Annotated in this window: 100 protein-coding genes and 1 pseudogene (2 of these 101 running past the window's edge); 54 read left to right on the forward strand and 47 right to left on the reverse strand. The window is 61.5% G+C overall.

The window, feature by feature from the left end; all coding sequences use genetic code 11:
* The 3 genes from alr to dadA all read right to left on the reverse strand — a co-directional run.
* Positions 1–593 carry the 5' portion of an alanine racemase gene (alr, locus tag AB5I78_RS28490; RefSeq protein ID WP_369301878.1) on the reverse strand. Its footprint begins 481 nt before the window's first position, so 593 of the gene's 1,074 nt are visible here — the first part of the coding sequence; its start codon is at positions 591–593; its stop codon lies beyond the left edge, outside the window.
* An 80-nt stretch (positions 594–673) separates the two neighbouring features.
* On the reverse strand, positions 674–1,027 hold the full coding sequence (locus AB5I78_RS28495) for a RidA family protein (protein WP_262207204.1): 354 nt from the start codon (positions 1,025–1,027) through the stop codon (positions 674–676).
* Positions 999–2,300, reverse strand: coding sequence for a D-amino acid dehydrogenase (gene dadA / locus AB5I78_RS28500; protein ID WP_145158114.1), 1,302 nt, complete (start codon positions 2,298–2,300; stop codon positions 999–1,001). The genes AB5I78_RS28495 and dadA overlap by 29 nt, the downstream gene beginning before the upstream one ends.
* 156 nt (positions 2,301–2,456) lie before the next feature.
* Between dadA and AB5I78_RS28505 the strand changes: the two genes are divergently transcribed.
* On the forward strand, positions 2,457–2,945 hold the full coding sequence (locus tag AB5I78_RS28505; RefSeq protein ID WP_003176896.1) for an Lrp/AsnC ligand binding domain-containing protein: 489 nt from the start codon (positions 2,457–2,459) through the stop codon (positions 2,943–2,945).
* Between the two features lie 142 nt (positions 2,946–3,087).
* On the opposite strand, the gene AB5I78_RS28510 is transcribed toward AB5I78_RS28505, so the two are convergent.
* Positions 3,088–3,441, reverse strand: a complete 354-nt coding sequence (locus AB5I78_RS28510) for a YkgJ family cysteine cluster protein (protein ID WP_016975913.1) — start codon at positions 3,439–3,441, stop codon at positions 3,088–3,090.
* A 115-nt stretch (positions 3,442–3,556) separates the two neighbouring features.
* Between AB5I78_RS28510 and AB5I78_RS28515 the strand changes: the two genes are divergently transcribed.
* Positions 3,557–4,849, forward strand: a complete 1,293-nt coding sequence (locus tag AB5I78_RS28515; RefSeq protein WP_369301877.1) for an NAD(P)/FAD-dependent oxidoreductase — start codon at positions 3,557–3,559, stop codon at positions 4,847–4,849.
* On the opposite strand, the gene AB5I78_RS28520 is transcribed toward AB5I78_RS28515, so the two are convergent.
* Positions 4,850–5,074: a DUF1127 domain-containing protein gene (locus tag AB5I78_RS28520; RefSeq protein WP_145158120.1), complete on the reverse strand. Its 225-nt coding sequence runs from the start codon at positions 5,072–5,074 to the stop codon at positions 4,850–4,852.
* A gap of 165 nt (positions 5,075–5,239) precedes the next feature.
* On the opposite strand from AB5I78_RS28520, the gene AB5I78_RS28525 reads away from it, so the two are divergent.
* Together AB5I78_RS28525 and AB5I78_RS28530 are read left to right on the forward strand one after the other, a co-directional pair.
* A complete protein-coding gene (locus AB5I78_RS28525) occupies positions 5,240–6,664 on the forward strand; it encodes a PLP-dependent aminotransferase family protein (protein WP_369301876.1) in 1,425 nt (474 codons plus the stop codon).
* Positions 6,665–6,726: 62 nt separating this feature from the next.
* Positions 6,727–8,295 carry a phospholipase D family protein gene (locus tag AB5I78_RS28530; protein ID WP_369301875.1) on the forward strand — a complete coding sequence of 523 codons (1,569 nt, stop codon included), beginning with the start codon at positions 6,727–6,729 and terminating at the stop codon, positions 8,293–8,295.
* A 124-nt stretch (positions 8,296–8,419) separates the two neighbouring features.
* On the opposite strand, the gene AB5I78_RS28535 is transcribed toward AB5I78_RS28530, so the two are convergent.
* Together AB5I78_RS28535 and AB5I78_RS28540 are read right to left on the reverse strand one after the other, a co-directional pair.
* The gene (locus AB5I78_RS28535) at positions 8,420–9,562 is read right to left on the reverse strand and encodes an MFS transporter (protein ID WP_145158129.1); all 1,143 of its coding nucleotides are present in this window, start codon (positions 9,560–9,562) and stop codon (positions 8,420–8,422) included.
* 187 nt (positions 9,563–9,749) lie between these two features.
* Positions 9,750–11,243, reverse strand: a complete 1,494-nt coding sequence (locus AB5I78_RS28540) for an aldehyde dehydrogenase (RefSeq protein ID WP_145158132.1) — start codon at positions 11,241–11,243, stop codon at positions 9,750–9,752.
* A 230-nt stretch (positions 11,244–11,473) separates the two neighbouring features.
* Here AB5I78_RS28540 and AB5I78_RS28545 point away from each other — a divergent pair, with 230 nt between their 5' ends.
* Positions 11,474–11,836: a cupin domain-containing protein gene (locus tag AB5I78_RS28545; RefSeq protein WP_145158135.1), complete on the forward strand. Its 363-nt coding sequence runs from the start codon at positions 11,474–11,476 to the stop codon at positions 11,834–11,836.
* A gap of 71 nt (positions 11,837–11,907) precedes the next feature.
* Here the strand turns inward: AB5I78_RS28545 and rpmG are convergent, their stop codons facing one another.
* Both rpmG and rpmB read right to left on the reverse strand, forming a co-directional pair.
* Positions 11,908–12,063: a 50S ribosomal protein L33 gene (gene rpmG / locus AB5I78_RS28550; protein ID WP_003176906.1), complete on the reverse strand. Its 156-nt coding sequence runs from the start codon at positions 12,061–12,063 to the stop codon at positions 11,908–11,910.
* A gap of 11 nt (positions 12,064–12,074) precedes the next feature.
* A complete protein-coding gene (gene rpmB / locus AB5I78_RS28555; RefSeq protein ID WP_003176907.1) occupies positions 12,075–12,308 on the reverse strand; it encodes a 50S ribosomal protein L28 in 234 nt (77 codons plus the stop codon).
* A gap of 458 nt (positions 12,309–12,766) precedes the next feature.
* On the opposite strand from rpmB, the gene AB5I78_RS28560 reads away from it, so the two are divergent.
* Positions 12,767–14,359, forward strand: coding sequence for an ABC transporter substrate-binding protein (locus tag AB5I78_RS28560; RefSeq protein WP_369301874.1), 1,593 nt, complete (start codon positions 12,767–12,769; stop codon positions 14,357–14,359).
* 27 nt (positions 14,360–14,386) lie between these two features.
* Here the strand turns inward: AB5I78_RS28560 and radC are convergent, their stop codons facing one another.
* Positions 14,387–15,061 carry a DNA repair protein RadC gene (radC, locus tag AB5I78_RS28565; protein WP_119737230.1) on the reverse strand — a complete coding sequence of 225 codons (675 nt, stop codon included), beginning with the start codon at positions 15,059–15,061 and terminating at the stop codon, positions 14,387–14,389.
* A 143-nt stretch (positions 15,062–15,204) separates the two neighbouring features.
* On the opposite strand from radC, the gene coaBC reads away from it, so the two are divergent.
* The 4 genes and pseudogenes from coaBC (at position 15,205) to argB (ending at position 19,461) form a co-directional block, all read left to right on the forward strand.
* Positions 15,205–16,413, forward strand: a complete 1,209-nt coding sequence (gene coaBC, locus AB5I78_RS28570; protein WP_145158141.1) for a bifunctional phosphopantothenoylcysteine decarboxylase/phosphopantothenate--cysteine ligase CoaBC — start codon at positions 15,205–15,207, stop codon at positions 16,411–16,413.
* Positions 16,414–16,418: 5 nt separating this feature from the next.
* A complete protein-coding gene (dut, locus tag AB5I78_RS28575) occupies positions 16,419–16,874 on the forward strand; it encodes a dUTP diphosphatase (protein WP_106575855.1) in 456 nt (151 codons plus the stop codon).
* Positions 16,875–17,114: 240 nt separating this feature from the next.
* Positions 17,115–18,536, forward strand: a pseudogene (locus AB5I78_RS28580) (phosphomannomutase/phosphoglucomutase); the annotation flags it as partial.
* Between the two features lie 19 nt (positions 18,537–18,555).
* Complete coding sequence (argB, locus tag AB5I78_RS28585; protein ID WP_017735763.1) at positions 18,556–19,461, forward strand: acetylglutamate kinase; 906 nt, start codon at positions 18,556–18,558, stop codon at positions 19,459–19,461.
* Between the two features lie 186 nt (positions 19,462–19,647).
* On the opposite strand, the gene pyrE is transcribed toward argB, so the two are convergent.
* Positions 19,648–20,292, reverse strand: a complete 645-nt coding sequence (pyrE, locus tag AB5I78_RS28590; RefSeq protein WP_063033848.1) for an orotate phosphoribosyltransferase — start codon at positions 20,290–20,292, stop codon at positions 19,648–19,650.
* 82 nt (positions 20,293–20,374) lie between these two features.
* Here pyrE and AB5I78_RS28595 point away from each other — a divergent pair, with 82 nt between their 5' ends.
* Positions 20,375–21,154, forward strand: a complete 780-nt coding sequence (locus AB5I78_RS28595) for an exodeoxyribonuclease III (protein WP_003195493.1) — start codon at positions 20,375–20,377, stop codon at positions 21,152–21,154.
* Between the two features lie 58 nt (positions 21,155–21,212).
* Here the strand turns inward: AB5I78_RS28595 and AB5I78_RS28600 are convergent, their stop codons facing one another.
* Together AB5I78_RS28600 and rph are read right to left on the reverse strand one after the other, a co-directional pair.
* Positions 21,213–21,581, reverse strand: coding sequence for a DUF4870 domain-containing protein (locus AB5I78_RS28600; protein ID WP_145158149.1), 369 nt, complete (start codon positions 21,579–21,581; stop codon positions 21,213–21,215).
* 22 nt (positions 21,582–21,603) lie between these two features.
* Complete coding sequence (rph, locus tag AB5I78_RS28605) at positions 21,604–22,326, reverse strand: ribonuclease PH (protein ID WP_106575860.1); 723 nt, start codon at positions 22,324–22,326, stop codon at positions 21,604–21,606.
* 217 nt (positions 22,327–22,543) lie between these two features.
* Between rph and AB5I78_RS28610 the strand changes: the two genes are divergently transcribed.
* From AB5I78_RS28610 to AB5I78_RS28640, 7 genes are all read left to right on the forward strand, one after another.
* Positions 22,544–23,407 (forward strand): YicC/YloC family endoribonuclease, encoded by an 864-nt coding sequence (locus AB5I78_RS28610; protein WP_242199573.1) that lies wholly within the window; start codon positions 22,544–22,546, stop codon positions 23,405–23,407.
* 10 nt (positions 23,408–23,417) lie between these two features.
* Positions 23,418–24,038, forward strand: a complete 621-nt coding sequence (gene gmk, locus AB5I78_RS28615) for a guanylate kinase (protein WP_106575862.1) — start codon at positions 23,418–23,420, stop codon at positions 24,036–24,038.
* A gap of 166 nt (positions 24,039–24,204) precedes the next feature.
* Positions 24,205–24,468 carry a DNA-directed RNA polymerase subunit omega gene (rpoZ, locus tag AB5I78_RS28620; RefSeq protein ID WP_003176920.1) on the forward strand — a complete coding sequence of 88 codons (264 nt, stop codon included), beginning with the start codon at positions 24,205–24,207 and terminating at the stop codon, positions 24,466–24,468.
* Positions 24,469–24,528: 60 nt separating this feature from the next.
* Positions 24,529–26,634 carry a bifunctional GTP diphosphokinase/guanosine-3',5'-bis pyrophosphate 3'-pyrophosphohydrolase gene (spoT, locus tag AB5I78_RS28625; RefSeq protein ID WP_058415723.1) on the forward strand — a complete coding sequence of 702 codons (2,106 nt, stop codon included), beginning with the start codon at positions 24,529–24,531 and terminating at the stop codon, positions 26,632–26,634.
* A gap of 24 nt (positions 26,635–26,658) precedes the next feature.
* Positions 26,659–27,039 (forward strand): RidA family protein, encoded by a 381-nt coding sequence (locus tag AB5I78_RS28630; protein WP_003176922.1) that lies wholly within the window; start codon positions 26,659–26,661, stop codon positions 27,037–27,039.
* Positions 27,040–27,095: 56 nt separating this feature from the next.
* On the forward strand, positions 27,096–27,839 hold the full coding sequence (locus tag AB5I78_RS28635; RefSeq protein WP_145158154.1) for a hypothetical protein: 744 nt from the start codon (positions 27,096–27,098) through the stop codon (positions 27,837–27,839).
* A 77-nt stretch (positions 27,840–27,916) separates the two neighbouring features.
* The gene (locus AB5I78_RS28640) at positions 27,917–28,654 is read left to right on the forward strand and encodes a hypothetical protein (protein WP_369301873.1); all 738 of its coding nucleotides are present in this window, start codon (positions 27,917–27,919) and stop codon (positions 28,652–28,654) included.
* 33 nt (positions 28,655–28,687) lie between these two features.
* Here the strand turns inward: AB5I78_RS28640 and AB5I78_RS28645 are convergent, their stop codons facing one another.
* Positions 28,688–29,545, reverse strand: coding sequence for an SDR family oxidoreductase (locus tag AB5I78_RS28645; RefSeq protein WP_242199568.1), 858 nt, complete (start codon positions 29,543–29,545; stop codon positions 28,688–28,690).
* Positions 29,546–29,734: 189 nt separating this feature from the next.
* Here AB5I78_RS28645 and exbB point away from each other — a divergent pair, with 189 nt between their 5' ends.
* The 6 genes from exbB (at position 29,735) to AB5I78_RS28675 (ending at position 36,622) form a co-directional block, all read left to right on the forward strand.
* A complete protein-coding gene (gene exbB / locus AB5I78_RS28650; RefSeq protein WP_119737214.1) occupies positions 29,735–30,715 on the forward strand; it encodes a tonB-system energizer ExbB in 981 nt (326 codons plus the stop codon).
* A gap of 6 nt (positions 30,716–30,721) precedes the next feature.
* On the forward strand, positions 30,722–31,147 hold the full coding sequence (exbD, locus tag AB5I78_RS28655; RefSeq protein WP_003195519.1) for a TonB system transport protein ExbD: 426 nt from the start codon (positions 30,722–30,724) through the stop codon (positions 31,145–31,147).
* Positions 31,144–31,893, forward strand: a complete 750-nt coding sequence (locus AB5I78_RS28660) for an energy transducer TonB (RefSeq protein WP_369301872.1) — start codon at positions 31,144–31,146, stop codon at positions 31,891–31,893. Before exbD ends, AB5I78_RS28660 begins: the two co-directional genes overlap by 4 nt.
* Positions 31,894–32,139: 246 nt before the next feature.
* Positions 32,140–33,060, forward strand: a complete 921-nt coding sequence (locus AB5I78_RS28665) for a hydrogen peroxide-inducible genes activator (protein WP_015886540.1) — start codon at positions 32,140–32,142, stop codon at positions 33,058–33,060.
* Positions 33,061–33,068: 8 nt separating this feature from the next.
* A complete protein-coding gene (recG, locus tag AB5I78_RS28670) occupies positions 33,069–35,144 on the forward strand; it encodes an ATP-dependent DNA helicase RecG (RefSeq protein WP_119737210.1) in 2,076 nt (691 codons plus the stop codon).
* Between the two features lie 77 nt (positions 35,145–35,221).
* A complete protein-coding gene (locus AB5I78_RS28675; RefSeq protein ID WP_369301871.1) occupies positions 35,222–36,622 on the forward strand; it encodes an aminoacyl-tRNA deacylase and HDOD domain-containing protein in 1,401 nt (466 codons plus the stop codon).
* A 131-nt stretch (positions 36,623–36,753) separates the two neighbouring features.
* Here AB5I78_RS28675 and AB5I78_RS28680 read toward each other — a convergent pair whose 3' ends face one another.
* The 13 genes from AB5I78_RS28680 to tagH form a co-directional block, all read right to left on the reverse strand.
* The gene (locus tag AB5I78_RS28680) at positions 36,754–37,128 is read right to left on the reverse strand and encodes a helicase (protein ID WP_369301870.1); all 375 of its coding nucleotides are present in this window, start codon (positions 37,126–37,128) and stop codon (positions 36,754–36,756) included.
* A gap of 124 nt (positions 37,129–37,252) precedes the next feature.
* Positions 37,253–38,176 (reverse strand): type VI secretion system-associated lipoprotein TagQ, encoded by a 924-nt coding sequence (gene tagQ / locus AB5I78_RS28685; RefSeq protein WP_106575871.1) that lies wholly within the window; start codon positions 38,174–38,176, stop codon positions 37,253–37,255.
* Between the two features lie 84 nt (positions 38,177–38,260).
* Positions 38,261–39,973, reverse strand: a complete 1,713-nt coding sequence (locus AB5I78_RS28690; protein ID WP_242199564.1) for an SUMF1/EgtB/PvdO family nonheme iron enzyme — start codon at positions 39,971–39,973, stop codon at positions 38,261–38,263.
* Positions 39,966–41,150: an ABC transporter permease gene (locus AB5I78_RS28695; RefSeq protein WP_369301869.1), complete on the reverse strand. Its 1,185-nt coding sequence runs from the start codon at positions 41,148–41,150 to the stop codon at positions 39,966–39,968. Before AB5I78_RS28695 ends, AB5I78_RS28690 begins: the two co-directional genes overlap by 8 nt.
* Positions 41,150–41,854, reverse strand: coding sequence for an ABC transporter ATP-binding protein (locus AB5I78_RS28700; protein WP_242199859.1), 705 nt, complete (start codon positions 41,852–41,854; stop codon positions 41,150–41,152). Before AB5I78_RS28700 ends, AB5I78_RS28695 begins: the two co-directional genes overlap by 1 nt.
* Positions 41,854–44,841: a serine/threonine-protein kinase gene (locus AB5I78_RS28705; protein ID WP_369301868.1), complete on the reverse strand. Its 2,988-nt coding sequence runs from the start codon at positions 44,839–44,841 to the stop codon at positions 41,854–41,856. Before AB5I78_RS28705 ends, AB5I78_RS28700 begins: the two co-directional genes overlap by 1 nt.
* The gene (locus AB5I78_RS28710; RefSeq protein ID WP_369301867.1) at positions 44,838–45,557 is read right to left on the reverse strand and encodes a PP2C family serine/threonine-protein phosphatase; all 720 of its coding nucleotides are present in this window, start codon (positions 45,555–45,557) and stop codon (positions 44,838–44,840) included. Before AB5I78_RS28710 ends, AB5I78_RS28705 begins: the two co-directional genes overlap by 4 nt.
* Positions 45,558–46,211, reverse strand: a complete 654-nt coding sequence (tagF, locus tag AB5I78_RS28715; RefSeq protein WP_242199561.1) for a type VI secretion system-associated protein TagF — start codon at positions 46,209–46,211, stop codon at positions 45,558–45,560.
* On the reverse strand, positions 46,208–49,708 hold the full coding sequence (tssM, locus tag AB5I78_RS28720) for a type VI secretion system membrane subunit TssM (protein ID WP_369301866.1): 3,501 nt from the start codon (positions 49,706–49,708) through the stop codon (positions 46,208–46,210). The genes tagF and tssM overlap by 4 nt, the downstream gene beginning before the upstream one ends.
* A complete protein-coding gene (locus AB5I78_RS28725; protein ID WP_369301865.1) occupies positions 49,705–50,994 on the reverse strand; it encodes a DotU family type VI secretion system protein in 1,290 nt (429 codons plus the stop codon). The genes tssM and AB5I78_RS28725 overlap by 4 nt, the downstream gene beginning before the upstream one ends.
* Positions 50,995–51,000: 6 nt before the next feature.
* Entirely contained in the window at positions 51,001–52,335 is a 1,335-nt protein-coding gene (tssK, locus tag AB5I78_RS28730; RefSeq protein WP_369301864.1) for a type VI secretion system baseplate subunit TssK, read from the reverse strand.
* A gap of 18 nt (positions 52,336–52,353) precedes the next feature.
* Positions 52,354–52,863: a type VI secretion system lipoprotein TssJ gene (gene tssJ, locus AB5I78_RS28735; protein ID WP_145158191.1), complete on the reverse strand. Its 510-nt coding sequence runs from the start codon at positions 52,861–52,863 to the stop codon at positions 52,354–52,356.
* A gap of 56 nt (positions 52,864–52,919) precedes the next feature.
* Positions 52,920–54,257 carry a type VI secretion system-associated FHA domain protein TagH gene (tagH, locus tag AB5I78_RS28740; RefSeq protein WP_369301863.1) on the reverse strand — a complete coding sequence of 446 codons (1,338 nt, stop codon included), beginning with the start codon at positions 54,255–54,257 and terminating at the stop codon, positions 52,920–52,922.
* 404 nt (positions 54,258–54,661) lie between these two features.
* Here tagH and tssA point away from each other — a divergent pair, with 404 nt between their 5' ends.
* The 14 genes from tssA (at position 54,662) to AB5I78_RS28810 (ending at position 77,217) form a co-directional block, all read left to right on the forward strand.
* Positions 54,662–55,681 carry a type VI secretion system protein TssA gene (gene tssA / locus AB5I78_RS28745; protein WP_262207249.1) on the forward strand — a complete coding sequence of 340 codons (1,020 nt, stop codon included), beginning with the start codon at positions 54,662–54,664 and terminating at the stop codon, positions 55,679–55,681.
* Positions 55,682–55,735: 54 nt separating this feature from the next.
* Complete coding sequence (tssB, locus tag AB5I78_RS28750; RefSeq protein ID WP_017135823.1) at positions 55,736–56,242, forward strand: type VI secretion system contractile sheath small subunit; 507 nt, start codon at positions 55,736–55,738, stop codon at positions 56,240–56,242.
* Between the two features lie 2 nt (positions 56,243–56,244).
* Positions 56,245–57,741 carry a type VI secretion system contractile sheath large subunit gene (gene tssC, locus AB5I78_RS28755; protein WP_119737190.1) on the forward strand — a complete coding sequence of 499 codons (1,497 nt, stop codon included), beginning with the start codon at positions 56,245–56,247 and terminating at the stop codon, positions 57,739–57,741.
* A gap of 171 nt (positions 57,742–57,912) precedes the next feature.
* On the forward strand, positions 57,913–58,401 hold the full coding sequence (locus AB5I78_RS28760; RefSeq protein ID WP_005792512.1) for a type VI secretion system tube protein Hcp: 489 nt from the start codon (positions 57,913–57,915) through the stop codon (positions 58,399–58,401).
* 93 nt (positions 58,402–58,494) lie between these two features.
* The gene (tssE, locus tag AB5I78_RS28765) at positions 58,495–59,010 is read left to right on the forward strand and encodes a type VI secretion system baseplate subunit TssE (RefSeq protein WP_242199548.1); all 516 of its coding nucleotides are present in this window, start codon (positions 58,495–58,497) and stop codon (positions 59,008–59,010) included.
* A complete protein-coding gene (gene tssF, locus AB5I78_RS28770; RefSeq protein ID WP_369301862.1) occupies positions 59,007–60,866 on the forward strand; it encodes a type VI secretion system baseplate subunit TssF in 1,860 nt (619 codons plus the stop codon). The genes tssE and tssF overlap by 4 nt, the downstream gene beginning before the upstream one ends.
* Positions 60,830–61,873 (forward strand): type VI secretion system baseplate subunit TssG, encoded by a 1,044-nt coding sequence (tssG, locus tag AB5I78_RS28775; protein ID WP_369301861.1) that lies wholly within the window; start codon positions 60,830–60,832, stop codon positions 61,871–61,873. Before tssF ends, tssG begins: the two co-directional genes overlap by 37 nt.
* Positions 61,866–64,529: a type VI secretion system ATPase TssH gene (tssH, locus tag AB5I78_RS28780; RefSeq protein WP_369301860.1), complete on the forward strand. Its 2,664-nt coding sequence runs from the start codon at positions 61,866–61,868 to the stop codon at positions 64,527–64,529. Before tssG ends, tssH begins: the two co-directional genes overlap by 8 nt.
* A gap of 96 nt (positions 64,530–64,625) precedes the next feature.
* Positions 64,626–66,566 carry a type VI secretion system Vgr family protein gene (locus tag AB5I78_RS28785; protein ID WP_369301859.1) on the forward strand — a complete coding sequence of 647 codons (1,941 nt, stop codon included), beginning with the start codon at positions 64,626–64,628 and terminating at the stop codon, positions 66,564–66,566.
* A gap of 15 nt (positions 66,567–66,581) precedes the next feature.
* Positions 66,582–67,016 (forward strand): DcrB-related protein, encoded by a 435-nt coding sequence (locus AB5I78_RS28790; protein ID WP_145158212.1) that lies wholly within the window; start codon positions 66,582–66,584, stop codon positions 67,014–67,016.
* 12 nt (positions 67,017–67,028) lie between these two features.
* Entirely contained in the window at positions 67,029–71,426 is a 4,398-nt protein-coding gene (locus AB5I78_RS28795; protein ID WP_369301858.1) for an RHS repeat-associated core domain-containing protein, read from the forward strand.
* Positions 71,427–71,433: 7 nt separating this feature from the next.
* On the forward strand, positions 71,434–72,444 hold the full coding sequence (locus AB5I78_RS28800) for a hypothetical protein (RefSeq protein ID WP_242201976.1): 1,011 nt from the start codon (positions 71,434–71,436) through the stop codon (positions 72,442–72,444).
* Between the two features lie 5 nt (positions 72,445–72,449).
* Positions 72,450–76,850 (forward strand): RHS repeat-associated core domain-containing protein, encoded by a 4,401-nt coding sequence (locus tag AB5I78_RS28805; protein ID WP_370004315.1) that lies wholly within the window; start codon positions 72,450–72,452, stop codon positions 76,848–76,850.
* A 10-nt stretch (positions 76,851–76,860) separates the two neighbouring features.
* The gene (locus AB5I78_RS28810; protein ID WP_369302827.1) at positions 76,861–77,217 is read left to right on the forward strand and encodes a hypothetical protein; all 357 of its coding nucleotides are present in this window, start codon (positions 76,861–76,863) and stop codon (positions 77,215–77,217) included.
* An 82-nt stretch (positions 77,218–77,299) separates the two neighbouring features.
* Here the strand turns inward: AB5I78_RS28810 and AB5I78_RS28815 are convergent, their stop codons facing one another.
* From AB5I78_RS28815 to AB5I78_RS28825, 3 genes are all read right to left on the reverse strand, one after another.
* Entirely contained in the window at positions 77,300–77,575 is a 276-nt protein-coding gene (locus AB5I78_RS28815) for an HU family DNA-binding protein (protein ID WP_003213368.1), read from the reverse strand.
* A gap of 191 nt (positions 77,576–77,766) precedes the next feature.
* Complete coding sequence (locus tag AB5I78_RS28820) at positions 77,767–78,915, reverse strand: NAD(P)/FAD-dependent oxidoreductase (protein WP_369302826.1); 1,149 nt, start codon at positions 78,913–78,915, stop codon at positions 77,767–77,769.
* A gap of 36 nt (positions 78,916–78,951) precedes the next feature.
* Positions 78,952–79,119, reverse strand: a complete 168-nt coding sequence (locus AB5I78_RS28825; protein WP_003213373.1) for a rubredoxin — start codon at positions 79,117–79,119, stop codon at positions 78,952–78,954.
* A 195-nt stretch (positions 79,120–79,314) separates the two neighbouring features.
* On the opposite strand from AB5I78_RS28825, the gene AB5I78_RS28830 reads away from it, so the two are divergent.
* Positions 79,315–79,878: a chorismate lyase gene (locus AB5I78_RS28830; protein WP_242201184.1), complete on the forward strand. Its 564-nt coding sequence runs from the start codon at positions 79,315–79,317 to the stop codon at positions 79,876–79,878.
* Positions 79,878–80,768 (forward strand): 4-hydroxybenzoate octaprenyltransferase, encoded by an 891-nt coding sequence (ubiA, locus tag AB5I78_RS28835; RefSeq protein WP_262206772.1) that lies wholly within the window; start codon positions 79,878–79,880, stop codon positions 80,766–80,768. Before AB5I78_RS28830 ends, ubiA begins: the two co-directional genes overlap by 1 nt.
* 216 nt (positions 80,769–80,984) lie before the next feature.
* Here the strand turns inward: ubiA and AB5I78_RS28840 are convergent, their stop codons facing one another.
* The gene (locus AB5I78_RS28840) at positions 80,985–81,365 is read right to left on the reverse strand and encodes a hypothetical protein (protein WP_262206773.1); all 381 of its coding nucleotides are present in this window, start codon (positions 81,363–81,365) and stop codon (positions 80,985–80,987) included.
* 153 nt (positions 81,366–81,518) lie between these two features.
* Between AB5I78_RS28840 and phoB the strand changes: the two genes are divergently transcribed.
* The 3 genes from phoB (at position 81,519) to AB5I78_RS28855 (ending at position 85,177) form a co-directional block, all read left to right on the forward strand.
* On the forward strand, positions 81,519–82,208 hold the full coding sequence (gene phoB, locus AB5I78_RS28845; RefSeq protein ID WP_003195617.1) for a phosphate regulon transcriptional regulator PhoB: 690 nt from the start codon (positions 81,519–81,521) through the stop codon (positions 82,206–82,208).
* Between the two features lie 82 nt (positions 82,209–82,290).
* Entirely contained in the window at positions 82,291–83,577 is a 1,287-nt protein-coding gene (gene phoR, locus AB5I78_RS28850; RefSeq protein WP_256676331.1) for a phosphate regulon sensor histidine kinase PhoR, read from the forward strand.
* A 259-nt stretch (positions 83,578–83,836) separates the two neighbouring features.
* Entirely contained in the window at positions 83,837–85,177 is a 1,341-nt protein-coding gene (locus AB5I78_RS28855; protein ID WP_010207573.1) for a hemolysin family protein, read from the forward strand.
* Positions 85,178–85,222: 45 nt separating this feature from the next.
* On the opposite strand, the gene AB5I78_RS28860 is transcribed toward AB5I78_RS28855, so the two are convergent.
* The 9 genes from AB5I78_RS28860 to AB5I78_RS28900 all read right to left on the reverse strand — a co-directional run bounded on the left by AB5I78_RS28860 (position 85,223) and on the right by AB5I78_RS28900 (position 95,733).
* A complete protein-coding gene (locus tag AB5I78_RS28860) occupies positions 85,223–85,522 on the reverse strand; it encodes a helix-turn-helix domain-containing protein (RefSeq protein WP_242201190.1) in 300 nt (99 codons plus the stop codon).
* A gap of 4 nt (positions 85,523–85,526) precedes the next feature.
* Positions 85,527–85,850, reverse strand: a complete 324-nt coding sequence (locus tag AB5I78_RS28865) for a type II toxin-antitoxin system RelE/ParE family toxin (protein WP_369302825.1) — start codon at positions 85,848–85,850, stop codon at positions 85,527–85,529.
* 187 nt (positions 85,851–86,037) lie between these two features.
* Positions 86,038–86,934, reverse strand: a complete 897-nt coding sequence (locus AB5I78_RS28870; RefSeq protein WP_369302824.1) for a response regulator — start codon at positions 86,932–86,934, stop codon at positions 86,038–86,040.
* A gap of 168 nt (positions 86,935–87,102) precedes the next feature.
* Positions 87,103–87,864 carry a phosphate signaling complex protein PhoU gene (gene phoU / locus AB5I78_RS28875; protein WP_053258703.1) on the reverse strand — a complete coding sequence of 254 codons (762 nt, stop codon included), beginning with the start codon at positions 87,862–87,864 and terminating at the stop codon, positions 87,103–87,105.
* 111 nt (positions 87,865–87,975) lie between these two features.
* Complete coding sequence (gene pstB / locus AB5I78_RS28880; protein WP_056860879.1) at positions 87,976–88,809, reverse strand: phosphate ABC transporter ATP-binding protein PstB; 834 nt, start codon at positions 88,807–88,809, stop codon at positions 87,976–87,978.
* A 178-nt stretch (positions 88,810–88,987) separates the two neighbouring features.
* Positions 88,988–90,658, reverse strand: a complete 1,671-nt coding sequence (pstA, locus tag AB5I78_RS28885; protein WP_369302823.1) for a phosphate ABC transporter permease PstA — start codon at positions 90,656–90,658, stop codon at positions 88,988–88,990.
* Positions 90,659–90,673: 15 nt separating this feature from the next.
* Complete coding sequence (locus AB5I78_RS28890) at positions 90,674–92,707, reverse strand: ABC transporter permease subunit (protein ID WP_369302829.1); 2,034 nt, start codon at positions 92,705–92,707, stop codon at positions 90,674–90,676.
* A 486-nt stretch (positions 92,708–93,193) separates the two neighbouring features.
* On the reverse strand, positions 93,194–94,180 hold the full coding sequence (locus tag AB5I78_RS28895) for a phosphate ABC transporter substrate-binding protein PstS (RefSeq protein ID WP_106575903.1): 987 nt from the start codon (positions 94,178–94,180) through the stop codon (positions 93,194–93,196).
* A gap of 263 nt (positions 94,181–94,443) precedes the next feature.
* The gene (locus tag AB5I78_RS28900; protein WP_145158243.1) at positions 94,444–95,733 is read right to left on the reverse strand and encodes an MFS transporter; all 1,290 of its coding nucleotides are present in this window, start codon (positions 95,731–95,733) and stop codon (positions 94,444–94,446) included.
* 454 nt (positions 95,734–96,187) lie between these two features.
* Between AB5I78_RS28900 and AB5I78_RS28905 the strand changes: the two genes are divergently transcribed.
* Together AB5I78_RS28905 and AB5I78_RS28910 are read left to right on the forward strand one after the other, a co-directional pair.
* A complete protein-coding gene (locus tag AB5I78_RS28905) occupies positions 96,188–96,592 on the forward strand; it encodes an acyl-CoA thioesterase (RefSeq protein WP_003176975.1) in 405 nt (134 codons plus the stop codon).
* Between the two features lie 57 nt (positions 96,593–96,649).
* A complete protein-coding gene (locus AB5I78_RS28910) occupies positions 96,650–97,549 on the forward strand; it encodes a D-hexose-6-phosphate mutarotase (RefSeq protein ID WP_369302822.1) in 900 nt (299 codons plus the stop codon).
* A gap of 117 nt (positions 97,550–97,666) precedes the next feature.
* Here AB5I78_RS28910 and AB5I78_RS28915 read toward each other — a convergent pair whose 3' ends face one another.
* The 5 genes from AB5I78_RS28915 to AB5I78_RS28935 all read right to left on the reverse strand — a co-directional run bounded on the left by AB5I78_RS28915 (position 97,667) and on the right by AB5I78_RS28935 (position 101,492).
* The gene (locus AB5I78_RS28915; RefSeq protein ID WP_106575906.1) at positions 97,667–98,203 is read right to left on the reverse strand and encodes a DUF3299 domain-containing protein; all 537 of its coding nucleotides are present in this window, start codon (positions 98,201–98,203) and stop codon (positions 97,667–97,669) included.
* A gap of 77 nt (positions 98,204–98,280) precedes the next feature.
* Complete coding sequence (locus tag AB5I78_RS28920) at positions 98,281–98,526, reverse strand: GlsB/YeaQ/YmgE family stress response membrane protein (RefSeq protein WP_010168336.1); 246 nt, start codon at positions 98,524–98,526, stop codon at positions 98,281–98,283.
* Positions 98,527–98,632: 106 nt separating this feature from the next.
* The gene (locus AB5I78_RS28925) at positions 98,633–99,718 is read right to left on the reverse strand and encodes a 5-(carboxyamino)imidazole ribonucleotide synthase (protein WP_369302821.1); all 1,086 of its coding nucleotides are present in this window, start codon (positions 99,716–99,718) and stop codon (positions 98,633–98,635) included.
* A 12-nt stretch (positions 99,719–99,730) separates the two neighbouring features.
* Positions 99,731–100,222, reverse strand: a complete 492-nt coding sequence (purE, locus tag AB5I78_RS28930) for a 5-(carboxyamino)imidazole ribonucleotide mutase (protein WP_003195648.1) — start codon at positions 100,220–100,222, stop codon at positions 99,731–99,733.
* Between the two features lie 346 nt (positions 100,223–100,568).
* On the reverse strand, positions 100,569–101,492 hold the full coding sequence (locus AB5I78_RS28935; RefSeq protein WP_106575908.1) for a LysR substrate-binding domain-containing protein: 924 nt from the start codon (positions 101,490–101,492) through the stop codon (positions 100,569–100,571).
* Positions 101,493–101,674: 182 nt separating this feature from the next.
* On the opposite strand from AB5I78_RS28935, the gene aspA reads away from it, so the two are divergent.
* Positions 101,675–103,099: an aspartate ammonia-lyase gene (aspA, locus tag AB5I78_RS28940; RefSeq protein WP_025854459.1), complete on the forward strand. Its 1,425-nt coding sequence runs from the start codon at positions 101,675–101,677 to the stop codon at positions 103,097–103,099.
* A gap of 31 nt (positions 103,100–103,130) precedes the next feature.
* On the opposite strand, the gene AB5I78_RS28945 is transcribed toward aspA, so the two are convergent.
* Complete coding sequence (locus tag AB5I78_RS28945) at positions 103,131–103,298, reverse strand: hypothetical protein (protein WP_170036668.1); 168 nt, start codon at positions 103,296–103,298, stop codon at positions 103,131–103,133.
* Positions 103,299–103,492: 194 nt separating this feature from the next.
* Between AB5I78_RS28945 and AB5I78_RS28950 the strand changes: the two genes are divergently transcribed.
* From AB5I78_RS28950 to AB5I78_RS28985, 8 genes are all read left to right on the forward strand, one after another.
* Complete coding sequence (locus tag AB5I78_RS28950; protein WP_145158252.1) at positions 103,493–104,944, forward strand: sodium:alanine symporter family protein; 1,452 nt, start codon at positions 103,493–103,495, stop codon at positions 104,942–104,944.
* An 86-nt stretch (positions 104,945–105,030) separates the two neighbouring features.
* Positions 105,031–106,008 (forward strand): asparaginase, encoded by a 978-nt coding sequence (locus AB5I78_RS28955; RefSeq protein WP_242201203.1) that lies wholly within the window; start codon positions 105,031–105,033, stop codon positions 106,006–106,008.
* A 50-nt stretch (positions 106,009–106,058) separates the two neighbouring features.
* Entirely contained in the window at positions 106,059–107,051 is a 993-nt protein-coding gene (locus AB5I78_RS28960; protein ID WP_369302820.1) for an AraC family transcriptional regulator, read from the forward strand.
* Between the two features lie 132 nt (positions 107,052–107,183).
* Positions 107,184–108,218 (forward strand): histone deacetylase family protein, encoded by a 1,035-nt coding sequence (locus AB5I78_RS28965; RefSeq protein ID WP_369302819.1) that lies wholly within the window; start codon positions 107,184–107,186, stop codon positions 108,216–108,218.
* Entirely contained in the window at positions 108,215–109,306 is a 1,092-nt protein-coding gene (locus AB5I78_RS28970; RefSeq protein WP_119741130.1) for a polyamine ABC transporter substrate-binding protein, read from the forward strand. Before AB5I78_RS28965 ends, AB5I78_RS28970 begins: the two co-directional genes overlap by 4 nt.
* A gap of 295 nt (positions 109,307–109,601) precedes the next feature.
* Positions 109,602–109,943, forward strand: coding sequence for a hypothetical protein (locus AB5I78_RS28975; protein WP_370004320.1), 342 nt, complete (start codon positions 109,602–109,604; stop codon positions 109,941–109,943).
* A complete protein-coding gene (locus tag AB5I78_RS28980) occupies positions 109,913–110,395 on the forward strand; it encodes a hypothetical protein (RefSeq protein ID WP_370004321.1) in 483 nt (160 codons plus the stop codon). The genes AB5I78_RS28975 and AB5I78_RS28980 overlap by 31 nt, the downstream gene beginning before the upstream one ends.
* A gap of 8 nt (positions 110,396–110,403) precedes the next feature.
* Entirely contained in the window at positions 110,404–114,192 is a 3,789-nt protein-coding gene (locus tag AB5I78_RS28985; protein WP_370004322.1) for a dermonecrotic toxin domain-containing protein, read from the forward strand.
* On the opposite strand, the gene AB5I78_RS28990 is transcribed toward AB5I78_RS28985, so the two are convergent.
* Positions 114,148–115,343 carry the 3' portion of a PLP-dependent aminotransferase family protein gene (locus AB5I78_RS28990; RefSeq protein WP_369302817.1) on the reverse strand. It continues 397 nt past the right edge of the window, so only the last 1,196 of its 1,593 coding nucleotides appear in the window; the start codon falls outside the window, past its right edge — the gene reads right to left on this strand; it ends in the stop codon at positions 114,148–114,150. The two genes, AB5I78_RS28985 and AB5I78_RS28990, sit on opposite strands and share 45 nt — an antisense overlap.

Here is a 115,343-nt window from a genome sequence, read left to right on the forward strand (position 1 = left end):
CCCATCACGGAAGGCGAGTTGCGCAGGCTCACCTCGGCCGACAAGCCTTGGCGCGCCGCTTCAAACACCGCCACTTGTTCATTGCTGCGTACACAATCGAGCTCGTCGGCACGGGCGAAGTGGCTCATCAATACGATTTTCGCCACTTTACCGCTGGCCAGCAGACGCTGATAAGCCTCGTGGTAATCCTTGGGATGCAGGCCGACACGATGCATGCCCGAATCCAACTTGAGCCAGATGGTCAGCGGCTTGCTCAACCGGGCCTGCTCAATGGCTTCCAACTGCCACAGCGAATGCACCACGCACCAGAAATCATGCTCGATGATCAGCGGCAGCTCGTCGGCTTCGAAGAACCCTTCCAGCAACAGCACCGGCGCGCGAATCCCCGCGGCACGCAGCTCCAGCGCTTCCTCGATGCACGCCACGGCAAACCCGTCGGCTTCGGCTTCCAGCGACTGGGCCACGCGCACGGCGCCGTGGCCATAGGCATCGGCCTTGACCACGGCGAGGGCCTTGGCCCCCGTGACTTCACGGGCCAGTTGGTAATTGTGGCGCAGGGCTTGGAGGTCGATCAGGGCACGGGCAGGACGCATGGCGGCAGGCTTCTAGGCGGCAGAGTGAAGAAAAAACCGGCACCGACAGACAGCGCCGGCACCGGGAGAGGGATCGTTGGTTAAGGCAGCGCGGCCACGACAGACAGCTCTACCAGGATTTCCGGTTCGCACAGCTTGGCTTCAACCGTGGCACGGGCCGGGGCAACGCCTTTAGGCAGCCACTTGTCCCACACCGCGTTCATGCCGGCGAAATCGGCGTCGATGTCTTTCAAGTAGATCGTCACCGACAGCAGCTTGGATTTGTCGGTGCCGGCCAAGTCCAGCAAACGCTCGATATTGGTCAGGGTTTCACGGGTCTGCTGTTCAATCCCGGCACTCATGTCATCGCCGACTTGCCCTGCCAGATACACGGTACCGCTGTGAACAACGATCTGGCTCATGCGCTCATTGGTGAGCTGGCGCTGGATTGACATGTTTTGCGGACTCCTGGTGGTTGCCGTAACGGGAAATATCGAGGCCTTCGGCGCTGATCTGCGGAGTTTTCTTCGCCATCAGGTCGGCCAGCAAACGACCAGAGCCACAGGCCATGGTCCAGCCAAGTGTGCCGTGCCCGGTATTGAGGAACAGGTTCTTGAAAGGCGTGGCACCGACAATCGGCGTGCCGTCGGGTGTCGTCGGGCGCAGGCCGGTCCAGAATGTGGCTTCGGTCAAATCGCCGCCCTGAGGATAAAGGTCGTTGACGATCATCTCCAGGGTTTCACGCCGGCGCGGGTTCAGCGACAGGTCAAAACCGGCGATTTCAGCCATGCCGCCAACGCGGATGCGGTTGTCGAAACGGGTGATCGCGACCTTGTAGGTCTCGTCCAGAATGGTCGAGGTCGGTGCCATCGCCGGGTTGGTGATCGGCACGGTCAGCGAGTAACCCTTGAGCGGGTACACTGGCGCCTTGATCCCCAGCGGCTTGAGCAGTTTCGGCGAGTAGCTGCCGAGGGCCAGTACATAACGGTCTGCGGTTTCCAGCTTGCCGTCGATCCACACGCCATTGATGCGGTCGCCTGCGCAGTCGAGGCGCTGGATGTCCTGCTCGAAGCGGAACTCAACGCCCAGCTGCTTGCACATGTCGACCAGACGCGTGGTGAACATCTGGCAGTCGCCCGTCTGGTCGTTCGGCAGGCGCAGGGCGCCAGCAAGAATATCCGTGACGCTGGCCAGGGCCGGCTCAACGCGGGCGATACCGGCGCGGTCGAGCAGCTCGAACGGTACGCCAGATTCTTTCAGCACGGCGATGTCTTTGGCCGCGCCGTCCAGCTGGGCTTGGGTGCGGAACAATTGCGTTGTACCGAGGCTGCGACCCTCGTAGGCAATGCCGGTTTCGGCACGCAGTTCATCGAGGCAGTCGCGACTGTACTCGGACAGGCGGACCATGCGCTCCTTGTTCACTGCGTAGCGACTTTGGGTGCAGTTGCGCAGCATCTGCGCCATCCACAGGTATTGGTCGATATCGGCGGTGGCCTTGATCGCCAGCGGCGCATGGCGCTGCAACAGCCACTTGATCGCCTTGAGCGGCACGCCCGGGGCGGCCCAGGGCGAGGCGTAACCAGGCGACACCTGGCCGGCGTTGGCGAAACTGGTTTCCATGGCAGCGGCTGGCTGACGGTCGACCACGACGACTTCAAAGCCGGCCCGCGCCAAATAGTACGCACTGGTCACACCAATGACGCCGCTACCCAAGACCAGAACGCGCATTTTTATATCCTCATCGCGGGCCTGGCCGCTGACGTGTGTTATTGGAGCAATGATGAGCGCAGTATAAAAAGCAATTGCCAGTGCATTTCACTATATAAATGCCTATATTTGGCGACAATTCTCGGCAAAAACCCTTTTCACAGAGGCGTATCCCCTATGCGTACCAACACCCAGACCAAGCGGGAGCTGGACAAGATCGACCGCAATATCCTGCGCATCCTGCAAACCGACGGGCGCATTTCATTCACGGAGCTGGGGGAAAAAGTCGGGCTGTCGACCACGCCGTGCACCGAGCGCGTACGCCGCCTGGAACGCGAAGGGATCATCATGGGCTACAACGCGCGGCTCAATCCGCAGCATTTGAAGGGCAGTTTGCTGGTATTTGTCGAGATCAGCCTCGATTATAAGTCCGGCGACACCTTTGAAGAATTCCGCCGCGCCGTGCTCAAACTGCCCCATGTGCTGGAGTGCCATTTGGTGTCGGGTGACTTCGACTACCTGGTGAAAGCGCGCATTTCCGAGATGGCCTCGTACCGCAAATTGCTCGGCGACATCTTGCTCAAGTTGCCCCATGTGCGCGAATCAAAGAGCTATATCGTGATGGAAGAGGTCAAGGAGAGCTTGAACCTGCCGATTCCGGACTGACCGACACGATACGGTCAATGTGGGAGCTGGCTTGTGTGGGAGCGGGCTTGCTCGCGAAAGCGGAGGTCAGTCACCAGACTCATCGACTGATTCACCGCCTTCGCGAGCAAGCCCGCTCCCACATTTTGACCGCGTATAGTCGCTAGACCAGCACCTGCCGGGTGCTGGCCATGTACTCATGGATCTGCTTCTCAACCCGCGGATGAATCAGCTCCACCGGCCGCCGCCCGTTGGGGCACGGCAAGGTCTTGGTGGTGCCAAACAACCGGCAGATCAGCGGGCGTTCGTCGTACACCGTGCAGCCGTTGGGCCCAAGGTGCACGCAGTTCAGCTCGTCCATGGCTGCGTCCTGCTCGGCTGCGGTCTTGCGTGGCAGGCGCGACATTTCCTCGGGCGAGGTGGTCACCGGCCCACAGCAATCGTGGCAACCCGGAACACACTCGAACGAAGGAATCTGCCTACGCAGCGCGCTGATTTTCTGACTGTTGCAACTCATCGGAACACATACCGGACGGCGAATAGGCGTGGATTCTGACGCAAAACGCCCTGCGCAGACAGCTTCGTCCGACCGCTGTATCCTGCGTCAAATTTTCCAAACAGGGATGCTCCCCATGACCGCCAGCGCCCGGCACACCGCTTCCTACTACGCCGCCAGCAGCGTCCCACAACCCGATTACCCGGCGTTGACGGGCGAAGTCAGCGCCGATGTGTGCGTGATTGGCGGCGGTTACTCCGGGCTCAACACCGCCCTGGAACTGGCCGAGCGCGGTTACAGCGTGGTGCTGCTGGAGGCGCGCAAGATAGGCTGGGGCGCCAGTGGTCGTAACGGCGGCCAGCTGATTCGCGGCGTCGGCCATGGCCTGGACCAGTTTGCCAACGTGATCGGCACCGACGGCGTGCGCCAGATGAAGCTGATGGGCCTGGAAGCCGTGGAGATCGTGCGCGAGCGCGTCGAGCGCTATCAAATCCCCTGCGACCTGACCTGGGGTTACTGCGACCTGGCGAACAAACCTCAGCACCTGCACGACCTGGCCGAAGATGCCGAAGAACTGCGCAGCCTCGGCTATCGCCATGAAGTGCGCCTGCTGCAAGCCAACCAGATGAGCAGCGTGATTGGTTCCGACCGCTACGTGGGCGGCATGATCGACATGGGCTCCGGCCATTTGCACCCGCTGAATCTGGCCCTCGGCGAAGCCGCCGCCGCGCAGAAGCTGGGCGTGAAGCTGTTCGAGCAGTCCGAAGTAACACGCATCGACTATGGCCCTGAAGTCAACGTGCACACCGCCCTTGGCAATGTGCGCGCCAAGACCCTGGTGCTGGCGTGCAACGCCTACCTCAATGGCCTCAACCCACACCTGAGCGGCAAAGTGCTGCCCGCCGGCAGCTACATCATCGCCACCGAGCCGTTGAGCGAAGCCCAGGCCGCCCACCTGCTGCCGCAGAACATGGCCGTGTGTGATCAACGGGTGACGGTGGATTACTTCCGGTTGTCCGCCGACCGCCGCCTGTTGTTCGGCGGTGCCTGTCACTATTCCGGACGGGATCCACAGGACATCGGTGCCTACATGCGCCCAAAAATGCTCAAGGTGTTCCCACAACTGGCCGACGTGAAGATCGACTACCAGTGGGGCGGCATGATCGGTATCGGCGCCAACCGCTTGCCACAGATTGGCCGGCTGGCCGATCAACCCAATGTGTATTACGCCCAGGCCTACGCCGGCCACGGCCTCAATGCCACGCACCTGGCCGGCAAGCTGCTGGCCGAAGCCATCAGCGGCCAGCAGCAGGGCCGTTTCGATTTGTTCGCCCAAGTGCCGCACATCACCTTCCCCGGCGGTAAACATTTGCGTTCGCCGCTGCTGGCATTGGGAATGCTCTGGCACCGGTTCAAAGAGCTGGTCTGATCAATCGCGCCAGAACGGTTTCAGGCCTTCCTCGCGCGCTTGCTCGACGCTCAGCCCGACGTCGCGCAGTTGTTCGCGGGTCAAATGCAGCAAAGCCTTGCGCGTGTGACAGCGATGCCAGAACAAACGCCAGCGGCTGATATCCCGCGGCGCCGTCGCGCGCTCTTGCCCTGCCTGCAATTCCTGACTGTGTAACATCAGACGCACATCGCTTATGCCGCTCATTTTGCTGCCCCTCATTTGCTTGTTGCCATGAGTGACTAGCGTGAGCGCAACGGCAAAACCATGACAGATTCAACGCATCTTTATTAAATCCATACAGATACTGCCCATGATCGCCTGAATCCTGTATTTTCCGCCTATCTGTACTGGTCCTCGGGAGCGACCGCCATGACCCTTTACGTCAACCTCGCCGAATTGCTCGGCACGCGCATCGAACAGGGCTTCTATCGTCCCGGCGATCGCTTGCCGTCTGTGCGCGCGTTGAGCGTTGAACATGGGGTTAGCCTGAGCACCGTGCAACAGGCCTATCGCTTGCTGGAAGACAACGGCCTGGCGATGCCAAAGCCCAAATCCGGCTACTTTGTGCCGGTTGGGCGCGAGCTGCCGGCGCTGCCCGAAGTAGGCCGCCCGGCCCAGCGGCCGGTGGAAATTTCGCAATGGGACCAAGTGCTGGAACTGATTCGCGCGGTGCCGCGCAAAGACGTCATACAGATGGGCCGTGGCATGCCGGATGTATTGTCACCGACCATGAAACCCCTGCTGCGCAGCCTTGCACGGGTGAGTCGCCGCCAGGATCTGCCGGGGCTGTATTACGACAACATCCTCGGCTGTATGGAGTTGCGCGAACAAATTGCACGCCTGTCATTGGATTCCGGTTGCCAGCTGACGGCCGAAGACATCGTGATCACCACCGGTTGCCATGAGGCGCTGTCCGCCAGCATTCACGCGATCTGTGAACGGGGCGATATCGTCGCGGTGGACTCGCCAAGCTTTCACGGCGCCATGCAGACCCTTAAGGGCCTGGGCATGAAAGCCCTGGAAATCCCCACGGACCCGATCACCGGCATCAGCCTTGAAGCGCTGGAGCTGGCGCTGGAACAGTGGCCGATCAAGGTCATTCAGCTGACGCCCAACTGCAACAACCCGTTGGGCTACATCATGCCGGAGGCACGCAAACGTGCGTTGCTGACCCTGGCCCAGCGCTTTGACGTGGCGATCATTGAAGACGATGTGTATGGCGAATTGGCCTACAGCTACCCTCGCCCGCGCACGATCAAATCCTTCGATGAAGACGGCCGCGTGCTGCTGTGCAGCTCGTTCTCGAAAACCCTGGCGCCCGGTTTACGCATTGGCTGGGTAGCGCCCGGGCGCTACCTGGAGCGGGTGCTGCACATGAAATACATCAGCACCGGTTCCACCGCGACCCAACCACAAATCGCCATTGCCGAATTCTTGAAAAATGGCCATTTCGAACCGCATTTACGGCGGATGCGCACTCAATACCAGCGCAATCGCGACCTGATGCTCGACTGGGTCAGCCGCTACTTCCCGGCCGGCACACGCGCCAGCCGGCCTCAAGGCAGCTTCATGCTGTGGGTGGAGCTGCCGGAAGGCTTCGACACGCTCAAGCTCAACCGCGTGTTGGTCGAACAAGGCGTACAGGTGGCGGTAGGCAGTATCTTTTCCGCCTCCGGCAAATACCGCAACTGCCTGCGCATGAACTACGCTGCCAAGCCGACGCCGCAAATTGAAGAAGCAGTACGCAAAGTCGGCGCCGCCGCGATCAAGATGCTCGCCGAGACGCCAGACTGACCTTTCGCCGCAATTAGCCGTCATATGCCCACAATCGCCCTGACCTGGAAGCAGCGCCCTTGATGATCCAACGGCTTTTACCGTTTTTCCTGCTGGGCGCTCTGGCGCTGGGCGGCTGCGCAACAGTCGACACGCCGCGCATCCCCAGCGACGCCCTGCCCGCCGCGCAATCCTCATTCGGCCGGTCGATCCAGGCGCAGGCGGCGCCGCATCAAGGCCGCTCAGGTTTTCGTTTGCTGCCCAACAGCAGCGAAGCCTTCATGGCCCGCGCCGAACTGATCCGCAACGCCCAGAGCAGCCTCGACCTGCAGTACTACATCGTCCACGACGGCATCAGCACGCGCATGCTTGTGGACGAACTGCTCAAGGCGGCCGACCGCGGCGTGCGCGTGCGCATCCTGCTGGATGACACCACCAGCGACGGTCTCGACCAGGTCATCGCTACCCTCGCCGCCCACCCGCAGATCGAAATTCGCCTGTTCAACCCGCTGCACCTGGGCCGCAGCACCGGCGTCACGCGGGCCATGGGGCGCCTGTTCAACCTGTCGCTGCAACATCGGCGCATGCACAACAAGTTGTGGCTGGCGGACAACAGCGTCGCCATCGTCGGCGGCCGCAACCTGGGCGACGAGTATTTCGACGCCGAGCCCAACTTGAATTTCACCGATATCGACATGCTCAGCGTGGGCCCGGTGGCCGAGCAACTCGGGCACAGCTTCGATCAGTACTGGAACAGCGCACTGAGCAAACCGATTGATGACTTCGTCTCCAATAGCCCCTCCAAACGTGACCTGGCCGCCGCCCGTGTGCGCCTTCAAGATTCGCTCGCCGAGTCCCGCCAGCAGAACCATGCGCTGTACAACCGCTTGCGCACCTACCAGACCCAACCACGCATGGACATCTGGCGGCGCGAGTTGATCTGGGCCTGGAACCAGGCGCTGTGGGACGCGCCGAGCAAGGTGCTGGCCAAGGCCGACCCGGACCCACAGTTGCTGCTGACCACCCAACTGGCGCCGGAGCTTGAAGGCGTCAACCATGAGCTGATCATGATTTCGGCGTATTTCGTCCCCGGCCAGCCTGGGCTCGTGTACCTGACCGGCCGAGCCGACGCAGGGGTGTCGGTGAGCTTGCTGACCAACTCGCTCGAAGCCACCGACGTACCGGCGGTACATGGCGGCTATGCGCCGTACCGCAAGGCACTGCTGGAGCACGGCGTAAAACTCTACGAGCTGCGCCGCCAACCCGGCGACCCCAGTGCAGGCAGCGGCCCGCATCTGTTTCGCCGGGGCTCGCTGCACGGCTCGGACTCCAGTCTGCACAGCAAGGCGATGATCTTTGATCGGGAAAAGTCGTTTATCGGCTCGTTCAATTTTGACCCGCGCTCAGTGCTGTGGAACACCGAAGTCGGCGTGCTGGTGGACAGCCCCGAGCTGGCCGAACACGTGCGCAACCTGGCGCTGCAAGGTATGGCGCCGGCGCTGAGCTACCAGGCGAAATTGCAGGATGGCCAAGTGGTATGGGTCACTGAGGATAACGGCCAACTGCACACGCTGACCGATGAACCCGGCAATTGGTGGCGCCGGTTTAATGCCTGGTTTGCCACTTCAGTCGGTCTGGAGCGGATGCTGTAGGAACAATGAAGATCCAGTGTGGGAGCGGGCTTGCTCGCGAATGCGGTGGATCAGTCAATATTGCCGTTAACTGACACACCGTATTCGCGAGCAAGCCCGCTCCCACATTCGATCCCGTTTCAAATCAGGCGGGCTGTGCGACGCCAAATGCCCCCTGGCGCAACAGCAGCACCACCAGCCCCAACGCGCCGGCGGCCATCAGCAACGGCAACGCATGCCCGCTGATCCACTGGCTACCCGCACCGGCCACCAACGGCCCTATCAAGCAACCGATGCCCCACAACTGCGCCACGTGAGCATTCGCGCGCACCAGCGCATCGTCGCGGTAACGCTCGCCGATCAGGATCAGCGACAAGGTGAACAACCCACCGGCACTGGCGCCGAAGATCACCCACACCGGCCAGATCAGCGGGGTGTGCATCAGCAGCGGAATCGCCAGGCTTGAGATCAGCAACAGCACCGCACAGCTCAAGAACAGCGTGCGACGCGGCAGGTAGTCAGCCAATGCGCCGATGGGCAATTGCAACAGCGCATCGCCCACCACCACCGTGCTGACCATGGCCAAGGCGACCTCGGCCGTGAAACCCTGTTGCAGGCAATACACCGGCAGCAGCGTCAGAATCATCGCTTCGAACGCCGCGAATAAAGCCACCGCCCAGGCAATCGCCGGCAGGCTCAGGCAAAAACGCCATAAGTCGCCAAAGGTGACACTGAAGGATTCAGCCGTCGGCGCGCCGGAGCGCCCCAGCAACAGCAATGGCGCGACCATCAGCAGGCCTACGCCCACCCAGAAGCCGTAATCATGGTCGGTGCCGATCAGACCCAGCAGCAGCGGCCCCGACAGCTGGCTCAAGGCATAACTGCAGCCATACAGCGCCACCAGGCGGCCACGCCATTGCTCCACCACTAATTGGTTGATCCAGCTTTCACCGAGGATAAACACGATGGTCAGGATCACCCCGATCATCAGCCGCAGCACCAGCCAGACCGGATAGCTGGGCAGGATTGCCAGCAGGCCGATGGACACTGCACCGGCCCACAGGCACAGGCGCATCAGGTTGGCGGTGCCCAGCCATGAGGCCATGCGGCTGGAGACCTTCGCACCCAGCAATACGCCGAAGGCCGGCATGGCCGCCATCACCCCAATGGCGAAACTGCCGTAGCCCCAGCCTTCAAGGCGCAGGGACACCAGCGGCATGCTGACACCGAGGGCCAGGCCGACGCTCAGTACCGAGGCCAGGACGGCGAAATAAGTCGCCCAACGCATGTCCACGCTCCTGTGGATAATTTTCAGGGTTTCAAACGAACTGTAGGAGCGAGCCTAGGTGGGAGCCGGGCTTGCCCGCGATGCAAGCACCTTGGTGTGTCAGTCACACCTCGGTGATGCTATCGCAGGCAAGCCAGCTCCCACAAAAGCCAGCTCCCACATTTGGCCTGCGGTGTTTCCTACAGGGTTACAGCTTGATCCAGGTCGCCTTCAGTTCGGTGTACTTGTCGAACGCGTGCAGCGACTTGTCGCGACCATTACCGGACTGCTTGAAGCCACCAAACGGCGCGGTCATGTCGCCGCCATCGTACTGGTTGACCCACACGCTACCGGCGCGCAAGGCCTTGGCCGTCAGGTGCGCCTTGGAGATATCCGCCGTCCACACCGCTGCGGCCAGGCCGTACTGGGTGTCGTTGGCGATGGCGATGGCTTCTTCGGCGCTGTCGAAGGTGATCACCGACAGAACCGGGCCAAAGATTTCTTCCTGGGCAATCTTCATGGCGTTGGTCACGCCGTCGAAAATCGTTGGCTCAACGTAAGTGCCACCGGTTTCTTCCAGGGTGCGCTTGCCGCCCGCAACCAGCTTGGCGCCGTCGGCGTGGCCAGCTTCGATGTACGACAGCACGGTGTTCATCTGCTGGGTGTCCACCAGCGCACCGACGTTGGTTGCCGGGTCCAGCGGGTTGCCTGGCTTCCAGCCCTTGAGGGCCTCGATCACCAGCGGCAGGAATTTATCCTTGATGGAGCGCTCCACCAGCAGACGCGAACCGGCGGTGCAGACTTCGCCCTGGTTGAAGGCGATGGCGCCAGCGGCGGATTCGGCCGCCGCTTGCAGGTCCGGAGCATCGGCGAACACGATGTTCGGGCTCTTGCCGCCCGCTTCCAGCCACACGCGCTTCATGTTGGACTCGCCGGAACGAATCAACAGCTGCTTGGCGATTTTGGTGGAGCCGGTGAACACCAGGGTGTCGACGTCCATGTGCAGCGCCAGCGCGTTGCCAACCGTGTGGCCGTAGCCCGGCAGCACGTTGAACACGCCTTTTGGAATGCCGGCTTCAACGGCCAGGGCCGCGATGCGGATGGCGGTCAGCGGGGATTTTTCGGACGGTTTGAGGATTACCGAGTTACCGGTGGACAGCGCCGGGCCGAGTTTCCAGCAGGCCATCATCAGAGGGAAGTTCCACGGTACGATCGCGCCGACAACGCCGACCGGCTCGCGGGTCACCAGACCCAATTGATCGTGCGGAGTGGCGGCGACTTCGTCGTAGATCTTGTCGATGGCCTCGCCGCTCCAGCTCAGCGCGTTGGCTGCGCCAGGCACGTCAATGCCCAGGGAGTCGCTGATCGGCTTGCCCATGTCCAGGGTTTCGAGCAGGGCCAGCTCTTCGGCATTGGCCTTGAGCAGCGCGGCGAAACGGATCATGACGGACTTGCGCTTGGCCGGTGCCAGACGTGACCAGACGCCGGAATTGAAGGTGGCGCGGGCATTTTCTACAGCGCGCTGGGCGTCGGCGGCGTCGCAGCTGGCGACGGTTGCCAGCAGGCGGCCATCGACCGGGCTGATGCATTCGAACGTGTCACCGGAAACAGCGGCGGTGTATTCGCCATTGATGTAGGCGCGGCCTTCGATCTTCAGATCCTTGGCGCGTTGTTCCCAGTCGGCACGGGTCAGGGTGGTCATGCGAGTGTCCTCCTCTTATTGAATACAAGGGCCAGGTGATGTCCCCCGGCAGCCTCAAAGAATTCTTGCCCGGCCAGCCTGCTGTTCGGCTCAAGGCAGCTGCCACCCTAAACCAGCGGCTGGGGGTGTTTCAATATATTTGACACAACGCCGGTAAACGCCCTTGCGATGTTCATTTTAATAAACATAGACTTTGGACTCTCCAACCGCAGGCCAGACGGGACACGCACATGAGCATCCAGGACATCGTCGACTTCAGCCAAGCCAATACCGCCCCCGAACGCTACCGGCCTGCTGCCGAAAAAGTCCTCAAGGGCGATCCCGAGCAAACCCTCTACAACCACTACAACAGCCCGTGCGGCCAGATGAGCGCCGGGGTCTGGGAAGGTGAAGTCGGGCAATGGAAGGTCAACTACAGCGAGCATGAGTACTGCGAAATCGTGCAGGGCGTTTCGGTGCTGCGCGATGCCGATGGTAACGCCAAGACCTTGCGTGCTGGCGACCGCTTCGTGATCCCCGCGGGTTTCAGCGGCACCTGGGAAGTGCTGGAACCGTGCCGCAAGATCTACGTGGTGTTCGAACAGAAAGCCTGATCAGCAAATCACAGGCAAAAAAAAGCCCGACTCGTGAGAGACGGGCTTTTTTTCACAAGGAAGAAAATCAATTACTTGATTTTGCCTTCTTTGTAGATCACGTGCTTGCGAACGCGCGGGTCGAACATTTTCTTTTCGAGCTTGTCCGGGGTAGTACGCTTGTTCTTGTCGGTAGTGTAGAAGTGACCAGTACCGGCGCTAGAGATCATTCGAATCAATTCACGCATGATAAAGCTCCTTAGATCTTGCCAGCGGCGCGGATTTCGGCCAGCACGACAGTGATGCCGCGCTTGTCGATGATACGCATGCCTTTGGCAGATACACGCAGGCGAACAAAACGTTTCTCTTCTTCAACCCAGAAGCGGTGATGCTGCAGGTTCGGCAGGAAACGACGACGGGTTTTGTTATTTGCGTGGGAAATGTTATTCCCAGTCACCGGACCCTTACCGGTAACTTGACAGACTCTCGACATGCCTCAGCCCTCTAAAACCACATGCCCAACCCGGCATGGGTTGGCCGCTTAATCTCTCAGTCATTTGGCGCCAGGCGCCGCGTTTCTTTAAGGGTCTTACCGGCTACACCTACAGTGAAGGAACCGGGCCCCTAGAAAAGAGCGCTGCTTTATACCAGAAAGACCAAGGTGCAACAACAGCCCGTGTGTTTTTACCGGCGTAAATCTTGGCGACAGACGCCTGAACCGTTGCCAGGAGTGGCCGCTGTCACAGCCGACCGCTCGTCGCACAGAATGATTTACAGCGCCCGCACGCACGATGAAGTGCGCGGCGAAACGCGCTGAGGCGCCATCAAAACAGCATTTGCGCCAAAAGCACAGGCAAAAATGGACTGGTCATTTATCAATCAGACCACTACGGTAGGCTTTTTCCAGACTGCACTCGCAGATGGGCCTTCGATCTGCAAAGGAAACCGAACATGCGCCTCGCTGCCCTACCGCTATTGCTAGCCCCTCTATTTATTACGCCGACGGCCCTGGCTGCTACCAGTTTGAGCGTGTGTACCGAAGCCAGCCCTGAAGGGTTTGATGTGGTGCAATACAACTCGCTGACCACTACCAATGCCTCGGCCGACGTCCTGATGAACCGCCTGGTGGACTACGACGCCGCCAGCGGCAAGCTGGTGCCGAGCCTCGCGGACAGTTGGGACGTTTCGCCAGATGGCCTGACGTACACCTTCAAGCTGCACCCGGATGTGAAATTCCACCGCACCGAATACTTCACTCCAAGCCGCACTCTCACCGCCGAAGATGTGCGCTTCAGTTTCGAACGCATGCTCGATCCGGCCAACCCGTGGCACAAGATCGCCCAAAGCGGTTTCCCGCATGCCCAGTCGCTACAGTTGCCGACGCTGGTCAAGAAGATCGACGCCCTCGACCCGCTGACCGTGCGCTTCACGCTCGATCACGCCGACTCGACCTTCCTCGCCGCGCTGAGCATGGGTTTTGCCTCGATCTACCCGGCCGAATACGCCGACAAGCTGCTCAAGGCCGGCACCCCGGAGAAACTCAATAGCCAACCGATCGGCACCGGCCCGTTTGTTTTCGTACGGTTCCAGAAAGATGCCGTGGTTCGCTACAAAGCCAACCCGGACTATTTCGCCGGCAAACCGGCTGTGGATAACTTGCTGTTCGCCATTACCCCGGACGCCAACGTGCGCCTGCAGAAATTGCATCGCGACGAATGCCAGATCGCCCTCTCGCCCAAGCCGCTGGATGTAGGCGAGGCCGAAAAAGACCCGGCATTGAAGGTGGAGAAAACCGCCGCCTTCATGACTGCATTCGTGGCCATCAACAGCCAGCATCCGCCGCTGGACAAGCCGGAAGTGCGCCAGGCAATCAACCTGGCTTTTGACAAGAACAGCTACCTCAAGGCTGTGTTTGAAGGCACCGCCGAGGCGGCCAATGGTATTTACCCACCCAATACCTGGAGCTATGCCAAAGACCTGCCGGGTTATCCACAGGACATTGCCAAGGCCAAGACGCTGCTCGACCGCGCGGGGCTCAAAGGCGGTTTCAAGACCACCATTTGGACACGCCCAACCGGCAGCTTGCTGAACCCCAACCCTAACCTGGGCGCACAACTGTTGCAGGCAGACCTGGCCAAGATCGGCATCCAGGCAGAGATCCGTGTGATCGAATGGGGCGAACTGATTCGCCGCGCCAAGGCCGGTGAACATGACCTGCTGTTCATGGGCTGGGCCGGCGATAACGGCGACCCGGATAACTTCCTGACCCCGCAGTTCTCTTGCGCGGCGGTGAAATCCGGCACCAACTTCGCCCGCTACTGCGACCCCGCGCTGGACAAACTGATCAGCGCCGGCAAGACCACCAGCGAGCAAGGCGTGCGCACCAAGCTGTATCAACAGGCCCAGGCGCAGATCCAGCAGCAGGCGTTGTGGCTGCCGCTGGCGCATCCGACCGCGTTTGCCCTGACACGCAAGAATGTCGAGGGCTATCAGGTGAGCCCGTTCGGGCGCCAGGACTTCTCGAAAGTCAGCGTCGAGCCCTGATGACCTGCCCCGCCCTTGTGGGCGGGGCTACATCCACCCGTATTCCGCCATCGACAATGGATCACCATCGCCGACGATGATGTGATCCAGCACCCGCACATCCACCACCTCCAACGCCTTTTGCAGCAACTTGGTCAATTTTCGATCAGCCGCACTCGGCTCGACACTCCCCGAAGGATGGTTGTGACACAGAATCAATGCTGCCGCGTTGTACGCCAACGCACGCTTGACCACTTGCCGCGGGTAAACAATGGCAGTGTCGATGGTGCCCTGGGACAGCGCCTCAAAGCCAAGAACGCGGTGCTTTGAGTCGAGAAACAGGCAACCGAAGATCTCGTGGGGCTCATGGCGCAGCAGCGCCTTGAGGTAATCACGCACGGCCAGCGGGCTTTCCAGCACCGAGTCCGCCCGCAGGCGCTCGGCCATGTGCCGCCGGGACATCTCCAGCACAGCCTGCAATTGGGCAAACTTTGCCGGCCCTAACCCCAAATGCTGGCTGAACAGCGTCTGGTTGGCCTCCAGCAGCGGGCGAAGGCCACCAAATTGTGCCAATAAATGCCGCGCCAGGTCGACCGCGCTTCTGCCCGACACCCCGGTGCGCAGGAAGATCGCCAGCAGTTCGGCGTCCGACAACGTTGCCGCGCCCCATTCCAAAAGCTTCTCCCGCGGACGTTCCGCCACAGGCCAATCGCGAATACTCATCCCACCTCCGTGTGCATGTGCGCCGCTGTTGCCCGGCGGACGCTGTGTTATCTTAAGCCCTCTTTTTTGCGTGCGATTTCTCCTGGGGAGGGGTCATCGCAGGCGTCACTGAACTGGCATCACTGAACTGGAAAGGCAAACCAATGCAGCGTCTGTATCGGAAACGCATCGTTCTCGGCGTCGGCGGCGGCATTGCCGCCTACAAGAGCGCAGAGCTGGTTCGCAGGCTTCTGGACCAGGGCGCCGAAGTGCGCGTAGTCATGACCCGCGGCGGCAGCGAGTTCATCACCCCGCTGACCATGCAAGCCCTGTCCGGCCACCCGGTTCATCTGGACCTGCTGGACCCGGCGGCCGAAGCCGCGATGGGCCATATCGAGCTGGCCAAATGGGCCGATCTGGTACTGATCGCCCCGGCCACCGCCGACTTGATCGCCCGCCTGGCCCAAGGCATCGCCGATGACCTGCTGACCACCTTGGTGCTGGCCACCGACGCCACCGTCGCCATCGCCCCGGCCATGAACCAGGCCATGTGGCGCGACCCGGCGACCCAAGCCAACACCCAGCTTCTGCAAAGCCGAGGCCTCAAAGTGTTCGGTCCGGCGTCCGGCAGCCAGGCCTGCGGCGACGTCGGCATGGGCCGCATGCTCGAAGCCAACGACCTGGCGCTGTGCGCCGCCGAGTGTTTCCAGCACCTGGCCCTCACCGGCAAACACGTGCTGATCACCGCCGGCCCGACTCAGGAAAACATCGACCCGGTGCGCTACATCACCAACCATAGCTCAGGAAAAATGGGCTTTGCCTTGGCCGAAGCGGCGGTTGAGGCAGGCGCACGTGTCACCTTGATCACCGGCCCGGTGCACTTGCCGACGCCTGATCGGGTCACGCGAATCGACGTAGTCAGCGCCCGGGACATGCTGGCGGCCTGCGAGGCAGCCATTCCCTGCGACCTGTTTATCGCCTCGGCGGCGGTTGCAGACTACCGCCCGGAAGTCGTAGCCCCGCAAAAGCTTAAGAAAGACCCTACAAGCGGCGACGGCCTGCTCCTGCAAATGGTGCGCAACCCCGACATTCTGGCAACCATCGCCACGCGTGCGGACCGCCCTTTCAGCGTCGGCTTTGCCGCCGAAACCGAGCACCTGCTGGACTACGCGGCACGCAAATTGAAAGACAAAAACCTCGACCTGATCGTTGCCAATGATGTCGCCAACCCGAGCATCGGCTTCAACAGCGAGGAAAATGCCATCAGCGTGATCGACCGCGAGTTGCACGCCACCGTTTTCGCCCAGACCAGCAAAGGCAAGATTGCCCGCCAACTGATCTCATTTATCGCCCAACGGCTGAACCAGGTTTAATTGACATGCACGCTTTGCAAGCCAAGATTCTCGACCCACGCATCGGCAACGAATTCCCATTGCCGGCCTACGCCACCCCAGGCTCCGCCGGGTTGGACCTGCGCGCCATGCTCAAGCAAGACACTGTTCTTGAACCCGGCCAGACCCTCCTGATCCCTACCGGCCTGTCGATTTACGTTGGCGACCCCGGCCTGGCGGCATTGATCCTGCCGCGCTCCGGCCTGGGCCACAAACACGGCATCGTGCTGGGCAACCTGGTCGGCCTGATCGACTCCGACTACCAGGGCGAGTTGATGGTGTCGTGCTGGAACCGCGGCCAGACCGCCTTCAACATTGCTGTTGGCGAGCGTATCGCGCAACTGGTGCTGGTGCCGGTGGTGCAGGCGCACTTCGAACTGGTTCAGGAGTTCGATGAGACTCAACGCGGCGCAGGCGGTTTTGGGCATTCCGGCAGCCACTGACTAAGCTGAATCAGGCCGGACGCTTTTGTCCGGCCCGATGCCACCGCAAGGCTTTTCAGGACGAAGAATGCGCGGAATTAATCAGCGAGATTTCATCATTGAAATCAACACATTACGCAACCATAAGCACGGAGTGCCAGCTCCGATGGCACTTTTGCACCACGAACTCTCTGCCGAAAACGCCGTCATACCCTTCAGTTTGAGCCTGCCGGTCAGCCACTTTAAGGCCAGCTTTGCCCCCTTCAGATGGAGTTTCCCCCCGCGATGAGTACCGCAGCCCGAGTAGCCCCGACATTTCCCGACAGCATCTTTCGCGCCTATGACATTCGTGGCGTCGTGCCCAAGACCCTGACCGCCGAAACCGCCTATTGGATCGGCCGTGCCATCGGCTCCCAAAGCCTGGCCCAGGGCGAACCCAATGTATCGGTAGGCCGCGATGGCCGCTTGTCCGGCCCGGAGCTGGTGGAGCAACTGATCCAGGGCCTGGCCGACAGCGGCTGCCACGTCAGCGATGTGGGCCTGGTGCCGACTCCTGCGCTGTACTACGCAGCCAACGTACTGGCTGGCAAGTCCGGCGTTATGCTCACCGGCAGCCATAATCCGTCGGACTACAACGGTTTCAAGATCGTCATCGCCGGCGACACCCTCGCCAACGAACAGATTCAAGCGCTGCACGAGCGCTTGAAGACCAACGATCTGACCACCGGCACCGGCAGCATCACCAAAGTCGATATTCTTCAACGCTACTCTGACCAGATCACGGGCGACGTCAAACTCGCCCGCCGCCTGAAAGTGGTGGTGGACTGCGGCAACGGCGCGGCCGGCGTGATTGCCCCGCAACTGCTCGAAGCCCTGAACTGCGAAGTGATTCCGTTGTTCTGCGACGTTGACGGCAACTTCCCTAACCACCACCCGGACCCGGGCAAGCCTGAAAACCTGGTGGACCTGATCGCCAAGGTCAAGGAAACCGGCGCCGACGTGGGCCTGGCCTTCGACGGTGACGGCGACCGTGTCGGCGTGGTGACCAACACCGGCGAGAACGTGTTCGCCGACCGCCTGCTGATGCTGTTTGCCCGTGATGTGGTGGCCCGTAACCCCAACGCCGAAATCATCTTCGACGTGAAGTGCACCCGCCGCCTCACCCCACTGATCAAGGAATACGGCGGTCGCCCACTAATGTGGAAGACCGGCCACTCGTTGATCAAAAAGAAAATGAAGGAAACCGGCGCGCTGTTGGCCGGCGAAATGAGCGGCCACGTGTTCTTCAAAGAGCGCTGGTTCGGGTTCGACGACGGCATTTACAGCGCCGCCCGTCTGCTGGAGATCCTCAGCAAGGAAAAATCCACGGCGCAGGAGCTGTTTCAGACCTTCCCGAATGATATTTCTACGCCAGAGATCAATATCCATGTGACCGAGGAGAGCAAATTCAGCATCATTGACGCACTGCACGATGCGCAATGGGGTGAAGGCGCCAACCTGACCACCATTGATGGTGTGCGAGTCGATTACGCCAAAGGCTGGGGCCTGGTTCGCGCGTCCAACACCACACCGGTGCTGGTCCTGCGTTTCGAGGCGGATACCGAGGCTGAGTTGCAGCGCATCAAGGACGTGTTCCACGCCCAGTTGAAACGTGTTGCCCCTGATCTCCAATTACCGTTCTGATTTTTTACCGGAGCCCTGAATGACCCTCGAACGCGAAGCCGCTGCCAATACTGCCAAGGTCCTGTCCGAAGCGTTGCCTTACATTCGACGCTACGTCGGCAAGACGCTGGTGATCAAGTACGGCGGCAATGCCATGGAAAGTGAAGAGCTGAAAACCGGCTTTGCCCGCGACATCGTGTTGATGAAAGCTGTCGGGATCAACCCGGTGGTGGTGCACGGTGGCGGCCCGCAAATCGGCGACCTGCTCAAGCGCTTGTCGATCGAGAGTCACTTCATTGATGGCATGCGCGTCACTGACGCACAGACCATGGATGTGGTGGAGATGGTCCTCGGTGGCCAGGTCAACAAAGACATCGTCAACCTGATCAACCGTCATGGCGGCAGCGCCATTGGCCTGACCGGCAAGGACGCGGAGCTGATCCGCGCGAAAAAACTGACCGTTACCCGTCAGACACCGGAGATGACCCAGCCGGAAATCATCGACATCGGCCAGGTAGGTGAAGTGATCGGCATCAACACCGACCTGCTGAACCTGCTGGTCAAAGGCGACTTCATCCCGGTGATCGCGCCAATCGGCGTGGGCGCCAACGGTGAGTCGTACAACATCAACGCCGACCTGGTAGCCGGCAAAGTGGCCGAAGCGCTGAAGGCTGAGAAGCTGATGCTGCTGACCAACATTGCCGGCCTGATGGACAAGGAAGGCAAGGTGCTGACGGGCTTGACCACCCAGCAGGTGGACGAGTTGATCGCCGACGGCACCATCTACGGCGGCATGCTGCCGAAGATCCGTTGCGCACTGGAAGCCGTGCAAGGCGGCGTCGGCAGCTCGCTGATCCTGGATGGCCGCGTGCCAAATGCAATCCTGCTGGAAATTTTCACCGATACCGGTGTGGGCACGCTGATCAGTAATCGCAAGCGTCCTTAAGCACTAGAAACAAAAAGGCCCCGCTCAATCGAATTGAGCGGGGCCTTTTTGTTTGCAGGATTTGAAAACACTGCAGATCAAAATGTGGGAGGGGGCTTGCCCCCGATAGCAGTGGATCAGTGCTGAATCAATCAACTGATACACCGCTATCGGGAGCAAGCTCCCTCTCACACAGAGAAATCAGTGTCAGACACCAAATTGCTCGCGATAAGCCTTAACGGCCGGCAAATGCTGCTTGAGCTGCGGATCGTCTTCCAGGAACTGCAACACCTGGTTCAGCGACACAATACTCACCACCGGAATGCCGAAATCACGTTCCACTTCCTGAATGGCCGACAACTCACCGTTGCCGCGCTCCTGACGGTTCAGCGCGATCAGCACGCCGGCGGCCTTGGCGCCATCTTGGGACGCGATGATCTGCATCACTTCACGGATGGCGGTACCGGCGGTGATCACGTCGTCGATGATCAGCACGTCGCCCTTGAGCGGAGCCCCAACCAGGCTACCGCCTTCGCCATGTGCTTTGGCCTCTTTGCGGTTGAAGCACCACGGCAGATCCAGCCCGTGATGTTCAGCCAACGCCACGGCAGTCGCGGCTGCCAGCGGGATGCCCTTGTAGGCTGGGCCAAACAAAACGTCGAAGGAAATGCCGCTTTCAACGATGGCTGCCGCGTAGAAACGACCCAGCTGAGCCAGGGCCGAACCCGAGTTGAACAAGCCTGCATTGAAGAAGTACGGGCTGGTGCGCCCGGACTTCAAAGTGAACTCACCGAAGCGCAAAACGCCGCGATCGATGGCAAAACGAATGAAATCGCGTTGATACGCCTGCATGAAAAAAGCCTCAGATACCACGGATTTAGCTAATTAGGTAGACGGCGTGTATCATACACGCACGCGATTTTTGGGGCCATTTATGCGGATCATCAGTGTGAACGTCAATGGTATTCAGGCTGCAGTCGAGCGTGGTTTGCTCAGTTGGCTGCAAGCACAGAATGCCGACGTCATCTGCCTGCAGGACACCCGCGCCTCCGCCTTTGAACTGGACGACCCAGCCTTCCAACTGGATGGCTACTTCCTTTATGCCTGCGATGCCGAAGTGCCCACCCAAGGTGGCGTGGCTTTGTACTCGCGGTTGCAACCCAAGGCGGTCATCAGCGGCCTCGGCTTCGAGACAGCCGACCGCTACGGGCGCTACCTGCAAGCCGATTTCGACAAGGTCAGCATCGCGACCTTGCTGCTCCCTTCGGGGCAGAACGGCGATGAAGACTTGAACCAGAAGTTCAAGCTAATGGACGATTTCGCCCGTTATCTGGATAAACAGCGACGCAAACGTCGCGAGTACATTTACTGTGGCTCGCTGTACGTGGCGCAACAGAAGCTGGATATCAAGAACTGGCGCGACAGCCAGCAATCCCCGGGCTTCCTGGCGCCGGAACGTGCCTGGATGGACGAGATTGTCGGCAACATGGGCTATGTTGATGCCCTGCGCGAAGTCAGCCGCGAAGGCGACCAGTACAGCTGGTGGCCGGATAACGAACAGGCCGAGATGCTTAATCTGGGCTGGCGTTTCGACTACCAGCTGCTGACCCCGGGGCTTCGCCGCTTTGTTCGCAGCGCACGCCTGCCGCGTCAGCCACGCTTCTCGCAGCACGCGCCGCTGATCGTGGACTACGACTGGACATTGACCATCTAAGGTCTTTTTCCAGGCACAAAAAAACCGACATCGCTGTCGGTTTTTTTGTGGGCGCTCACTATTTGACCAATCGCCAGGTAAAGGGATAGCGATAGGCAATCCCCTTGCTGGCTTTGATTGCGCCGATGATCGTCAGCACCACCGTGGCGATCGCCAGGGCAGTCATCAGGAAAAAACCAATCACCGCAAAGGCCAGCACGATGCAAACCAGCCAGGCAATGGCCACGGTGATCTGGAAGTTCAAGGCCTCCTTGCCCTGATCATCAATGAACGGGTCCACTTCCTTCTTCATCTGCCACAGGATCAGCGGCCCGACGACACTGCCGAAGGGAAACACAAACCCCAGGAACGCCGCGAGGTGACACAACATCGCGCCCTGACGCACTTCGTAAGGAGGCGTGGGCACAGGCAGTTGGTGGTCACTCATGGCGTTGCTCCTTGCGGCCATTTCAGTCAGCCAGTGCGGCGTTCTGCAGTTCGAAGATTTCGGTCATGCCTTTCTGGGCCAGGGCCAGCATGGCGTTCAGGTCGGCCGGCTGGAATGGCGCACCTTCGGCGGTGCCCTGCACTTCGATGAAACCACCGCTGCTGGTCATTACCACGTTCAGGTCAGTCTCGGCAGCCGAGTCTTCCAGGTAGTCCAGATCCAGCACCGGCTCGCCCTGGTACATGCCCACCGATACGGCAGCGATCATCTGCTTGAGCGGGTCGCCGGCTTTCAGGCCGCCACGCTTCTTGATCACTTTCAGCGCATCAACCAAGGCCACCATGGCGCCGGTGATGGAGGCAGTGCGGGTGCCGCCGTCAGCCTGGATCACGTCGCAATCGACGTACAGGGTCACGTCGCCCAGCTTGGACATGTCCAGGGCTGCGCGCAGCGAACGGCCGATCAGGCGCTGGATTTCCAGGGTGCGGCCGCCTTGCTTGCCACGGCTGGCTTCACGCTGGTTACGCTCGCCGGTGGCGCGCGGCAGCATGCCGTACTCGGCGGTCAACCAACCCTGACCCTGGCCCTTGAGGAAGCGCGGCACGCCGTTTTCGACGCTGACGGTGCAGATCACCTTGGTATCGCCAAACTCGACCAGTACAGATCCCTCGGCGTGTTTGGTGTAGTTGCGGGTGATGCGGATCGAGCGGAGCTGATCGGCAGCGCGACCACTTGGACGTTTCATAGGGGATACCTGTACGGAGGACGAAAAACTGCCGAGCATTATAGAGCCGCCAGCCGATTCGGGGCACTTCTAAAAAATTCGGTTACGAATGGCGGGCCTGGCGCCCATTGTTTGGGCGCGTTCGCCTCACTGCGCTACAATCCTGCGCCTTCGCAGCCTGTCGGCTTCAATTTACCCATCAGCCCGTATTTGCGGGACTGCATCGCGAGGTACCTCCATGGTGCACAGCATGACCGCCTTCGCCCGCGTCGAAAAAGCCGGCGCCCAAGGCACCCTGAGCTGGGAACTGCGCTCGGTCAACAGCCGTTACCTGGAGCCGCACCTGCGTCTGCCGGAATCCTTCCGCGACCTCGAAGGCGCCGTGCGTGAAGCGCTGCGCCAGGGCATTTCCCGCGGCAAGCTGGAATGCACCCTGCGTTTTACCGAAGAAACCACCGGCAAGCCGCTGCAGATCGACCGCGACCGCGCCGCGCAACTGGTCGCCGCGGCTGAAACCATTGCCGGCCTGATCAAGCAACCCGCCGCGCTGAACCCGTTGGAAGTGCTGGCCTGGCCCGGCGTACTGGTGGCCGACGCCACCGACCCGCAGGCCCTCAATGCCGAAGCCCTCGCCCTGTTCAACCAGGGTTTGCAGGAGCTCAAGGCTGGCCGCGAGCGTGAGGGCGCCGAACTGGCGCGCCTGATCAGCGAGCGCCTGAGCGCGATCGAGGAAGACGTGGTCACCCTGCGCGAGTTGGTGCCACAGATGCTCGCCACCCAGCGCCAGAAGGTTCTGGACCGTTTCACTGACATGAAGGCCGACCTCGACCCGACGCGCCTGGAGCAGGAAATGGTGCTGCTGGCGCAGAAAAGTGACGTGGCCGAAGAGCTCGACCGCCTGAGCACCCACATCCTCGAAGTGCGCCGCGTGCTCAAGTCTGCCGGCGCCGCTGGTCGGCGCCTGGACTTCCTGATGCAGGAACTCAACCGCGAAGCCAATACACTGGGCTCCAAAGCGTTTGATCCGCGCAGCACACAAGCTGCGGTCAACCTCAAAGTGTTGATCGAGCAGATGCGCGAACAAGTACAGAATATTGAGTAAGGCAACTTCCATGACCCACAGCACCGGCACCCTTTACATCATTTCCGCCCCTTCGGGCGCGGGCAAGAGCAGCCTGGTCAAGGCTTTGACCGACGCTGACGAGCAGATCCGCATCTCGGTCTCGCACACCACCCGCGCCATGCGCCCGGGCGAAGTGAACGGCGTGCACTACCACTTCGTCGAGCGCACCGAGTTCGTCAAGATGATCGAACACGGCGACTTCCTGGAGCGTGCCGAAGTGTTCGGCAACCTCTACGGCACCTCGCAAAGCCACCTGCAGCAGACTCTGGACGAAGGCCACGACCTGATCCTGGAAATCGACTGGCAGGGTGCCGAGCAAGTGCGCCAACTGATGCCGAAGGCGCGTTCGATCTTTATCCTGCCGCCGTCGCTGGAAGCCTTGCACCAGCGCCTGACCAACCGTGGCCAGGACAGTGACGAGATCATCGAAGGCCGCATGCGTGAAGCCGTCAGCGAAATGAGCCACTACGTCGACTACGACTACCTGATCATCAATGACGATTTCGCCAGCGCGCTGGACGATTTGAAGGCGATTTTCCGCGCCAATCAGCTCCAGCAAAAACGCCAACAGCAGCGTTTCGGCAAATTACTCGCCGAACTGCTTGGCTGATTGGCCCTTCCCAAAACCGCTGCAAGGGCTTTACATTGGCACTTGTAGCCGTTTTGCGAGGCCGCGGGAAAATCAGCGCTTCCCTAAACGCTGGTGATTTTTTAAACTGTTCAGTCCGCTCGCCCAGCCGGGCAGCGCGCATCTTGCATTCGCTCCGAGGAATACCATGGCCCGCGTAACCGTTGAAGACTGCCTAGAACACGTGGATAACCGCTTTGAGCTGGTCATGCTCTCTACCAAGCGTGCCCGTCAACTGGCCACTGGCGGCAAAGAGCCCCTGGTCCAGTGGGAAAACGACAAGCCTACCGTTGTAGCCCTGCGTGAAATCGCTGAAGGCCTGATGAGCTACGAGTTCATCGCCAACGCTGAAATCGTTGAAGACGAACCGCTGTTTGCGGCGTTCGAGGACGAGTCCAACGAGGCCGTCTAAGCCTATGCCTGGTCGACGTAGCACGGCGCGGGGTCACAGCCAACGGCAGGAGTTAACACTTTGCCGAGCATAGACGCCCTCGCCGATCGCTTATCGACCTACCTCGGCCCAGACCAGGTCAACCTGGTCCGCCGAGCGTATTTCTACGCCGAACAAGCCCACGACGGCCAACGCCGCCGCAGTGGTGAGGCGTATGTCACGCATCCTCTTGCCGTGGCCAATATTCTTGCCGACATGCACATGGACCATCAGAGCTTGATGGCTGCGATGCTGCATGACGTGATCGAAGACACCGGCATCGCCAAGGAAGCGCTCAGTGCGCAATTTGGCGAAACCGTGGCCGAACTGGTCGATGGGGTCAGCAAACTGACCCAGATGAACTTCGAAACCAAGGCCGAAGCCCAGGCGGAAAACTTCCAGAAGATGGCCATGGCCATGGCCCGAGACATTCGGGTCATCCTGGTGAAGCTGGCCGACCGGCTGCACAACATGCGCACGCTGGAAGTGCTGTCCGGCGAAAAGCGCCGGCGCATCGCCAAGGAAACCCTGGAAATCTATGCGCCCATCGCCAACCGGCTGGGCATGCATGCCATCCGCATCGAATTCGAAGATCTCGGCTTCAAGGCCATGCACCCGATGCGTTCTGCGCGCATCTATCAGGCGGTCAAGCGCGCCCGGGGCAACCGCAAGGAAATCGTCAACAAGATCGAAGAGTCGCTGAGCCATTGCCTGGCGATCGACGAGATTGAAGGCGAAGTCAGCGGCCGGCAGAAACACATCTACGGCATCTACAAAAAAATGCGCGGCAAGCGTCGGGCCTTCAACGAGATCATGGACGTGTACGCGTTCCGGATCATCGTCGACAAGGTCGACACCTGCTACCGCGTGCTGGGCGCTGTACATAATTTGTACAAACCCCTGCCAGGCCGCTTCAAGGATTACATCGCCATTCCCAAGGCCAACGGCTATCAGTCGCTGCATACCACGCTGTTCGGTATGCACGGGGTGCCGATCGAGATCCAGATCCGTACGCGGGAAATGGAAGAGATGGCCAACAACGGCATCGCCGCGCATTGGCTGTACAAGTCCAGCGGCGACGAACAGCCAAAAGGCACGCATGCCCGCGCCCGCCAGTGGGTCAAGGGCGTGCTGGAAATGCAGCAACGCGCCGGCAACTCCCTGGAATTTATCGAAAGCGTGAAGATCGACCTGTTCCCGGACGAGGTCTACGTGTTCACGCCCAAAGGCCGGATCATGGAGCTGCCCAAAGGCTCCACGGCGGTCGACTTTGCCTACGCGGTACACACCGACGTGGGCAACAGCTGCATTGCCTGCCGGATCAACCGTCGTCTCGCGCCGCTGTCCGAGCCGCTGCAAAGCGGCTCCACGGTCGAGATCGTCAGCGCACCCGGCGCGCGCCCGAACCCGGCCTGGCTCAACTTCGTGGTCACCGGTAAAGCGCGCACACACATTCGCCACGCGCTCAAATTGCAACGCCGCTCCGAGTCCATCAGCCTCGGCGAACGCCTGCTGAACAAGGTGCTCAATGGTTTCGACAGCGCCCTGGAGAAGATCCCGACCGAGCGCGTGCAAGCGATGCTCCACGAGTATCGCCAGGAAACCATCGAAGACCTGCTGGAAGACATCGGCCTGGGCAACCGCATGGCGTATGTGGTCGCCCGGCGCCTGCTCGGCGAAGGCGAACAGCTGCCAAGCCCCGAAGGCCCGCTGGCGATTCGCGGCACGGAAGGCCTGGTGCTCAGCTACGCCAAGTGCTGCACGCCGATCCCGGGCGACCCGATTGTCGGCCACTTGTCGGCTGGTAAAGGCATGGTCGTGCACCTGGACAACTGCCGCAATATCACTGAAATCCGCCACAACCCCGAGAAATGCATCCAGCTCTCGTGGGCCAAGGACGTCACCGGCGAATTCAACGTCGAGCTGCGCGTTGAGCTGGAGCATCAGCGCGGCTTGATCGCCCTGCTGGCCAGCAGCGTCAACGCGGCCGACGGCAATATCGAGAAAATCAGCATGGATGAGCGCGATGGCCGCATCAGCGTGGTCCAGCTGGTGGTCAGCGTGCACGACCGCGTGCACCTGGCCCGCGTGATCAAGAAACTGCGCGCCCTGACCGGGGTGATTCGCATCACCCGCATGCGCGCATAGCCGATCTCTTACAAGGAGTCACTCATGACCAAGACTGTTATCACCAGCGACAAAGCCCCTGCCGCCATTGGCACCTACTCCCAGGCGATCAAGGCGGGCAACACTGTCTACATGTCCGGCCAGATTCCACTGGACCCAAAGACCATGGAGTTGGTTGAAGGCTTTGAAGCGCAAACCGTCCAGGTCTTCGAAAACCTCAAGTCGGTGGCCGAAGCCGCTGGCGGTTCGTTCAAAGACATCGTCAAGCTGAACATCTTCCTCACTGACTTGAGCCACTTCGCCAAGGTCAACGAGATCATGGGCAAGTACTTCGAACAGCCGTACCCAGCCCGCGCCGCTATCGGCGTTGCCGCCCTGCCAAAGGGCGCACAGGTTGAGATGGACGCGATTCTGGTCATCGAGTAAAACACCCGGCGCAGCCTCCACAGGCTGCGCCGACTTCGTTTCAGAAGGATTTCGTGATGCGCAAAGCGCTTGTAGCCTCTTCGTTGCTCGCCTTGTTGCTCGGCGGCTGCGCCAGCAACCCCGCCGACCTGGATGTGAGCGGCACCTGGATCAACCAGGCCGCCATCAACGCGGCAGCCAAGGGCGGCCCTTTGCGTGAAGCGCTGCAAACCTATGGTCCGAACCTCGAATGGGAGGTCAACACCAAGGCTTCGCAGGCGCGTTACTACAACGGTTTTGAAGTCGCCGAAGGCAAGCTGCTCGGCGAAAAACCCGGCGCCTGGAGCGTCGATTTCTACGGCAGCTCCGCCACCGAACTCAAGCGCAAAGGCAAACAACTGCTGCAAGTGGCCAACGACAATGAGCCTGAGCAGCTGTTCGCCCGTGCCAATGACCCAGCCCCCGAAGGCGCGCCACTGGGCGCCAACTTCGAGCGCGCCCTGTATGCCGCCTATATGGGTGGCGACTGGAAGATCACCGACGGGAACGGCGACGGCGCCACGGTGCAGTTCCAGGCTGACGGCAAAGTCGCCGGTTTGCCCGGTGTCGATCGGTACTCGCTGTGCCTGGCGGGTGACTGCGCCTCAATGAGCGGCGGCTACGACAGTATCTGGCTGCAACTCAACGGCCAGGGCAACCCGTGGATCTTCGCGCGCAAGGGCAAGCAGCTGGAAATCTTCCAGGCCGTGAACACTGCGCAGGCCGATGAAGTGCCTTCGTTTACGCCGGGGCCACGGCAGTGGTTGTTGGAAAAACAGTGATACAGAACAAAGGAGCCTACCGGCTCCTTTTTCTTTAGTCTGCGCCATGGTTTTTTCACCAGCAGACGGGCCACTCCATGCACACGCTACTCCTCATCAGCCTGATCCTGCTGGGCGGCTGCACGCAGATACAGCAGCAAACCGCGGACATCAGCGGGCGATGGATCAACCAGGCCGCCATCGATACCGCCGCCCAGGGGCGGCCGCTGCTTAAAGCCCTGGACGCCAACGGCATGAACCTGGAATGGAACATCGACACCCGTACCGGCAAAGCGCAATTGAGCACTGCGTTCGAGGTGGGTGAAGGCCAGCTGCTGCCGAAAGCGCCTGGCATTTGGTCGGTGGATTACGACGGCCATGGCAGCGACGAATTGCAATTGAACGGCGAGCAACTGGTCCAACAGACCAGCAAGATTCACGTAGGCCAAACGTTTAGCCGCCCCACCCAACCCGCTGCCGCAGGTGCCAAGTGGGGCACCACGTTCAGGCAAGCCCTGAATTCAGCCTACATGGGCGGTCAGTGGAAAATTATTGAAGGCCAAGGCACAGGCGACCTTGTGAGGTTCAGCGCCGATGGCGGCGTGTCCGGCCTGGGCAATAATGACCGCTACGAATTGTGCCTGGGAGGCGATTGCGCCACTCAAGGTGCCGGCAATGACGTCGTCTATCTGGGTAAAGATGCTGTCGGCGAGGACTGGATTTTCGTGCGCTACGGCAAACAGTTGGAAATTCTGCAGGCGATCAACCTTTCCCAGCCAGACGAAATCCCCCAGCTCAGCCCAGGGCCACGCCAATGGCTGCTGGAAAAGCAATAACAAAAAAGGAGCCTCACGGCTCCTTTTTCACATCTAGCACTTACCTTCAAGGATCGCCGCGTACCCTTCGCGATAAGTCGGGTAGGTCGGCACCCAACCCAACGCCTTGGCTCGGGCATTGCTGCATCGCTTGCTGCCGGCGCGGCGCACACTGGCGTCGTCAGCCCATTCGGTCACGCCCAGGTAGTCGCGCAACCAACCCACCACTTCTGCCAAGGGCGCGGGCGCATCGTCAACGCCGATGTAGATGCTATCCAGCGAACCGCCCTGCTCCACATGCCGCAGCAGGAAGGCCAGCAATCCGGCAGCGTCATCCGCGTGAATCCGGTTGCCATATAAAGGTGGATCAACCGCCACGCGATAGCCTTGGCGCACTTGGGTCAGAAGCCATTCACGGCCGGGCCCATAGATACCGGTCAACCGCACAATGCTCGCCGGAATGCCGCTATTGAGCGCCACTTGCTCAGCTTCCAGCATGATCTGGCCGGAATACCCTTTCGCTTGAGTGTCGGACGTTTCGTCGACCCACTCACCCTTCTGCTGGCCGTACACACTGCTGCTCGACACAAACAGCAAATGCTTGGGCTCCTGGCCGTAGTCGTTCAGCCACTCCAACACATGCTGCAACCCTTGCACGTACGCCGCGCGATAGCCGGCCTCATCGTGGTCGGTGGCAGCGGCGCAATACACCAGGTAATCCACTGCGCCGATTGGCCAAGTGTCAGGGCAATCCTTTTTGAACAGGTCACCGGCGATGCCGATGACACCCTCTGGAAGGCGTGAAATATCACGTCGCAGGCCATGAACCTCCCATTCCGAGGCCAGCAATTGGCTAGCCAGCCGACTACCCACATCGCCGCAACCGGCAATCACAACAGAAGGCGCAGACATCACAAAACTCCATTCTTAAAGGCGCAGATTAGCCGCCGAAGATGACCAGCGGCCAGCAAAAGGACAAATTAAGTAACTGTATTACTTTTGTTAACAAGAATTACTTGCAATAATAACCGCCCATTTGTCCTCGACCCATCAGGGTCTGGCAGGACGATCACTCATTTTTTTCTCTCAGGTCCGGCCAGCATGACACGTAATACAAACCCCGCTTCGCCAACCAAGCCTCTCAGCCCATCTCGCGCCTGGCGTGCGATTGCTGCGCTGCTGTTCAGCGTTCTGCTGGCACCGACCGCCGCATTCGCTGACGCGACCGCCCCAGCCACTCCGGCTGCGGCCCAGCAGAATGCAGCCACGCCGCCAGCTCCTGCCGCAGCACCTGTGGCCACCGACCCGGCCCAGGCCGCAGCCCCTGCGCCTGCCGACGACTCCGGTGTTGTACTGGAAGAAGACAACAGCCTGGGCATGGCCCATGACCTGTCCCCGTGGGGCATGTACCAGAACGCTGACGTGGTGGTAAAAGCCGTCATGATCGGCCTGGCCATCGCCTCGATCATTACCTGGACCATCTGGATCGCCAAGGGCTTCGAGCTGCTGGGCGCCAAGCGTCGTCTGCGCACTGAAATCGTCCACCTGAAAAAAGCCACCACCCTCAAGGAAGCCAGCGACACCGCTACCAAGAAGGGCACCCTGGCCAACCTGCTGGTCCACGACGCGCTGGAAGAAATGCGCCTGTCGGTCAACACCCGCGAAAAAGAAGGCATCAAGGAACGCGTCAGCTTCCGCCTCGAGCGCCTGGTGGCGGCCTGCGGTCGTAACATGAGCAGCGGCACCGGCGTGCTCGCCACTATCGGTTCCACCGCACCGTTCGTCGGTCTGTTCGGTACCGTGTGGGGCATCATGAACAGCTTCATCGGCATCGCCAAAACCCAGACCACCAACCTCGCCGTCGTTGCCCCCGGCATCGCCGAAGCCCTGCTGGCAACCGCATTGGGCCTGGTTGCCGCAATTCCTGCGGTGGTGATCTACAACGTCTTCGCCCGTTCGATTGCCGGCTACAAGGCTCAGGTATCGGACGCGTCGGCAGAAGTCCTGCTGCTGGTCAGCCGCGACCTCGATCACGCCCCTACCGAGCGCAGCTCGCAACCGCACATGGTGAAAGTGGGGTAATCGGCCATGGGCCTGCATTTGAATCAAGGCGACGATGAACTCGTCGAGAACCACGAAATCAACGTCACGCCGTTTATTGACGTGATGCTGGTGCTGCTGATCATCTTCATGGTGGCGGCACCGTTGGCCACCGTGGACATCAAGGTCGATCTGCCGGCCTCCAGCGCCAAGCCTGCGCCGCGCCCGGAGAAGCCGATCTTCCTCAGCGTCAAGGCGGACCAACGCCTGTTCCTGGGCGAAGAAGAAGTCAAAGCTGAAACCCTGGGCCCGGTGCTCGACGCCAAGACCCAAGGCAAGAAAGACACGACGATCTTCTTCCAGGCCGACAAGGGCGTGGACTACGGCGACCTGATGAGCGTGATGGATGCCCTGCGGGCAGCCGGCTACCTCAAGGTAGGCCTGGTCGGACTTGAGACGGCAGCCAAGAAATGATCACGACGCGCCACAAACTGACGCGTTATGGCACCAGCCTCGCCGTCGTGCTGGGCGTGCATGCCGTCGCGATCATCATCGCGCTTCAATGGTCCGCGCCGCATCCGGTGACGCTGCCACCGGCCGCCATGGTCATCGACCTGGCGCCGATGCCGGCACCACCGCCTCCCGCGCCGCCAAAGGTGGTCACGCCGCCACAGCCGCCGGCTCCAGTGGAAGAGCTGCCTTTGCCGAAACTGGCCGAGGCGCCCAAGCCAACGATCCAGGTGCCCAAGCCGGTCAAGCCCAAGCCCAAACCCCAGCCGCCCAAGCCTGTGGAGAAAAAGCCCGAGCCGCCCAAGGAGAAGCCTTCCGAAGAGCCGCCGAGCGAAACCCCACCGACCAATGCGCCGGCTGAAAAATCCGCTCAACCCGTGCCCGGCCCGTCGCCAGCCCAGGTAGCAGCAAAAGCGTCCTGGGAAGGCGCCCTGCTGGCGCACTTGCAGAAGTACAAGAAATACCCGCCAGGCGCTCAACAGCGTGGCAAAGAGGGGCTTAACCGCCTGCGCTTCGTGGTCGACGCCGAAGGCAATGTGCTGTCCTACGAGTTGGTGGGCCGCTCCGGCAACGCCGACCTGGACCGCGCGACCCTGGACATGATTCGTCGTGCCCAGCCATTGCCCAAGCCACCGGCCGACATGTTGAAAGGCGGCAGCGTCGAGATCGTCGCGCCGTTTGTTTACAACATCGAGAAGCGTCGCCGCTAAGGATTGCGAGGCGGGCCCATGTGGGAGCGGGCTTGCTCGCGAAAGCGCAGTGTCAGTCGATACATTCGTCACTGACACCGCACATTCGCGAGCCAGTGCGCTCCCACATTTTGCTTGTTGCCGCTAAAAATCCATTTTTCAGTTAAATCCGAGCCACTCCCCGCTCAATCCCCAGCAAAGTTCTGATAACGTGCGTCTATCGATTGCAGCCGGTATGCTTGGCTCGCAACCTCATGGACGCCCGCTATGACTCTTACAGAATTACGCTACATCGTGACCCTCGCCCAAGAGCAGCACTTCGGCCACGCGGCCGAGCGTTGCCATGTCAGCCAGCCGACGCTGTCGGTGGGTGTGAAAAAGCTTGAAGACGAACTCGGTGTGCTGATTTTCGAGCGCAGCAAGAGCGCCGTACGCCTCACGCCAGTGGGCGAAGGCATTGTCGCCCAGGCCCAAAAGGTGCTGGAACAAGCCCAAAGCATTCGCGAGCTGGCCCAGGCCGGCAAGAACCAGCTGACTGCGCCGCTGAAAGTCGGCGCCATCTACACCGTTGGCCCGTACCTGTTCCCGCATTTGATTCCGCAACTGCACCGCGTCGCGCCGCAGATGCCGCTGTATATCGAAGAAAATTTCACCCACGTGCTGCGCGACAAACTGCGCAACGGCGAGCTGGACGCGATCATCATCGCCCTGCCGTTCAACGAAGCGGACGTGTTGACCTTGCCGCTCTACGACGAGCCGTTCTACGTGTTGATGCCGGCCTCCCACCCGTGGACGCAAAAAGACACGATCGACGCCGGCCTGCTCAACGACAAGAGCCTGTTGCTGCTCGGCGAAGGCCACTGCTTCCGCGACCAGGTACTCGAAGCCTGCCCGACTCTGACCAAGGGCAACGACGGCGCCAAGCACACCACTGTGGAATCCAGCTCGCTGGAAACCATCCGCCACATGGTCGCGTCCGGCCTGGGCATTTCGATCTTGCCGCTCTCAGCAGTGGACAGTCATCACTACGCCCCCGGTGTGATCGAAGTGCGCCCACTCACGCCGCCGGTGCCATTCCGCACCGTGGCGATCGCCTGGCGCGCCAGCTTCCCACGCCCGAAAGCCATTGAGATCCTCGCCGACTCGATCCGTCTGTGCTCGGTGGCCAAGCCGCCTGCTGCGAGCTAAGCCAGGGTATGACTGAGCTGTCGCACGTGTCGGTCACCGCACTCAAGGGTGTCGGTGAAGCCATGGCCGAGAAGTTGGCCAAGGTCGGCCTGGAGAACCTCCAGGACGTGCTGTTCCACTTGCCCCTGCGTTATCAGGACCGCACGCGCGTCGTGCCCATCGGCCATCTGCGCCCAGGGCAGGACGCGGTGGTCGAAGGCACCGTCAGTGGCGCGGATGTGGTGATGGGCAAGCGCCGCAGCCTGGTCGTACGCCTGCAGGACGGCACCGGTGGCCTCAGCCTGCGCTTCTACCATTTCAGCAACGCCCAGAAGGAAGGCCTCAAGCGCGGCACCCGCGTGCGTTGCTACGGCGAGGCACGGCCTGGCGCGTCGGGCCTGGAAATTTACCACCCCGAATACCGCGCCATTACCGGCGACGAACCGCCGCCGGTGGATACCACCCTCACGCCGATCTACCCGCTGACCGAAGGCCTGACCCAACAACGCCTGCGCCAACTGTGCATGCAGACCCTGACCATGCTCGGCCCCAAAAGCCTGCCTGACTGGCTGCCGGTGGAACTGGCCCGCGATTACCAACTGGCGCCGCTGGACGATGCCATCCGCTATCTGCACCACCCGCCCGCCGATGCCGATGTCGACGAACTGGCCCTGGGTCATCACTGGGCGCAACATCGCCTGGCCTTTGAAGAGCTGCTGACTCACCAGCTGTCCCAGCAGCGCCTGCGCGAAAGCATGCGCTCCCTGCGCGCGCCAGCAATGCCCAAGGCCACGCGCCTGCCTGCGCAATACCTGGCGAACCTGGGCTTTGCGCCCACCGGGGCCCAGCAACGGGTTGGCAATGAAATCGCCTACGACCTCAGTCAGAAAGAACCGATGCTGCGCCTGATCCAGGGTGACGTGGGCGCTGGCAAAACCGTGGTCGCCGCCCTCGCCGCCTTGCAGGCACTGGAAGCCGGTTACCAAGTGGCGCTGATGGCGCCCACCGAGATTCTCGCCGAACAGCACTTCATCACCTTCAAGCGCTGGCTCGAGCCGCTGGGCCTGGAAGTGGCGTGGCTGGCCGGCAAACTCAAGGGCAAGGTGCGCGCGGCCGCGCTTGAACAGATCGCCAATGGCGCACCGATGGTGGTGGGTACCCATGCGCTGTTCCAGGACGAAGTGAAATTCAAGAACCTCGCGCTGGTGATCATCGACGAACAGCACCGCTTCGGCGTGCAGCAGCGCCTGGCCCTGCGCCAAAAAGGCGTGGGCGGGCGCATGAGTCCGCACCAGTTGATCATGACCGCAACACCGATCCCACGCACCTTGGCCATGAGCGCCTACGCCGACCTCGACACCTCGATCCTCGACGAACTGCCGCCCGGCCGTACCCCGGTCAACACCGTGCTGGTCACCGACACCCGCCGCGTGGAAGTGATCGAGCGTGTGCGCGGTGCCTGCGCCGAAGGCCGTCAGGCGTACTGGGTGTGCACGCTGATCGAAGAGTCCGAGGAGCTGACGTGCCAGGCCGCCGAAACCACCTATGAAGACCTCACCAGTGCCCTGGGCGAACTCAAGGTCGGGCTGATCCACGGCCGCATGAAGCCTGCGGAAAAAGCTGCGGTGATGGCCGAATTCAAAGCGGGCAACCTGCAATTGCTGGTGGCCACCACGGTGATCGAAGTAGGTGTGGACGTGCCCAATGCCAGCTTGATGATCATCGAAAACCCCGAGCGCCTGGGCCTGGCCCAATTGCACCAATTACGCGGCCGCGTCGGCCGGGGCAGCGCTGCCAGCCATTGTGTGCTGCTCTACCATCCACCGTTGTCACAGATCGGTCGTCAGCGCCTGGGCATCATGCGCGAAACCAACGACGGCTTTGTCATCGCCGAAAAAGACCTCGAGCTGCGCGGCCCAGGTGAAATGCTCGGCACCCGCCAGACCGGCCTGCTGCAATTCAAGGTCGCCGACCTGATGCGCGACGCTGACCTGCTACCCGCCGTGCGTGATGCGGCGCAAGCGCTGCTCGAACGCTGGCCGGATCACGTCAGCCCGTTGCTCGATCGCTGGCTACGGCATGGGCAGCAATACGGCCAAGTGTGACGCCTGACTCACTTATCCAACCAACAGTTGTATCAAGCTGGTTATACTTCGGTGACTGTAAGAAATTGGATCAGGCCATGTCAGAAGTAGCCCTCGCCACAGCCCCACTGACCGCCCCGCCGGTCATTCGGGCTCTGCTCGCAAAGCTCGCCATTCCTTATACGGAAGTCGCCGAACAGGCTGGCCTGAATCCCGCGCGAAAGGTCCAGGCGGTCTTGCTGGAAGATGCCGTTGGCGCCCTCATGGTGCTGTTCCCGCAGAGCCAGTTGCTCGACCTCAACCGACTCGCCGAACTCACCGGCCGCCGCCTAACCGCGGTGTCGCCGGATCGCATCGAGCGCATGTTGGCCAAGCATGAGTTGAGCCTGCTGCCAGGCCTGCCGGCCCTGACCAGTTCGCCCTGCCTGTACGAAGGCAGCCTGCTGAGCGAACCGAGCCTGCTGGTGCATTCAGGCGAAGCCGGGCTGTTGCTGGAAATCGCCAGCAGCGACTTCAAGACCATGCTCACCAAAGCCAGCGCCGGGCAGTTCGGCGAGCCGTTGAGTAACATTCGCCCGAACCTCGACCGCCCCAATGATGACCGCGAGGAAATCACTCAGGCGATGCAGGCGTTCACCGCCCGCCGTATCCAGCAACGCCTGGAAGCGACCATCGAGATTCCACCGCTGGCCGATACCGCGCAGAAGATCATCAAGCTGCGCGTCGACCCCAACGCCACCATCGATGACATCACTGGCGTAGTGGAAACCGACCCGGCCCTGGCCGCCCAAGTGGTGAGCTGGGCCGCGTCGCCGTACTACGCCTCGCCAGGCAAAATTCGTTCAGTTGAAGACGCCATCGTGCGCGTGCTGGGCTTTGATCTGGTGATCAACCTGGCGTTGGGCCTGGCCCTGGGTAAAACCTTGAGCCTGCCCAAAGACCACCCGCATCAGTCCACGCCGTACTGGCACCAGTCGATCTACACCGCCGCCGTGATCGAAGGCCTGACCCGCGCCATGCCACGCGCCCAGCGCCCGGAAGCCGGCCTGACCTACCTGGCCGGCCTGCTGCATAACTTCGGTTATCTGCTGCTGGCCCACGTGTTTCCGCCGCACTTCTCGCTGATCTGCCGTCACCTGGAGGTCAACCCGCACCTGTGCCACAGCTATGTCGAGCAACACTTGCTGGGCATCAGCCGCGAGCAGATCGGTGCCTGGCTGATGCGCTACTGGGACATGCCGGACGAACTGTCCACCGCCCTGCGCTTCCAGCACGACCCGACCTACGACGGGCAATATGCCGAATACCCGAACCTGGTGTGCCTGGCGGTGCGCTTGTTGCGCAGCCGTGGCATTGGCTCCGGGCCGGATGAGGCGATTCCGGATGCACTGCTTGAGCGTTTGGGCTTGAGCCGTGACAAGGCTGAGGAAGTGGTCGGCAAAGTACTGGATGCCGAGGTGCTGTTGCGTGAGCTGGCATCGCAGTTCAGCCAGGGTTAACTGCTTCGCCTGAAAAACCGCTATCGCCGGCAAGCCAGCTCCCACATTCGACCGAGTTCCACCTTTGGAATGCAGTCATAGGTGGGAGCTGGCTTGCCGGCGATGAACTCAACTCGGTCGAACTGAAAGACTTACTTATTTTTCTTCGGCTTCAAATACTTGGTCAGCCCCTGGAACCAGATCACCAACGCCGGGTTGCCCTTGATCTGGATCGACTTGTCCTGAATCCCCGTCATGAACGCCAGTTGCTTGTTCTTCGCCTGCATCGTGGCGAAGCCGTAGGCGGCATCTTTGAAGGCGATAGCAAACGCAGGCTGCGGGTGGACCCCTGAGCGGCTGGTGATGCGCTGGTCTTTAACGATGAAGTGACGGGCAACTTTGCCGTCGAGGGTCTGCAACTGGAACGCCAGGTCTTTGTCACCCAGCTGTTGCTGGAAAGCAGGATTGGTGCGGCTGGCTTTGCCCATCATCAGGCCAAGCACCCACAGCAGAAGACGAAATTTCATGCACACGGCCTCGGTATCATTATTAAGTGGCCGAAGCAGTGTAACGATTTGTTGGAGGAACGCCACCGATCTCGCGCTTTAGCGGGAGATCGGCTGGCGTTTAACACTTATAGCAACATGTTACTTAAACGTTAGGGCAAGGCACCGGCGCCCAGTCGGCCAGGTTTGGATCGCGGCAAGTGCCTTCGATCTGCGCTTTACCGGCGCTGGCGACCTGCTTGCTTTCAGCTTGCTTGGTCTGCGCGGTCTGGATGGTTTTTTCGGTGGCGACCGCTTCTTTCGGCACGGTCGGCAGCGCTGCCTTTTTCGCCGGCTTGACGGCTTTTTTGCCTTTGGCCGGCGTCACCACCGGCGTGGTATCAGCGGTGGCCACGGTCACTACGTCGGCACGCTGCACACCCACTTGTTGCAGGTCTTGCTCGTACGCCTGGGTGTAGTTGTTCAGGTCTTCACTGGCTTTGCCGTTGACCGCGACGATCAGGTCATTGGACTCCTTGAGGCCGGAAACGATTTCCGCCAGGCGCTTGCGGCCTTCGGTGTCGTTGACGGTCTTGGCTTTACGATCAGCCACCAGCTTGGTGAATGCGCTCTGGTAGCACTGCTGCGACGCCTTGGCGTATGCGGTGCTGCGGTCGATGTCCGAGGCGCTTTTGTTGACGTCAGCCGCGTAGGACGCAATGCGCTGGTTGTCATCGCTGATCTGCTTCTGACGCTCGGTGTAGTAACCCGCTGCACCACCCGCCAGGGCGCCGCCCGCGGCACCGATGGCAGCGTTACGGCCGCGCTTGTCGGAGTCGCCGGTCAGCGCGCCCAGCAGAGCACCGCCGGCAGCGCCGATGGCCGCACCGGTAACAACCGACTTGGTCATGTCCGAGTCGGTCGCGCGCAGGTGCTGCACTGGCTCGTAGCAGTTCGGGTAGTACTCGACCTTGGTGCTCGACGCGACCTTGGACGCCGGCGACGTGGCGCAGCCAGTCAACACGGTGCTGAAACCAGCCGCGATCAGCAGCAAGTGACGCTTGGAAACCGCCTTACGGGAAAAAAGCATAGGTGTGTTCTCTGTTAAGTTTGACTTGCCCAGCACGGCCCACCGCCGCCTGAGTCCCTTCCAAGCTCGCCATACAACCAGCGATCAAGACCGCTGACCGCTCGCTGCGAGCAATTCCTTCAAAATCGTTGCCGGGTCGGCCCGCTGTTGTTTGCGGTAGTTGCCGACATGGCGAACGAACAGTGTCGCGCGCGTCACCAGGCTCTTGCCGAGCACTGGCTTGCGATCCAACTCTTCCTTGATTCGTTGAAACTGCGCCTGGATCACCGCGTCGGTGTAGCGCGTGCCGGTGGCCAGGTTGTCGATGTAGATCGCCACTGCGCCGTCGAGCGCGCTGCGGCCATTGTCGATGGCCGTGGCAAACAGCTGCGCGCTGGCCGCGTCCTTGTTGTCCAGAGCCTGCTGACGACTCTTCTGCAAGTTCATCAGGCGGATGTTGTAGTTGCTGATGGTCTCGGCCACCAGCGCGGCCGATTGAATCAGGTTGCCCGCCGCCTCTTCGCGTTGCTGGGCGATCAGCGAAACGTTGCGCTTGAGTTCTTCGTTGACCAGGCCCAGTTCAGCTTGCAGCTTGGGATCGACGCTGGCGGCGATGATGCTGTCCAGGCGCTTGGTCGGGTCCTGGGCGTCGTCGATGGCGTCGGTCAGCGAGGCCAGGCGGCCTTCTTTCTGCCACTGCGCGAACAGCTCCTTGTAGCGCGAACGCGGCGCAGACAACGCCCCAATCGCCACGCGAAAACCGGTGGTCTCGTTGCTCTGCTCGGTGCCGTCGGCGGCGAACAGCGGGTATTCGCGGCGCATGCCAGTGAACAGCGTGCCCTCGCCTTCCAGGTAGTTGCCGCCCTTGACCACAAAACCGCCGTAGGTGCCCTGGCGGCGCCCGGCGTGCACCAGTTGAAACGATTCCTGGACCATTTCCGCCGCATTGCCGATCACATCGAACATGCCAATCGGGTTGGGCAATTTGGTGCCGATGGGCATCAGGCGTGCCGCCTGGCCGGTACCACCGGCGACTTGGTTGAACACCGCGTAATCACCCAGCGGCCCGTCGCTTTCACTGCCTTCGACACGGCGCGGAAACAGCCGCCCTTCGAGGTCCTGACGGCTCACAGCCTGGCCACCGCGCGCGGCGAATTCCCATTCCACTTCGGTGGGCAAGCGCACAAAACCGAGGCCACCGTCTTCGGCCGAAGACCCACGACCACTGACCGGCAGCAAGTCGCGGTGGTATTTCATCAACCAGGCGCTGTACACCGCCGAGAAGCGCTCGGCTTCAAAGCGCGAGAGTTTCACCTTGGGCAAGCGTGCAGCCATGCCGGTCGGCGCATCGCAGGCTGGCGCCGGCTCGCCACTGGCGAGCGACTGTGCCTGGGACATCACTTGGGCATACTGACGCGCGGTGACTTCGTACTTGCCGATGAAGTACAGCATCGGCTTGAGCGGAGTTTTGGCGTCGGTCTTCGGCATCAAGGGCGCAATGACTGCGTTCCAGTCCTTGGGCAAATCCTTGAGCGTGAACTGGCCGTTGATAAAGTCGCGCCGGTAGCCGGAGATAAACGACTGCTGATAACCCGCCTCACCCTCGGCAAAGGGGTAACCGAGGCTGATCTCGCGGTCATCCAGGGTGCCCTGGGCCAGCACATAGGCGTAGCGGAACACCATGTTGCCTTCGCACGGCAGCGGCAGGCTCACGTCATCGGGCAACGGTTTGGGGTTGTCGAGTTTGTCACTCGCCTCATCCGCCCACGCCATTGAAGCCAAGCTCAGCGCCATCGCGGCGCCCAGTAACTTATACATCTCTGATTCCTTCAGAAGCCTGGATACGCGCCACTCGCCAACCGCCACAAGCCGCCGCCACGGCGCTGACGCCGAGGACTGCAGCCAGGGCCAGGGCGTAATGAGGCGCCAACAGGTGGCTGGCGTATTCGCCCGGCACCTGCACGAATAATTTGTTCAAACCCGCCTCGGCCAGGCCATACAACCCGGCACTGAGCACGGCGGCAAACCCTGCGCTGTACAGCGCCTGCAGCACCACAAACAACAACAGCCCGGCAGTGGAAAACCCCAGCAGGCGCAGCACCGACAATTCCCGACGCTTGCGCGCCACGGCGGCCAAAACGCCGGCGAAGATCGCCGCAAATGCGCCCGCCAAGGCCAACCCGGCGATGATCCAGAACACGATCGACAGGTTGCGGCTCAACGACTGCACCTGGGCGATGGCGTTCGCCTGGGTCGACACCAACAGGTTCTGCCCGGCGAAAAACACGCGCAACCGCTCCACATCGGCGAGGTTGCGGGCATACAGACGAAACGCCGGATAAACCCGCTGCTCATTCACACCGACCGCGTCACCGTCCCAACTCAACGCCGGCACCGCGCGGCCGTCGCGGTAATCTTCCGCCGCTTCCAGCAGGCGCAAATCGGCAAACAAACCGTCCCGCGCGAACGCTTCCAGCGGCAGTACCGCCAGCACTTGCAACCGTGTGCGCTGGGCTTCGACGCGCCCTGCCACTTGCCGCGCAAAGCTGGTCTCCAGCCAATCGCCAGGCCGCGCCGCGAGTTTTTCTGCAGCGGTGTGGCTCAGCACGATCTGGTCCAGGCCCCGAGGCATCGGCAACCCCACGAGCAGCGGATCACCCGCTACAGTCGGCAGCATTTCCAGGGTCAGCGTGCCCACCTGCGCGGTCGCCGCAATCTGGCGGGTACGCGGCACGGCAAAGGCCACATCGCGACGCTGGGCAAGTTGCTCGATAAACGCTGCGTTGAATCGACCGCCGCCCAACGGAATAATTTCACGGGTTGCGGGGTCGGTCTCCAGGCGTTCGGTCAAACTGCTAACCAGTCCAAATTTCAGGCCGAATAACACCAGCAACGGCGCGATGACGGCTACCAATGCCAGCACCGAACAAGCCGACAGCCAGGCGTCGTTGCGGTAATCCTGCCAGGCCAGGGACGCCACCAGACCGATGCGCATCAGCACGCCTCCCCGAGGGTGGCCGTGACGCCGCCGTCGGTGTCACGGCGGCAACTGATGCGCCGCACCTGCAAACCACTGGCGCGGGCCAGCGGCTCGTCATGGGTGGCGATCACGCAGGCCGCGCGATGTTCGCGGGCCTGGGCCAGCAGCGCCTGCATCACGCGTTCGGCGTTCAGCGGGTCAAGCGACGCCGTCGGCTCATCCGCCAGCACCAGTTGCGGCGCGTGGGCCAGTGCACGGGCGCAGCTCACGCGTTGGCGTTGGCCCACCGACAGCGCAGCCGGTTTCTTGCCCAACTGATCGCTGATCTCCAACTGCTCGGCCAAACGCGCGACGCTGCCGTCGTCCTTGAGCCCCAGCAGTTGCCGGGACAAGGCGATATTGCTGCGCACATCGAGAAAACCCAGCAGGCCGCCGGTTTGCAGCACATAGCCCAAGTGCGTGCTGCGCAGCGCGGCCAACGTCGACTGCTGATCGGCGCGCCACAGAGCGCCGACATCGACCTGATCAAATTCAAACCGGCCAACCTGATCCGGCGCCAACACCAGCGCCAGCACGTCGAGCAAGGTGCTTTTGCCACAGCCGCTCGGCCCGACGATTGCCAACTGCTCACCCGCGCGCAGCGCCAGCGCCGGAATCACCAGGCTGTAGCGCTGGCTGCCAACGCCGCGGCTTTTGTGCACTGCGCTCAAGTTCAGCATCACGGCAGCGTCGACAAGGGCACGCGGTACAACGCATCGCCCGGCTCGGCATCGCCGAAACGGACCCAGTTGGCCACGTCATTGTGAAAGGTTTCGTAGAGGCGGATTTTCGAATCCAGCTCGTCGATAAAGTCTTCCTGCTCGGCCACGCTCAACGACAACCACAAATCCTGGGTCATGTTCAGCGACTTGCTGCGGTACGGCAGGCCTTCCAGGTATTCGCCGAGGATGCCGCCGTCGGCCAGGTTGCCGCCCTTGCGCAGCGCCTGTGGGTCGCGGCTCATGTAGGCCGAGGCACTGGCGATTTCCTGGAAGAAATCCTTGGGCGAGGTCTGGGTCTTGCGCGCCGCATCGACGATCAGTTTCAGCGACTGCTGCAGGTCGTTGAGCTGCAATTTGGTCAGCATCACACACACCTGGAACGCCGGCAGCGCCGGGTTGGTCAGGTCGCGGTCGGCGGTCCAGGCGCTGACCAGTTGCGGCGCCTGGCTCGCGGTTTTGCGGCCGAGGAAATCCATGTGCATGGCGTAGCCGACGGCCGCGGACTTGTCGGCCAAGGTCGGCGCGGCGCTCAGCAGCGGCACCGGTTGCGGCGTATTGCTGCGCACCTGGTGCACGAGGTTGGCGAATACGCTGCCGATCTCATCGACACGCTCACCCAGCTTGCGCACATCACCACTCGGCACCGGCGTGTAGAGGTCGCCGATCTGCGGGTTGGCGTCGGCGGTGAGCACGCGGTACTGGGTTTCGGCACCGGCATGGGTTTTCTTGCCGGCGTCGGTGCGCAGGTGCAGGGCGTAGATCTTGATCTGCTTGCCCAGCGCGGCCTGGCGCACCTCGGCTTCGTTCATCTGGGTGGCGGCAAACGGGTCGTTCTTGCGCAGTGCGCCAGCGTCGGTGACCAGCAGGATGATGCGCCCACCATAGCCGGACCAGTCCATGCCATCCACGGCCTGCATCACCCCGGCAAACGCGTCTTCGTTGAACGAGTGGCTGGACACGGTGGAGGCTTTGACCTGCCGCGCGATGTCGAGAAAGCGCTGCGGGTCGCGGCCCTGATCGAGGCTGATCAGCGTCTTGGCGACGTACTCAAGCCCTGGGGTTTTCTTGATGCTGTTGCGAAAACCCACCAGCCCGAAGCTGACGCTGTCCAGCTCACCGCGCTCGGCGATACGGGTTTGCAGCTCGTGCACCACGTCGCGGACTTGGTCGATGTAAGGCTGCATCGACACGGTGGTGTCGACCACCAGCACCACGGCGGTGCGGAAGGCGTCGGCGCTGGTGTTGATCGCTCGGGCGGCCGGCTTGGCGGCCGCGCTGCTGCCGGGGTCGATAGAGGCCACATTGAGCAACTGCACCGGCTGGCCGTTTTCGTCGAAGCTCTCTTTGGAGTCGAAAATCGGCAGCAGGTAGAACTGGTCCTGCGGCACCGCGCTGGCCGTCGGCTCCAGCGCCAACACCTGCTGATTGTCTTCGCTGTTCTTCTGCGCCTTGGCCAGAACGCCTTTGGCGGCCGCAGGGTCGGCCAACAGTTTTTCCACCTCGCTGGATTGGCGCAGGAACATCACCGGCGCCCGGCCCGAGCGCTCGGTGAATTTGAGCACCAGGCTTTGCTTCCAGTCGCTGACCTGGGCGGCCGGCAACCAGCCGTCGCTGCGCCCATCGGTGGCAGCGCCGACACGCAGCCACGGGCTGCCATCGACGTCTTTGCGCTGGTAAACGTAGAGCACCGAAAACGCCGGCAGCCCCTCGTTGGAAGCACCACCGGCATCGTGGGACAGCTTGGCGCCCGGCTTGCTCAGCACCCGCTGGAACAGGGTCTTCTTGCCCGCCATCAGCAAGGGGCGCTGGCCGCCGTCCGCATCGGCCACAGCCGTTTTTACTTCAGGAAGCGCGGGCGTTTTCGGCACCACCGCAGCGGGCGGCGCCGCTGGCGTATCGCCGCGGCTCAACCACCAGTAGCTCGCGCCACCGATGGCAAGCGCGACAGCTACTGCGACTGCAGCCAAGGCCAGCACCGGCCCACGGCGCTGCTCGGACACGTTGCTGTGTTGGGTCGGCGTCACCACCGGTTGGCGCACCGGCTGCGGCTGGGGTTTGTCGGTCGGAATGTCGATAGACACCGGCGTCATCCCGGCCAGGTCGAAGCTCAGCGGAATCGGCAACGGCCGCACCAGCGTGGCTTCCGGCGAGTCGGCCGGCAGTTGGTCCAGCGCGCGCAGCAACGCCGCCGCGTCCGGGAAACGCTCCGCCGGGTCCTTGGCCAACAGCTTGCGCAACACCTCCTGATAACGGCCGTGGTGCACCGGCAATTCCGGCAGCGGTTCGGTCAGGTGCGCCAGCGCCGTGGACAGGGCATCGGTGCCGCTGTAAGGCAACTCGCCGACGAGGATTTCATAGAGCACCACGCCGAGTGCGTAGAGGTCAGCGCGGCCATCAATCTCCTGGCCCCGCGCCTGCTCCGGGCTCATGTAGCTCGGCGTGCCCACGGCAAACCCGGCTTGAGTGAACTGGGTACGGTCATCCAGAGACTTGGCGATGCCGAAGTCCGACAGCACGGCGGTGCCGTCAGCGCGGAACAGAATGTTCGCCGGCTTGACGTCACGGTGCACCAGGCCCTGAGCATGCGCATAGCCCAGCGCCGAGGCGATCTGGCGGATCAACGTCACGCCCTGCTCCGGTGTCAGGCCGGCGGCAATGCGCTCTTTGAGCGTGCCGTTGGGCAGGTACTCCATGGCCATGTAATACAGCTCACCGACGTTGCCGATGTCATGGATGGTCACCGTGTGCGGGTGCGACAGGCGCGCCAGGGTCTTGCCCTCGCGCAGGAAACGCTCGCAAAAACTTGGGTCCGCCGCCAGCGCCGCCGCCATCACTTTCAACGCCACCTTGCGCTCCAGCGAACGCTGGGTCGCCAGGTACACGCTGGCCATGGCGCCTTCGCCGATCTCGCCTTCGATGTCATAACCCGGAATCACGATGTTCATGACGAAACCTTCACGACAATGGCGGTGATGTTGTCCGGCGCGCCCCGGTTGAGGCCCAGGTGCACCAGGCTGCGCACGATTTCATCCGGCGCGTCATGGCCCAGCACTTCGCGGATTTCATGATCCTCGACGGTCTTGTTCAGGCCGTCGCTGCACAGCAGGTAGCTGTCACCGGGCGCAATCAGCAGGTCGACCACCGCCACCTCCAACTGCGCCTCCACGCCGATCGCGCGGGTGACGATATTGGCGCGAGGGTGCACACGGGCATCGGCTTCGCTGAGCAAGCCGCTGTCTTGCAGGTCCTGCACGTAGCTGTGGTCGCGGGAAATGCCTTCCAACACGCCCTCGCGCAAGCGGTACAGGCGGCTGTCGCCGGCCCACAAACACACGCCGCGCAAGCCGCGTGCGGCCAGGACCACCACGGTGCTGCCCATCATGGTCACGCCACGGTTGGCGGTTTCTTCGCGCACGGTTGCGTTGATGCGGATCAGGTCATTGCGCAGGGCCGCCGAATATTCGTCGAGGGAACGCCCCACCGGCACAGCACGCAGGCTATCGACGATCAGGCTGCTGACGTAGTCGCCCGCCGCGTGCCCGCCCATGCCGTCGGCCACCACCCACAGACGGTTTTCCGGCAAGTCCAGGCAGGCGTCTTCATTGACCTGGCGGACCATGCCCACATGGCTTTTGCTCGCGGATTTGAACGTCGCCCCCATCTACACCACACCTTCTTGTCCGAGCAAAAACTGCGCAAAATCGCCGGCGGCAGGCAAACCCTGACACCGCAATAAACCTGGGGAAATTACCTGCGAACCCCGCCCCCACCACAGGCTCGCGCCCTCGCAGGCCTGTTCGGCGAGCGCGATCATGCGGCTGTGGGGCACGGTGGCGGCAACGCGTTGCAGGCCGGCAAAGCGGCTGTCCACCGCGCGTTGCTCACTGGCCGGGATGCCGAGTTTGTCGATGCCATCGTTGAAGCCTTCAAAGGTCGCGCCGGCATCCAGTGTGCTGAGCAGCAGCTCTTCGGCCTGCTCAAACCAGGTGTCCGGCCCGCCCACCAGGGATGCGGGGTTGGTGTCGTGATCGAGCAACGCCACCACCGCCAACGGAAAATACCGGCCGACCCGGTCAATGCTCGGCATGACCACCCCCGCCGCCGCGTCCGGCCCGCACACACCCGGCGCCAGCACAAAGCGCCACAACGGGCTGACCAGGTACACATTGAGCCAGTCGCCGCCCAGGCTGTTCTGGCTGGCCAGCAGACCTGCCGCCAGCCAGCTGTCCCACGGGCCGATAAAACTCTGGGGCAAGGCGCGGCTGACAAAGTCACCGCGGCTGGCCAACTTGCCGTAGAAACCCAGCGTCGTCATAACCGCTCCGGCAGGCTGAAGCCACTGAGTACGCGGCTCTTGAACGGGTTGAAGGCGCTGTTGGCGCGCAGCTCGTAGGCGATGCTCGCCCCGTCCACCCTTAGGCGCAGGTTGAAACGGTCCGGCGAGTTGCCGGCGGTGAGGTCCGACTGTTCCAGCAAGCGGAACCAGGCCCACGGGCCGTCCAGGGTCACGCCCGAACGACCGCTGGCCGATGGCGGCATGATCGAAATACGCACCACGCCGATGCTGCCGGGGTTCGGCCATTGCATGGCGACCGGGCGGCTTGGGCCGTGGTCGTAGCTCAATTGCTGGCCATCCAGATCAAGCAGGAACTGGGTGATGGTCGGGTCCATCGACACCGGTTTAAGTTCGAAACGCACAATGGGCTGCGTACCACCGGCGCGGAAAAACGCATCACGAATCGCCGCTGCACGCTGGAACGTCTGCAACACGCCTGGCGCAATCCCGAGCTTTTGCGCGGCGCCTGGCTGCCAGCGCCAGGTCTGCGCGGAGGTGTCCACGTAAGGCTGCAGGTACTTGCGGAAATAGTTGTCCATCACCCCGCCCACGCCGAAGAACTGGCCGAAGTCATCCAGCGTGGCGTCGCGGGCGCTGCCCGGCGACATCGGATAACGCCCGGCCAGCGACTGGCGGTACACGTTGACCACTTCGCTGACCCACGCCGCGTTCAGTTGGTTACGCACGCCGCCCATCATGCTGTTGGTAGTGGAGTTGACCACCGACTTGACCATGCCCTGTACCAGCGGCGGCTGGCGTTCGGCATTCAGGCTGACCCGCGTGGCCGCAGCCGCCGCCTGGTTCTTGGCCTCACCAAGCAAGGCGTCGCCACTGGCGCCGACCATGGCACTGACCTGCACGTACAGCGCGTTCATGTCTGCCAGCAGGCCGTCGATGGCGGCAGGTTCGCCTTCATTCTTGCTGACGATGCTGTTGAGCTCGGCAAAGTGCGCGGTCACCGGATCGTCTGCCGTTTGCGGCGCGTTGGCGGTCGGTTGTTCCTGACCGAGCAGGCTGCCGAGGCGCTCTTTGAGTTTGTCGACGCCGCCTTCCACCGGCACGCCCTTGGCCGCCAATTGGCGCTCTTCGGCTTGCAGGTCGGTTTCCTTGGACACGGCCACCAGCAGTTTTTTCAGTGGCGAGGTCGGGCCGGAAATCACCCGCAGTACATCGGCCGCCTGGGCCACGCTGGTGATCGGCACGAAGTCGACGTCGGCGAGCAAGGCGTCCCATTGGCGCTGGTAGTCCTGGAAGTACAAGCGACGCACGTCGGCAGCGAGGCTGACCACGTTCTGCTGGTCGGCCTGTTCACGGCCCAGCACCCATTGCTCTTCGGCGAGGGTGCCGGTCTGGTTCAGGCTGCTTAGCAAGAACGCCTGGCGATACCCCTTGGCGGTGAAGAACCCACTCAGCGGCTCACCCAGCGGCTTGCCGCTTTTGCGGCTGAACACCAGCGCAGCATCGCGGCCTGCGGCTTCGTTGATGCGAAAGTCCGGGATGCCGTCGGGCAGCTTCTGGCGCTTGACCCGGTCATAGACGCGCTGGGCCACCGGCAGTTGTTGCAGTTGGCGCCGCAGGTCGTCAATCAGCCGTGGGTCCAGGCGCGCGTTTGGCGGGTGGCGTTCGAACAACGCCTGCAAGTGCTCGGTCAGCGCCTGACGCTGATCGGCCGGCAGGTCGCGCGGCAGGTTGCGGTCCCAATCGAGAGCGATCCAGGCCTTGATGAAGTCCGGGTCGTAATGCTCGGCATCGGCGAGCATCAGGTAGGCCTTGAGGCCTTCGTACAGGAAATCGGAATTGCCGCCACCGTGCAGTTGCTCTTCGATGCGCGTCACCAGGCGAGGCGCAAACACGGCGATCAACAGCTTGCGGTAGACGCTGGCAGATTCGGCTTCGAGCATGTCGCCCTGGTACAGGCCCAGCCCTTCGGACCAGCTTGGCGAATCACCCGCGAGGCTCTTCACCGCATTGAGCAACGGCAGCACGGCGAGCACTTCGCGCTGCGCCGGGCTGAGGTTCTGTACAGCCTGGCCCAACGGCGCGACCTTCTGATCCACCTGGGCGATATACGCCTGGTTGGCGCGATAACTCACCCACCACAAACCACTGACCACCACCACCAAGGCGACGGTGGCTGCCAGCACGCCGCGTGCGATCCACTTGCGTCGACGCTCGACTTTGGGGTTCACACCCACCAGGCCGCGCTCGGCGAAGGCCACAGCGGTGAAGAGTTTTTCGATGAAGTAGCTGCGCCCGGTGCCGCTCTGGCGCGCCAGGTGCTGGCGGTCCAGGTTCATGCTTTGCGCCATGGCGCCGATCAGGCGATCAATCGGGCTGCCTTCCTGGGTACCGCTGGTGAAGTACACGCCGCGCAGCAGCACGCGCTCTTCAAAGGCATTGGGTTTGAACACGCCTTCGAGGAAGCTTTGCAGGCAATCCTTCAAAGCGCCGAACTGCTGCGGGAAGCCGTAGATCAGATCGCGCCGGGCCGGGTCGCGCTCCTGTTGCAGGCGCTCCACCAACCGTTCGTTGAGGCGTTGCTCAAGGCCGGCGAACTCGCTTTGCAGCGTCGCCAACGGGCTGTCGCTGTGCTTGCCGTCATCGAGCGCAAAGGTCATGCCCCACACCTGGGCGCGCTCTTCCTTGCTCAGGTTGTCGAAGAACTCCATGAAGCCCGGCACCAGGTCGAGCTTGGTCAGCATCAGGTAAATCGGGAAACGCACGCCCAACTGGGTGTACAGCTCCTGGATACGCAAGCGAATCGCCGCCGCATGGGCAGCCCGTTCGGCGTCCGTGCCAAGCAACAGATCCGAGAGGCTGATGGCGATAAACGCGCCATCAATCGGGCGGCGCGAGCGCTGCTTTTTCAGCAGGTCGAGAAAGCCCAGCCACGCCGCCTTATCCACCGTCGAGTTGCTGTCCTGGGTGGTGTAGCGGCCCGCGGTGTCGAGCAAAACGGCTTGGTCGGTAAACCACCAATCGCAGTTGCGCGTGCCACCGACGCCCCGCACCGCACCCGCGCCCAATTGCGCAGCCAGTGGAAAATGCAGGCCGGAATTGACCAGCGCGGTGGTCTTGCCCGACCCCGGCGGGCCGATGATCACGTACCACGGCAGCTCGTAAAGGTTGCGGCGTTCATCACCACCGAGCTTGGCCTTTTTCAGCAGCGCCAGGGCCTCGTCCATGCGCTGGCGCAGGGTGCTGAGTTCTTCGGCGGTGGCGACACTGTTGGGGTCGACCGGGGTTTCCGCGGCCAGGCTGCGCATCACTTCGGCGGCCTGGCGGCGGGCCTGGATAATGCGGAACACGCGATACGCGATCCACACCGCAAACACCAGAATGATCAGCGCCCAGCGCCGCCCTTCTGGCACCAGCACATCGAGCAGCGGCCCCACAAACCAGATGATCAGGCTCAGGGCGATCAGGCCCAGCACGGGAATCACCCAGCGAATCATGAAACTGAAAAACGCCTTCACTCGACGCCCTCCGCCAATACGGTGATTTCAACCCGACGATTGCGGGCACGGCCTTCTGCGGTGGCGTTGGTGGCCACAGGCTCGGTGTCACTTCTGCCTTCGGCGCTGAAGCGATCCGCCTGGCCGGTCTTGGCGGCCAGGATCTCCAGCACCGACTTGGCGCGGGCTTCGGACAGCGCCCAGTTGGACGGGAAGCGCAGCGTGGCAATCGGGCGGTTATCGCTGTGCCCGGTGACGCGCACCTGGCCCTTGACCTTGCGGATGGCGTCGGCGATACGCAGCATCAGCGGCTGGTAGTCATCGACGATGCTGGAGCTGGCCGAGGCGAACAGCTCATCGCCCCGGATCGTCACCACGGAGCGGTCGACCTTGTCTTCCACCGCCACGCGGCCTGCCTTGATGTCTTCCACCAGGAAACCGGCCAAGCGCGGCCGCTCGATGACTTTGGGCTGCGCCACCGGACGGTCGATGGCCTGCACCGGGATCTCGCCCAGGGCATGAATGTTCTTGAACACCGGCTCGGCATCCGACGCCAGTTTCATGCGCAAGCCGAACAGCAAGGCCAGCAGCAGCGCCAGGCCGATGGCCACGGCGATCCACGGCGGCATGAATTGCGCCAGGCGATCACGCGCCACGGTCACGCCGCGCCAGTGCGGCGACAGCTCGCGCTCGTGCTCGCCACGCGCAGTGCGAATGGCGGCGGCGGTGCGTTCACGCAAGGCTTCAAGCTGGCTGCGACCGTCGTTCATCACGCGGTAACGGCCCTCGAAACCCAGGCACATGCACAGGTACAACAGCTCCAGCAGGTACAGGCGCTCGCGCGGGCTTTGCAGGCAGTGGTCGAGCAACTGAAAGACTTTTTCACCGCCCCAGGCTTCGTTGTGCACCGTGATCAGCAGGCTCTGCTTGCCCCAGTCGCTGGTGCTGCCCCACGGCGTACTGAGCACCGCTTCATCGAGTGCGGTGCACAGCGCGTAACGCGCCAGCAGCACTTCATTGCGCGCCACGCCAGCGGCTTCGGCGCGCTCTTCGAACTGGCGCAGGTAACCCAGCAACTGCGCACGCAGGCTGGCCGGTGCCGGGTGCGCGATGGTGTTGCGCAGCCGCGTCAACAGCGCCAACAGTGGGCCGGCGGCGCTTTCCAGCGGGTTGAGGCCCTGGCTTTTGCCGGTCAGGATCGGCGCGGCCGGCACCGACAGCGGCGCCGGCTCTGCACGCGCAGGTTCCGGCGCACGGCCACCCGGGCGCGGCATGAACTGGGTGCGGTCATCATCATTGGGATGCATCGCGGATTATCCTCGGATCGCCCAGAAGGCCAGGTTCAAACCCGGGAATTGCCCGGCGATGTGGAAGGCAAAGCCGCCGGAGTTATTCAGTTGTTGCCAGTACTCGCTGCCGCGGTCCAGCTCGTAATAGGTGCTGCCTGCGTGGTACGGAATCTGGCGTGGCGCCACCGGCAGCGGCAGCAGGCCGATGCCCGGCAGTTGCAGGTTGACCATGTCGCGGATGTGCTCCACCGAGCCGACTTTGCTCTGCTGGCCGAAACGCGCGCGCAGGGTTTCGCCGGGCACATCGGCGCGCACCACCAGGATGAAACTGGCGCTGTCGAGCAGGGTTTTGTCGGCGAGCATGGCCACGTGAATGCCGTAGGCTTTTTCCACAATCGGGATCGGTGTGGCTTTGCTGTCGATCAGCATCGACAGCGCCTCACGCAACGCTGCCATCACCGGGGTGAAGCTCAGCGACAGGTCATCGTGCTGGTATTGCGGGTATTCCTGGGGGCGACGGCCTGACGTCGAAAAGGTGGAAAACTCGCCGGCCAGGCTCACCAGTTCACTGAAAAAACGCTCCGGGTGCAGCGGGCTCAACTGGCTGAAATGCTGGAGCAGCGGCTGCGCGCGGTTGACCAGTTGCAGCAGCATGAAGTCGGCAATCTCCGACGCGCCCCCGGCGCCCGAGGCGACCACGCGGCCGGCCAGGGCTTCGCCGCGCTGGTGCAGCAGGCCCAGCAACTCGCTGCGAAACGCCGTCAGCGGTTTGCTGGCGGCCACGTCCAGTACCGGCGGGATGTAGGTGTCATCCAGCACCAGCGCGCGGTCGGCGCGTTTTTCCTTGATGCGCACCAGGCCGATGGCGGCGTAGTCGCTGATGCCATCCTGCGCAGTCAGCAGGCGCAACGCACGCGAGCCCACGGCCACGGGCGCGCGGTTTTCGAACGGGGCGTTGTCATCACGCACTTCACGCACCTGGCTGACGTAACGCGCGGCGCCGAGGTCTTCGCCGTCATCGACGGTGTCACGTGCGCCAGCACGCTTGAGCGGCAGGGCCAGGTACACCAGGCCATCGCGCAGGTTGTCGTCGATATTCAGCGGGCTCGGCGCCAGGTCATCCTGGGGAATATTGAACGGCGTGCCATCCGGCAACAGGCCACGGGCCGACACAATCGCCAGCTTGCCCTGGGCCAGCAGGCCCTGGTCGATGAGCAATTCGGAAAACCCCCATGCACCGGCGGACAACGGGCGGCTGCGGGCGTCAATCAGGTTTTCCAGGTAACGGTCATGCTGCTGGAAGTGCTGCGTTCCGATGAACATGCCTTCCGACCAGACCACGCGATTGTTCCAGGACATGGGAGCTCCGTTTGCTTCTTATTGGGCAGGGCTGGATGGGGGAACCGCGACGTCGGCGCGTACGGCGCGCACATCGAGGCTGATCTGGTATTCGGTGTATTGGCGTGCCGGGACAGTGAGCACCGTGCGCCATTGCGCGCGGTCCAGCTCGCGATAGCCCACCAGCAGGCCGATCTGGCGCGTGGACGGGTCAAGGTTGCGCTGGATACTCAGTTGCTGGCCGGGTTGCACCATCACTTCGTCCTGGTCCAGCAGATCGAGGCCGAGCGTGGATTGCGCGCGATCAGCCAGCGCGAAGTAATCGGAGCGGCTGAAGGTGGCGGCGTTTTTCAGTTCGAAGATGCGTACGCGAACCGGAGCGGCCTGGCCGTTGGCGCCGGGGTTGAGCCCGGCAATGGCGTGAAAATGCAGTTCGATGGCGGCGGTGTCCGCTTCGGCTTCAGTGGCCGCCTCGGGCTTGGCGGCATCCTTGGCACACGCCGTCAGCAGCAGCGCCGTGGCGACTGCGAGTAAAAACCTGGGAATCATCCTGCGTCCTCAATGACGTACTTAGCTATCCGTTTTATCCATTACTGCGTTGCGGTTTAGCGACGCTGTCGTGCGCTGTGTTCTTCGTAGGCTCGGCTGAATTCGCGACCGAACAGGTCCTGGAAATCTTCCTGGGCTTCGCGCGAGATATTGCTGTAAAGCTCGGTGAACTGCTGCCAGTACTGGGCCTGGCGCGAGCCGTTGAAAATGCTCGACAGCCCGCCGGGCTTGCCCATGCGCTCTTCCAGTTGCGCCGGCTCAAAGCGCGCGAGCAAGTGCTTGATGGCCGCTTCTACACCGGCCATTACCGCCAGTTGATGGGCGCGCAGGTCGTCGAAACTGTCGCGCACGGCGATGTCCGGCGCCATAAACGCTTGGTTTCCATGACGCAGCAGCAGCAGTAAGGCTTCATCGGCATTGGGCGCAAACTTCAACGGATTGTTTTCGGCGGGCCGGATCATCGTCTGCTGCATGCGGAACTCGCCCTTGAGGCTGGCGCGGGCGCGCAATACGTCGATCAGACCTTCGACCATCAACCGGTAGCTGCGGCCGATGCTCTCCATCTGCGCGCAGGCATCGGCCTTGTCCAGGCGCAACTGGTCGAGGCCGGCGCCGCGCAGGAAGGCTTGCAAAAGGTCGGGCTGTTGGCTGTCAGCCGCGGGGAGCACGGGCTCGACCACGGGCGGCGACTGCATGACTGGCGGCGCGGGAGGCGGTGCAACGGGCGTCGGGCTACTGGCCACGGGCGCGGGTGTGTCGCCAAACACGTCCCAGTCTTCGGGAATCACCGAGCCTGACGGCGCCGGCTTCTCCACCACTGGCATGGCAACGGGGGTCGGCGGGCGAAAGTCGTGTTGCTCGGACGGCACATGGTCCGCCACGGTCGGTGGTGGTACGGCGGTCGGGGTGAGGAAATCGAACAGGTCCGGTAGCGTGTCCATCGACGAGGCGCCATGAAACTGCGGCGCGATCACCGGCGTCGGCGCGGGCGCGTTCACCACCGCGCCCATCAACGCCTCGAAGCTGTTCGGCGAATCGCCGGCAAACGGCTGGCTATCGATGGCTTGCATGTTGAAGTCGATACGCGCCTGAATTTCGTAGTCGCCGATCCGGATCAATTCACCGTCTTGCAACGGTTCGCTGTTCCCTCGGCGCATACGAATACCGGCGTTAACCAATTCAACGCCATTGGTGCTGTTATCGGTTAAATAGTAACGGCCATCTTTGTATTGAATAACGCAGTGTTGCGAGGAGACAAGGCGCTCTGGATCTGGCAATACCCAGTCATTATCAGAACTGCGGCCAATAGCCATCACGCCCTGATTCATGGACTTTTCAGGGCATTGCCCAGGGGTGATCTTGTGATAACTAGTGATAGTCAAGCACAGCGACATCTTGCCTCCTTGCTGATACATCGCGCGCGGTCTATCCAAGGGTCTACCTGAAGGAACCAGGCTTCCCGAGAGATACCGCCAGTCGCGTTAACGACCGTAAAAATAGGCTTTTACCAGCATGATCGGTGATCTTAACTGGCTTCTATGACAAAAATCCTGTCCTGGTGCGCCGTTCGACCCGCCAGTCGCGCAGGGTGTTAAGCACCGCACATCTGTCACAGAGGGCGAATAGCTTACCTTGACAAGGCGTAACTACTACACCAAAAATGCACAACTTCTTGAACATCAGTGATGGCACGGTAGTGGCACTCTGGCTATATGACCAAGAAAACATGCAAAGTTCATCGCGCAACTAATGCATGCATTGCCCGGCATCTAACGGGCTGATAGGGAGATCGAATCAAGTGGATGTGCCGTTGCTGCTCGCCGCCGTTTCCGCGACTTCGCCCTGTGGCGAAGACATGGAATATGACGCGCAATTTCTCCAACTGGAGCGTGACGCCAAGGGCCAACCCGAGCGCAGCATGGGCGACGCTATCCTGCCGGCTGAGCCACCGGAATGGCGCAGCATCCAGCAGCAAAGCCTCGACTTGTTGCAGCGCAGCAAAGACCTGCGCATCACCCATTTTCTGTTGCAAAGCTCCCTCGCCCTTCAGGGTGTGGCCGGGCTGGCCGAAGTCCTCACGCTGATCAACGCGCTGCTGCGCGAGTACTGGGCTGACCTGCACCCGCGCCTGGATGCCGACGACGATAATGACCCCACCGTACGCATCAATGCCTTATCTGGCCTGACCAGCGACGCGACCATTCGTCTGCTGCGTGAAAGTATCCTCACGCGCTCGCGCACGTTCGGGCCGGTGAGCCTGCGTGCTGCGCTGAACGCCAGCGGCTTGATGAGTTTCCCCGACGAACAGCTCGGTGCCCAGCAACTCAACGCCGCATTTCTGGACAGCGATCCCGAACAATTGCAAGCCACGCGCGATGCCTTGAGCGCCGCGCGCGCCGCCTGCGAAGCCATCGAACAACAGGTCAGCGACCAGGTCGGTTCGGCCCAGGGCGTGGACCTCAGCCTGTTGAAGCAACCGCTCAAGCAGGCGCTGCAAGTCCTCAACCAATTTGTACCGAACAGCGATACCAGCAGCGAACCCGAGGCCGTCAGTGACGACAATGCCCCCTCGGTCGATTTCGCCGCTGCCCCCGCCGCACCGCGCCCCACTGGCGACATCGCCAGCCGCGATGACGTGCTGCGCAGCCTCGACAAGATCCTTGCGTACTACACCCGTCACGAGCCTTCGAGCCCGCTGCCGGTGCTGTTGAACCGGGCGAAGAATCTGGTGCACGCCGACTTCGCGGCCATCGTGCGCAATCTGATTCCCGACGGCATGTCCCAATTTGAAAACCTGCGCGGCCCGGACGGCGAGTAAGCCGCCCGGCTGTGCAGTAACAACACCGTCGCTCAAGCGACCAGGAGCAGCAACGTGGCGAAGCAAAGTTCTCAGAAATTCATCGCGCGCAACCGTGCGCCTCGAGTGCAGATCGAGTACGACGTCGAACTTTACGGCGCCGAGAAAAAGGTCCAGCTGCCCTTCGTGATGGGTGTGATGGCCGACCTCGCCGGCAAGCCTGCCGAACCGCTCGCACCCGTGGCCGACCGCAAGTTCCTTGAAGTGGACGTCGACAACTTCGACTCGCGCCTCAAGGCCATGCAGCCACGCGTAGCGTTCCATGTACCGAACGAGCTGACCGGCGAAGGCAACCTGAGCCTGGACATCACGTTCGAAAGCATGGACGACTTCAGCCCGGCCGCCGTGGCCCGCAAGGTCGATTCGCTCAAGCAACTGCTCGAAGCCCGCACCCAGCTGGCCAACCTGCTGACCTACATGGACGGCAAGACTGGCGCTGAAGAAATCATCATGAAGGCGATCAAGGACCCGGCATTGCTTCAGGCACTTGCCAGCGCGCCTAAGCCTGCAGGGGACCAGTAATCATGACCGACAACACCGCCCGCGAAGGCTCCCAGATCCTGGGTGCCACCGAAGAAGCCAGCGAGTTCGCCAACCTGCTGCTGCAAGAATTCAAACCCAAGACCGAGCGTGCCCGCGAAGCTGTGGAAACCGCCGTGCGCACCCTGGCCGAACAGGCTTTGGCACAGACGGACCTGGTGTCCAATGACGCGATCAAGTCGATTGAATCGATCATCGCCGCCATCGACGCCAAGCTCACCGCCCAGGTCAACCAGATCATCCATCACCCGGATTTCCAGCAGCTGGAAAGCGCCTGGCGTGGCCTGCACTACCTGGTCAACAACACCGAGAGCGACGAGCAACTGAAGATTCGCGTGCTCAACATCTCCAAGCCGGACCTGCACAAGACCCTGAAGAAATTCAAGGGCACCGCGTGGGACCAGAGCCCGATCTTCAAGAAGATGTACGAAGAAGAATACGGCCAGTTCGGCGGCGAACCTTACGGCTGCCTGGTCGGCGACTACTACTTCGACCAGTCGCCACCCGACGTGGAACTGCTGGGCGAGCTGTCGAAAGTCTGCGCCGCCATGCACTCCCCGTTCATCGCTGCGGCCTCGCCGACCGTGATGGGCATGGGCTCGTGGCAGGAACTTTCGAACCCGCGCGACCTGACCAAAATCTTCACCACGCCGGAATACGCCGGCTGGCGCTCGCTGCGTGAATCGGAAGACTCACGCTACATCGGCCTGACCATGCCGCGCTTCCTGGCGCGCCTGCCGTATGGCGCCAAGACCGATCCGGTGGAAGCCTTCGCGTTCGAAGAAAACACCGACGGCGCCGACAGCTCCAAGTACACCTGGGCCAACGCCGCCTACGCGATGGCGGTGAACATCAACCGTTCGTTCAAGCACTACGGCTGGTGCTCGCGCATCCGTGGCGTGGAATCCGGCGGTGAGGTGGAAAACCTGCCGGCCCACACGTTCCCGACCGATGACGGTGGCGTGGACATGAAATGCCCAACCGAAATCGCCATCAGCGACCGCCGTGAAGCGGAACTGGCGAAGAACGGTTTCATGCCGCTGCTGCACAAGAAAAACACCGACTTTGCCGCCTTCATCGGTGCCCAGTCGTTGCAGAAACCGGCCGAATACGACGACCCGGACGCCACCGCCAACGCCAACCTGGCCGCGCGCCTGCCGTACCTGTTCGCCACCTGCCGTTTCGCGCACTACTTGAAGTGCATCGTGCGCGACAAGATCGGTTCCTTCAAAGAGAAGGACGAGATGCAGCGCTGGTTGCAGGACTGGATCCTCAACTACGTCGACGGCGACCCGGCGCACTCCACCGAAACCACCAAGGCCCAGCACCCGTTGGCTGCCGCCGAAGTGATCGTGGAAGACGTCGAAGGCAACCCGGGTTACTACAACTCCAAGTTCTACCTGCGCCCGCACTATCAGCTCGAAGGGCTGACCGTGTCGTTGCGCCTGGTATCGAAGTTGCCTTCGGCGAAAAGCGCCTAACCCACGGATGAGCTGGCTCTTCTGTGGGAGGGGGCTTGCCCCCGATAGCATCACTGGGGTGTGACTGACACACCGAGGTGCCTGCATCGGGGGCAAGCCCCCTCCCACACAAAGGCACTGCCCATTTGGAGTTACTCAAATTCAGTGGCAAGAGCCACACAGGGAGAAAACATGGCTGTTGATATTTTCATCAAGATCGGCGACATCAAGGGCGAGTCCATGGACAAGGCCCACAAGGACGAAATCGACGTGCTGAACTGGAGCTGGGGCATGGCCCAGTCCGGCAACATGCACGTTGGCGGTGGCGGCGGTGCGGGCAAGGTGAATATCCAGGACCTGTCGCTGACCAAGTACGTCGACAAGGCATCGCCAAACCTGATGATGCACTGCGCCAGCGGCAAGCACATCGACAAGGTCAAGCTGACCGTGCGCAAGGCCGGTGGCGAAAGCCAGGTCGAGTACATGGTGATCAACCTGGAAGAAGTGCTGGTCACGTCCCTGAGCACCGGCGGCTCGGGCACCGATGATCGCCTGACCGAAAACGTCACCCTGAACTTCGCCCAAGTGATGGTCGACTACCAGCCGCAGAAAGCCGACGGCACCAAAGACGGTGGCGCGATCAAGTTTGGCTGGAACATCCGCTCCAACACCAAGCGCTGATAAACCCGGTGGCCGTGGCTCGCCGCCACGGCCCCAGGCATCGGCCCCTCGCAGAAACCGTCCCTCTCACAACCCGTCCGTGGAGCTGCTTTGGTGGTAACTGAAATCGCTTCCCGCGACCGTCTGCAACCGTCCCTGCTGGACCGGTTGACCGACGACGACCCAACCAATCCCAAGGAAAGCGCCGACAAACGCGTGCTGTCCCTGACCCAATTGAAAGCCTCGGTGCTGCGCGATCTGGCGTGGCTGCTCAACACCACGTCGTTGCTGGATGCCGATGCCACGCTGCACACCCCGGCCGGTACGTCGGTGGTCAATTACGGCCTGCCGGCACTGGCGGGCAACAGCGTGTCCAGCGTGGACATCAAGGCACTGGAAGCGCTGATCTACCAGGCCATCGCCACCTTTGAGCCGCGTATTCTGCGCCACACGTTGCGCGTCAAAGCCCGCATCGGCCACGGCGAGATGAACCACAACGCGCTGAGCTTCGAGATTGAAGGCGACCTGTGGGCGCAGCCGGTGCCATTGCGCCTGCTGCTGCAAACCGACCTCGACCTGGAATCCGGCCATGTGCGCGTGGTGAATGCCGACCAGCGGAGGCGCCCATGAACCCGCGCCTGCTGGAGCTGTACAACCAGGAACTGCACCACGTGCGCGAAAGCGCCGCCGAGTTCGCCAAGGAATACCCGAAGATCGCCAGTCGGCTGACCCTGTCCGGTATGGACTGCGCCGACCCGTACGTCGAACGCCTGCTCGAAGGTTTTGCCTACCTCACCGCCCGCGTGCAGCTCAAGCTCGACGCCGAGTACCCGACGTTCACCCACAACCTGCTGGAAATCGCCTACCCGCACTACTTGGCGCCGACGCCGTCGATGACCGTGGTGCAATTGCAGACCGACCCGGATGAAGGCTCGCTGGCCAGCGGTTTCCCGCTGCCGCGCGACACCGTGTTGCGCGCAGCACTGGGCCGCGAAACCCAGACCTGCTGCGAGTACCGCACCGCGCACCCGGTGACGCTGTGGCCGTTGCAGGTCAGCGGCGCCGAGTACTTCGGCAACCCCGCCGCCGTGCTCGGCCGCCTGGCCGCCAGCGAGCCGAAGGCCAAAGCCGGTTTGCGCCTGACCCTGCGCACCGGCGCCGAATTGCCGTTCAACAGCCTCGACCTCGACAGCCTGCCGCTGTACCTCAGCGGCGCCGATGAGCAGCCGTTTCGCCTCTACGAACAACTGCTGGGCAACGCCTGCGCGGTGTTTGCGCGCAAACCCGGCGGTGATTGGGTCGAACGCCTGCCGCAGGACGCGTTGCGTTCGCGCGGCTTTGACGACGCCGACGCGGCCATGCCGGTGGTGGCCCGCGCATTCCAGGGCTATCGGCTGTTGCAGGAATACTTCGCCCTGCCCCACCGCTTCCTGTTCGTCGAATTCGCCGAGCTGAGCCGCGCGGTCAAACGCTGCGACGGCCAGGAGCTGGAACTGATCGTGCTGTTCGACCGCCACGAGCCGAGCCTGGAAGGCAGTGTTGGCGCGGCGCAGTTCATGCCGTTCTGCACGCCGGCGATCAACCTGTTCCCCAAACGCGTGGACCGTATTCATTTGTCTGACCGCGTCAACGAACACCACGTGATTGCCGACCGCACGCGGCCAATGGATTTCGAGGTTCACTCGCTGAGCGGCATCACCGGCCACGGCACCGGGCCGGAGCAGCCGTTCCTGCCGTTCTACGCGGTGCGCGACCCGTCACGCTATGGTCGCGATCAGGCTTACTACACGCTGCGCCGCGAGCCGCGCGTGTTGTCCAGCGACCAGCGCCGCAACGGCCCGCGCTCTACCTACGTGGGCAGCGAAACCTTTGTCAGCCTGGTCGACAGCCAACAAGCGCCCTACCGCCACGACCTGCGCCAACTCGGCGTGACCGCGCTGTGCACTAACCGCGATCTGCCGTTGTTCATGAGCGTGGGCAACGGCAAGACCGACTTCACCTTGGCCGACAGCGCGCCCGTGTTGTCGGTGCGCTGCGTCGCGGGCCCGAGCCGCCCACGCGCCAGCCACGCGCATGACGCCAAGGCCTGGCGCCTGATCAGCCAGTTGTCGCTCAATTACCTGTCGCTGAGCGAACAGGGCCAGGGCGCCGGCGCCTTGCGTGAACTGCTGCGCCTGTATGGCGACAGCAACGACGCGGCGCTGCAATTGCAGATCGAAGGCCTGCGCGAAGTCAGCAGCAAAGCCGTGACCCGGCGCCTGCCGATGCCTGGCCCGATTGTGTTTGGCCGCGGGTTGGAAATTACCCTGGAGTTCGATGAAAACGCGTTTCGCGGTACCGGCGTGTTTCTGCTCGGTGCGGTGCTGGAGCGCTTCCTGGCACGCTACGTGTCGATCAACAGTTTTACCGAGACGGTGATCCGTACCACCGAACGCGGCGAGATCATGCGATGGAAAGCCAAGCCCGGGCGGCGTCCGACCCTGTGAACACACTGGATGCGATGCATCAGGAGCCCTGGGAATACGATTTCTTCCAGGCGCTGCGGCGTATCGAGTGCGAATCGCCGCAGCTGCCGCGCCTGGGCCATTCCCTGCGCCTGGCGGATGACCCGTTGCGCCTTGGGCAGCAGGCCGATTGCACCTTCGCCCCGGCCACTTTGGCCTCGGTCGATCCCGGTGGCGACGGCAAACCGGCGCGGCTGGAGCAGTTCTTCTTCGGCCTCGGCGGCCCCAACGGCCCCTTGCCGCTGCACATCACCGAGTACGTGCGCGAGCGCCAGCGCAACAACGCCGACAGCACCAGCAAACAGTTTTTGGATGTGTTCCACCATCGGCTGCTCAGCTTGTTTTACCGGGCCTGGGCCGAGGCGCGGCCAACGGTCAGCCACGACCGCCCGGATGACGATTACTGGTCCGCACGCCTCGCTGCGCTGAGCGGCCGGGGCATGCCAAGCCTGCTCAATCAGGGGCTGATTCCTGACACCGCGAAGCTGCATTACAGCGGCCACCTGTCAGCGCAAACCCGCTACCCGGATGGCCTGAAGGCGATTCTGAGCGAATATTTCGGCCTGCCGGTGGAGATCGAAGAATACGTCGGCCAATGGCTGGAATTGCCCGAGCGCAGCCGCGTGAGTGTCAGCGCCAACCAACTGGGCGTGGACTTCTGCCTGGGCAGCCATGTGTGGGACCGCCAGCATAAATTCCGCATCCGCCTCGGCCCGCTCACGCTGGATGACTACATGGGCATGCTGCCCGGCAGCCAGCCGTTCAATGAGCTGGTGGCGTGGGTGGCCGAGTACCTGGGCCATGAACTGGACTGGGACCTGAACCTGGTTTTGCAACAACCCGAAGTACCGGCGCTGCAGCTCAATGGCCAGTTCCGCCTGGGCTTCAACACCTGGCTCGGCCAACCCGAGCATGACGCCAACGACCTAATCCTGGCTCGGCATTACGCCGACCACGCCACCACCTCAAGGAATCCAGAGCATGGGTGAAATCAGTCGCGCCGCACTGTTCGGCAAACTCAACAGCGTGGCCTACAAGGCCATCGAAGCCGCCACTGTGTTCTGCAAACTGCGGGGCAACCCGTACGTGGAACTGGCCCACTGGTTTCACCAGTTGCTGCAACTGCAGGACTCGGACCTGCACCGCATCATTCGTCAGTTCAACGTGGAGCCGGCGCGCCTGGCCCGTGACCTGACTGAAGCACTGGACCGCCTGCCACGGGGCTCGACGTCGATCACCGACCTGTCGTCCCATGTGGAAGAAGCCGTGGAACGCGGCTGGGTCTATGGCAGCCTGATGTTCGGCGAAAGCCAGGTGCGCACCGGTTACCTGGTGCTCGGCATTCTCAAGACCCCGAGCCTGCGCCACGCGCTGCTGGGTTTGTCTTCCGAGTTCGACAAAATAAAAGCTGAAGCACTGAGCGAACGCTTCGACGAATACGTCGGCGACTCGCCCGAAAATGCGTTGAGTGCCAGCGACGGTTTCAACGCCGGCGCTGTACCCGGCGAAGCCAGCGGCGCCATGGCACCGAGCGCGATGGGCAAGCAGGAAGCCCTCAAGCGTTTTACCGTGGACCTGACCGAACAGGCGCGCAGCGGCAAGCTCGACCCTATCGTCGGGCGCGATGAAGAGATCCGCCAACTGGTGGATATCCTCATGCGGCGGCGCCAGAACAACCCGATCCTCACTGGCGAAGCCGGTGTGGGCAAGACTGCCGTGGTTGAAGGTTTTGCCTTGCGCATCGTCGCCGGTGACGTGCCGCCCGCGCTCAAAGACGTGGAGCTGCGCAGCCTCGACGTGGGCCTGCTGCAAGCCGGCGCCAGCATGAAAGGCGAGTTCGAACAGCGCCTGCGCCAGGTCATCGAAGACGTCCAGGCCTCACCCAAGCCGATCATCCTGTTCATCGACGAAGCCCACACCTTGGTCGGTGCCGGTGGCGCCGCCGGGACCGGTGACGCCGCCAACTTGCTCAAGCCAGCCCTCGCCCGTGGCACCTTGCGTACCGTGGCCGCCACGACCTGGGCCGAGTACAAAAAACACATCGAAAAAGACCCGGCCCTGACTCGCCGTTTCCAAGTGGTGCAAGTGGCTGAGCCGTCGGAAGACAAGGCGCTGCTGATGATGCGCGGCGTGGCCTCGACCATGGAGAAACACCACCAGGTGCAGATCCTCGACGAAGCCCTGGAAGCTTCGGTGAAGCTGTCGCACCGCTACATTCCGGCGCGCCAGTTGCCGGATAAATCCGTGAGCTTGCTGGACACCGCCTGCGCCCGCGTCGCCATCAGCCTGCACGCCGTGCCGGCCGAAGTCGACGACAGCCGCCGTCGCATCGAAGCGCTGGAAACCGAGCTGCAAATCATCGCCCGCGAGCATGCCATCGGCATCGCCATCGGCGCACGCCAGAGCAACAGCGAAGCCTTGCTGAGTGCCGAACGTGAACGCCTGGCAACCCTGGAAAACCGCTGGGCCGAAGAGAAAACCCTGGTCGATGAGCTGCTCGCTACCCGTGCAACCCTGCGCGAGAAAGCCGGTGTTGTGGACAGCGGCAACGATGAGTTGCGCGCACAGCTTGTGGACCTGCAACAACGCCTCACCGCCCTGCAAGGCGAAACCCCGCTGATCCTGCCGACCGTGGATTACCAGGCCGTGGCCTCGGTGGTCGCCGACTGGACCGGCATCCCGGTGGGCCGCATGGCGCGCAACGAACTGGAGACGGTGCTCAACCTCGACCAGCACTTGAAAAAACGCATCATCGGCCAGGACCACGCCCTGCAGATGATCGCCAAGCGGATCCAGACGTCCCGCGCCGGCCTCGACAACCCGAGCAAGCCGATTGGCGTGTTCATGCTCGCCGGCACCTCGGGTGTGGGCAAGACCGAAACCGCGCTGGCGCTGGCTGAAGCCATGTACGGCGGCGAGCAGAACGTCATCACCATCAACATGAGCGAGTTCCAGGAAGCCCACACCGTGTCGACGCTCAAGGGCGCGCCACCGGGCTATATCGGCTACGGCGAAGGCGGTGTGCTGACCGAAGCGGTACGGCGCAAACCCTACAGCGTGGTGCTGCTGGACGAGGTGGAAAAAGCCCACCCGGACGTGCACGAGATCTTCTTCCAGGTGTTCGACAAGGGCGTGATGGAGGACGGCGAAGGCCGGATGATCGACTTCAAGAACACCCTGATTCTGCTGACGACCAACGCCGGCACCGAGTTGATTTCTCAGGTGTGCAAAGACCCGGCGAATGTTCCCGAGCCGGAAGAAATCGCCAAGGCGTTGCGCCAACCATTGCTGGAAATTTTCCCGCCGGCACTGCTCGGCCGGTTGGTGACGATTCCTTACTACCCGCTGAGCGACGAGATGCTCAAGGCGATCACCCGCCTGCAACTGGGCCGCATCAAAAAACGTGTGGAGACGACGCACAAAGTCGCCTTCGACTACGACGACGCGGTGGTCGATTTGATCGTCTCGCGCTGCACCGAAACCGAAAGCGGCGGGCGCATGATCGACACCATCCTGACCAACAGCCTGCTGCCGGACATGAGCCGTGAATTCCTCACGCGCATGCTCGAAGGCAAAGCGCTGGCGGGTGTGCGTATCAGCACCCGGGATAATGAATTGCACTACGACTTCAGCGACGCCGATTGATCTGACGAGATGCAGTCCAAATGTGGGAGGGGGCAAGTCCCCCTCCCACATTTAGAGCTGGTTTCTTCAGTTACTAGGCAATTTACGGGTTAACCGATGCTATTCAACCAAGCCTCACGCCTGGCCAAAGTCACCAGCCCTCTGGGGCCGGATGTGCTGCTGCTCAATGAAATGGGCGGCGGCGAAGAGCTGGGCAGGCTGTTCAACTATGAGCTGCAACTGACCTCGCTGGACGCCAACATCGACCTCAACCAGTTGCTGGGCAAGCCGATGAGCGTGGGCCTGCAACTGGCAGACGGTGGCGAGCGGCACTTCCACGGCATCGTCGCGCGGTGCAGCCAGAACATCGACCAAGGCCAGTTCGCCAGTTATCAGGTGACGCTGCGCCCGTGGTTCTGGCTGCTCAGCCGCACTTCGGACTGCCGGATTTTCCAGAACCTGAGCATCCCGCAGATCATCAAGCAGGTGTTTCGTGACCTGGGTTTTTCCGACTTCGAAGACGCCCTGAGCCGGCCGTACCGCGAGTGGGAGTACTGCGTGCAGTACCGCGAGACCAGCTTCGATTTCGTCAGCCGCTTGATGGAACAGGAAGGCATCTACTACTTCTTCCGCCATGAACCGGACCGCCATGTGCTGGTGCTGGCCGACGCCTATGGCGCCCACACCACGGTGCCGGGCTACGCGTCGATTCCGTATTACCCCAAGGACGAGCAGCAGCGCGAACGCGACCACATGCACAACTGGCACCTGGCGCACGAAGTGCAACCGGGCTCGCTGGAGCTCAATGACTACGACTTCCAGCGCCCCAGCGCCAGCATCGACGTACGCTCGGCGATGCCACGCCCGCACACCGCCGGCGACTATCCGCTGTACGACTACCCCGGCACCTATGTGCAAAGCGAAGACGGCGAGCACTATGCGCGCACTCGCATCGAAGCCCTGCAAACCTTGCATGAGCAGATCGAGTTCAGCGGCAATGCGCGTGGCCTCGGCTCGGGCCACTTGTTCAGCCTCACCGGCTTCAGCCGCCAGGACCAGAACCGCGAATACCTGATCGTTGGCTGTCGCTATTACATCGTCCAGGAAAGCCTGGAAAGCGGTGGCGGCTCGGGTTCGGCACAGTTCGAAAGCAGCCTCACGTGCATCGACGCCCAGCAAAGCTTCCGCCCACTGGCGAACACCCACAGGCCCATCGTCAAAGGCCCGCAGACCGCCTTGGTGGTCGGCCCCAAAGGCGAGGAAATCTGGACCGACCAATACGGCCGCGTGAAGGTGCACTTCTACTGGGACCGCCACGACCAATCCAACGAGAACAGCTCGTGCTGGATTCGCGTGTCGCAATCCTGGGCCGGGAAAAACTGGGGCTCGATGCAGATCCCGCGCATCGGCCAGGAAGTGATTGTGAGCTTCCTGGAAGGTGACCCGGACCGGCCGATCATTACCGGCCGGGTGTACAACGCCGAGCAAACGGTGCCTTACGACCTGCCGGAAAACGCCACCCAGAGCGGCATGAAAAGCCGTTCGAGCAAGGGCGGCACGCCGGCGAACTTCAATGAAATCCGCATGGAGGACAAGAAGGGGTTGGAGCAGTTGTACATCCATGCCGAGCGCAATCAGGACATCGTGGTGGAGGTGGATGAAAGCCACTCGGTGGGGCATGACCGCAATAAGAGCATTGGGCATAACGAGATGGTGACGATTGGGAATAACCGTGTGCGCATCGTCAAGCACGAAGACATCCTTTCGGTGGGCCTGAGAAAGACCGACAGCATCAGCCAGAGCTACGTGATTGAAGTGGGCGAAAACCTGCGCCTGGTCTGCGGCAAAAGCATCCTGGAGTTGAACGCCAGCGGGCAGATCAACCTGAGCGGCGTCAATATCAGCTTCCACGCCAGCGGCGATGCCGAATTCAATACCGGCGGCGTGCTGCACCTGAACAACGGCGGCGGCCCCGGCGCGACGCCCGATGGCCAGGGCATGAAAGCCAGCATCGACGCCAATATCAACGCCGCATTCCCCGCGCCTAAAAGCTCCTGACGAGACCTGTTTGCCATGACGTACCGAATCAACGAATTCCAGTTCCAACTGCCGGCCGCCGAGCTTCAGGACGCGTCGATCAATATCCTCAAGTTCCCTGAACTGGGCACGTCATTGATCATCAGCCGCAGCTTTCTCACCGAAGGCGAGACCCTGCACAGCAACTTCGATGACCAGCTCAAGCGCCTGGAAAAACAGGTGCAGGACTTGCGCTGCCAACCGAGCGTGACCGTGCGTTTGGGCGCCGCCCAAGAGGTGGAAGGCATTGAACTGCGCAGCCAGTTCAACAAGGGCAATGACAAGGTGTTCCAGTACCAGCTGGCGCTGGTGCTGCCGGGTACGCGCAAGATGCTCGCCTTGAGTTATGTGAAGGCGGAGAAGCTTGGGGATGCCGAGGCGGCGCATTGGGCATTGATAAAAAATTCGCTGTCGTTCGACGCTGTTTCTTGATGAGCAACCTGCATGTCTGACGCGTTATGGGCGGCCCGAATGGGCGATGCGCTGTCCCACACTTCGATGATGGCGGACATCCTTGGCGGTGTGCTGGAAGTGGCGGCCAATATCGCGATCACTGCCGTGGCAACGGCTGCCGTGGTTGCGGCCACCGGTATCACCGTGGCCACCGGCGGCCTCGGCTGCTTCCTGCTGGGTGCGGTGGTGGGCACGATTGTCGGCCTGGCCATGAGCAAGAGTGGCGCGGACAAAGGGCTGACCAAGATATGCGACGCCTTTAGCAACGCGCTGTTTCCACCCACGGTGCAGGCGAATATTCTCACCGGTTCCACCAATACGCTGACCAACAACATTCCCGCCGCCCGCGCGGCTGGGGCGATCAGCTCCCATGTCACACCGGCCGGCACCGAGCTGGAAGAAGCCAAGCCCGAGCCGGAAGCCAGTTACCTGGATATGGCCGCGGGGTTCTTCTCGCAGATGTGGCGCCCTACCGTTGCCACACCTGCGCCGGGTGCCGTGCCCAAGCCGCTGGACCTGGTCGTGTGCATGAAGCACCCACCGATGCCGCCGCAGTTTCTGGCCGAGGGTTCGGAAAAGGTCACGATCAACGGTCAACCCGCCGTGCGCAGTGGTGATCGCAGCACCTGCGATGCGACGGTGGTGTCGTCGGGGCTGATTTCCTCCAACGTGACCATTGGTGGCGGTTCGGTGGTGGTGCGTGAAATTCGCAGCGGCAAGACGCCAGGCGTCGGGCTGGCGGTCACGGCACTGTTGATGCTCAAGGGTGGCAAGGGCAAGTTCTTCAGCAAGTTACCGTGCATGTTGGTCAGCGGCGCGACGTCGATGGCCATCAGCAGCGCGATGGGCGCTGCGGCCAACGCCGCGATGGGCTCGTCGAACCCGGTGCATGCTGCGACGGGCGCAAAGGTACTGGGCGGTGTCGACGACCTGGATTTTGTGCTGCCGGGTATCCTCCCGATTGACTGGCAGCGCTTCTACAACAGCCGCGATGAACGCCAGGGCAGCCTGTTTGGCGTCGGCTGGAGCGTGGCCTACGAAGTGTGCGTCGACATCCAGCCGCATCCCGAGGGCGGCGAAACGCTGGTCTACACCGATGAACAGGGCCGGCCCATCGACATGGGTTCGATTCCGTTGGGCGGCGCAGTATTCAGTGCCGGTGAAGGTCTTGCGGTACGGCGACACCTGAATGGGCAGTTGCTGATCGAAAGTGACGACGGCGTGTACCGCTTGTTCGAGCCGACACCGGCAAACCCGTCGCGACTGCGCCTGAGCCAGTTGGGTGACCGTAACGACAACCGCATTTACCTCGACTATGACGACGCCGGGCGCCTGGTGCGTCTGCGCGATACGTTCGATCTGGTGCAGGTTGAGCTGATCCGTGATCAGGGCCATGTGACCCACATCGAACGCCTCTATCCGGATCAACATCGTGAATTGCTGGTCAGTTATAGCTATGACGCCCAGGGCAATCTGGCACAGGTGCGCGACGCAACCGGCCAGGTGCAGCGACGCTTCGCCTACGATGCCGGGCGGCGCATGGTTGAGCATCAATTGCCCACCGGGTTGCGCTGTTTCTATGAGTGGGCACTGGTTGAAGGCCTGGAATGGCGCGTGGTTAGGCATTGGACCGATGAGGGCGACGCTTACCAGTTCGACTATGACCTGCAGGCCGGTCTTACGCGCATCACCGACGGCCTGCAGCGTGTGAGTACGCGGTACTGGAACACTCAGCACCAGATCATTCAGTACAGCGACAACCTCGGCCAGACTTGGCTGTTTGAGTGGAATGACGAACGTCAGTTGCTCAGCGCTACCGACCCACAGGCCGGGCGTTATGCCTACAACTACGACGAGAGCGGCAACCTGATCGGCGAAACCGACCCGCTGGGCCGCAGTGATTCGACCTTGTGGCTGGAACATTGGGCATTGCCGCTGGTGGAAACCGACGCCGCCGACAACAGTTGGCAGTATCGATACGACCCACGCGGTAACTGCATCGCCGAGACCGATCCGCTGGGCTATATCACCCGTTACCGCTATGACGCGCACGGCCAGCCAGTGGAAATCATCGATGCCACTGGCAAAAGCAAACAACTGCGCTGGAACCCGTTTGGGCAGTTGGTCGAGCATATCGACTGCTCGGGCTACCCGACGCGTTTCAGCTACGACGACCGTGGCTATTTGCAGGTCATCACTGATGCCTTGGGTGAACGCACGCAGTTCAGCTACGACGCCCAGGGCCGTTTGCTCAGCAGCCAATTACCGGATGGGCGCACCGAGCAGTATCAGCGCGACGCCAGCGGGCAGTTGGTGGGCTACACCGATCCCGCCGGGCACACCACGCTCTATCAACACAACCGGCGAGGCCAGGTACGCCAGCGCACCGATGCCCATGGGCGGCAGGTGCAATTTGGGTATGACAGCTATGGGCGTCTGCAAGCGCTGGTCAACGAGAACGGTGAAAGCTATCGGTTTGCATGGGACGCCGGGGATCGGCTGACCGAGCAGTGCAACCTTGATGGCAGCACTAAACGATTTACCTATGACGCCCTCAATAACGTAACGCGCGTCGAGGCCACTTCCGCGCCAGGAAGCGACCACACGCCCATCGAAGCACCGATTATTCAAGATTTGGAGCGAGATGCGATTGGCCGACTGACGGCCCGCATCACACCTGATGGACAGTACCGATTCCGCTACAGCCCGCTGCACCAATTGATTGAAGCTGTCGTCATTGATAATGACGGTAACGAGCAGCGCCTAGGCTTTACATATGACGCGCTGGGTTATCTCGTTGAAGAGCAAAGCTACGCGGGCCATTTGAAACATCATTACGACGAACTCGGTAACCTTATCCAGACACAGCTGCCTGATGGACGCTGGATCAACCGAATGTATTACGGCAGTGGTCACCTGCATCAGATAAACATAGACGGGCATGTGATTAGCGACTTCGAGCGCGACCGCCTGCATCGAGAAGTGATGCGCACACAAGGCGATATCAGTACGCGCAGCGAATATGACCGTAGCGGCCGCTTGCGTATGCGCCAACGTCGGCATGCCAGTCGACCGTCGCTGATACCGACCAACGATAAAGTCTATTTTGAATTTGATGCCAGTGATCTCCTGGTAGCGCGCCTCGAACAACTTCCCAATGGTGAGCAACGCCAACTGCTGCATTACGACGCGACAGGTCGAATCATCGCCAGCCAAAGTAGCCGCCCAACGCAGAATGAGACCTTGCGCTTCGACGCGGCAGCCAACCTCCTTGACGGTACATCCGATGTATCTGGGCGGGTGGTAAACAACCAGTTAATGGTGTTTCAGGATAAACGTTATCGCTACGACGGCTTTGGCCGAGTGATTGAAAAACGCAGCAATCAGTATGGCTTGCAGTCCTTCAGTTACGACTCCGATCATCGTTTGATTGAAGTCCGAACCCGCAAGGCCTGCGGCGAAAGCGTGGTCAGAATGCGCTATGACGCTCTGGGCCGACGAGTTGAGAAAACCGAACATGACAGTCAAGGTCATCTCATTGGTCGCACGCGCTTCGACTGGGATGGTCTGCAGTTACTGCAAGAGCATAAAAATAATCAGACCAGCCTGTATATTTACAACGGCAATGGTCATGAACCGTTGGCCAGGATCGACGGTGTTAACGAAACTCAACGAGTTCGTTACTACCATAACGATCCCAATGGATTGCCCCAGGCCTTGACGGAAAGTGACGGGCACCCGCTGTGGCGTGCTGACTATCAAATATGGGGCAATACCATCGACGAGCCTCGTGAACCGTACTTCATTGAGGAACAAAACCTGCGCTTCCAGGGACAGTATCTGGACCGGGAAATAGGGTTGCACTACAACACGTTCCGCTTTTATGACCCTGATGTGGGACGTTTTACAACTCCCGACCCAATAGGCTTGACAGGCAGCCTGAACTTTTACCGCTATTCGCCAAACCCATTCACTTGGATCGACCCGCTAGGCCTAAAAGAAAACGAAATTATTCGGTATATGGGCAAAAGCGAGACCGTTTCCTCCAAAGCGGCCAACGGCGGGAAAGGAGGCTTGGTTCCGAATATCAGAGGAGAGAAAGCGGTCTGGGTCAACCATGACAGCAATCCTGGGTTCAACCCAGGCAAGGAAGAGTATCGCGTGGTAGCGACCGTCAATAACGAAGGGGTGAGCATGCTCAACGACCATAAGGATATTTCTACCGTTGACTATAAAGAGACGGGCCTCAAAGATGGCGTACTCTCCAAGACCAATGAGCCCAAGGCAAAAGGTGTAGGTTTTCGGATACTCGACAAATTCAACAAAACCATCACCTCTTTTCGCGTCGAGAAAAAAGGGGCGAACGGAAAGTGGAAGACTTGCGGATAACGACAAAATGGATATCTTCAATCTCATTTCATACAAGCTTGAAAGTTTCCTGAATATCCGCCCAGTTCCTCAGGCACTGGGCGTTATTTTTTATCAGGAAGACGAACCCTTATTACTCTCCGCTGCCGCCAAGAAAAGCAATGGGACAACGCTTTATGTGAGCCGTTGGCACGATCTTTTTTCCGCGAGCGCTTTTGAAAAAGCCATGTTGAAACAGGGATTTACGGAGGCAGATTGCTATGCCCTTCTACTCGTCCTGTCTCGTTTTGGTCATTTGTTGGACATCGACAATCGTCAACGCACTAATAAAGACTATTTTATTTTCTTCTATCTGATCCAGCTGATCAGTCTAAAAAATAGCCCTATCGATGAGGACGCGGCGTTCAGGAACCACATGCTCACGTTCCTGCTTTTCGAATTGAGCATTGATGACGAGGTGTATCGCAGGTTCAGTATCAAGGATAACCAGCTGCTGATGGTGACCGAGGCTTTTGGATCTATAGCACTGCTGGACCTGATTAACGTGGTATACAAGACGATTAAAGCAGACACCAGAAAAGAACACGCACTGCTGAGCACTTTGAAAGCGTTCCAGACAAACATCGTTAAACTTTTGGTTACGCCGGACAATAAAAATTATCGCTTAAATTTTAATGATCGTTACAGCGAACTCATGTATCCCGACGTGTTCCTGTATGCCTACACCCACCACAGGCAGCAGGCTTTTGAAGCCTTGGTCGATACCGTCAACCCACTGCAATCAACCGAAAACCTTTTCGTTTCTAGTATTATTTTGATGAATTATGCTTTTTATATCCTGCGAACCCACCCACGAGAGATTCTGAAGCTAAAAAAATTCGTCGATGATGATGCGCTATTCGGCAAACTGCTAGAAGCCGTGATCAAGCGTCGAATGGCCGTTACTAAAGTGCAATTTGAAAAGATTCCAATAGGCCACGATCTGTCACTGATAAACGATAAGCAAACCTCTTTCTACAATATTTTGTACAGTCTTTAGCCTATATGCCTGACGCGTTATGGGCAGCCCGGATGGGCGATGCGCTCTCCCACACCTCGATGATGGCGGACATCCTCGGCGGTGTGCTGGAAGTGGCGGCCAATATCGCGATCACTGCCGTGGCAACGGCTGCCGTGGTTGCGGCCACCGGTATCACCGTGGCCACCGGCGGCCTCGGCTGCTTCCTGCTGGGTGCGGTGGTGGGCACGATTGTCGGCCTGGCCATGAGCAAGAGTGGCGCGGACAAAGGGCTGACCAAGATATGCGACGCCTTTAGCAACGCGCTGTTTCCACCCACGGTGCAGGCGAATATTCTCACCGGTTCCACCAATACGCTGACCAACAACATTCCCGCCGCCCGCGCGGCTGGGGCGATCAGCTCCCATGTCACACCGGCCGGCACCGAGCTGGAAGAAGCCAAGCCCGAGCCGGAAGCCAGTTACCTGGATATGGCCGCGGGGTTCTTCTCGCAGATGTGGCGCCCTACCGTTGCCACACCTGCGCCGGGTGCCGTGCCCAAGCCGCTGGACCTGGTCGTGTGCATGAAGCACCCACCGATGCCGCCGCAGTTTCTGGCCGAGGGTTCGGAAAAGGTCACGATCAACGGTCAACCCGCCGTGCGCAGTGGTGATCGCAGCACCTGCGATGCGACGGTGGTGTCGTCGGGGCTGATTTCCTCCAACGTGACCATTGGTGGCGGTTCGGTGGTGGTGCGTGAAATTCGCAGCGGCAAGACGCCAGGCGTCGGGCTGGCGGTCACGGCACTGTTGATGCTCAAGGGTGGCAAGGGCAAGTTCTTCAGCAAGTTACCGTGCATGTTGGTCAGCGGCGCGACGTCGATGGCCATCAGCAGCGCGATGGGCGCTGCGGCCAACGCCGCGATGGGCTCGTCGAACCCGGTGCATGCTGCGACGGGCGCAAAGGTACTGGGCGGTGTCGACGACCTGGATTTTGTGCTGCCGGGTATCCTCCCGATTGACTGGCAGCGCTTCTACAACAGCCGCGATGAACGCCAGGGCAGCCTGTTTGGCGTCGGCTGGAGCGTGGCCTACGAAGTGTGCGTCGACATCCAGCCGCATCCCGAGGGCGGCGAAACGCTGGTCTACACCGATGAACAGGGCCGGCCCATCGACATGGGTTCGATTCCGTTGGGCGGCGCAGTATTCAGTGCCGGTGAAGGTCTTGCGGTACGGCGACACCTGAATGGGCAGTTGCTGATCGAAAGTGACGACGGCGTGTACCGCTTGTTCGAGCCGACACCGGCAAACCCGTCGCGACTGCGCCTGAGCCAGTTGGGTGACCGTAACGACAACCGCATTTACCTCGACTATGACGACGCCGGGCGCCTGGTGCGTCTGCGCGATACGTTCGATCTGGTGCAGGTTGAGCTGATCCGTGATCAGGGCCATGTGACCCACATCGAACGCCTCTATCCGGATCAACATCGTGAATTGCTGGTCAGTTATAGCTATGACGCCCAGGGCAATCTGGCACAGGTGCGCGACGCAACCGGCCAGGTGCAGCGACGCTTCGCCTACGATGCCGGGCGGCGCATGGTTGAGCATCAATTGCCCACCGGGTTGCGCTGTTTCTATGAGTGGGCACTGGTTGAAGGCCTGGAATGGCGCGTGGTCCGGCACTGGACCGATGAGGGCGACGCCTACCAGTTCGACTACGACTTGCAGGCGGGCCTGACCCGCATCACCGACGGTTTGCAACGCGTCAGCACTCGGCACTGGAACACTCAGTATCAGATCATTCAATACAGCGACAAACTCGGCCAGACCTGGCTGTTCGAATGGAACGACGAACGCCAGTTACTCAGCGCCACCGACCCGCAAGGCGGCCGCTATGAGTACAGCTACGATGAGAGCGGCAACCTGATCGGCGAAACCGACCCGCTCGGGCGCAGCGACACCACCTTATGGCTGGAGCACTGGGCGTTACCGCTGGTGGAGACCGACGCCGCCGACAACAGTTGGCAGTATCGCTATGACCCGCGCGGCAACTGCATCGCCGAGACCGATCCGCTGGGTTACATCACCCGCTATCGTTATGACGCCCACGGCCAGGTCGTGGAAATCATCGACGCCACCGGCAAAAGCAAACAACTGCGCTGGAACCCGTTCGGGCAACTGGTCGAGCATATTGATTGCTCGGGCTACCCAACGCGCTTCAGCTACGACGAGCGCGGTTATTTGCAGCTCATCACCGATGCCCTCGGTGAGCGTACCCAATTCAGCTACGACGCCCAGGGCCGATTGCTCAGCAGCCAACTGCCGGACGGCCGCACCGAACATTTCCAGCGCGATGCCAGCGGGCAGTTGGTGGGCTATACAGATCCCGCCGGGCACACCACGCTCTATCAACACAACCGGCGAGGCCAGGTACGCCAGCGCACCGACGCCCATGGTCGCCAGGTGCAGTTCGGCTACGACAGCTACGGGCGTCTGCAAGCGTTGGTCAATGAAAACGGTGAAAGCTATCGGTTTGCGTGGGATGCCGGCGATCGGCTGGCGGAACAGCAAGACCTCGACGGCAGCGCCAAGCGCTACGACTACGACCGGCTGGACAACATCACAGCGGTGACTGCCGTTCCAGCGCCTTATGGCAATGGCTTGGCGGTGGTCCCCGAAACGCCGCCAGCGCCCATCGTTCATCGGCTGGAGCGTGATGCGGTCGGCCGACTGGTCGCCAAGACCACCGACGATGGCCGCACTGAGTACAGCTACGATGCGGTGGATCAGCTCACGGCGGTCACCTTCACTGATCTGCAAGGCAATGCCCAGGCGTTGGGTTTCGCCTACGACGCTGTCGGCCAGTTGCTTGCCGAACAAAGTGCCGGCGGCAAGCTGCAACATCACTACGACGAACTCGGCAACCTGATCCAGACCCAACTGCCGGACGGGCGCTGGCTCAATCGCCTGTACTACGGCAGCGGCCACCTGCACCAGATCAACCTCGACGGCCAGGTCATCAGCGACTTCGAACGCGACCGCCTGCACCGCGAAGTGCTGCGCACCCAAGGCCAGCTCAGCACCCGCAGCGAATACGACCGCAGCGGCCGCCTGCGCTCACGCCAACGCCGCCTTAACAGCCAGCCATCGCTGATGCCTGCGGCGACGCAAAAGCAGTTCGAATACGACCCCGCCGACAACCTGATCGGCAAACTCGACCAGCAACCCGCGGCACAACACCGTCAACTGCTGCACTACGACGCCACCGGCCGCATCATCGCCAGCCAAGACAACCTGCACGGCCAGCGCGAAACCTTCGCCTACGATGCCGCCGCCAACCTGCTCGACGGCCCGCAGACGGGCGCCGGGTTGGTGGTGCATAACAAACTGCTGACGTATCAGGACAAGCGTTATCGCTACGATGCGTTTGGACGGATGATCGAGAAGCGCAGCGCCAAGCGTGGCGTGCAGCGGTTTGTGTATGACGCCGAAAGCCGGTTGGTTGAAGTGCGTAATGAAAGCGGTAGCGTGGTCAGGATGGCGTATGACCCGCTGGGGCGGCGGGTTGAAAAAACCGAGCATGGCAGCGATGGGTATCCGTTGGGGGAAACCCGGTTCATGTGGGATGGGCTGCGGTTGTTGCAGGAGCACAAGCACAGTCAAACCAGTCTTTATGTGTATGAAGACGACGGCGGCTATCAACCGTTGGCCCGCGTCGACGGTGACGGCCCACTGCAGAAAATTCGTTACTACCACAACGACCTGAACGGGTTGCCGGAGCAACTGACTGAAGCTGACGGACACAGCGTCTGGCAAGCGACTTATCGGGTGTGGGGCAACACGCTGGAAGAGGTGCGCGAGCCTTATTACATCGAGGAGCAAAATCTACGGTTTCAGGGGCAGTATCTGGACCGGGAGACGGGGCTCCATTTCAATACGTTCAGGTTTTATGATCCGGATGTGGGGCGGTTTACGACGCCGGATCCGATTGGGTTGGCCGGGGGTCATAACTTCTATCAATATGGGCCGAACCCGGTCTCATGGATCGACCCTTGGGGATGGGCCAGCTCAAATCCCGGGGTCTATGACGTATCGTACGAAGCCCACATCAACAAAGAAATCTGGCGCTCAAAGGACTCTGTACATTTCGCCGAATCCAACAGACAACTGCATTACGCGATGAAGAACGATCCCGCATTGCAAGCAAGTGTCGAAGCAAAACACCCAGGCATCTCAAAATGGGTTGCGCCGAAGAAAAATGGCAAGTTCAGAACAACAGCAATGAAGGGCTCGACCTGGCATCACCACCCTGTAGTAGGTGGCAATTTGCAGCTGGTCAGTCACGAAGACCACAAAAACCGTCACGGCGACTACCACCCGAAAGGCCGTAACGGAAAACGAGTAGGCGGCAGAAAAACCTGGGGTGGCGGGTCATCTTGTAGAAAATGAGGAGTTACTGATGAAAAAGATGCAAGGCATCACCAACCTGTTCAGCACCGTCAACTCCCATACCGATAACGACTGGGTCTATACCAACTTGGATAAATGGGAAGAAGAACCAGAGAAAGCAATTTTCTACCTCATTTCCGAGGACGAAATTGACGATCTCGAGGAAGACGATAAAACAGTCGAGAATTCTGCCGGCGAGCTTATCCCCAAGTCCCTGGAAAAAGAAAACGTCGAAACCTGGCTGGATGTGCAAACGCTTCAAGCCATATTCGAAGTTATTCAAAAGAAGGTTAAGGCGCCAGATAGTGATATTTTGATCCGAGCAATCAATCACTATCGGGAATACGACGACTTCATGGAAGTCTGATTCCTATCCAAAAAAATGGGCACCCAACCCAGTCGGCGTGCCCATTTTTTCCTATCCCGCCTCCCTTCAGACGGTCCCGCGATTACGGGTTGACGCTGTCTTTGAGCGACTTGCCCGGCTTGAATGCAACGGTGTTGCTCGCCTTGATTTTCACTGGCTCACCGGTTTGCGGGTTTTTGCCGGTGCGGGCGCCGCGGTGGCGTTGCAGGAAGGTGCCGAAGCCAACCAGGGTGACGCTGTCCTTGCGATGCAGGGCGCCGGTGATTTCTTCGAGAACGGCGTTGAGTACGCGGTTGGCCTGTTCTTTGGTGAGATCCGCTTTTTCAGCGATGGCGGCTGCGAGTTCTGGTTTACGCATAAGTGAAGCCTCTTTGACGGTTTTTTGTTGTTATGTCCGTGCTGCTCTCTTGTGGAGCAGCGCCCAAGGCGCCGCAGGCTCTACTCTGCGGCAGACGGGAGTGAGGATGGCATGCCCACGCACGCTCCGCCAGTCTCGCGGCGACCTTTATAGAGGTAAGAACGTGCTGATTCCGACAGAACGACCGGTATTTACGCCAGTAACGGCGGAAGTTCTTTGTTCAGGGCCAGTTTTTCCATTACGGCGCTGCCGGTCAGCGCGTAGCCGAGCAGGCGGCCGCTGGCGTCGCGGCACAAGGCCTTGATGTCGGCGCCCTGCCCTTCGACGCTCCACACGCCTTCGGTGCCGCGTGGCGGTGGGGAAACCACCAGCGGGCAGATCGGGGTTTTCACGGTGATCGGCATCGGCCCGTAGCTCACGGCCGTGGCGTTGCCGGCCAGGGTCTGAGCCAGGGCGCGGGCGCAGCTCATCAGCGGCATCACATAAAGCAGGTTCAGCCCATCGACCTCTGCGCAGTCGCCCAGCGCGTAGATGTTGGCGTGGGAAGTCTTGAGGTGGCGGTCGACCATGATTCCACGGTTGATTTGCAGGCCGGCGGCGGCAGCCAGGTCCACCCGTGGGCGCAGGCCGATGGCCGAAACCACCAGGTCGCAGTGAATCACTTCACCGTCGGACAGGTGCGCTTCCAGGCCATCAGCCGTGCGCTGCAGGCGATTGAGCACCGGGCCCAGGTGGAAACGCGCGCCGAGGCGTTCCAGCCCGGCTTGCACGGCGGCGGCTGCCGCCGGGTGCAGCAGGGTCGGCATGACCTGCTCGCACGGCGCCACCAGGTCGATTTCGTAGCCGCCGAGGATCAGATCGTTGGCGAACTCACAGCCGATCAGGCCGGCGCCCAGCAGCAGCACCCGGCGTTTGCCGGCGGCGGCGGCGCGAAAGCGCGCGTAATCTTCGAGGTCGTTGATGGGGAAAATCAGCTCAGCCGCGTCGCCTTCAACCGGGACACGCACGGTTTCTGCGCCCCAGGCCAGGATCAGGTCGCGGTAGATCACCGCTTCCTCGCCGATCCACAGGCGTTTGTGGCCCGGGTCGATGCCGCTGATGCGGGTGTGGGTGCGCACTTCGGCCTTGAGTTGCTCGGCCATGGCGCCCGGTTCGGCCATGCTCAGGCCGTCGGCTTCCTTGTTCTTGCCAAAGCCGGTGGAGAGCATGGGCTTGGAGTAGGAGCGCCCGTCATCTGCGGTGATCAGCAGCAACGGGGTCTCGCTGTCGAGCTTGCGAAACTCCCGGGCCACGTTGTAACCGGCCAATCCTGTGCCGATGATCACGACAGGTGCGTTCATTCCTTTCTCCTTGAAGTACGTTTCAAAAATCGATGATTAACCGATTTCGATCATTTCGAAATCCATTTTGCCCACGCCGCAGTCCGGGCACAGCCAGTCTTCCGGAACGTCCTGCCACAGGGTGCCCGGTGCGATACCGTCATCCGGCCAGCCATCTTTTTCGTCATAGATCAGGCCGCAGACTACACATTGCCACTTCTTCATTACTTGCTTCCTCAGGGTCCAGGCATCTTGGCCGACGGTCGATAGACCAACGTTGCCGTGCGGCTCAGGGCGTTTTGTACTGATCGGAGCCGGCAGATGCAAGCATGTTCGGCGCAAACGGCCGGTTCAGCCCGGCAAAAGCTCAGGATGCCATGGTAAGCTCGCCGCCTCTTTTGCTGCCAATACTGACTCACCGTGCCGCACTCAATCGCCCCTCCCGATGCTTGCCAATGGCTGACCCAGAGCCTCCTGAGCCCACTGCCCGCGCCCTTGACCCTTGACTGGCTGTTCGACGAAGGCTCGCTGACGCGGCGGCTGACGGGGCTGTCCGACGATGGCTTCAGCGTGACGCCGCTGTTCGAAGGCTGGCAGCCGTTGCGCGACGATGAATGCGCGGCGCTGAGCCTGGCCCCGGCCACTGTCGGTTGGGTGCGCGAGGTGTATCTGCGCGGCCATGGTCAGCCGTGGGTGTTCGCGCGCAGCGTGGCGGCGCGCAGTGCCTTGCAAGGCGACGGGTTGCACATGGACGAACTGGGCAGCCGTTCGCTGGGCGAGTTGCTGTTTTGCGACCACGCCTTCACCCGCCAGGCCATCGAGGTGTGCCACTACCCACGGCAATGGCTGCCGACCGCGGACCAGGCCGACGGGTTGTGGGGACGCCGCTCGCGCTTTGATCGCGGGTCGCTGAGCGTGCTGGTGGCGGAAATTTTCCTGCCGCGCTTCTGGCAGGCGTTGCATGACCGTGCGGAGAACTGCTGATGTATCAACGTCTGCTCAAGTCCCTGAACCACCTGAACCCCAGGGCCTGGGATTTCATTCAGTTGACCCGCATGGACAAGCCCATCGGCATCTACCTGCTGTTGTGGCCGACGCTGTGGGCGCTGTGGATTGCCGGCAAGGGCTCGCCGTCCTTGCTCAATATCGTGATCTTCGTGCTCGGCGTGGTGCTGACCCGCGCCGGCGGCTGTGTGATCAATGACTGGGCCGACCGCAAGGTCGACGGTCACGTGAAACGCACTGAACAACGCCCACTGGTGAGCGGCAAGATCAGTTCCAAAGAGGCGCTGGTGTTTTTTGCGGTGCTGATGGGCATCAGCTTCCTGTTGGTGTTGCTGACCAACGCCACCACCATCCTGCTGTCACTCGGCGGCCTGGCGTTGGCGGCGAGCTACCCGTTCATGAAGCGTTATACCTACTACCCGCAGGTGGTATTGGGCGCGGCATTTTCGTGGGGCATGCCGATGGCGTTCACCGCTGAGACCGGTCACCTGCCTGCCACGGCGTGGCTGCTGTACATCGCCAACCTGTTGTGGACGGTGGGCTATGACACGTATTACGCGATGACCGACCGCGACGACGACTTGAAGATCGGCGTGAAATCCACTGCCATTCTGTTTGGCGATGCCGACCGCGTGATCATCCTTACTTTGCAAGGCCTGTCGCTGGTCTGCCTGGTGCTGGCGGGTATGCGATTCGAGCTGGGCGGCTGGTTCCACCTGGGGTTGCTGGCGGCGGCAGGCTGCTTTGCCTGGGAGTTCTGGTACACCCGCGACAAGGACCGCATGAAATGCTTCAAGGCGTTTTTGCACAACCACTGGGCCGGGTTGGCGATTTTTGTCGGGATTGTGGCGGACTACGCGTTCCGTTGACCCTGTGGCGAGCGGGCTTGCCCCGCGTTGGGGCGCGCAGCGGCCCCTCTCAGGGCCACTGTGTTTCGTCAGAAAGACCGAGGCGTCAGGTTTTGGAGCTGCTTCGCAGCCCAACGCGGGGCAAGCCCGCTCGCCACAACAAGCCCTCAAACCATAACAAGCCTGTTAGCCCTAACAGGCCTGCTCGCCACAATTAGCTCACTGGCCGCTAAGCGATCAGGGCTTGGCGACCTTCCAGGCACCGTCCATTTTGCCTTCACCGGTCATGTCACCGGCCTTTTTGTCCATCACGAAGGTGTAAAGCGGCTTGCCGCTGTAGGCCCATTGGCTTTTTTGGTCATCACGGGTGATCACGGTCCACTTGCCCATTGGCTTGTCGGTGGATTCGGCCATCAACGGCGGCCAGTTGGTGGCGCACTTGTCGTTGCACATGGACTTGCCATCGGCGTCTTTGGCAAAGGTGTAGAGCGTCATGCCCTTGTGGTCCACCAACATGCCGTCTTTGGTCATCGCAGGGTCTGCCGCGAATGCCAGTGTCGGCAGCGTCAACGCGGCCGTTACCAGCAGGGCTTTCCAGGAAAAAGTAGTTTGAGTCATCGGAACCTTCCTTTTGTGGTTGTCAGGATTCGGACCCAAAGGGTAGTCCAGAGTGCCGAGAATTGCCCAAGCGACTAAATTACTGTCACACGACTGCAATAATTCCGTTATCTAATGCGGCGCAAGACAGTTAAATGACAAGAGGATTTAGGCATGGTTGGCAGGAGCATTCTGATCGTTGACGACGAAGCGCCCATTCGCGAGATGATCGCCGTTGCGTTGGAAATGGCCGGCTATGACTGCCTGGAGGCGGAGAACTCCCAGCAGGCCCATGCCATCATCGTCGACCGCAAGCCGGACCTGATCCTGCTGGACTGGATGCTGCCCGGCACCTCCGGCATCGAGCTGGCCCGCCGCCTCAAGCGTGACGAGCTGACCGGGGACATCCCGATCATCATGCTCACCGCCAAAGGCGAAGAGGACAACAAGATCCAGGGCCTGGAAGTGGGCGCCGATGACTACATCACCAAGCCGTTTTCCCCACGCGAGCTGGTTGCCCGCCTGAAGGCCGTGCTGCGCCGTGCGGGCCCTACCGATGGCGAAGCGCCGATCGAAGTCGACGGCCTGATCCTGGACCCGATCAGCCACCGCGTGACCATCGATGGCAAGCCAGCCGAGATGGGCCCGACCGAATACCGTCTGCTGCAATTTTTCATGACCCACCAGGAACGCGCCTACACCCGTGGCCAACTGCTGGACCAGGTGTGGGGCGGCAACGTGTACGTGGAAGAGCGCACCGTCGACGTGCATATCCGCCGCCTGCGCAAAGCCTTGGGCGATGCCTACGAGAATCTGGTACAAACCGTGCGCGGCACCGGCTACCGCTTTTCCACCAAAGGCTGAGCCAGCCCTTCCCTTTCCTTAACAGCTGACAAGGACGCATGTTTAAGTGAACCAGAACTGGCATGGCACCCTGATCCGCCACATGCTGTTATTGATCACCGGCTGCCTGGTGGTCGGCCTGGTCAGCGGCCAATACGGCTGGAGCCTGGCCGTCGGCATCGGTCTGTACCTGGGCTGGACCCTCAAACAGCTGCTGCGCCTGCATGAATGGCTGCGCCAGCACAAACCCGACGAAGCACCACCCGACGGCTACGGCCTGTGGGGCGAGGTGTTCGACAGCATCTACCACTTGCAACGTCGCGACCAACGCGTTCGCGGGCGCCTGCAGGCGGTGATCGACCGTGTGCAGGAGTCCACCGCCGCGCTCAAGGACGCGGTGATCATGCTCGACAGCGATGGCAACCTGGAATGGTGGAACCGCGCCGCCGAAACCCTGCTGGGCCTCAAGACGCCCCAGGACAGCGGCCAGCCGGTGACCAACCTGGTGCGTCACCCGCGCTTCAAGGAGTACTTCGAGCAGGACAATTACGAAGAAGCCCTGGAAATCCCCTCGCCCACCAATGACCGCGTGCGCATCCAGCTGTACCTGACGCGCTACGGCAACAACGAGCACCTGATGCTGGTGCGCGACGTGACCCGCATCCACCAGCTGGAACAGATGCGCAAAGACTTCGTTGCCAACGTCTCCCACGAGCTGCGCACGCCATTGACGGTGATCTGCGGCTACCTGGAGACGCTGCTGGACAACGTCGACGAGATCAACCCGCGCTGGAGCCGCGCCCTGCAGCAAATGCAGCAGCAAGGCTCGCGCATGCAGACGCTGCTCAACGACCTGCTGTTGCTGGCCAAGCTTGAGGCCACCGATTACCCGTCGGACAACCATCCCGTCGCCGTGCAGAGCCTGTTGCAGACCATCAAGAATGACGCCCAGGCGCTTTCCGGCGAGCGCGGGCAGCAGATCACCCTGGAAGCCGACCCGTTGGTGCTGCTCAAAGGCAGCGAGGGCGAATTGCGCAGCGCGTTTTCCAACCTGGTGTTCAACGCCGTGAAGTACACCCAGGACAAGGGCAATATCCGCATTCGCTGGTGGGCCGATGAACACGGCGCACACCTGAGCGTGCAGGACTCCGGCATCGGCATCGACGCCAAACACTTGCCGCGCCTGACCGAGCGTTTCTACCGTGTGGACTCCAGCCGTAACTCCAACACCGGCGGCACCGGACTGGGCCTGGCCATCGTCAAGCATGTGCTGTTGCGCCATCGCGCACGGCTGGAAATCAGCAGCGTGCTGGGGCATGGCAGCACGTTTACCTGCCACTTTCCGCCGACACAGGTGACCCGTTCGCGGCTGGTCGGGAATGATGAATAACCTGAGAACGATGCCGAGCTAAGTGTGGGAGCTGGCTTGCCTGCGATGGCGGTGGGTCAGCTGAACATACCCCCAACTGACAGTCCGCTATCGCAGGCAAGCCAGCTCCCACATTGGATTTGGATCGTTTCTGCAGGCCCCGCCCGGCAGCGGGCACTAGGCAAGCGCCCCGTCAGCCGCTACATTGGCCGACTTGCGCCTGCCTTTCAGGCACTTCTGTCACCCCTTATTGAACACACGGAACCTGCAAAACCCCATCATGGACCCTTCCCCTGGCATCACCCTCGCTACACTCTTCGCCGACTTCGGCATGATTCTTTTTGCACTGATCCTGGTACTGCTCAACGGTTTCTTCGTTGCGGCGGAATTCGCCATGGTCAAACTGCGCGCCACCCGGGTCGAGGCCATCGCCCACAAGAACGGCTGGCGCGGGCAGATCCTGCGCACCGTGCACAGCCAGCTCGACGCCTACTTGTCGGCCTGCCAGTTGGGTATCACCCTCGCCTCCCTGGGCCTGGGCTGGGTCGGTGAGCCGGCTTTTGCGCATATCCTCGAGCCGTTGCTGGGCGCGGTGGGCGTAGAGTCGCCGGAAGTGATCAAGGGCGTGTCGTTCTTTGCCGCCTTCTTTGTGATCTCCTACCTGCACATCGTGGTGGGTGAATTGGCCCCTAAATCCTGGGCTATCCGCAAACCCGAGTTGCTGTCGCTGTGGACCGCGGTGCCGTTGTACCTGTTCTACTGGGCGATGTACCCGGCGATTTACCTGCTCAACGCCAGTGCGAACGCAATTTTGCGTATTGCCGGCCAAGGCGAGCCTGGCCCGCACCATGAGCACCATTACAGCCGTGAAGAACTCAAGCTGATCCTGCACTCCAGCCGTGGCCAGGACCCGAGCGACCAAGGCATGCGTGTACTCGCCTCCGCCGTGGAAATGGGCGAACTGGAAGTGGTGGACTGGGCCAACTCTCGCGAAGACCTGGTCACTCTGGACTTCAACGCCCCGCTCAAGGAAATCCTCGCGCTGTTCCGCCGCCACAAATTCAGCCGCTACCCGGTGTATGACGCGGTGCGCAATGAGTTTGTCGGCCTGCTGCACATCAAGGATTTGCTGCTGGAACTGGCGGCACTGGACCACATCCCCGAGTCGTTCAACCTGGCCGAGCTGACCCGCCCGCTGGAGCGCGTATCGCGCCATATGCCGTTGTCGCAGTTGCTGGAGCAGTTCCGCAAAGGCGGCGCGCACTTTGCTCTGGTAGAGGAAGCCGACGGCAAGATAATCGGCTACCTGACCATGGAAGACGTGCTGGAAGTGCTGGTCGGCGATATCCAGGACGAACACCGCAAGGCCGAGCGCGGCATCCTCGCCTACCAGCCGGGCAAACTGCTGGTGCGTGGCGACACGCCGCTGTTCAAGGTAGAACGCCTGCTGGGTGTCGACCTGGACCACATCGAAGCCGAAACCCTCGCCGGGCTGATCTACGACACCCTCAAACGCGTGCCGGAAGAGGAAGAAGTGCTGGAGGTTGAAGGCTTGCGAATCATCATCAAGAAGATGAAAGGGCCGAAGATCGTGCTGGCCAAGGTGCTGTTGCTGGATTGATCAGATAGAGCGCGGGGGGTGAGCGATTCGCCCCCGCGTCGATGATCAGGCCGGCAGCGGGGAGAAGCAGATATCGACTTCCAACTGCGCTGCGGCAGACAAATTGACCAATGCGTCCAGCGAGAACTTGTCGATCTTGCCATTGAGGACGTCATTGAGCCGAGGCTGGCTGATATTGAGCCGCTCAGCGGCCGCTTTCTGAGAGAGCTCCCAACTGCGGATGGTGTTGCACAACGCCAGCAGCAACTTTGAGCGCAGGCGCATATTGGCGGCTTGCTGGGGAGTGTCCTCCAGAGCATCCCAGACGTTGCTGAAGCGTTCGGTGTGAATCTTTGGGTCTGTCATAGGCTTAACCTAACTCCTGCAATCTGGCACGCGCCAGTTCGATATCGCACCCTTCGGTTTTCTGTGTGGTTTTGCGCAGCGCGTGCAACACATAGACAGCCTCTGGGCGATTGACCACATAGAACACTCGAAACGCGCCTGATTGCTCAGTGATCCGAATCTCACTGACGCCCCGTCCGATAGTTCTCATGGGCTTGCAATCAAAAGGCTGTTCGCCCTGTTGCAGAAGATCCAACTGAAAACCGGCTGCCCTTCGGGCGTCGAGAGGAAACTCCTTGAGGTCCTTGAGTGAGCTTCCTAGAAACACCACATCCTTGTGCCTGGGCACTGGCTTCTCCTTTGCTGGAAAGAAAAAGCGTAATAGACGATTCAGGCCATGGCGGTGGAGCTTTGTTTCAAGGCATAGCAAAAGCTCGATAACACTGATGCGTTATCGAGAGCCTATATCGAAACAGATATAAATCAAGCCAAGCACCGGGAATCAGACGGTCGGTTGATTCCCGTTATGCAGGCAATCACGCACCCGGCACAAAGTGCTTCTGCGCCGTGCCGCGTGCGATCAGGCGGGAAATGTAGTCGAGTTTCTGCGCGTCCTGGTCGATAAACCGGAAGGTCAGTTGCAGCCAGTCGCTGTCGGGCTTGGGCTCGTAGGCGACGACGGCGTGCAGGTAGCCGTTGAGACGTGCCACTTCGGCGTTGTCGCCTTGCTCAAGGTCGAGCACCGCGCTTTCCAGTACCTGCGGCAGGACTTCACCGCGACGCACCACCAGCAGCGCTTCCTTGATGCTCAGCGCCTTGATCACGCATTGCTGGGTGCCGCTGGACAGGCGCAGCTGCCCTTGACCACGGCCGCCGGCCGGCGCTGCCGCTGGCGTTTGCACCGGCGGGCTGTTGAGCAGGCCTTTGCTTGGCGCAGCCACCGGCGCCGGTTTGACGGCTTCAGGCTTGCCGCCGGTCAGGGCACTCAGGGAGTCGTTGCCGAAAGCCGAATTCATTTTGGTCGGCGCACTGGCGATCAGCGCGTCGAGGCGGCCGATCTTGTGCAGGGCCTGCTTGACCTTGTTCAGCAATTGCTCGTTGGTGAACGGCTTGCTGACGTAGCCGGAGACGCCGGCCTGAATGGCCTGCACCACGTTTTCCTTGTCGCCACGGCTGGTCACCATCACAAACGGCATGGCTTTGAGATGGGCCTGCTCACGGCACCAGGTCAGCAACTCCAGGCCCGACATCTCGGGCATTTCCCAGTCGCACAGCACCAGGTCGAAGGTCTCGCGCATCAGGATGGATTGCGCCTTTTTGCCGTTCACCGCATCTTCGATCTTGATCCCCGGAAAGTAGTTGCGCAGGCACTTCTTCACCAGGTCGCGAATAAACGAGGCGTCGTCCACCACCAATACACTGACTTTACTCATCGACCCTTCATCCTATAAAAACTTCGGCACGCAAAACGCCTGACTGATGGCATTTTGCCAAAACTCGCGATTCACAGAAGGACTTTATTGTTCCTGCCGCGCAAAAAATTCAGATGCCGCAAACGAAAACGCCCGCCCAAAGGCCGGGCGTTAATTTCTCGGGCAACCTTACTTATCGTCAGATTCGCCCGGAACATTAGGGATTTGATCGGCCGTGCCTTCAACTTCGGCTTTCATGCGCTTGAGGCCCATGTGCCGCACGTCGGTACCGCGTACCAGGTAAATGACCAGTTCCGAGATATTGCGCGCGTGGTCGCCGATACGCTCCAACGAACGCAGCACCCAGATGATGTTCAAGACCCGCGAGATAGAGCGCGGGTCTTCCATCATGTAGGTGGCCAGCTCGCGCAGTGCGGTCTTGTATTCGCGGTCGATGGTCTTGTCGTACTGCGCTACCGACAATGCCAGCTCGGCGTCGAAGCGCGCAAAAGCGTCGAGGGCATCGCGCACCATGTTGCGCACCTGGTCGCCGATGTGGCGCACTTCCACGTAGCCGCGCGGCGCTTCGCCTTCTTCGCACAACTGGATGGCGCGACGGGCGATCTTGGTGGCTTCGTCACCGATGCGCTCCAGGTCGATCACCGACTTGGAAATGCTGATGATCAAACGCAGGTCAGACGCCGCCGGCTGACGACGCGCCAGAATGCGCAGGCATTCTTCGTCGATGTTGCGTTCCATCTGGTTGATCTGGTCATCAATCTCACGCACTTGCTGGGCCAGGCCCGAGTCGGCCTCGATCAGCGCGGTGACGGCGTCGTTGACTTGCTTCTCCACCAGCCCGCCCATCGCCAGGAGGTGGCTGCGCACTTCCTCAAGCTCGGCGTTGAACTGCGCGGAGATGTGATGGGTAAGGCCTTCTTTGCTAATCATGGGTTTGCTCCGCAAAAGCTGTAAGCCGCAGGCTACAAGCTGCAAGCTGATGTGTGTCGTTGATCAAACTGCTTTTACTTGCCGCTTGAAACGTGCGGCGTGCAGCTGGGGCTAGCCATAGCGACCGGTGATGTAGTCTTCGGTCTGCTTCTTCGCCGGGTTGGTGAACAGGGTATCGGTGTCGCCAAATTCCACCAGCTTGCCCATGTACATGAACGCGGTGTAGTCGGAAACCCGCGCCGCCTGTTGCATGTTGTGGGTCACGATGACGATGGTGAACTTGGATTTGAGTTCGTAGATCAGCTCTTCGACTTTCAATGTGGAGATCGGATCGAGTGCCGAGCACGGTTCGTCGAGCAGCAGCACTTCCGGCTCCACGGCGATAGTGCGGGCGATCACCAGACGTTGCTGCTGGCCGCCGGACAAACCGAGGGCCGACTCGTGCAGGCGGTCCTTGACCTCATCCCACAGTGCCGCGCCTTTGAGCGCCCATTCAACGGCCTCGTCGAGGATGCGTTTCTTGTTGATGCCCTGGATGCGCAGGCCGTAGACCACGTTTTCGTAGATGGTCTTGGGGAACGGGTTGGGCTTCTGGAACACCATGCCCACCCGGCGGCGCAGCTCGGCCACGTCCTCGCCCTTGCGGTAGATGTTGGTGCCGTAGAGGTTGATCGCGCCTTCTACACGGCAACCGTCGACCAGGTCGTTCATGCGGTTGAAGGTGCGCAGCAACGTCGACTTGCCGCAGCCGGACGGGCCGATGAAGGCGGTCACGCGCTGCTTGGGGATATTCATGCTGACGTCGAACAGCGCCTGCTTTTCACCGTAGTACAGGCTCAGGCCCGGCACTTCGATGGCCACGGTTTCCTGGGCCAGGCTCAGGCTCTGCTTGTCGCGACCCAGGGCCGACATGTTGATGCCGTGGGTATGGGTTTCGTGTTGCATGGGATGCTCCCTGTGCTACCAATTCGTTTGGTTGAACCGCCGGGGCGGTTTACTCAAAAATCTGTGTGTGACGCGGTTAAGTGTGGGAGCTGGCTTGCCTGCGAAGGCATCACCGCGGTGTACCTGTTCAACCGAGTTGCCTGCATCGCAGGCAAGCCAGCTCCCACATTGGGCCGTGTTAACTGTCCAGTGCCTTGTATTTTTCGCGCAGGTGGTTACGGATCCACACCGCCGACAAGTTGAGCGTGGCGATCACCAGCACCAGCAGCAAGGCGGTGGCGTACACCAGTGGCCGCGCAGCTTCGACGTTGGGGCTCTGGAAGCCGACGTCATAAATATGGAAGCCCAGGTGCATGATTTTCTGGTCCAGGTGCAGGTACGGGTAATTGCCGTCCAGCGGCAGCGACGGCGCCAGTTTCACTACACCCACCAGCATCAGCGGCGCCACTTCACCGGCGGCGCGGGCCACGGCGAGGATCATGCCGGTCATCATCGCCGGGCTGGCCATTGGCAGCACGATCTTCCACAGCGTTTCCGCCTTGGTCGCGCCCAGTGCCAAGGAGCCCTCGCGCACGGTGCGAGGAATCCGCGCCAGGCCTTCTTCGGTGGCCACAATCACCACCGGCACCGCCAGCAGCGCCAGGGTCAGCGAGGCCCACAGCAGGCCCGGCGTGCCGAACGTGGGTGCCGGCAGGGCTTCGGCGAAGAACAGACGGTCAACCGAGCCACCCAGCACATACACAAAGAAGCCCAGGCCGAACACACCGTAGACAATCGCCGGTACGCCCGCCAGGTTGTTCACCGCAATGCGGATAATCCGCGTCAGGGTGTTCTGCTTGGCGTATTCACGCAGGTACACCGCCGCCAGTACACCGAACGGCGTCACGATCATCGCCATGATCAGGGTCATCATCACGGTGCCGAAAATCGCCGGGAAGATCCCGCCTTCGGTGTTGGCTTCCCGTGGGTCATCGCTGAGGAATTCCCAGACCTTGCTGAAGTAGAAGCCGACCTTGGTCATCGTGCCCATGGCGTTCGGCTGGTAGGCGTGCACCACTTTGCCGATGCCGATTTCCACTTCTTTGCCGTTAGCGTCGCGCGCCGTCAGGCTGTCGCGGTTGAACTGAGTGTGCAGGTCCGCCAGGCGCGCTTCGATGTCCTTGTAGCGGTTGTTCAGTTCTGCGCGGTCCGAATCCATATCAGCTTGGGCGGTAGCGTCGAGCTTGCCTTCCAGCTCCAGCTTGCGACCGTGCAGGCGGATACGCTCCAGCCCGGCGTTGATCGCGCCGATGTCGGTTTTTTCCAGACTCTTGAGTTGCGCAGCCAGCTTGTTCACGCGGTCAACGCGGGCCTGCAGCTCCGGCCACGCGGCCTCGCCTTCGGCGATGACCTTGCCGTCCTGTTTGACGTTGACCAGGGTGCCGTAGAAGTTGCCCCACTCACGCCGCTCGATGGCCATCAGGTTGGCCGGCTTGGTCTGGTCCTTGAGCCACTCGCCGACGATCCAGGTGAAGTCGTTGCCGTTCAGGTCGCGGTTGCCGACCTTGATCAGCTCGCGGGTCATGAACTCCGGGCCCTGGTCGGGCACCGGCAGGCCAGCGCTTTTCAGGCGCTCGCGGGGCACTTCTTCCTTCTGCACCACTTCGCCGATGACGATATGGTTTTCCTGGCCCGGCACGTTGTAGTTGGCCTGGATCAGGTCGGCCGGCCAGAAGTGGCCCAGGCCACGCACGGCAATCACGGCCAGCAAACCAATGGTCATGATGACCGCGATGGACACCGCGCCACCGCTGATCCAGACGCCCGGGGCGCCGCTCTTGAACCATCCATTCAGGGAGTTCTGTTTCACAGACTTCTACCTTTCTTAAAGCGACGAGTATTTCTTGCGCAGACGCTGACGAATCAGCTCGGCGAGGGTGTTCATGATGAAGGTGAACAACAGCAGCACCAGCGCCGAGAGGAACAGCACGCGGTAGTGGCTGCCGCCGACTTCCGATTCGGGCATTTCCACTGCGACGTTAGCCGCCAGGGTGCGCAGGCCTTCGAACAGGTTCATCTCCATCACCGGGGTGTTACCGGTGGCCATCAACACGATCATGGTTTCACCGACCGCACGGCCCATGCCGATCATCAGCGCCGAGAAAATCCCCGGGCTGGCAGTCAGGATGACGACGCGGGTCATGGTCTGCCATGGCGTGGCGCCCAGGGCCAACGAGCCCAGGGTCAGGCCGCGCGGCACGCTGAACACGGCGTCTTCGGCGATGGAGTAGATGTTGGGGATCACCGCAAAACCCATGGCCAGGCCGACTACCAGAGCGTTGCGCTGGTCGTAGGTGATGCCCAGGTCGTGGGAGATCCACATGCGCATGTCGCCGCCAAAGAACCAGGTTTCCAGGTACGGGCTCATGTACAGCGAGAGCCAGCCCACAAACAGGATCACCGGGATCAGGATCGCGCTTTCCCAGCCATCGGGAACGCGCAGGCGGATCGACTCAGGCAAGCGGCTGAACACGAAGCCGGCCACCAGAATGCCAATCGGCAACAGCATCAGCAGGCTGAAAATCCCCGGCAAATGCCCTTCGACATACGGCGCCAGGAACAGGCCGGCGAAGAAGCCGAGGATCACCGTCGGCATCGCTTCCATCAGTTCGATCACCGGCTTGACCTTGCGGCGCAGGCTCGGGGCCATGAAGTAGGCGGTGTAGATCGCAGCGGCCACCGCCAGTGGTGCGGCCAGCAACATGGCGTAGAACGCGGCCTTCAGGGTACCGAAGGTCAGCGGCGCCAGACTCATCTTGGGTTCGAAGTCGGTGTTGGCGGCGGTCGATTGCCAGACGTATTTAGGCTCGTCGTAGTTTTCGTACCAGACCTTGCTCCACAACGCGCTCCAGGACACTTCCGGGTGCGGGTTGTCCAGCAACAGCGGTTGCAGCTTGCCGCCGGCTTCGACGATGACGTGGTTGGCGCGTGGCGACAGGCCGAACACGCCTTGGCCATCGACCACCGGGTCGACCAGCAGCGTGCGGTGCGCGGTGCTGTGGAACACGCCGAACTTGCCGGACGCGTCGAGGGCGGTGAAGCCTTTGCGACGTTCTTCAGCGGTGATTTCAACGATAGGCGCGCTGCCCAGCTGGAAGGTACGGATCTGTTTCAGGCGTTGCTCGCCGTCCGGGTCGCGGGCCATGAACCACTGGGCCAGGCCGCCTTTGGAGTTACCCACGATCAGCGAGATACCGCCCACCAGCTGAGTGCTGGCAGTGATTTCGGCGTTGCCGTCTTCGAGCAGTTTGTAGCGACCGTTGAGACTCTTGTCGCGCAGGCTGAAGACGTCAGCAAGGGCACGACCGTTGATCACGTACAGCCACTGCTGGCGTGGGTCGATGAAGATCGCCTTAACCGGCTCGGTCATTTGCGGCAGCTCGATACGCTTCTGCTCGCTGGTGACTTCGCCAGTCATCATGTTTTCTTCGCGGCTCAGGCTCAGCACGTTCAAGTAGGAACCTGCGGAACCGGCAACGACCAGCGAGGAATCGGTGGCGTTAAGTGCGACGTGCTCCAGCGAGCGACCCTGCTCGTCGAGCACGATCGGCGTTTCGCCGTAAGGGTATTCAATGGCCGGGGTGATGGTTTTCTTGCCGTCCGGGTAGGACACCTTATAAGTGTGGCGGAACACCAGGGACTGGCCATTCGACAAACCCAGGATCACCAGCGGGCTGCCCGGCTGGTCTTCACCAATGGACGCAACGCTGGCGCCTGCCGGCAGCGGCAAGTCGACACGCTTGAGTTCAGCACCCGTGTCCACATCAAAGAACAGCGCCTGGCCCTTGTCGGAAACCCGCATAGCAACCTGGTTCTGCTCTTCGAGGGAGATCATCAACGGCTTGCCGGCGTCCTGCATCCAGGCGGGCGTCAGCGCATCTTCCTTGGTCAGCGAGGCGCCCTGGAACAGTGGCGCGACGACGTAGGCAAGAAAGAAGAAAATCAGGGTAATGGCGCCGAGGACGGCGAGGCCGCCGATCAACACGTACCAACGGGTCAGGCGATCCTTGAGCGCGCGAATGCGGCGCTTGCGTTGCAGCTCAGGCGTATTGAAATCAATGCGCTTGGGAGGAGAAGTCGTCGTCATGGTGGAATTGGCCAGATCATTCATGCGCACACCCTAGCGATCCTGTATGACAGAAAGATGACAATGCAGTGACGCAGCAAAGCCGCCGCGTAGCAGAGCTGGCAGCGGACTAAAAAATTAGCGGTGTAGACGGTTTAATGTGAGAGCGGGCTTGCCCGCGATGGCATCAATGCGGTCTCAACGCTACACCGCGTCGCCAGCATCGCGGGCAAGCCCGCTCCCACACAAAAGCATGCATCTACACCAGGTCTTGCAGGCTTAGTTGCCTTCTTTCAAACCCAGGTCAGCCAGGGCCTTGGCGGCCACTTTGGCTGGCAGCGGGATGTAGCCGTCTTTGACGACCACTTCCTGGCCCTGTTTGGACAGAACCAGCTTCACGAACTCAGCTTCCAGCGGAGCCAGAGGCTTGTTCGGGGCTTTGTTGACGTAGACGTAGAGGAAGCGCGACAGCGGGTATTTGCCGTTCAGGGCGTTTTCTTCGCTGTCTTCGATGAAGTCAGTGCTGCCTTTCTTGGCCAGAGCGACGGTCTTCACGCTGGCGGTTTTGTAACCGATGCCCGAGTAACCGATGCCGTTCAGCGAGGAGCTGATCGACTGCACAACCGACGCCGAACCTGGTTGTTCGTTCACGTTAGGTTTGTAGTCGCCTTTGCACAGGGCTTCTTCCTTGAAGTAGCCGTAGGTGCCGGATACCGAGTTACGACCGAACAGTTGCACCGGCTTGTTGGCCAGGTCGCCGGTCACACCCAGGTCGCCCCAGGTTTTGACATCAGCTTTGGCGCCGCACAGACGCGTCGAGGAGAAGATCGCGTCGACTTGTTCCATGGTCAGGTGCTGGATCGGGTTGTCCTTGTGCACGAACACGGCCAGGGCATCCACGGCAACCGGGATAGCGGTTGGCTTGTAGCCGTACTTCTGCTCGAAGGCCGCCAGTTCGGTGTCCTTCATCTTGCGGCTCATCGGGCCCAGGTTGGAGGTGCCTTCAGTCAGCGCAGGCGGTGCAGTGGCGGAGCCGGCAGCCTGAATCTGGATGTTGACGTTCGGGTATTCCTTTTTATAGGACTCAGCCCACAGTGTCATCAGGTTAGCCAGGGTGTCGGAACCAACGCTGGACAGGTTGCCCGATACACCGGTGGTCTTGGCGTAAGCCGGAATTGCCGGGTCAACACCAGCGGCTACCGCGTTAGCGGTCGCAACGCCAGCAGCGACAAAAGTCATTGCCGCCATCAAACGTTTCAGTTTCATGCCTTGCTCCTAGCAGATAGGGATAGTTGGATCGGGGCCAAGTATCGGTAGGCCGTGTGAACACTCTATGTCCGCAATGTGACAATTAGATGAAAGGCCAGCATTTGTGAAAAACCTGACAGGAAGGGGAAAGATCAGTAAATCCGGGACTTGCGAGGAGGTTGAAGCGCATGAAGCGGTGTTTCAGAAATACTCTGTAATCGTTGGCCAACCATAAACCCTGTGGCGAGCGAATGCCCTCGCCACAGCGTCATCGCAGGCTTTTAGCGCCCGCGCTTCCACAGGTAGCCACCCACCAGCATCCCCATCACACACAGCACGGCGACATAGTAGGCCGGGCCCATCGGGCTTTCCTTCATCAGCAGCGACACCGCCAGCGGCGTCAAACCACCAAACACGGCGTAGGCGACGTTGTAGGAGAACGACAACCCGCTGAAACGCACCACCGGCGGGAAGGCTTTCACCATCACGTAAGGCACCACGCCGATCACCCCGACAAACAGGCCGGTCAGGGTGTACAGCGGGAAAAGCCAGTTGGGGTGATCGATCAGGCTGTGGTACAGCGTCCACGACGTTGCCAACAGCAACAGGCAACCGATGACCAGCACGCGGCCAGCGCCAAAACGATCAGCCAGGGCGCCGGAAGCGATGCAGCCCAGGCTCAGGGTCACGATGGCCAGGCTGTTGGCTTGCAATGCGATGGTCGGGCTGAAGTGGTAGACGGTTTGCAGCACGGTCGGGGTCATCAGGATGACCACGACAACACCGGCCGACAGCAACCAGGTCAACAGCATCGACAGCACGATGGCGCCACGGTGGTCGCGCAATACCGCGCGCAATGGCAGCTCGGCGGCCAAGGTTTTGCGTTGCTGCATTTCGGCGAAGATGGGCGTCTCATGCAGCCAGCGGCGCAGGTACACCGAGAGCAGGCCAAACACGCCGCCCAGCAGGAACGGGATACGCCAGGCGTAATCGGACACTTGTTCCGGGCTGTAGAGCGTGTTGATGGCGGTGGCCACCAGCGACCCCAACAGGATGCCGGCGGTGAGGCCGCTGGTCAGGGTGCCGCAGGCATAGCCGATGTGGCGCGGCGGTACGTGTTCAGAGACAAACACCCAGGCGCCCGGTACTTCGCCGCCGATGGCCGCGCCCTGGATGACGCGCATCAACAGCAGCAGAAGCGGCGCCCACAGGCCGATCTGCGCGTAGGTCGGCAGCAGGCCCATGATCAGGGTCGGCACGGCCATCATGAAGATGCTCAACGTGAACATCTTCTTGCGGCCGAGCAGGTCGCCAAAGTGCGCCATGATGATGCCGCCCAACGGACGAGCCAGGTAGCCGGCGGCGAAGATGCCGAAGGTCTGCATCATGCGCAGCCATTCCGGCATATCGACGGGGAAGAACAGTTTCCCGACCACGGTGGCGAAAAACACGAAAATGATGAAGTCGTAAAATTCCAGCGCCCCGCCCAAGGCAGACAGCGACAGGGTTTTGTAGTCGTTGCGGGTCAGCGGACGCGACGGTTGCGCGCTGCTTGCGGGCACGGAGGACATGGCAAGGCTTCTCTTATAGTAATGACGGCAAGCCCGGGACTTGCGGCGGGTCTGGCAAGATAGCAAATCGCCTGAAAAAGCACAGCGCCCACCGAATAACACTTTGCAGGCGCGCGTTATTCCCCGTTTCTTCCCTTTATTAGCCATCAGAAGCACAGTTGCGGGAAAAAGCCGCATTACAGCCAGGATTTGCCGACCAAATGAGCGCCGGGAGGTCGTCGTGGCGCCAGCGTCTCGATATACTCGGCCCCTGCAAGCGCAAGAACCCCAGTCTTGAGGGGCTGCTGTGCCAAAACGCCGTTGGGTGCCATCCAGCCGATTTGGCAGAGTTTCCCTTTAGTACGCCTTACGAGAAACGCATCGAGCGGTGTATGTTGGTGCTGAAACGTTTTTCCAGAGACGGCTATCCACTTGAAATACCCATGAAGCGTCACGGGTCAGAGGCACCCTCGGCATGATCGAACTCGAACAAGAAGATCCTATCCCGCAAGGCGATCTCGCCCTGCAAATCACCGCACTCCCGCGTGAAACCAACGGTTTTGGCGATATCTTCGGCGGCTGGCTGGTCGCGCAGATGGACCTGGCCGGCACCGCCATGGCCAGCAAAGTGGCCGGCGGACGTGTCGCCACGGTGGCGATCGATCGCATGGCGTTTCTGGTGCCGGTGGCGGTCGGCGCGCAATTGTCCTTCTATACCCAGGCCCTGGAAATCGGCCGCAGTTCGATCCAGATGATGGTCGAGGTGTGGAGCGACGACCCGCTGTCCAGCGAATGGCGCAAGGTGACCGAGGCGGTATTTGTGTTTGTCGCCATCGACGGCAGCGGCCGTACCCGCTCGGTGCCATCGCGCGCGCGTTAAACATCGCCGGGTTTTGACGGTCAATTGCCCCATTGCCTGCTATGAGAGAGCACTGCTATGCCTACGCCCCACGTTGAAACCGTGAAAATCGACGAGCTGGACTGCTGGCGCGTCCGCCACAACGGCGCCGAAGTCATGGTGGCCCAACAGGGCGCGCACATCTTCAGTTACCAGCGCCAGGGCGAGCAGCCAGTGATCTGGCCGAACCCTGAGGCGGTTTTCAAGCAGGGCAAAGGCATCCGTACCGGCGTGCCGGTCTGCTGGCCATGGTTTGGCGTATTCGACCGTAACCCGCAAAGCGTGAAGGCGATGCGCCAAAGCGACCAACTCGCGGGGGCCCATGGTTTTGTGCGCACGGCACTGTGGGAATTGGCTGCGACCGAACTCGAAGGCGAGGCATTGCGCGTCGACCTGGTATTGCCGGTGCCGGCGGGCGGCTTCCCCGGCTGGCCGCATCAGGTCGACCTGAAGCTGAGCCTGCTGCTGGACGATCAACTGCATATCCGCCTGACCAGCCACAACCGTGGCAGCGACACCGTGACCCTCAGCCAGGCGCTGCACACCTATTTTGCCGTGAGCGACGTACGCAACGTGCAGGTCGAAGGCCTGGACGGGCTGGCCTATATCGACACCGCCGACGGCTGGAGCCACAAACAGCAATCCGGCCTGCTGCACTTCAGTGCCGAGACCGACCGCATCTATCTGGACACGCCGGCGCAGTTGAGCATTGTCGATAAAGACTGGCAGCGTCGTCTCCAGCTCACCAGCCAAGGCTCGAACTCGACCGTGATCTGGAACCCCTGGACCGAACGCGCCAAGGCGTTCGACGACATGGCCGATGACGGCTGGCAGGGCATGCTGTGCATCGAAACGGCGAATGTGCTGGATGATGTGGTGGCACTGGCGCCGGGTGAAAGCCACACACTGGGCGTGAGCATCACAAGTCTCGCCTTGTAAATAACGAGCAAAATGTGGGAGCTGGCTTGCCTGCGATAGCATCACCTCGGTGTATCAGTCACACCAAGGTGGCTGCATCGCAGGCAAGCCAGCTCCCACACTGATTTGTGTTGTGGCTTAGAGATCGGATTCCTTCACCGCTCGCACCTTCCCCGCATCCAGCGCATATGCCGCATCCGCCAAATCGTTATTGACCTTCTCCACCTTCAGCGTGCCGGTAACCCACAACGGCGTGTAGATGTCATCCAGCTTCAACCCCTTGGGATAACGCACCAGCACCAACTGGTTGGGCGGCGGAGGCGGCACGTGGATGCAGGCGCCTGGGTACGGCACCAAAAAGAACAGCGTGCTGCGGCCCTTGGCGTCGGTTTCCAGGGGTACCGGGTAGCCGCCGATGCGGATGTTCTTGCCATTCATGGCGGCCACGGTCTTGGTCGAATACATCACCGCCGGCAAGCCTTTGCTTTGCTTGAGGCCGCCTTTGTCGGTGAACGTGCCTTGGGCTTCGGGGGAGTTGTGGTCGATCTCGGGCATGGCTTCGAGGGCTTTCTGGTCCGACAGCGGCATCAGGTCGAGCCAGTCGGTTTCCGGCAGTTCGCCAGCGTGCGCCAGGCCAGAGCCCAGCAAGAGGAGAGTCAACAGAAGACGGCGCATGATGAGGCTCGGCAAATACAGGTGACGAGCATTCTAGCCCTCTGCGCCTGCGCAGCGCAGAGGGCTTTGTCGCTTAATTACTTTTTACGCAGCAGACCGTAGATCACCAGCAGCACGATGGCGCCGATCAGCGCACCGATAAAGCCTGCGCCTTGACCTGCCTGGTAGATGCCCAGGGCCTGACCACCGTAGGTGGCGACCAGAGAACCTGCGATACCCAGCAGGATGGTCATGATCCAGCCCATGCTGTCGTCGCCTGGCTTGAGGAAACGCGCCAGCAGGCCGACGATCAAGCCGATAAAGATGGTTCCGATGATACCCATGGCATTTCCCTCTGATTGAATGTGAGTCATGGCAAAGCCTAGTCAGGCTTTGCCATCCTGCAATCAGAGAGACGGCGGTGACCAATGGTTCCCGCCGATCCTCAGGTTATTGCTCGGCGATCAGCGCTTCGACCTTGAGGATCTGGGCTTGCAGCGTCGCACGGTCCTTGCAGCGCAGGTTGGCGTGGCCGACCTTGCGTCCGGCCTTGAAGGCCTTGCCGTAGTGATGCAGATGGCAATCATCGATCGCGATCACGCGCTCAACCGGCGGCACAAGGCCGATGAAGTTGAGCATGGCGCTTTCGCCGACCTTGGCCGTGGAGCCCAGCGGCAAGCCCGCCACCGCCCGCAGGTGGTTTTCGAACTGGCTGCACTCGGCGCCTTCGGTGGTCCAGTGCCCGGAGTTGTGCACACGCGGCGCGATTTCGTTGGCCTTGAGGCCACCGTCGACTTCAAAGAACTCGAATGCCATCACACCGACATAATCCAGCTGCTTGAGCACACGGCTGGAATAGTCTTCGGCCAGGGCCTGCAACGGGTGATCGGTGCTGGCCACGGACAGCTTGAGGATGCCGCTGTCGTGGGTGTTGTGCACCAACGGGTAGAAGCGGGTTTCGCCATCACGGGCACGCACGGCGATCAGCGAGACTTCGCCGGTGAAGGGCACGAAGCCTTCCAGCAGGCAGGCGACGCTGCCCAGCTCGGCGAAGGTGCCGACCACATCAGCGGCGGTACGCAGCACTTTCTGGCCCTTGCCGTCATAACCCAGGGTGCGGGTTTTCAGCACAGCCGGCAGGCCGATGCTGGCAACGGCAGCGTCCAGGTCCGCCTGGGACTGGATGTCGGCGAAGGCCGGCGTCGGAATGCCCAAGTCCTTGAACATGCTCTTTTCGAACCAGCGGTCGCGAGCGATGCGCAAGGCTTCGGCGCTCGGGTACACCGGCACGAACTGCGACAGGAAGGCCACGGTTTCAGCCGGGACGCTTTCGAATTCGAAGGTCACCAGGTCGACTTCATCGGCCAGTTGGCGCAGGTGATCCGAGTCGCTGTAGTCAGCCCGCAGGTGTTCACCGAGGGCCGCCGCGCAAGCGTCCGGCGCCGGGTCCAGGAAAGCGAAGTTCATCCCCAGCGGGGTTCCCGCCAAGGCCAGCATGCGGCCCAGTTGGCCGCCACCGATTACACCGATTTTCATCAATCAATAACCTCAGGCGATGCGTGGGTCTGGATTGTCCAGCACGCTGTCTGTCTGCTCAGCACGGAATTTTTTCAGCACCGCGTGAAACTGCGGGTGCTTGGCGCCCAGGATGCTGGCAGACAGCAAAGCGGCGTTGATCGCGCCGGCCTTGCCGATCGCCAGGGTGGCCACCGGGATACCGGCCGGCATCTGCACGATGGACAACAGCGAATCCACGCCCGAGAGCATCGACGACTGCACCGGCACACCGAGCACCGGCAGGTGGGTCTTGGCCGCACACATGCCTGGCAGGTGCGCCGCACCGCCGGCACCGGCGATGATCACCTCGATGCCACGGGATTCTGCTTCATCGGCATACTGGAACAGCAAATCCGGGGTGCGGTGGGCAGAGACCACTTTCACTTCATACGGAATGCCGAGTTTTTCCAGCATATCGGCGGTGTGGCTAAGGGTGGACCAATCGGACTTGGAGCCCATGATCACGCCAACCAATGCACTCATCGTCGTGCCTCTTCTCTCTGGGCGCCCGCAGGCGCGTCAAAAAACAACAAGCCACGCAGGAAATCCGGCGTGGCTTGTTGTACGAAATTTGGCCGGTTGGACCGGCCGAAGGCCGCGCAGTATACCGTAATAATCCAGATAAACAGCCCCTGGAATGACCATCTGTCCAGTGGCGCAAACCAGCGGTTTTATTGACTCCTGGGTCAGCGAAACCAGCGCAAATTCCCCATGGAAACGGGGTCAGTGTGGGAGCTGGCTTGCCTGCGACAGCATCACCTGAATATGCCTGATGTACCGAGGCGTCTGCATCGCAGCGGTGCGGCGATCCGACAAGCCAGCTCCCACACTAACCGCGTTCAACTGGAGGGGACTGCGCCGCGCCACCTTCCAACTTGCGCCACAACAACCGTACGTTGGCCTTGCGCACCAACGCGCAGCGATACAAACGAATCTCCAACGGCACATGCCATTGCGGCCCGCCGCACACCACCAGTTCGCCCCGCGCCAGTTCGGCACGCACACTCAGTTGCGGCACCCAGGCAATGCCCAGCCCTTCCAGCGCCATGCTTTTGAGGCTATCGGCCATGGCGGTTTCGTAGATGGTGGTAAAGCGCAGGGAGCGCTGGCGCAGCAGCAGGTTTACCGAGCGCCCCAGGAATGCCCCGGCGCTGTAGGCCAGTAACGGCACGCTGCCCTCGCCTTCCAGGTCAAACAGCGGCTTGCCGTCGGCATCGGCGGCGCACACCGGGAGCATTTCGGTGTTGCCCAGGTGCAGCGACGGGAAGATTTCCGGGTCCATTTGCATGGCCGCGTCCGGGTCGTAGAACGCCAGCATCAAATCGCAACCGCCTTCGCGCAGCGCATGCACCGCGTCGCCGACGTTGGTGGCAACCAGCCGCGTGGCGATGTTCAGGCCTTCATTGCGCAGTTGCGCGATCCAGCGCGGGAAGAAGCCCAGCGCCAGGGAATGCGCTGCCGCCACTTGCATGACCTCGCCCTGCCCGCCTTCCAGATGATGCAAATGGCGCAGCACTTCGCCGAGCTGCTCGACCACCGTACGCGCGGTGACCAGAAACAGCTGCCCCGCCGCGGTCAATTCGACGGGCGTGCGCGAGCGGTTGACCAGGGTCAGGCCCAGCGCGGCTTCCAGGCTGCGAATACGCCGGCTGAAGGCCGGCTGGGTGACAAAGCGCCGCTCCGCCGCCTGGGAAAAGCTGCGGGTCGCCGCCAAGGCGCTGAAGTCTTCCAGCCATTTGCTCTCAAGGTTCATCACTTCCTCCCACGGGTACGCACCATTTTGGCACGCACGCCCGCCATGATAACCGGGTCACACCGACATTATGCCGTTTGTGCATAGGCCAGTGTTTAACAGCATTGGCCCAAAAACTCCCACAAGCCTAGCATTCGCAGCGTTCCGGCCAGTTCCGGGTCCATATCGAGATGATTTCCGTCATGTCCTCCGCTGCATCATTCCGCACAGAAAAAGACCTGCTTGGCGTACTCGAAGTACCTGCTCAAGCGTATTACGGCATCCAGACCCTGCGAGCGGTGAACAACTTCCGCCTCTCGGGCGTTCCGATTTCGCATTACCCGAAATTGGTGGTCGGCCTGGCAATGGTCAAGCAAGCAGCCGCTGACGCCAACCGCGAGTTGGGCCAGCTCAGCGAAGCCAAGCACGCTGCCATCAGCGAAGCCTGTGCCCGTCTGATCCGCGGCGATTTCCACGAAGAGTTCGTGGTGGACATGATTCAAGGCGGCGCCGGCACTTCAACCAACATGAATGCCAACGAAGTCATCGCCAACATCGCGTTGGAGGCCATGGGCCACAACAAGGGCGAATATCAGTACCTGCACCCTAACAACGACGTGAACATGGCGCAGTCGACCAACGACGCCTACCCGACCGCGATCCGCCTGGGTCTGCTGCTGGGCCACGACGCACTGCTGGCCAGCCTCGACAGCCTGATCCAGGCGTTCGCCGCCAAAGGCGTCGAATTCAGCCACGTGCTGAAAATGGGCCGCACCCAACTGCAAGACGCCGTGCCGATGACCCTCGGCCAGGAATTCCGTGCCTTCGCCACCACCCTGGGTGAAGACCTGGCCCGCCTGAAAACCCTGGCGCCAGAGCTGTTGACCGAAGTGAACCTGGGCGGCACCGCCATCGGCACCGGCATCAACGCCGACCCGCGTTACCAGGCCCTGGCCGTACAACGCCTGGCCGTTATCAGCGGCCAGCCAGTGGTCCCGGCTGCCGACTTGATCGAAGCTACCTCTGACATGGGCGCCTTCGTGCTGTTCTCCGGCATGCTCAAGCGTACCGCGGTGAAGCTGTCGAAGATCTGCAACGACCTGCGCCTGCTGTCCAGCGGCCCACGCACCGGCATCAACGAGATCAACTTGCCGGCGCGCCAGCCAGGCAGCTCGATCATGCCCGGCAAGGTCAACCCGGTTATCCCGGAAGCCGTGAACCAGGTGGCGTTCCAGGTAATCGGCAACGATTTGGCCCTGACCATGGCAGCCGAAGGCGGCCAACTGCAGCTGAACGTGATGGAGCCGCTGATCGCCTTCAAGATCTTCGACTCGATCCGCCTGCTGCAACGCGCCATGGACATGCTGCGCGAACACTGCATCGTCGGCATCACCGCCAACGAAGCGCGTTGCCGCGAACTGGTGGAGCACTCCATCGGCCTGGTGACCGCGCTGAACCCGTACATCGGCTATGAAAACGCCACCCGCATTGCGCGTATCGCCCTTGAAAGCGGCCGCGGCGTGCTGGAACTGGTGCGCGAAGAAGGCTTGCTCGACGATGCCATGCTCGACGACATCCTGCGCCCCGAAAACATGATTGCCCCACGTCTGGTCCCGCTGAAGGCCTGACGGTTGTTGCACTGCTCACCAGGTTGAGGGACTAGACACCTCTCACCTTTTGAGGGCCTGAAGGCTCGTTCTTCAGGCCCTTTTTTTTGCCCCAAGGTTGTGAAATGACGCCCATAAAAAATCCAATATCGCCCTGCAAACCCTCCTTGCCTGCAACAGCTTGGCTGAAACCTTTAATCGCCCCGTGCAGACGGATCACGCTCTCCTAGGTATAGTGCCGCCCCTCTTCGCGTCAGAGATTGTCGGTAACGAGGTCCTGGACAGCGCGAAACCGCATGAATAACAACACCCGCAAAAGGATTGGGGTCGAAGCGTCGTGCACTGCCTGGTGCCGAGCGATGCGTCGCACCGTCCTGCGTTTTTGCCATTAGAAAAATCAGCGAGGAACACTCCATGCTCGAAGTCATCAACGACTTCCTCTCAGGGAAAGTACTGATCGTGCTCATTGTCGGGCTCGGCGGCTATTTCACGATTCGCTCGCGTTTCGTTCAGTTGCGCCACTTTTTCCACATGTTCTCGGTGTTCAAAGACAGCCTGAAGAGCAGCTCCGGCCAGCTCAGCTCGTTCCAGGCGCTGATGCTCAGCCTGGCCGGCCGTGTGGGTGCCGGTAACATCGCAGGCGTCGGTATCGCCGTGACGCTGGGTGGCCCCGGTGCCGTGTTCTGGATGTGGGTCACCGCGCTGGTGGGCATGTCTTCGAGCTTTATCGAGTGCTCCCTCGGCCAGCTGTACAAGCGCACCGATGCTGAAGGCACCTACCGTGGCGGCCCGGCCTACTACATTCAGCACGGCCTGCAGAAGCGCTGGCTGGGTATGGTCATGGCGTTCCTGTTGCTGGTGACCTTCGGTTTCGCCTTCAACGGCCTGCAAGCCCACGCTGTGACCCACTCGCTGAACAACGCGTTCGGCCTGGACACCACCTACACAGGCCTGGCGCTGGCGGTATTGCTGGGCCTGGTGTTCATTGGCGGGATCAAGCGTATCGCCTCGATCGCCGACCTGCTGGTGCCGGTCAAGACGCTGGTCTACATCGCCGTGACCCTGTACGTGATCGTGCTGCAATTCGACCACGTGCCGGCCATGCTCGCGACCATCGTCAAGAGCGCCTTCGGCCTCGACCAGGCCTTCGGTGGCCTGGTGGGCAGCGCGATCATCATGGGTGTGAAGCGCGGCGTGTTCGCCAACGAAGCCGGTTTGGGCAGTGCGCCTAACGTGGCGGCAGTGGCCTCGGTAGAACACCCGATCGCCCAAGGTGTGGTGCAAGCGTTCAGCGTGTTCCTGGACACCTTCGTGATCTGCACCTGCACCGCGTTGCTGATCCTGCTCTCCGGTTTCTACACCCCGGGCTTTGAAGGCGACGGCATTGCCCTGACCCAGAACTCCCTGGCGGCGGTCGTCGGCGACTGGGGCCGGATGTTCATCTCGGTGGCCCTGGCGTTGTTCGTGTTCACCTCGATCATGTACAACTACTACCTCGGCGAGAGCAACCTGCGCTTCATCGTGGGCGACAACCGCAAGGTGCTGATGGGCTACCGCGCGCTGGTGCTGGTGCTGATTTTCTGGGGTTCCATCGAGAACCTCGGCACCGTGTTCGCCTTCGCCGACATCACCATGACCCTGCTGGCGTTCGTCAACCTGTTCGCCCTGGCGTTCCTGTTCAAGATCGCCATGCGCATCCTGAACGACTACGACGGCCAGCGCGCGGCGGGCATCAAGACGCCGGTGTTCGACTCCAGCCAGTTCCCTGACCTGGACCTGGACCGCAAGGCCTGGCCTGCGAACCCGGTGAAGCCTGAGCCTGGCGCTCAAGCCTCGGCTGAACTGAACGCTCAAGCGCCACGCTGAGCGCAGCAAGCCTAGATAGATGACACGCCGCCCGGCCTTGGGCATGCTCTGGGCCCGGCGGCGTTTTTCGTTCAGGAGAAGTCTCGATGACCACAGCTAACACCATCATGGTGCTCTACACCGGCGGCACCATCGGCATGCAAGCCAGCGCCAACGGCCTGGCCCCGGCATCCGGTTTTGAAGCGCGCATGCGCGAACAGCTTGCCACCCTGCCACTGCCTGCCTGGCGCTTCCGGGAAATGGCGCCCCTGATCGACAGCGCCAACATGACCCCGGCCTACTGGCAGCGCCTGCGCGTCGCGGTGATTGAAGCCGTGGACGAGGGCTGCGACGCAGTACTGATCCTGCACGGCACCGACACCCTGGCTTACAGCGCGGCGGCCATGAGCTTCCAGTTGCTCGGCCTGCCGGCGCCGGTAGTGTTCACCGGTTCCATGCTGCCCGCCGGCGTGCCCGACAGCGACGCCTGGGAAAACGTCAGTGGCGCCCTGCACGCGTTGGGCGAAGGCCTGTCGCCGGGCGTTCAGCTGTATTTCCATGGCGCGCTGATGGCGCCGACCCGTTGCGCGAAAATCCGTAGTTTCGGTCGCCACCCGTTTGCTGCCCTGCAACGCAACGGGGGTGTCGCCCAGGCCGAAATGATCCCGGCCGCCCTGCATTACCGTCAGCCCAAAGCGTTGGCCAACGTCGGCGTGCTGCCGCTGGTGCCGGGTATCGCCGCCGGCCAACTGGATGCGCTGATCGACAGCGGCATTCAGGCGCTGGTGCTCGAATGCTTCGGCAGCGGCACCGGGCCGAGTGACAACCCGGCCTTCCTCGCGAGCCTCAAGCGTGCGCAGGACCTGGGTGTGGTCGTCGTCGCAATCACCCAATGCCATGAGGGCGGCGTGGAACTGGACGTGTACGAAGCTGGCAGCCGTCTGCGCGGCGTGGGCGTGCTTTCCGGTGGCGGCATGACCCGCGAAGCGGTGTTCGGCAAGCTCAACGCCTTGCTCGGCGCCGGCCTCGAAATCAGCGAGGTCCGCCGCCTGGTAGAACTGGACCTGTGCGGCGAACTGAGCTGACCGGCATGTAACTTGCTCCCCTTCCAGCCATCCCCTGGCTGGAAGTTCCCATGCTGCACTCCCACCTCACCACCCTCAATGCCGTCTCTTTGGTGCTCAACACTTTCAAGGCCGAAGGTTTGCCGTTTGAGGCGCTGCTGGCCGGCAGTGGTATCTGCGCGGCGGACCTGAGCCGCTCCGACACGCGCATCACCACCAATCAGGAGATGCGTGTGTGTGCCAACGCCGTGGCCCTGCGCCAGGATGTCGGCCTGGAGCTGGGGCGCCAAATGCATGTGTCGGCCTACGGCATGCTCGGTTACGCCCTGCTCACCAGTGCCACCTTCGGTGACGCTTTGCGCCTGGCCCTGCGTTATCCGGCGCTGTTGGGAACACTTTTCGAGCTGAGCCTTGAAGAGGACGGCGATCGCATCTGGTTCACCGCCAGCGACTACCGCGAAAACCCTGCGCTGGAAATGTTCAACGTCGAACTGTGCCTGGCCTCGCTCAAGGTGATCTGCGACGACCTGCTCGGCCAGCCCCTGCCGCTGCTCGCCGCGCGCTTTAAACATGACGCCCCGGACTACCGCACGCGCTACACCGAGCGCTTCCCTTGCCCGTTGCAGTTTCAGGCCACCGCCAACGCCTTTGCGTTCGACAAGCACTGGCTCGACCGGCCGCTGCCGCTGGCTGACGCGATTACCCACCAGGCCATGGCCGAGCGCTGCCGCAAACAGAACCTGGAGTTCACCGGGCGCCAGGCCTGGCTGGGCAGGATTCGCCAGCTGCTCACCGCCCAACTCAACGCAGCACCTGGCCTGGAAGGCCTGGCCGAGCAGATGAACTGTTCGGCACGCACCCTGCGTCGGCATCTGCACGACTTGGGCTGCAGCTATCAGGAACTGCTCGACGAGCTGCGCTTTGAGCGCGCCAAGCAACTGCTGGCCGAAGACCAATGGCCGATCTATCGGATTGCCGAGGCGTTGGGCTTCAGCGAAACCGCGAGTTTCAGGCATGCGTTTGTCCGCTGGAGTGGCGTGGCGCCGAGCCAATTTCGACCGTGACGCCCCATTGAGGGGCGAATTTCGGACAGACAATTTGGCCATATTCATCCCCTTTTGGCCGCTCCTGCCATTCTCATAAACCGCGTCCGCCGCAAGACTGCATCCACCGATACAGCCTGCGGAGAACAACAAATGCTGACGATCTACTCGGACGATCACCACCTGCACCACGGCCGTTGCGAACTGATGGACGGGCAACTGATGCCGTGCTTTGAGATGCCCTCGCGTGCCGACCACGTGCTGCAACGGGTCAAGGACCGTGAACTGGGGCCGGTCAACGCGCCACAGGACTTTGGCCTGGCACCGCTGCAACGCATTCACAGCCGTGACTACCTGGATTTCTTCAAAGGTGCCTGGGAGCGCTGGACCGAATTTGGCCAGGACGGCGACCTGCTGCCCTACACCTGGCCCGCCCGCACCTTGCGCCGCGTGTTGCCCACCAGCCTGCACGGGCAGCTCGGTTACTACAGCTTCGACGGCGGCGCGCCGATTACCGCCGGCACCTGGCAAGCGGCCTACAGCGCAGCGCAAGTCGCCCTCACCGCCCAGGCCGCCATCCAACAGGGCGCCCACAGCGCCTTCGCCCTGTGCCGCCCGCCGGGGCACCACGCCGCCAGCGACTTGATGGGCGGTTATTGCTACCTCAATAACGCCGCCATCGCCGCCCAGGCCTTTCTCGATCAGGGCCACAAAAAAGTCGCGATTCTCGATGTGGATTACCACCACGGCAACGGCACCCAGTCGATTTTCTATAAGCGCAGCGATGTGCTGTTCACCTCGATCCACGGCCACCCGGAAGCGGAATTTCCGTTTTTTCTGGGTTATGCCGATGAGCTGGGCGAAGGCGCGGGTGAAGGTTTCAACTTCAACTATCCACTGCCCGCCAGCTCCGGCTGGGACACCTGGAGCGCCGCGCTGGAGCAGGCCTGCCAGGAAATTACGCGCTACGGCGCCGACATCATCGTCGTGTCCCTGGGTGTGGACACCTTCAAGGACGACCCGATCTCGCAGTTCAAGCTCGACAGCCCGGATTACCTGGCCATGGGCGCGCGTATCGCCCGGCTGGGCAAGCCCACGCTGTTCGTGATGGAAGGCGGTTATGCGGTGGAAGAAATCGGCATCAACGCCGTCAACGTTCTCGAAGGTTTTGAAGGGGCAGCCCAATGAACATGCTCAAGTCACTCGTGCTCTGCGCCGCCGTTATCAGTGGCGCGGCGCATGCCGAAGAGAAAACCCTGCGGGTCTACAACTGGTTCGACTACATCACGCCCAAAGCGCTGGATGACTTCAAGGCACAGCACTCCGACATCAAGCTGGTGTACGACATTTTCGACACCAACGAGGCGCTGGAAGCCAAGCTGCTGACCGGCAACTCCGGCTATGACGTGGTGGTGCCGTCCAACGTGTTTCTGGCCAAACAGATCGAAGCCGGCGTATTCCAGCCGCTGGACCGCAGCCAACTGCCGAACTGGAACCACCTCGATCCCAAGCTGATGAAGCTGATCGAAGCCAACGACCCGGGCAATAAATTCGCCGTGCCCTACATGTACGGCACCATCCTCATCGGCTTCAACCCGGCCAAGGTCAAGGCCGCGCTGGGTGACAACGCACCGGTGGACAGCTGGGACCTGATCTTCAAGGAAGAAAACATCAGCAAGCTCAAGCAGTGCGGCGTCGCGCTGCTGGACTCGCCTTCGGAGATTCTGCCGCTGGCCCTGCAACACCTGGGCCTTGACCCCAACAGCAGCAACCCCAAGGACTATGAAAAAGCCGAAGCGCTGCTGATGAAAATTCGCCCCTACATCACGTACTTCCACTCCTCCAAATACATGGCCGATATCGCCAACGGTGACATCTGTGTGGCCGTCGGCTATTCCGGCAGCTTCTCCCAGGCCGCCAACCGCGCCAAAGAGGCGAAGAACGGCGTGACCGTGGACATGCGCCTGCCCAAGGAAGGTGCGCCGATCTGGTTCGACATGCTCGCCATCCCCAAAGGCGCCAAGAACCCGCAGGACGCCTACACCTTTATCAACTACCTGCTGCAACCGCAGGTGATCGCGCCGATCAGCGATTTTGTCGGCTACCCCAACCCCAACAAAGACGCGACCGAGCAGGTGGACCCGTCGATTCGCAACAACCCCAATCTGTACCCGACCGAGGCGGCTATGGCCACGCTCTACACCTTGAAACCACTGGGGCGCGACGCCGAGCGCGCTCGCACGCGGGCCTGGACCAAGATCAAGTCGGGCACCTGACACCCCTCCGCCACGGACAGTCAGTGCCCCTGAGACTGACTGTCCGCCACCCATCTGCTCACAAGAGAACCTGCCACCCGAGCAGCGCTGCAAGCCTGCCTGGTCGCCGGGCCCGTCGGCCACCGGCAACGCACACTCCCCGCCGCCGCTAACTAAGTAATGCCCGCCCCCTCCTCATCGCGCCTAACGTGAGCGCGATTGTCGCCGCAAGATCAGCCAGGAACCGCTACAGCCAGGGTCTGCGCGCTGAGGCCCACGGGCGACCTCGCGTATTTCTCAAGGCCAAGGAGTGCCCATGAAAGACCTCGTTCCAACCGAAAACAGCGGATTACTAGCGCAGCTGGCCACCGGCCCGTCCCTGCGTGAAGTGGCTTGCACCACCTTGCGTGCGGCGCTGCGCGAGCTGTATCCGGAGCTCGATATCAACCCGGACCTGGCCATCGTCAACGCCCCGCAATGGCTTGAACTGGGCGGCGACATCATCCCCGCCAAGCCTGCAACGGACACCCTCACCGGCGCCCTGACACGCAGTGCAATCTCCCGCATGCCCGTGACTTACCTTGATCGCGAACACTACTTGGCGTACCCTCAGGCAATGGCCCTGACGTGCACCTGCCCGTCAGGATCGACGCGATAGGCCGACTGATCAATGAGCTGGCGCCGCTGCTGTTCGTGGCCTTCCAGGAGCAACAGATAGATTTCTGGAACCAGAGCGCAGGCACCACCGGCCCACGCTGGCAGCTATTTGCCCAGTCGCTGCGCGATGTGTGGAACGTGCAGGAGGTTCATGGCTGGAACGCCGACGACTGCGCCGTGGCGCGGGCGGTGTTCCACTGTCCCGAGTTCGTCAAGCGCCAGCCCCACGACCCGTACGCGACACGCGCCTACCTGGTGGACATCGATGCGCAGGACGCCAGCGGCGCCCAGCACATCAGCGTTACGGCCATGGCCGTGCTGATCGCGCATCACGGTGAACAGACCATCATCCTCAGCTACTCGATCGATACCGGCTATGCAAAATTTGCCAGCCTGGAGGCCTTCGGCCAGGCACTGCTGCCCTATATCGCCGACCTGCCGGCAAAACCCTGAACTGGCGCTTGCTGGAACCGGACGGCAACTTTTTCGAACACCAGGCCTGCAGCCTGATCGGCTTGCAAATCGAAGCCATGGGCGATCTCGACCTGGCCGATGCGGCCCCCAAATCGCTGTTGCCCGCCCGCGCTATCGGCATGCAAGGGGCCGAGCTGGCGCTTCTCGATCAGTCGCGTATTGGCACCACGCGACGGGCATTGCCGGCCTGGCTGCTGCAGGCCTCGGAAACCGATCAGTCGGCCTACGGGCGCTACATGATGGACCTGGCCGCGCTGAGCCTTCAAAGCAACGGCAAGACCTTCATGGACGAACTGCCAACCCTCACCGACTTCACCCGTACGGCCTTGCGCACGGCGCTCATCAAGGACCATCCGCAGGCCTCATCACTGGATCTGGACCGCGTGACAATAACGATCACCAGCCAAGTCGTGTGGGGGACCGTCGCGCTGCCTGGCCAGACGCAAACCCTGACCTTGAGCCTGGTCGAGCTGGCCTTGCAAAACCTCGTCGCGCTGCCGCTGGGCAACAAGACTGTGAGTTACCAGGACGGCAGCCCGACACCCGCGTGGATGACCGCAGACTACCTGGAGCAACTGGTCACCCAGGCAGACATCGGCAAGCACTACCCCGAGCGGGTCAACACACTGCTGCTGGCCAATCCCGAGCAAGCCTTGCGGCGCCAACAGTTGTACGCCGGACAACTGAGCCTGCAACTGCCCTTGCTGGCGCTGCAGTACAAGATTCGAGGCCTGTTCGACGTTGACGAACAGGGTTATCGCTACGTGCACGCGGTCATGGCCAGCAGCGCGCAACACCGCCGAGTGGATGGCGTCACCGTGGTAATCCGGCCGCTGACACTGCGCCCCCGGTGGCGCGTGAGCGGCGCCACCGACAGCGTCGATAACATGTTTCTCATTGGGCCACAGGACCCTGCGAGTGGCCCTTGCCTGTTGTATCGACCATTGTCCAACGAACCCTTGGTGCAGTTTCCCTCACAGGCCAACCTGCTTTACGCCATCAAGCAGGACACGCCGTTACGCCAGTCGGTACTGGCCTGGTTGCCCGACGCTGTGCGCCAGGATTACGCCCAGTTTGTCTTCCCCGGCAGCGTGCTTTCACCCTGGGTCCTGCCGACGCTGCTCAGCGAGCCGATGAGTTCGATGGTGATGAGCGGCCCGATTGAGTTCGGCACCCAGGCGCTGGGCGCGGACTGCCTCGCGGTGCTGTACAACGCCAACGCCCGCGCCCTGGTGACACTGGCCGACCGTCAATCGGTGTCCAATGCCGAGGCTCGCTGGGAAAGCTTCAAGCATGCAGGCTGGATTGTTCTGAATGCGGCGCTGCCGTTCATGGGCCGCACAGCGGGCGCCGCAGCCTGGATCTGGCAACTCATGGATGACCTGCAGCAGGTTATCGAGGCCCGAGAAAGCGGCGATCAAACGGCGGGCGTGAGTGCTGCCGTGGACTTTTTTCTGACCCTGGGCATGGCCCTGGCGCTGCACATCAGCCTGCAGCGCGCGCCGGTGCGTGCGCCTGAAAAACGCCCGCCGCCGGCAGCGTCGTTACCGGCCAAACCGTCGATCATCCAGCACCCCACGCTCGACACCGCGCACCTGCCGACTGACCATGACATCAACCTCCACACCCGCGGCGCCCTCACGCGTAACCGCAACAGCCTGGACGCGACACTGGACAGTTTCAGCCTGGCCAAACCTGCAGGGCTGGGCGACATAATCACCCAGCCCGGCCCTCATCTGCACCTCTACCCCAAGGGCCAGGCGTGGTACGTCCCGGTGGCGCAGCGCTGGTTCGAAGTGACGCTCGATGAAAACGACACCGTGCTGATCATCGACCCCAAGGACCCGAAACGCGAAGGCCCGGCCTTGATTGGCAACCGTCTCGGCCAATGGTTTGTCGACACCCGGTTGCGCCTGCGCGGCGGCGGAATGCGCAGCCGGCGACAGAAAGGCCAGCGCCTGAGGCCGCCGAAAATCCGCGAACTGCGTGAGCAACTGGCAGCCTTCGACACACAGGTCGAACAACGGCGCCAGGACATGATGGGTTTGCAGCAGGCCATCGATCACGCGCCACCGGCCGATCGCGCAGAGGCCCGCACCACCTACCTGACGCACGTCAGCAGGCGCCTTGAAGAATTGGACGTACCGATTGCCCAGCTCAAATCGCTGAACATTCTCGATACCGTGCCGACGTATCAGGAAGCCATGCTGGGCTACCTGCATGACCAGATGATCCTGGCGCGAAGTGCCACCGCCGAACAGATGATCCGCTTTCGAGACGGGCTGCACACCGTGTCTGAATACCTGGACAACGAGGACTTGCCAGACACCCCGATGGCCCTGGAAGACTGCCGTGCCGTCGACGCGTCGACCCAGGCCATGGTCGAGCGCATCAGTTACCTGCAATCACGGTTCAAGGAGGCCCGCGCCCTGGGGGTCAAAGGCGTGGAACTGGTGCTGCGCCACGAACAGGTGCTGCCCAAGATAACGCTGGATGACCTCAAGGCGTTCCGGATCACCCTGTCACGCTTCCTCTGCGTGAATGAAGCCGCCTCGGCCAGCAAAGACACTGCCCGTTCGGTGATCGCCCAGATGGTCGACCGGGCGGAACTGGCGGTACAGAGCCTGTGCGAAGCCTTGCAGCCAGACAATCTGGCCACGCTGGATGAACAGATCGAGGTCCTCGACAGCCTGGTAGACCAGTTCACTGGCCTGGATCAAAGCCTGGCCGATTTGCCGGCCGATTTTCCACTGGACGTGCATCGCCCGGCCCTGGAGACCTTGCAGCAGCTCACCGAAGAGTTCGCCCAACGGGCGGTCAAGCAAATGACCACGCTGCTGCGCGAGCGCAAGGCCTTGGAGTCGGCGATTGCCGGTCCCTCGACGCCTGTGCCCAGACCGCAGAAAAAGGTGATCAAGACCCGCTTCCAGGGCATCGTGGTCGGCGAAGAACGCCCGCCACAACGGGGAGAACCGACCCCATTGGTGGAGGTCAAGCAAGCACTGACCGGCAAGGTGATTGCCCTGTTTCATAAAAAGGACGGGGTATGGGTTGAGCGTGAGCGTACGGGCGCGCGGCCCACTGCGCGGGCGCAGCCGCGAAACGTGGCCGCCGGTATCGCCAGTGCTCAGGCGCTGCTCGACGATGTCGAACAGTTCATCACGCGCACCCAGCGCCTGGCCGGCGAGGCAAGACGCCTGCCCGTGGAGATTGAAGAGCGTTTCCACCGCCGCGCCGCGCAGCTGGCCCAGGCCGGCGAGGACATTGAGGAGGCATTGACCGCCAGCAATATGACCGAAAGCGGCTCACCGTCGGCCGCCTTGATCAACCGCAGCCTCGATGCCGCGATCAAACGCCTCTACGCCGAGGGCCTGCGCACCCGGCTCGACATGCTCAAGCAGCGCCCACCGACGGCCGCGCATGTCGAACTGCTGTACCGTGAAAACGAGATCATCATCAAACCGCTGCCAGGCCCACGCAGCAAGCTTTCCGGCCGCCACAAGGGCTATTTGAAGGAGTACGAAATCCTCGACGCCAAACACTCGAATGCGCTGTGGTACGCCCACTTTCACTACAAGGACCTGGTCAGTCCCGAGGAGGCCTACACCGCCGCGCACCTCAAGACCCAATCGCAGCGGCGTCTGGGCGGCAAGTATGAAGCGCCGGCCAAGGCCGATGACCGCGACAATATCGCGGTGTACCGCAGTGAGATCGGTCCATTGCTGGCGCGATCACTGTTCTTCAAGACTGCCGCCTTGCCGGTGCCCCGGCGCTGAAGGTGGTGGCTGACAACCCCAAGCGCGGTACAACCGTCCAAGCGCCTGCGCGATGCTCGCCGGCGGCACGGCGGCAAACCCCAAGACCAGACCGGCGCGCTGGTCGGGAGGTGTGCTGGAGTCCGGCAGCCAATAGGCGCTCAAGCCATTGACCTCGACCCCCACGGCGTGGGCCTGCGCCACCAGTTGCTGTTCGCGGGCGAGGCTGTCCACTCGCACCGTGAGGTGCAAGCCTGCCGCGACAGTGGGCAGGCTGCTCACGCCCGGCAGCTCACCGGGCCAGCCGCTCAACAGCGCGTCACGCCGGCTCAGCGCAGCGCGTCGCATACGCCGGATATGCCGCTGAAAGTGCCCCGCCGCCATAAACTCCGCCATCACCGCCTGGGTACTGACCTCCGAGTGGCGCATGTCGACCGCACGGCGCCGCGCAAACGCATCCACCAGGGCCGGCGGCAACACCAGGTAACCCAGACGCAACGCGGGAAACGCCACTTTGCCGAATGTGCCCACGTACAGCACCCGCCCCTTGCGATCCAGCGCGGCCAAAGGCGACAAGGGTGCGCCGCTGTAACGGTACTCGCCGTCGTAATCATCCTCGATGATCCAACCGCCCGTGCGCTCGGCCCAGGCCAGCAGTTCAAGGCGGCGGGCCAGGCTCATGACCACGCCCAACGGGTACTGGTGGGAGGGGGTGACATACGCCACGCGACAATCGCTCAGGGTATTGAGCACCTGGCAGTCAATGCCCTCGCCGTCCACGGGTACGCCGTGCAGGCGCCCACCGGCCAGGGCAAACGCGTGACCGGCGGCGCGGTAGCCCGGATTTTCTACCGCCACGCCATCGCCCGGCTCTACCAGCAACTGTGCACAAAGGCTGATTGCCTGTTGCGCGCCGCAGGTGATCACAATTTGCTCAGCCGCACATTGCATGCCCCTGGAGCTGCGCAAATAAGCGGCAATCAGACCGCGCAGGCGCGCGTCACCCGCCGGGTCGCCGTAGCACAGCTGCTCAAGGTCCGGTTTGCGCCAAAAAGCCCCATTCAGCTTGGCCCAGACCTCAAACGGAAACAGATCAAAGGCAGGCACACCCACGCGAAATGCCCGTGGCGGCCCCGACGGAGGCTGGGACAGATGGTTGGTTTTTACCCGCG

Origin of the sequence: Pseudomonas sp. N2-3-1-14 (genome assembly GCF_041228395.1) — a bacterium.
Classification (GTDB): domain Bacteria; phylum Pseudomonadota; class Gammaproteobacteria; order Pseudomonadales; family Pseudomonadaceae; genus Aquipseudomonas.

Coding starts and splice junctions, on each gene's coding strand:
- AB5I78_RS28510 (WP_016975913.1), bottom strand. CDS start 3,441: ATGAGTTGCAACAGTCAGAAAATCAGCGCGCTGCGTAGGCAGATTCCT.
- AB5I78_RS28665 (WP_015886540.1), top strand. CDS start 32,140: ATGACTCTTACAGAATTACGCTACATCGTGACCCTCGCCCAAGAGCAG.
- exbB (WP_119737214.1), top strand. CDS start 29,735: ATGACACGTAATACAAACCCCGCTTCGCCAACCAAGCCTCTCAGCCCA.
- AB5I78_RS28950 (WP_145158252.1), top strand. CDS start 103,493: ATGCTCGAAGTCATCAACGACTTCCTCTCAGGGAAAGTACTGATCGTG.
- AB5I78_RS28855 (WP_010207573.1), top strand. CDS start 83,837: ATGGACCCTTCCCCTGGCATCACCCTCGCTACACTCTTCGCCGACTTC.
- AB5I78_RS28675 (WP_369301871.1), top strand. CDS start 35,222: ATGTCAGAAGTAGCCCTCGCCACAGCCCCACTGACCGCCCCGCCGGTC.
- AB5I78_RS28820 (WP_369302826.1), bottom strand. CDS start 78,915: ATGAACGCACCTGTCGTGATCATCGGCACAGGATTGGCCGGTTACAAC.
- phoR (WP_256676331.1), top strand. CDS start 82,291: ATGCTGTTATTGATCACCGGCTGCCTGGTGGTCGGCCTGGTCAGCGGC.
- dadA (WP_145158114.1), bottom strand. CDS start 2,300: ATGCGCGTTCTGGTCTTGGGTAGCGGCGTCATTGGTGTGACCAGTGCG.
- argB (WP_017735763.1), top strand. CDS start 18,556: ATGACCCTCGAACGCGAAGCCGCTGCCAATACTGCCAAGGTCCTGTCC.
- AB5I78_RS28610 (WP_242199573.1), top strand. CDS start 22,544: ATGGTGCACAGCATGACCGCCTTCGCCCGCGTCGAAAAAGCCGGCGCC.
- dut (WP_106575855.1), top strand. CDS start 16,419: ATGCACGCTTTGCAAGCCAAGATTCTCGACCCACGCATCGGCAACGAA.
- AB5I78_RS28825 (WP_003213373.1), bottom strand. CDS start 79,119: ATGAAGAAGTGGCAATGTGTAGTCTGCGGCCTGATCTATGACGAAAAA.
- AB5I78_RS28525 (WP_369301876.1), top strand. CDS start 5,240: ATGACCCTTTACGTCAACCTCGCCGAATTGCTCGGCACGCGCATCGAA.
- AB5I78_RS28600 (WP_145158149.1), bottom strand. CDS start 21,581: ATGAGTGACCACCAACTGCCTGTGCCCACGCCTCCTTACGAAGTGCGT.
- AB5I78_RS28965 (WP_369302819.1), top strand. CDS start 107,184: ATGCTGACGATCTACTCGGACGATCACCACCTGCACCACGGCCGTTGC.
- AB5I78_RS28695 (WP_369301869.1), bottom strand. CDS start 41,150: ATGCGCATCGGTCTGGTGGCGTCCCTGGCCTGGCAGGATTACCGCAAC.
- AB5I78_RS28495 (WP_262207204.1), bottom strand. CDS start 1,027: ATGTCAATCCAGCGCCAGCTCACCAATGAGCGCATGAGCCAGATCGTT.
- AB5I78_RS28905 (WP_003176975.1), top strand. CDS start 96,188: ATGATCGAACTCGAACAAGAAGATCCTATCCCGCAAGGCGATCTCGCC.
- AB5I78_RS28910 (WP_369302822.1), top strand. CDS start 96,650: ATGCCTACGCCCCACGTTGAAACCGTGAAAATCGACGAGCTGGACTGC.
- radC (WP_119737230.1), bottom strand. CDS start 15,061: ATGAGTATTCGCGATTGGCCTGTGGCGGAACGTCCGCGGGAGAAGCTT.
- AB5I78_RS28810 (WP_369302827.1), top strand. CDS start 76,861: ATGAAAAAGATGCAAGGCATCACCAACCTGTTCAGCACCGTCAACTCC.
- AB5I78_RS28645 (WP_242199568.1), bottom strand. CDS start 29,545: ATGTCTGCGCCTTCTGTTGTGATTGCCGGTTGCGGCGATGTGGGTAGT.
- rpoZ (WP_003176920.1), top strand. CDS start 24,205: ATGGCCCGCGTAACCGTTGAAGACTGCCTAGAACACGTGGATAACCGC.
- ubiA (WP_262206772.1), top strand. CDS start 79,878: ATGTATCAACGTCTGCTCAAGTCCCTGAACCACCTGAACCCCAGGGCC.
- tssJ (WP_145158191.1), bottom strand. CDS start 52,863: ATGATTCCCAGGTTTTTACTCGCAGTCGCCACGGCGCTGCTGCTGACG.
- AB5I78_RS28660 (WP_369301872.1), top strand. CDS start 31,144: ATGATCACGACGCGCCACAAACTGACGCGTTATGGCACCAGCCTCGCC.
- AB5I78_RS28515 (WP_369301877.1), top strand. CDS start 3,557: ATGACCGCCAGCGCCCGGCACACCGCTTCCTACTACGCCGCCAGCAGC.
- recG (WP_119737210.1), top strand. CDS start 33,069: ATGACTGAGCTGTCGCACGTGTCGGTCACCGCACTCAAGGGTGTCGGT.
- coaBC (WP_145158141.1), top strand. CDS start 15,205: ATGCAGCGTCTGTATCGGAAACGCATCGTTCTCGGCGTCGGCGGCGGC.
- AB5I78_RS28680 (WP_369301870.1), bottom strand. CDS start 37,128: ATGAAATTTCGTCTTCTGCTGTGGGTGCTTGGCCTGATGATGGGCAAA.
- AB5I78_RS28815 (WP_003213368.1), bottom strand. CDS start 77,575: ATGCGTAAACCAGAACTCGCAGCCGCCATCGCTGAAAAAGCGGATCTC.
- AB5I78_RS28630 (WP_003176922.1), top strand. CDS start 26,659: ATGACCAAGACTGTTATCACCAGCGACAAAGCCCCTGCCGCCATTGGC.
- tssG (WP_369301861.1), top strand. CDS start 60,830: ATGGAAAGCCAAGCCCGGGCGGCGTCCGACCCTGTGAACACACTGGAT.
- AB5I78_RS28860 (WP_242201190.1), bottom strand. CDS start 85,522: ATGACAGACCCAAAGATTCACACCGAACGCTTCAGCAACGTCTGGGAT.
- tagF (WP_242199561.1), bottom strand. CDS start 46,211: ATGACGACGCTGGGTTTCTACGGCAAGTTGGCCAGCCGCGGTGACTTT.
- AB5I78_RS28690 (WP_242199564.1), bottom strand. CDS start 39,973: ATGTATAAGTTACTGGGCGCCGCGATGGCGCTGAGCTTGGCTTCAATG.
- AB5I78_RS28975 (WP_370004320.1), top strand. CDS start 109,602: ATGAAAGACCTCGTTCCAACCGAAAACAGCGGATTACTAGCGCAGCTG.
- AB5I78_RS28920 (WP_010168336.1), bottom strand. CDS start 98,526: ATGGGTATCATCGGAACCATCTTTATCGGCTTGATCGTCGGCCTGCTG.
- AB5I78_RS28960 (WP_369302820.1), top strand. CDS start 106,059: ATGCTGCACTCCCACCTCACCACCCTCAATGCCGTCTCTTTGGTGCTC.
- AB5I78_RS28505 (WP_003176896.1), top strand. CDS start 2,457: ATGCGTACCAACACCCAGACCAAGCGGGAGCTGGACAAGATCGACCGC.
- exbD (WP_003195519.1), top strand. CDS start 30,722: ATGGGCCTGCATTTGAATCAAGGCGACGATGAACTCGTCGAGAACCAC.
- pstB (WP_056860879.1), bottom strand. CDS start 88,809: ATGCAACACGAAACCCATACCCACGGCATCAACATGTCGGCCCTGGGT.
- phoB (WP_003195617.1), top strand. CDS start 81,519: ATGGTTGGCAGGAGCATTCTGATCGTTGACGACGAAGCGCCCATTCGC.
- AB5I78_RS28785 (WP_369301859.1), top strand. CDS start 64,626: ATGCTATTCAACCAAGCCTCACGCCTGGCCAAAGTCACCAGCCCTCTG.
- rph (WP_106575860.1), bottom strand. CDS start 22,326: ATGAAACGTCCAAGTGGTCGCGCTGCCGATCAGCTCCGCTCGATCCGC.
- AB5I78_RS28700 (WP_242199859.1), bottom strand. CDS start 41,854: ATGCTGAACTTGAGCGCAGTGCACAAAAGCCGCGGCGTTGGCAGCCAG.
- AB5I78_RS28560 (WP_369301874.1), top strand. CDS start 12,767: ATGCGCCTCGCTGCCCTACCGCTATTGCTAGCCCCTCTATTTATTACG.
- gmk (WP_106575862.1), top strand. CDS start 23,418: ATGACCCACAGCACCGGCACCCTTTACATCATTTCCGCCCCTTCGGGC.
- AB5I78_RS28840 (WP_262206773.1), bottom strand. CDS start 81,365: ATGACTCAAACTACTTTTTCCTGGAAAGCCCTGCTGGTAACGGCCGCG.
- AB5I78_RS28955 (WP_242201203.1), top strand. CDS start 105,031: ATGACCACAGCTAACACCATCATGGTGCTCTACACCGGCGGCACCATC.
- tssH (WP_369301860.1), top strand. CDS start 61,866: ATGGGTGAAATCAGTCGCGCCGCACTGTTCGGCAAACTCAACAGCGTG.
- rpmB (WP_003176907.1), bottom strand. CDS start 12,308: ATGTCGAGAGTCTGTCAAGTTACCGGTAAGGGTCCGGTGACTGGGAAT.
- AB5I78_RS28915 (WP_106575906.1), bottom strand. CDS start 98,203: ATGCGCCGTCTTCTGTTGACTCTCCTCTTGCTGGGCTCTGGCCTGGCG.
- AB5I78_RS28970 (WP_119741130.1), top strand. CDS start 108,215: ATGAACATGCTCAAGTCACTCGTGCTCTGCGCCGCCGTTATCAGTGGC.
- AB5I78_RS28520 (WP_145158120.1), bottom strand. CDS start 5,074: ATGAGCGGCATAAGCGATGTGCGTCTGATGTTACACAGTCAGGAATTG.
- AB5I78_RS28530 (WP_369301875.1), top strand. CDS start 6,727: ATGATCCAACGGCTTTTACCGTTTTTCCTGCTGGGCGCTCTGGCGCTG.
- AB5I78_RS28595 (WP_003195493.1), top strand. CDS start 20,375: ATGCGGATCATCAGTGTGAACGTCAATGGTATTCAGGCTGCAGTCGAG.
- AB5I78_RS28640 (WP_369301873.1), top strand. CDS start 27,917: ATGCACACGCTACTCCTCATCAGCCTGATCCTGCTGGGCGGCTGCACG.
- AB5I78_RS28705 (WP_369301868.1), bottom strand. CDS start 44,841: ATGAACATCGTGATTCCGGGTTATGACATCGAAGGCGAGATCGGCGAA.
- tssF (WP_369301862.1), top strand. CDS start 59,007: ATGAACCCGCGCCTGCTGGAGCTGTACAACCAGGAACTGCACCACGTG.
- phoU (WP_053258703.1), bottom strand. CDS start 87,864: ATGATTAGCAAAGAAGGCCTTACCCATCACATCTCCGCGCAGTTCAAC.
- AB5I78_RS28800 (WP_242201976.1), top strand. CDS start 71,434: ATGGATATCTTCAATCTCATTTCATACAAGCTTGAAAGTTTCCTGAAT.
- AB5I78_RS28635 (WP_145158154.1), top strand. CDS start 27,096: ATGCGCAAAGCGCTTGTAGCCTCTTCGTTGCTCGCCTTGTTGCTCGGC.
- AB5I78_RS28540 (WP_145158132.1), bottom strand. CDS start 11,243: ATGACCACCCTGACCCGTGCCGACTGGGAACAACGCGCCAAGGATCTG.
- AB5I78_RS28805 (WP_370004315.1), top strand. CDS start 72,450: ATGCCTGACGCGTTATGGGCAGCCCGGATGGGCGATGCGCTCTCCCAC.
- aspA (WP_025854459.1), top strand. CDS start 101,675: ATGTCCTCCGCTGCATCATTCCGCACAGAAAAAGACCTGCTTGGCGTA.
- rpmG (WP_003176906.1), bottom strand. CDS start 12,063: ATGCGTGAATTGATTCGAATGATCTCTAGCGCCGGTACTGGTCACTTC.
- tssC (WP_119737190.1), top strand. CDS start 56,245: ATGACCGACAACACCGCCCGCGAAGGCTCCCAGATCCTGGGTGCCACC.
- AB5I78_RS28795 (WP_369301858.1), top strand. CDS start 67,029: ATGTCTGACGCGTTATGGGCGGCCCGAATGGGCGATGCGCTGTCCCAC.
- tssK (WP_369301864.1), bottom strand. CDS start 52,335: ATGTCCTGGAACAATCGCGTGGTCTGGTCGGAAGGCATGTTCATCGGA.
- AB5I78_RS28925 (WP_369302821.1), bottom strand. CDS start 99,718: ATGAAAATCGGTGTAATCGGTGGCGGCCAACTGGGCCGCATGCTGGCC.
- AB5I78_RS28895 (WP_106575903.1), bottom strand. CDS start 94,180: ATGAAACTGAAACGTTTGATGGCGGCAATGACTTTTGTCGCTGCTGGC.
- AB5I78_RS28535 (WP_145158129.1), bottom strand. CDS start 9,562: ATGCGTTGGGCGACTTATTTCGCCGTCCTGGCCTCGGTACTGAGCGTC.
- AB5I78_RS28545 (WP_145158135.1), top strand. CDS start 11,474: ATGAGCATCCAGGACATCGTCGACTTCAGCCAAGCCAATACCGCCCCC.
- purE (WP_003195648.1), bottom strand. CDS start 100,222: ATGAGTGCATTGGTTGGCGTGATCATGGGCTCCAAGTCCGATTGGTCC.
- AB5I78_RS28760 (WP_005792512.1), top strand. CDS start 57,913: ATGGCTGTTGATATTTTCATCAAGATCGGCGACATCAAGGGCGAGTCC.
- AB5I78_RS28725 (WP_369301865.1), bottom strand. CDS start 50,994: ATGCATCCCAATGATGATGACCGCACCCAGTTCATGCCGCGCCCGGGT.
- AB5I78_RS28870 (WP_369302824.1), bottom strand. CDS start 86,934: ATGAGTAAAGTCAGTGTATTGGTGGTGGACGACGCCTCGTTTATTCGC.
- tagH (WP_369301863.1), bottom strand. CDS start 54,257: ATGTCGCTGTGCTTGACTATCACTAGTTATCACAAGATCACCCCTGGG.
- AB5I78_RS28790 (WP_145158212.1), top strand. CDS start 66,582: ATGACGTACCGAATCAACGAATTCCAGTTCCAACTGCCGGCCGCCGAG.
- tagQ (WP_106575871.1), bottom strand. CDS start 38,176: ATGCTTTTTTCCCGTAAGGCGGTTTCCAAGCGTCACTTGCTGCTGATC.
- AB5I78_RS28710 (WP_369301867.1), bottom strand. CDS start 45,557: ATGGGGGCGACGTTCAAATCCGCGAGCAAAAGCCATGTGGGCATGGTC.
- pyrE (WP_063033848.1), bottom strand. CDS start 20,292: ATGCAGGCGTATCAACGCGATTTCATTCGTTTTGCCATCGATCGCGGC.
- AB5I78_RS28935 (WP_106575908.1), bottom strand. CDS start 101,492: ATGAACCTTGAGAGCAAATGGCTGGAAGACTTCAGCGCCTTGGCGGCG.
- AB5I78_RS28890 (WP_369302829.1), bottom strand. CDS start 92,707: ATGCAGGACGCCGGCAAGCCGTTGATGATCTCCCTCGAAGAGCAGAAC.
- AB5I78_RS28900 (WP_145158243.1), bottom strand. CDS start 95,733: ATGTCCTCCGTGCCCGCAAGCAGCGCGCAACCGTCGCGTCCGCTGACC.